Here is a 115,343-nt window from a genome sequence, read left to right on the forward strand (position 1 = left end):
TGAAGTTTTGATAAAATTTACTTTTGGATTTCTGCTTACATTTCAGTTGTCTTAAGAGGTTTTCTGATTAGGTTTGGTTGAGGTTTGTGTAGTTAATCTTAAGTTTGCGTCGGCAGTCAGCGATGCAACTTTGAACATCTACACAAGGAAGCAGACCATGAAACCCATCACACGTCGTAGCTTTATGTCTTTTGCTGCCGGAGGCACGGTAGCGCTTGCGGCCGGCAGCGTTCATGCGCATGACCAGACGATACAGGTGCAGCCCTGGACGGGAACCATGGGCGGCAGCGATCCTGGCCCCCACGATCCGGTGCGCCAGGGTGAAAACCCGGATATTGTTAACCCGCCTCCGACCGACAGCGGTACTTTACCTAATCTGCGCTTTTCCTATAGTGATTCTCACGTGCGTAAAGGCAGCGGCGGCTGGACGCGACAAATTACCGAACGCGAACTGGGCGTCTCTAAAAGCATTGCGGGCGTCAATATGCGGCTAAACAGCGGCGGTATTCGCGAGCTGCACTGGCATAAAGAGGGCGAATGGGCCTATATGCTTTACGGTAAGGCGCGTATTACCGCGCTGGACGTCGACGGGCACTGGTTTGTTGATGACGTTGGCGTGGGCGATCTGTGGTACTTCCCGCCTGGCGTTCCGCACTCTATTCAGGGCCTAGGCCCGGACGGCTGCGAGTTCCTGCTGGCTTTCGACAGCGGCGGTTTCGATGAAGACAGTACTTTTCTGCTCAGCGACTGGTTTAAACATGTTCCGCCGGAAGTGCTGGCAAAAAACTTCGGCGTGCCGGTGGAAACCTTCAATAAACTTCCTTCGCCGTCCGATGAATATATTTTTGCCGCCAACGTCCCGGGCGATTTGAAAAGCGATGCCATAGCGGGCGCAACCCGTTCAGAGACCGCATTCAGCCACAGAATGCTGGCGCAGCAGCCCATTACGCTGAAAGGCGGCACGGTACGTATTACCGACTCTTCGGTGTTTAAAGTCTCCAAAACCATTGCGGCGGCGCTGGTCGAGCTTCAGCCTGGCGCGATGCGTGAGCTGCACTGGCATCCTAATACCGATGAGTGGCAATACTATCTGGAAGGCGAGGGACGAATGGGCGTGTTTGCCTCTTCGGGCCAGGCGCGCACCTTCGATTTCCGCGCCGGAGACGTGGGCTATGTGCCCTTTGCGATGGGGCATTACATAGAAAATACTGGCGATAAGCCGCTGCGTTTTCTGGAACTGTTTAAAAGTAGCTACTACGCCGATATCTCGCTTAACCAGTGGCTGGCCTCGACGCCGCCCGAACTGGTGCGCCAGCATTTGCATCTGGACGATACCTTTATGCAGGCGCTGGACACTACCAAAAAGCCGGTGGTGGGCGGTTAACTGTCTCAAAGCCGCAGGGAAGCAGCACGTAAGGGATTCCATCAGCCGCAGGGAAGCGGCACGTCAAGGATTCCATCAGCCGTAGGGAAGCGGCACGTCAGGGATTCCATCAGCCGTAGGGAAGCGGCACGTCAGGGATTCCATCAGCCGTAGGGAAGCGGCACGTCAGGGATTTCATCAGCCGCAGGGAAGCGATATAAAGGGTTCTGTGCGCCTCCGGACTTCATTATCAGCCAAATATCGCCAATTACGTCCGCTGTCACTTTCCTGTCATCTTTCTCTTTCAGCATGAGTGCCAATAAAGCTAACCGACTTAAAGTAAGGAACTTTTATGCGCTTTCGTTATTCACTGCTGGCCAGTGCGTTGCTGATCGGTCACTTTGCTCAGGCAAAAACCACGCCGGTTAATCTTGACCACTTCCAGACGACCATCGAAACCACCACGCCTGCCAGCAGTAACGCGCAGTTTGTCGCGCTCGACAGCCAGATCCAGCAGTCGCTAATCGATGCGCTAAAAGGCGATGCCGACAAGCTAACGCGAGCGCAGCTGGAAAAAGCGGAGCAAAGCAGCAAGCTGGCGGACAAAAAGTGGCTGAAAGAGAGCGGCTACGACTTTGGCAAAAAAGCGAACCAGCAGGCAGGCATCGCGCTGTTAAGCGCGTTTAGCACGCTGCCAAAAAGCACGCTGGATGCCAGCATGCACGTGGTTGAACAGGTGAACCTGAATGCGACGAACGGCCAGCGCCAGCAGGCAATTATCGATGCAGAAGGGCAAGACCATCTCTTTTTCCTCGCCGACGCGCTGGGGCCAAAACTGGGCCAGGCCTTTCTGAATGCGTACAATAAGGGCGAAATCGGCAAAGCTGCTGCGTTAATTAAGGCCAGCGAGGTCAGTACCGGCGCGGCCAAATCGCACTTTAACTATCCGCGTCCCTTCCTGATGCCCGGCAATACCATTCACGCCGTGCCGGACACGGCAGTAGTGAAAGATAACCAGCCGTATCAGGCCAGCGAAGGCTCTTTCCCCAGCGGACATACCAATACGGCCTGGACGGATGGGCTGCTGCTGGGTGAAATGGTCCCGGAACGCTTTGTACCGCTGGTTGACCGCGCCGCGCGCTACGGCTATTCCCGTATGGTGCTGGGCGTGCATTATCCCATTGATTTAATTGGTTCACGCATGGTGGCGCAGCGTAACGTCGCGCACTACCTGAACGACGCAAAATATCGCGCGCTTTTTGACGAGGCGAAAACGCAGCTGCGCGCCGCGCTGGAAAAAGAGTGCGGCACGACGCTTGCCGAGTGCGCTAAACCGGCAGGCGCGGCCGATCCTTATGCCGTGCCGCAGATGCGGGAGTTTGCGCATTTTGCCATGACCTACAATCTGCCGCAGGAGCGCCAGAAAATGGCGCTGAAGGTGCCGGAAGGCGCGGAAGTCCTGCTGGAAGCGCCTTTCCCACATCTGAGCGCGGCCCAGCGTCGCCAGCTAATGGTTTCGACCGCCATTGCCGCAGGCTATCCGCTATCGGGCACGACGGCGGATCAGAATTTCTGGCAGCGGCTGGATCTCTCTGCCGCCGCCGCAAAAGGGCATCGTTAAAAAAGCGGGGCGACAGTGTTCGCCCCTTTTCTTATCGGGCTGGCTTATCATCTGAGGAACTCTGCTCCGGCGTCTTTACGCCAATTTCCGGCAGCGTACCAAAATCCAGCTTTTTATCCTTCAGCCGTTGCGCAATCTCCTTGCTGATATCCGCGTCAGGCGCGAAAGAGAATGCGGCCTGGGCCGGGAGAATAGCGGACAGCTTGTGTTCCTGGCGATAGCCGTCGGCGGCTTCCTTAATAGCCAGCAGCGCCACACCATCAATCTGGCGTCTTTCACGCTGCCATTCAATATTCAGCAGCTGGCGATCGGCAAGCAGCGCCGCCGCTCGCTTATCTTCCGGCAGTTTTGCGCCGTTCTCCTGGGCCATTTGCAGACCTTCCTGTAGTTTTGCATCGACGGCTTTCAGCCGTGCCTGCTGCTGTTCTGCCAGGCCCGAATCTTTCATTACCTGTTCGGCATCAACAAACTTTATGACCGGTGGTTCTTTATGGTCACAGCCTGTCAGCAGGCTACCGGTTAACAGAATGCCAATAGCCAGACCGCTGATTTTTTGCTTCATCTCTTCTCCTTAGTTTCCGGGGCGGCTCGTGGTTTCCCTGCCCGTGCGCGTTATCAGGCCGGGTGGAATATAAACGATGGCGGAAGACTGAATGAAAAATATCCGTTAGCCGTTGATATAAATCAATTAAATTTGGAAGGACACCAGCAGCGTAGCGCAGCGATGGATAAATGCGCGCTGAATTACATGCTAAAGTTATCTTCCCGATATCGATCAAGGAATCACAGCTATGTCGCACACTTCTTATGCCAGCCGCGTTATCACCGCTACGCCAGAGAAAATCTGGCCGCTGATTGCCGATTTTAACGGTCTGCCAAAAATCCATCCGGCCATTTCCGCCAGCGAGCTGGAAGAGGGCGCGACCAAAAGTGAAGTCGGCGTAGTACGCAAGCTGACGCTGCCGGAAGGCCACGTGCGCGAGCGTCTGGTCAAGCTGGACGAGCAGCACTGGGAGCTGCATTACGCCATCCTCGACGGCATCATGCCGGTGACGGATTATGTTGCTGTCGTCAAACTATCGCCAAAGCCGGATGGGACTACGCTGGCCGAATGGTGGGCGGACTTTAAAGTCGCGGCGGGGCAGGACGAGCAGGAAGTGGCGCAAAGCGTCAGCGAAGGCGTTTTTGCTACCTGCCTGCAGAATATTGCCCAGCAGCTGGCTTAAGTAAGGAACGGCCATGACCATGCAGCTTAGCGTACAGCGCTACCATCCTCGCTATCAGGCTGGCGTAAGGGATCTGATCCTGCCGATCCAGAATCATGAATTTAATATCGCGATTACCGCGGAACAGCAGCCGGATCTAAGCGATATCGCCGGTTTTTACCAGCAGGGTTCAGGCGATTTCTGGCTGGCGCTGGCGGACGATCGCGTGGTGGGCTGCATTGGGCTGAAGGATATTGGCCAGCGGCAGGCCGCGCTGCGTAAGATGTTTGTAGCGGAAGGCTGGCGGGGCAAGGATCGCGGTGTAGCAAACAGCCTGTTGCAAACGCTGATTGCGCACGGAAGAAAAGAGCAGCTAACGGAGATTTGGCTGGGCACAACCGCGAAGTTCCTGGCAGCGCACCGCTTTTACGAAAAGAACGGCTTTAGCGAAGTGGCGGCAGTCGCGCTTCCGGCGGCTTTTCCACTAATGAAGGTTGATACGAAGTTCTATCATCTGACGCTATAGCAGGAAAAAGAGGGCGAATGGTTCGCCCTCTTTTTATCAGGATTCGCCAGTGGTGCTCATCTGCATCAGATCTTTATCAACAAAGAACAGGCCCTTACCGCTGTTACCAACCAGCGCCAGCTTGTCCAGCACGGATTTAAACAGTTTCTCTTCTTCGTGCTGCTCGGCTACGTACCACTGCAGGAAATTAAAGGTTGAATAGTCCTGCGCGGTCATAGAAGCATGCGCCAGCTCGTTGATTTTTGCGGTAATCAGCTGCTCGTGTTCGTAAGCCTGCTCCAGCACTTCGTTCAGCGAAGTAAAGGTGACCGGCGGCGCGGCGATGGTGCCCAGCACCGGCATCGCGCCGGTATCGCTCAAATAGTTGAACAGACGCTGCATGTGCTGCATCTCTTCCCTTGAATGTTCACGCAGGAAAGCGGCCGCGCCCTCAAAGCCTTTGTCGGCACACCAGGCGCTCATCTGTAAATAGAGATTGGCGGAGAAGAATTCCAGGTTCAGCTGGTCGTTCAGGCGAGCGGTCATTTCGGCAGTCAGCATAGCGGCTCCAGAGTTTAATTATTTCGCGCATTATGCACGCGCGGTAATAAAATAAAAACCATTATATTAACAATTTTGTCTTTTTCTATGGGGAAGGCAAGAGTGATAATTATTATCATTTTTCCGGCCGGGTTAAATTCTGCGAAATGGTTTTGATAATTATTCTTATTACATTATTGAATTTATTTTTAAATGGCGCTTTTATATATTTTTCACTGCGCACAATATGGCAGCGATATTTTCAGGATAAATAAGCTCTTCACTCTGCTGCAACGCATCCATTGACCACCAGGCTAAGCCGCTGATAACGTGCCGTTCATGATCGCTCCAGCCCGTAGTGTTTATAGCAAGGTTGTCCGTTCTGACCAGGTAAAAGCGCTCCTCTGCCCAGACTTCGTTGCCATCAGGCAACATCCTGGATAAGCAGGCGGGCGGCAGGGCGTTTTTTCATCAAAGCTTCTCTTCATTTGATAACGTTAGCTATTTTACTTCAAAATCATAAGGTTTATAAAGCAAGCGCAGCAAAAATAGCGTGAGCATCAAGAGTCACAAAATCGATTAATGTTAGTTTTCAAGCTTGCCAGCCAGCATGAACTTTCATATGCACGATTTTTGCATTGTGCGGGGAAATCAAAGGGATAATAAAGCTACGTCGTATTACTAAATTCTTCTGTTAATAATCTGTCTTCAATTCTTTAATCTGAAGTGCAGCCGATCTTATCTTAATAAAATATTTCACAGATAAAACCGGCTGCCAGGACAATTAAAACGTTTCCCAGTTACCCTCATCCTTCACCACTGCGGCCGTGGCGGGGCGTAATTTTTTGGGTGCGCTGCTTGCTACCGGAGACGCGTGCTGGCCGGTTCGGAAGACGGCCACCGCCTGAGAAAGCCGGTTAGCCTGTTCTTCCAGCGAAGCGGCGGCTGCGGCCGACTGCTGCACCAGCGAGGCGTTCTGCTGCGTAACCCGATCCATCTCCGTGACGGCCAGGCCAATCTGGTCGATGCCCCGGCTCTGCTCGTCAGAAGCAGAAGCAATCTCCGCCATAATATCGGTTACCCGTACCACCGCATTGACGATATCGTGCATGGTCTCACCGGCGGTAGCGACCTGATGCGAACCGGCATCAACGCGGCTGACCGAAGCTTCAATCAGCGTCTTGATCTCTTTTGCCGCCTGGGCGCTGCGCTGCGCCAGATTGCGTACTTCACCCGCTACCACCGCAAAACCACGGCCCTGTTCGCCAGCTCGCGCCGCTTCAACCGCCGCGTTCAGCGCCAGGATGTTGGTCTGGAAAGCGATGCCGTCAATCACGCTGATAATATCGGCAATTTTCTTCGAACTGCCCGCAATCTCGCTCATGGTTTGCACCACGCCGTCGACCACTTTGCCGCCTTTCGCCGCCGTTTCCGAGGCGCTGGTTGCCAGCTGGGAAGCCTGACGGGCGTTTTCGGCGTTTTGCTTCACCGTGGCGGTCAGCTCTTCCATGCTTGCTGCCGTCTGCTCCAGCGAGGCGGCCTGCTGCTCGGTACGTGCAGAAAGGTCGTTGTTACCCATGGAGATTTCGCTCGCGCCGGTATAGATAGCATCGGAGCTTTCCCGCACATGGCTGACGGTGGTGGTCAGCGACTGCTGCATCGCCACCAGATGAGCCGCCAGAACGGCAATTTCACTGCGGCCTTCGACGACCAGCGTTTTAGACAGCTCGCCTTCAGCAATATGCTGAATATGCGTTTGAACCTGCTTCAATGGCTGCAGTAAAACATCCTTAATTACTTTCCAGATAACCAGTACGACCAGCAGCAGCATGACGATAACCGCTGCCAGCGTCCACGTCATATGCGTGAAGCCCTGCTGGTTCTCAACTATCCCGGTTGCCAGCAGTTTCGCATTTTGCGCGCGCCACTGGTTGTAGCTTTTTTCGAGATTATCCTGCGCTTTTTGGGCTTCAAGATTGCCGTAGGCCTCGTAATTATTAGCGCCAAGAAACTGAATGGACTGCTTCATTATATCGTGGAGCTGCTGGTAGCTGTCCGTTACGCTGCCGGCAACCGTACTGCTTTGTCCGGCAAGCAGCGGAGCGTTTTTGTAACGATCAAAGTGCTTTTGTGCATCATCAAGCGTGGCCGTGGCGTTAGACAGCAGCTGGTTGATGGACGCCAGCGTTGCCGGATCGGTTTGCTTCTTCAGAATACGGATCGCGGCGCGGTTGATGCTGATGCGCGTTTTAAGCAGCGTCTGCCACGTATCGCTAAGCTGTCCCTGCTGTTGCGTCAGCACGCTGGCGCGGGTGAAATTATCTTTATCCTGGCTAACAGCGTTGAAAGAGAGCGCGCTGGAGATCAGCAGCAGCCCGCTAAAAATGACCAGCATGATAACAATGCTGGTAACGACTTTAAGATTTTTTATCATGCTTCGTACTCGTGGGGGGGGCCTGGTAAAAGTTTATCGGTGAGAAAGGCAGAGAACTTTATGGTTTCCAGGCCGCGGCAGAGAATAAAATTTGAGCTGAAACGATTAAACCAGGGGAGGAGAAGCAGATTTGATTTAGGGTATGCTGCGCCAAAAGTGGGCACGTTTTTTGCCCATGCCCGACGCGCCTGTTGAGGTAGCGTTAGCTATTGCTAAGCCGCCACCATCGGGAACGGTCTGTGTTCGGCTATTGCTAAGCCGCCACCATCGGGAACGGTCTGTGTTCGGCTATTGCTAACCCGCCACCATTGGCAACGGTCTGTGTTTAGCTATTGCCAGCCCGCCACCATTAGCAACGGTCTGTGTTTGGTGATTACCAGGCCGCCACCAGCTGGAGCAGTCAGGATTCAGCTATTGCCATGCCGCCACCATTAGCAACGGTCTGTGTTTGGTGATTGCCAGGCCGCCACCAGCTGGAGCAGTCAGGATTCAGCTATTGCTAAGCCGCCACCATTGGCAACGACCGGTGCTCAGCTGCTGGTAAGCCTGACGCAGCTGTCGTGACGAAAGCTGGCGATATGTCTCAACGTCGAGCGGCAAATTTAACTGCTGGTGAAGCCAGTGGTCGCTAACCTGCTCGCTATTTTTAATGGAAGCGGCGGGTAAGGCGCGTGCTAAGGAAGCAATGCTCTCCTGCAGCGCTTCGGTAGTGAAAGCCGCGACCGTATCGGCCATGCGGAAAATAAACTGGTCGATATGATGAAACAGCTTATCTGTCGTCAGCGAGGGCGACTGTAGCGCAAACAACAAACCCGCCTGGCCCGCCATTTGCTGAAAGCGGCAGCTGACGACATAGCCAATATTCTGTTCGACCCGCAGCTGCTGAAAAAAACGCGGTGCCAGCAGCGCGGCCAGCAGTTGCCAGCTGGCAAAGCTTTCAGCGCTGGTCGTGACGAGCGGGCAGAAAATAATTGCCGCCGCGTCGGGGCTTTGCGTTGGACAGAGATAACGCGGCTGTGCCGGTAAGGAAACTGGCGGCGTTGATGGCGGTACAACGCTGCCCGGCAACTGTGAAAGCAGACGTGCCAGTCTGTCTGCCGTTTCAGCATCGGAACCGTAATAGATTGCCTGCCAGCGTAGCGTCGATAAAGCTGCCGTTGCCAGCGTTTCGGCGCTGCGGCTATTTTCGCCTGGCGGCCCGCTCAACAGATCTGGCGGCCCGTTCAGCAGATCTGGCAGGTAAGCCAGCAGGCAACGCACGGCAATATCGCTGGCAAGCGTCTGCTGCGCTTTGCGGTAAAGCCTGTCGGCAAAGGCTTGCGTAGTGGCTGAACAGTCCCGAAAAGCGTTCAGCGCCTGATGCAGGCCATTAATCAGCTGCTCGTTTTTTCCGCTTAGCCGCAGCAGCCACAGGCCGTGCTGACGAGTAAAGCTCAGTTCGCCGCCGCGATGCAGGCATTCAGCCATGACCGGCTGTAGCGCCGCTTCAATAGTGGCCGCCGCGCGGCGGGATAGCTGCTGGCCGGGCTGTAAACTGAGCAGCAGCGAGCTTTCACCGCTGGCGTTGATCGTCCGCAGCGCGGCCCGCGTGGCGGGGAGTTCGGGCAAAACAGCTTCCTGCACAGGAGAGTAAAACGTAAATACGGGCGCTGAAGAGGACACGGCAGGCAAAGCGAAAGGGCGGCAACGAAGCGCAAATCCCTGCGCCTGGACAAGCGGCGCGCTGACCGCAGGCGATACCCATAAGCGGCTCATATTCTGCGCGTGAAGCTGTGTTAACAGCGTGGCCGGGTGTTCACTGGCAGGAGGAAAACCAAAGGCCAGCGCGCGTAGCCGATCAAGGCTGGCAAGCTGGCTAAAGCGCCGCTGCGCCAGGCGAGTATAGTGCAACAGCTGCGCCTGCGTTAAATCCGGCAGTTGCGCCAGCCAGCGGCAAAACACCGCTTCGATTTCCGCGCACTGTTGCGGCTGCAAGCCGCTGAGGTGAAACTGAACGCTCAGCACCGACTGCCGTGGGCTGCGATAGGGTTCCAGTAGCAGGATATCGTCGCACAATCCTTTTGCCCGTAGCGTTGCCAGTAGGCTGCCTGGCGCTTTGTCGAGCAGCAGTTCCTGCAACAGCGAAAACGCGGCGGGATCGTTACCGACCAGAAAGCTTATCTGCAAGTGTTCAGCGGCCTGGCTTTGCAGCGCAAAGGTTCGCGTTCTGGACAGCTTTAAAAGCGGAAACGCGGCGGACTCAGTATCAGGATGGCATGAAACGGCTGCCGCTTCGACAAGTGCACGTGAAGAAGAAGCTTCGGTTGCAGAAAGCGCACGTGCAGAAGAAGCGTCTGTCGCAGAAAGCGCACTGGCGGAGGAAGCTTCGGTTGCAGAAAGCGCACGTGCAGAAGAAGCGTCTGTCGCAGAAAGCGCACCGGCGGAGGAAGCTTCGGTTGCAGAAAGCGCACGAGCAGAAGAAGCGTCTGTCGCAGAAAGCGCGCCGGCAGAGGAAGCTCCCGTCGCAGAAAGCGCAGCGGCAGAAGAAGCCGGGACAAATGCCCGCGCGGCCTTCTCCGCCAGCGCGTTAAGCTCCGCCAGCGGCTGTGGGCCAGTCAGCCAGAGTTCCAGATTGCCGCTGTGGAAAAATTGCCGATGATAATCATGCAGCGCCTGCTGCAAAGCAGCCGCGTCGTCGCCAAAATGTTGCCGACTGCCGACGTGGAAATCCTGCAAAGGATTAGGCGAGGTAAAAGCCAGGCTCAGCGCCGCTTCGCACAAGGTGGGTTCGTGACTTTGCAGCATGTGGTATTCGGCATCAATCGCTGCCGATTCTGCGGCAATAGCGTCCGCAGCCAGCAGCGGCCGTGCCAGCATATCCGTCAGCCTGCATAGCGCCTCGTTCAGCTGCTCTGGCGCAACCTCGACAAACCATGCGGTGCTGTGTGCCAGCGTGGTGGCGTTTAGCCGTGCGCCGTTCGCAGGTGCCCAGGCCATCAGCCGCTGCTCATCCTGAAAATTTTCACTACCGGCAAACAGCACGTGTTCCAGCAGGTGCGCCAGGCCAGGCCAGCGCGCCGGTTCGTCAAAGCTGCCGGCCGCCAGCCGAAACAGCGCGGCGGATCGCGTAGCGTCAGGCTCGCAAACGGCCTCGACTCGCAGGCCGTTCACCATGCAGGAAGCCATGCCGTTTACACTTCCGTTTTAAAGATAAGCTGCGAGTTAGCGCGATTACGAAACTGAAGCTGATCGATGCGCATATTGGTGCAGTTAGCCTGCTCACGCGCTTCCAGAATCTGCCCATGATGCGGCGATTTGGCGCAGACGGGATCGGCGTTGTCCGCGTTGCCGGTCAGCATAAATGCCTGACAGCGGCAGCCGCCAAAGTCCTTCTCTTTTTCTGAGCAGGAGCGGCAAGGCTCCGGCATCCAGTCAAAACCGCGGTATTTGTTGAAGCCGAAAGATTCGTACCAGATTTCCTGTAGCGTATGCTCCAGCACCGAAGGGAACTCGACGGGCAGCTGGCGCGCGCTGTGGCAAGGCAGCGCCATACCTTCCGGCGTCACGCTTAAGAAAATGGCGCCCCAGCCGCCCATACAGCCTTTTGGCCGTTCTTCGTAATAGTCAGGCGTAACGAACAGCAGGTTGGCAAAATTGCTGCTGTCCTTCATCTTTTCGCGATAGTGCTGCACCACTTCTTCCGCGCGCGCAATCTGCTCACGGGTCGGCAGCAGGCCCTCGCGATTCAGCTGCGCCCAGCCGTAAAACTGGCAGGTGGCCAGCTCGACGTCGTCCGCTTCCAGCTCGATCGCCAGCTCAATGATCTGCGCGATCTGATCGATATTGTGGCGATGCAGAACAAAGTTCAGCACCATAGGATAGCCGTGCGCCTTAACCGCTTTCGCCATCTCGAGCTTTTGTTGAAACGCTTTTTGCGATCCCGCCAGCGCGGCGTTCAGCGTTTCATCGCTCGCCTGGAAGCTGATCTGGATATGATCCAGTCCCGCTTCGGCAAAAGCGTCGATCTTTTTCTGGGTCAAACCAATGCCGGACGTGATCAGGTTGGTATAAAACCCCAGATCGCGTGCCGCGCGGATCAGCTCGGGCAGATCTTTGCGCACCAGCGGTTCGCCGCCGGAAAAACCCAGCTGCACGGCGCCCATCTGGCGAGCCTGTTTGAAAACTTCTATCCATTGCTCAGTGGTCAGCTCTTTTTCCTGCTGCGCAAAGTCCAGCGGGTTAGAACAGTAAGGGCACTGCAACGGACAGCGATAGGTCAACTCAGCCAACAGCCAGAGCGGCGGATTGACCTGAGGTTTAAGCAGGTTCACGGAAAATTATCCACTTCTGTTCGCAGGCCTGAATAAAGAACGCTTTCACATCCTCATCCACGCCGCCTGCATCGGGAAAACGAGCGTTCAGCTCGGCAATCAGTGACGCCAGCGTACGTTTGCCGTCCACCAGCTGTAAAATAAAGGTGGCGCTGTCGTTCAGTTTCGCCATGCCCTCCGGATAAAGGATAACGTGGCAATCCTGGGTGGGCTCCCACTGTAACCGATAGCCGCGGCGAAACAGCGGCACCTGCTGGTCGTTAAGGGTCATTACAGCAATCTCTCGTGATGCCAGGCGATCTGGTCGGTAACGGTATGGTAAGGCGGACGATGCAGCTCGTAGGCCATGCTCATCGCGTCCAGCATGCTCCACAAAATATCCAGCTTGAACTGGAGGATCGACAGCATGCGCTGCTGCTGCTCGGCGGTTTTGAAGTAGTCCAGCGCCAGCTGTAAGCCGTGCTCAACGTCGCGCCGGGCCTGCCCCAGCCGACCACGGAAATAGCCGTAGCCTTCGGCTTCAATCCATTGGTAGTGCTGCGGCCAGCTGTCGAGACGCGACTGATGAATTTCCGGAGCGAACAGCTCGGTCAGCGAGCTACAGGCCGCCTCCTGCCAGACGGCACGACGCGCAAAGTTAACATAGGCATCGACGGCAAAGCGCACGCCGGGCAGCACCATCTTTTCCGACAGCAGCATTTCGCGCGTCAGGCCGACCGCTTCACCCAGGCGCAGCCAGGCTTCAATGCCGCCTTCGCTACCTTCGTGGCCGTCGTGATCCAGAATGCGCTGTACCCACTTGCGGCGCGTCTGCGGATCCGGACAGTTAGCCATAATGGCGGCGTCCTTCAGGGGAATGCTGGTCTGATAGTAAAAGCGGTTGGCGACCCAGCCCTGAATTTGCTCGCGGGTTGCCTGGCCGTTATGCATCGCTATGTGATACGGATGATGAATATGGTAATAAGCGCCTTTGGCGCGCAAAGCCCGTTCAAACGCCTCGGGCGTCATGGCTTGCGTCGATGTGTTCATAATATTCTCACAGGTCGATACGCATACCGTCCCAGCTGACTTCGATGCCGTGCTGCGCCAGCGCCTGACGCTCGGCCGACTCTTCGTCCAGGATCGGGTTGGTATTGTTAATATGAATAAGGATTTTGCGTTCTGCGGGCAGCGAAGCCAGCAACGCGATCAGGCCTTGCTCTTCAGCCAGTGCCAGATGACCCATATCCTTCCCGGTATTGCGACCTACGCCGGTATTCGCCAGCTCGTTGTCCTGCCACAGCGTACCGTCAATCAGCAGGCAGTCAGCCTTCTGCAACCAGCCCAATAGCTCGCTGTCCGGTTCGCCCAGGCCGGGCGCATACATCAGCGTTTTACCGCTGCGGGTATCTTCGATAAACAGCGCGACATTGTGGCCGGGCAGCGGTCTGCCGCGATACTGCGAGTAGGGCGGCGCGTTGCTGAGCAGCGGGATGGCGGTGAACTTCAGCGCCGGGCAGACCGCTACTGAAAAAGGTTCGCCGGGTGAAATAGCATGATGGACAAGGCCGCCGTTCCAGTGCGCAAGCATCGTAAACACGGGAAAGCCGGTGGTCAGATCTTCATGCACTTCCGGCGTACACCAGACCTGATGCGGACAGCCTTCGCGCAGGCTCAGCAGGCCGGTCGTATGGTCAATCTGGCTGTCGGTCAAAATAATTGAGCCGATAGCGGTGCCGCGCAGTACGCCATGTTTATTCAGCGCGGGCGTGGCGGCTATCTGGTGCGCGATATCCGGCGAGGCGTTGCACAGCACAAAGTCGATGCCGTCGTCGCTGATAGCGATAGAGGACTGCGTACGTGCGGAAGTTTTCAGGGTGCCGTTACGCACGCCCTGACAGTTTCGGCAGTTACAGTTCCACTGGGGAAAACCGCCGCCGGCCGCAGAGCCAAGAACGTTAATTTGCATGTGTAGACCAGAAAAAAGAGGAAATGCCCACGGCCGTGGGCATAAGGGCTTAGCGGTTGGAGATGTACAGCGTAACTTCCAGGCCTAAGCGTAAATCAACAAAAGTCGGTTTAGTCCACATAGCGGAGCTCCTCATGGTGTGAATGAAAATCTGCCCGTTAAGTTCGGCAGGCAATTGGCTTATTGTCAAATATTGACTTTTAAGCGGCGCAAATGTTGCGCCTATGTCAATATGATATCAACCCTGTAAGCCGCAAGGTTAATGAGAAAAACAGGCGTAACCTTCTGTCGGGTTCATTCGCCCCAGGTTTTCTTCAGGACGCGCAGCCAGTTACGCCAGCAAATTTTTTCGACCAGCTCGCGGGAATAACCGGCCTGCGTCATCGCGGCAATCAGACGCGGCAGTCCGGCCACGTCGCCCAGTTCGCCAGGCACGCTAATGCCGTCGAAATCCGAACCGAAGCCAACGCCATCTTCGCCCAGCTTTTCCAGCAGCGCGTCCAGATGACGCACCATTTCGCCCAGCGAGGTACTCTCGTCACGCTTGCCGTCGGCGCGCAGAAAGGCGTTGCCGAAGTTAATGCCGACAAAGCCATCGCTTTCGGCAATGGCGGCCAGCTGGCGAGCGGTGAGGTTGCGCGGCTGCGGGCAAAGGGCATGCACGTTAGAATGCGTGGCGACCAGCGGCGCATGACTGAGGTTAGCTACCTGCCAGAAGGATTTTTCATTCATGTGCGACAGGTCGATCAGCAGCTTTTTGCTGTTACAGATCCGTAGCAGATTCAGGCCCGCCGGAGTTAGCCCCTCGCCGCTGTCGGGCGAACCGGGGAAATCTCCCGTTACGCCGGCGCCAAAACGGTTTTGCAGATTCCACAGAGGCCCAATGCTGCGCAGCCCGGCGGCTATCCAGCGGTCGAGCTGGCTGCACTCTTCATCCAGCGCTTCTGCCCCTTCAATATGCAGCACCATTGCCAGCACGCCCTCAGCCATACAGCGCTCGATCTCGCCAACGCTACGGCAGATCCGCGCCTGACCTGCGGAACGATCGGCAATCTGGTGCAGTAACGCGATCTGCGCTTCGGTAATCGCCAGCGGATCGTGATCTTCTTCCACATACTCCGTTTTACTCTGTCTGGCGTACTGGGCAGGCGGTACAAAAACCGCAAACAGGCCGCCAGCAAAGCCGCCCTGACGTATACGCGCCATGTCCAGATGACCACTCAGGGTGCCGTGCAGGAAATCCGCGACGGGATCGCCTTGCTCCTGTAACCACAGGCGCAGCAGAAGATCGTTATGGCCGTCGAAAACGGGAGAGACGAAAGAAGAGGTCATGATGGTTAGCTGTCCACCCAGCTGTGTTATGGATCGGAAGGTACAATGTTAAATAAATAATACCTTAAAACGTGTCGGGGAAGCGTTTAAAAAGTGCGGTTAAAACGGCTCCGGCGCGATGAAGCCAAAAGCTTATAAAAATAGATCTTAAAGCGGCGTCCCACTTTAATTAATGCAGCCAGGCTTTATTTATAAAAATAATTTATATGTTCCTGCGCGTTATAAATCGTGCCGGTCTTCTTATGGTCAGCTAAATAAGCTGACTCTCCCTGAACCTGAACCTGAACCTGAACCTGTACCAGAACAGGCAAGCCTGTTATCACTAGCCAGTTTATTTATGGTCATGCCCCTAAATAAAGAATAGCCAGCATCGTTTTGCCCTGTTAAGCCGTGCTAAAACGGACGATCGTTTACGTTAACGAATTGTTTATTGACGTTGATTAAAAATATCCTATCGTAATGTCATCAATTATATAACGGAGTATCTTATGATCCCTGAACGCAGAACCACCGTCGCTACGCTGCTGCTGCTGGCCGCTTCCACCTCTTTCGCCCACGCGGCGGAAGATTTTCGCGTGACCTACGCAGGCTCCATGGGCGTGGTGATGGATAAGGCGCTGGGGCCTGCTTTTGCCAAAGCGCAGCAGGTTAACTATCAGGGCCAGGGACAGGGCGCTTACGGCATGGCTAATCTGCTGGCTTCCAAAAAAGTGGTGGCGGACGTGTTCGTTTCGGTCACGCCAGGCCCCATTGCAGTGCTGCAAAAAGCGGGACTCGTAGAGAAAGCCGAGCCGGTCGCCAGCACCAGCATGGTGATTGCTTACAACCCGAAGGGAAAATATGCCCAGGCTTTTGACGCCATTCGTGAAGGCAAAGCAAACGCGCAGCCGTGGTGGAAAGTGCTGCAAACGCCGTCGCTGCGCTTTGGCCGCACCGATCCCGCCACCGATCCTCAGGGGCAAAACATTATCTTTACCATGATGTTAGCCAGCCGCTATTACCAGCAGCCGCAACTGACGAAAAACGTGCTGGGCGACACGCAGAATCCTCAGCAGGTCTTTGCCGAAGGCGGCCTGCTTTCACGGCTGGAAGCGGGCCAGGTAGATGCGGCATCCGGCTATGAAAGCGCGACCCGCTCTGCAAAACTGCCTTACATCACGCTGCCGGATGAGATCAATCTGAGCAACCCGGAGCTGGATAAAACGTGGTACAGCAAGGTTAGCTTTGCCATTACCGATGCCAAAGGCCAGCAGAAAACGCTGCATCCACAGCCGCTGGTGTTTTATGCCGCCGTGCTGAAAAACGCGCCGCATCCTGAACTGGCGCAGAAGTTCGTTAAGTTTATGCAGAGCGAAGAGGGCCAGACGCTGTTTAAGCAGAACGGTTATGGTCAGCCGAAAGGCGGCGCGCTTTAACTTGCGCTCTTTCTGGCTGGGAATACCGGCAGTTGTCCTGCTGGTTATTCCTTTTATTACGCTTGCGCTAATAACGCCGTGGCACAGCTTCCAGCTGGCTTATGGTGATGGTCAGGCCATTGGCGTTTCGCTGTTGCTGAGCGCTGTTGCGCTGCCGATCATTGTGCTGACCGGTATCCCGCTGGCGTACTGGCTGGCGAGAAGCCGCAGCAGCTGGCGCGGCGTGGTGGAGGCGGCCGTGCTAATTCCGCTCCTGACGCCGCCGCTGGCAATGGGGATCCTGCTGATTTCCACCTGGGGGCCTTACAGTTCAATTGGTGAAGCGCTGTCGGCAGTAAGTTTGCAGCTGAATAATAATCCCGGCGCTTTTGTTGTTGCCCAGCTTTATGCGGGACTGCCGTGGTTTGTGCTGTCATCTCGCACGGCGTTTGAAGCGGTGCCGCGCGATATTGAAGAAGTGGGTGAAACGCTGGGGGCGTCCGTCTGGCAGGTATTCTGGCGGCTGACGCTGCCGCAGGCTTCGCGCGGCCTGGCCGCAGCGCTGGCGCTTGCCTGGGTAAGGATTATCGGTGAATTCGGCATTGTATTGGTGTTTAGCTACTTTCCGCAGGGAATGCCGGTCAAACTCTTTATCAATCTGCAAAACGACGGCGTGGAATCCGTCTATACGCTGCTGTGGGCGCTGCTTGCCGTCACGCTACCGCTGCCGCTCTGGTTCGCTATGCGCGCCAGAAAGATCACGCAATATCACTGAGGCGGGAAGGGATAAGCCAATGCTACTTATTCTGTAATGAAGGGATAGGCCGGTGCTACCTGTTCTGTAATGAAGGGATAAGCCAGCGCTACTTATTCTGTAATGAAGGGATAGGCCGGTGCTACTTATTCTGTAATAAAAGAATAAAAGCGCCGGCTCATTTTTTTAAATCAGATCGGTAGAGCTAACCGCGCTGTTTTTACGGTCGGCCACTTCTTTCAGCAGGGCAAAAATAAAAATCACCATGCCCAGCACCGGCAGAATGGCACCATAGCTGGCGGTTTGCGTCATCGGATAGCCTTTTTGTACGACCCAGGCACCCAAAAACGCGCCCAGCGCATTGGCAATATTAAAGGCGGAATGGTTCAGCGTTGCCGCCAGCGTTTGCGCTTTTCCGGCGACCTGCATCAGCCGAACCTGCAACGGTGCGCAGAGCGCCAGGTTAGTGCCGATCAGGAAAGCGCCCAGCATCAAACCGCTGGCAGAAAGCACCATCAGCGGGAACAGCGACAGGACTACTACGCTCCAGGCCAGAATGCAGAAAATCGACAGCATGATCTTGCGGTCAGCCAGCCTGCCGCCCGCCAGGTTGCCCAGCACCATACCCAGCCCAAAAGCAAACAGCACCACCGGCAGCCAGAGCGTGGAAAGATGCGCGGCCAGCGTCAGAATCGGCGCGATATAGCTGATAACGGCAAACATGCCGCCAAAGCCGATAGCCGCAATGCCCAGCGTTAGCCAGATACGAATATTCGCCAGGCCCCGGATCTCTTTTAGCGGCGAGCTTTGGGCTTCTTCCTGCAAATTGGGGAAAAGTTTGAAGATCAGGATCGCATCGACCAGCGACAGCAGCGACACGCAGGCAAAGGCCCAGCGCCAGTCAAGATGCTCGCCCAATAGCGTCGCCGCCGGATTACCCAGCAGCGAGGCCAGCGTCAGGCCAAGCATCACTTTGCCTACCGCCTGGCCACGACGATTCTCTTCCACCAGCGAAGCCGCCGCCAGCGCCGCCACGCCAAGGAAGGCGCCGTGCGGCAGCCCGCTGATAAAGCGGGAAACGACCAGCGCGTGAGCATTGCCTGCCAGCACGCTGCTAACGTTGCCAACCAAAAACAGCAGAATAAAAATCATCAGCTGGTATTTACGGTTCAGTTTTGCGGTACTCAGTGAAAAGAGTGGTGCGCCAATCACCACGCCCAGCGCGTAATAGCTGATAAAGCGGCTACCTTCGGCAAGGCTGACGTGCATGGCGTCTGCCACCTGCGGCAGCAGGCCCATGATCACAAATTCGCTCAGGCCAATGGCGAAGGCGCCCAGCGCCAGGGCAAACAGCAGCGGGCCAGCGGCACGGGCCGCGGGAAGAGTCGGGCTTACAGTAGTCATAAAAAGTGCACTTAAATTAGCGATGAATGCCGATACCCGGCCGCAAGAAACGACGAGCGCAGAGCGTCTGGCAGGACAGGTGAGAAAGTTTGTTAGCGTGAGGCCGGGTTGGACGGCCTCTGTTTTATGCTCTGCCAGCAAGCTGCGCAGAGCGGACGGAGTCTACAGCGAAGCGGGATGCCGACACAAGTATGATGTGATCGGCATCACATTTCTTGCCAAGTATAGCCGGTGGCGTCCCGAGTGATTTTCCCTGCCGCGCTGCCGCTAAAATGCACGGTAAACAGCGTCGCCTGCTGTTGGACGGCGTAGTCGAGCAGCCAGGCTCTGGCGCGGCGGGCCGCTTCTTTATCCTGGCAATATACCGAGGAGAGTGCCGGCTCGGATACCTGGATTTCGTTATGCATAACGTCGCCGGTAAACAGTGCGATTTCTCCAGCGGACGCAAAAGCGATGCTCATATGGCTGACGCTATGGCCGGGCGTCGGCAGAAAGTGGATGCCGGGCAGATACTCTCCGCCGCTGTCCGCGATGAGTTCTGCTTTTCCGGCATCGATAATGGGCTGCACGCTATCGGTAAACACAATCAGGCGCGGCGCGGCGGCAGGCGTCTGATACCAGGCGATTTCACCTTCGGGAATAGCCCATGTTGCATTGGGAAAAGTGGGAACCCAGCGTTCGCCGTCCCACTTTGTGTTCCAGCCCACGTGGTCGGTGTGCAAATGGGTATGCAGGACATAATCAATATCTTCCGGCTGCAGGCCGGTAGCCAGGAAATTATCCATCCACGGGCTGTTGAGCCGGTCGAAAAGCGGGCTGAAAGGGCGCGACTTGTTGTTGCCCGTTGCGGTATCGATCAAAAAGCGCCCTTGCGGCGATTCTACCAGCCAGCTGTGAACGCTCATTTGCAGCGGGCTATCCGGCGTCATGCCGCTGGCAAAGCCTTGCAGCTGTTGTTCGGTCACTTCCGGATAAAGCCTGGAGGCGGGCAGAGTTGCGGTTTGTTCCACAAGCTTAGTGATTTTTAATTCACCAACGTTCCATGAGGGCAGGCTGCTCATATTTTTCCTTTTTTATTAGTCAGTAAAAAAGCTACGCCCTGTCAATATGCCCTAAATCCCGCTCGGGAAAACAGTAATTACGCACTCGCTGCTTCAGTTCCTTCACCTCCGGGAAACCGCCGTCCGCCTTACGGTCCCACAGCAGATGACCGTCAACGGCGATCTGATAGATGCCGCCGGTACCCGGCACCAGCGTTACCGAAGCCAAATCGGTGCCGAAAGTGTGCAGCAGCTCCTGAGCCATCCAGCCCGCGCGCAGCAGCCAGTTACATTGGGAACAGTATTGAATAGTGATGGCAGGCGATGTCATGGGTTACGTCCGGCAAAAAAGAAGAAAAGCCATCTTCTGGCGAACGTTGGAAGCTGTCAAGACGGCAGAGCGTCACGCTTTGCTTATCGTATAAATCAGCTGGCGAAATGATTGCCATTAGCAATCAATATGATTATCATTCGCATTCAACATCAGTCAGGGATCGACTGCAATAACGCGCGGCGGGCGCTTTTGGCGGCAATGTGAGTCGATACTAATAATGATTAAAGGCTTACCAGAATGCTTAAAAAAATTTCTCCTCAGGGATCTTTCCAGACCTCCATCCTGTTTACCGCGCTGGTGGCTGTAGGCTGTGCTTCAGCGGCACAGACTACGACCATCACCTCCACCGACAGTCAGCCAGCTACGGACACCGAGCCGCAAATGGTGGTAACGGCACCGCAGCCGAAGAAAGAAGCGGGCGGTAAAACCACTATTACCGCAGCAGAAATGCAAAAGAAAGGCACTACCGATTTCGGTTCGGTGATGCGCTATGAACCGTTAATCAGCGCCACCGGCGTCAGCGGCGGATCGGGGGCGGGCAAAAGCGGTTTCGATCGCGGCGGCTACACCGGCTATAACATTCGCGGCCTGGAAAGCAACCGCGTCGGGCTGGATGTAGACGGCATTCCTCAGCCGGAAGCTACGGGACGTGGCTATGCCAGCCGCGCGGGCGTGAACACCTTTGGCATTGGCCGCGACTATATCGATCCCTATATCTATGGTCAGGTTGATATCGAATCCGGCGCGACCTCTACAGCCACGGCGAACAATGCGATTGGCGGCGCGGTTTCATTCCTGCCGAAATCGGCGGACGACTATCTCACCCCTGATAAATCGACTTACTTTGGCTACCAGTCGGGCTACGATTCATCCAACCGCAGCTGGCACAACGGCATTACCGCCGCGGCTGGCGATGAAATTTTACGCGGCGTGCTGGTCTACAGCCGCCGCGACGGCCAGGAAACGCGCAACAACAGCCATACGCTCAGCGCTTATCCGGCCAACTGGCACTCCAACGCGCTGATGGCCTCCGGGATCTGGCAGCCCAACGATGAGCATAAATTTACCGGCACTGCTGACTATTACGATAAAACCAACCATACACATTACGACGCGTGGGACAGCAGCGGCAATACCATCTGGGGAACGGCACAGCAGCAAAGCCACACTCGCCGCTGGGGCGTTAGCCTGAAGGATGAATGGACGCCTGCCAGTGATGTTGTCGACAGCCTCACCTCCCGGCTTTATTACCAACAGACCCAGGCGCATGACAATACCTATATGCCTTCCAGCGCAAGGGCGATGGAGCGGGTCTATTCCGATTACGATGTTGATACCTATGGTTTTGCCACCAGCCTGGTCAAAACGCTGGGGCGCCATGAGCTAAGCGCTGGCCTGAACGGCAGTATCAGCGACAGCAAGCGGCCATTCCGTCAGGAGCCTGTGGCCAGCCAGTACAGCGTCATTATGCAGCCCCAGGCCGACAGCCGTAGCTACGTGCTGGGCGGCTATGTGCAGGATAAAATTCATTTCGATCTGGCTGGTCACGACTTCAGCATCGTACCCGGCGCGCGCGTGGCTTACCAAAGCATCAGGCCGCAAAACCTCAGCAGCCTGACCACTGAAAGCACGGTCATTACCGAAGCCGATATGCAGAAGCTTTACGGGCAGAAGAATACGGATACGCAGCTGTTGCCGTCGCTGAGCTTTAACTATGACATTACGCCGCAGATGATGGCCTGGATAATGTATAAGCGCGGCGCGCAGTTCCCGAACGCCAGCCAGCTTTACGGTTCATGGAATCTGGGATCCAGCTATGCCGGTTCCGCGCAGTACGCGCTTATCGGCAACGCGAAGCTAAAAACGGAAACCAGCAATAACCTCGAGTGGGGAGTAAAAGGCCAGGCCGCTCAGGGCGTGACGCTGAACGCCTCTATGTTTTACAACACCTACGACAACTTTATCGCCTATACCCGCTACACGCGATCCGGCAGCCCGACAAAATTCACCAGCGTGCCGTCAAATATTTACACTATCTACCAGGCGGAAAATCGTGATAAAGCTTTTATCTATGGTGGTCAAATCAGCACGAAGCTGAATGTTGGCAGCTGGTTTGAGCAGGCCAACGGCCTGAGCACGACTTTTGCGCTGGGCTACAGCCAGGGTAAAGCGAAATCCAGCTATGCGGGCGACAGCTATGTCGATCTGGACAGCGTCGCGCCGCTCAAGGCGATTGTTGGCGTGGCGTGGGACGATCCGGCAAAAGTCTATGGCGCAGCCGTGACGGCGACCTTTGTTAAAGGCAAGCGCGCCACCGATACCAACCGCGAAAGCTACAGCAATAACGGCGCGTCGCTGACCGATTCCAGCTCGGAATATATGCGCGTGCCGGGTTATGGCATGGTCGATATGACCGCTTACTGGCAGGTCGCGAAAAACGTCCGCGTTAACGGCGGCGTTTATAACCTTACCGACCGCAAATATTGGGATTACCTGAGCAGCCGTAACCTGACCGAAAGCACTAACCAGGATGCTGCTGATAAGGCGCTGGCGGTAATGCCGGGACGCAGCTTCCAGCTGGGCGTCAACGTCGATTTCTGATGATTAACTTTGCCCTGCGCAGGCGCAGGGCTGTATGGAGAGCAGATGATGAACCTTTTTCAACGTTACCAGCAGCTGAAAGCTGAACACCCTAAAAAATATGCTCGCGATCTGGCCGACCTGCTGGGCGTTAGCGAAGCTGAGCTAACCCATGCCCGCATGCAGGAAGATGCCGTAGCGCTGAAGCCGGATGCCAGAGCGCTGCTAACCGCGCTGGAAGCCGCAGGTGAAACCAAATCCATTACCCGCAACGCTTTTGCCGTACATGAACAGATTGGCCGCTATGAAAACCTGCGTCTCGGCGACCATGCCGGACTGATCCTCAATCCACGCGCACTGGATCAGCGCCTGTTTCCCCACCAGTGGAAAAGCTTTTTTGCGCTACACGAAGAGACAGCGCGCGGCGAACGCTACAGTATTCAAATCTTTGATGCGCATGGCGATGCAGTGCTAAAAATCTACGCCACGCCAGAAAGCGATATGGCCGCCTGGCATGCTCTTATCGCCGACTTTCGCCTGGCAGAGGTGCCCGAGCTTAGCGTTATCCCCGTTACGCCAGCCAGCCTGAACCCGCAGCCGGACAATGCGGCCATCGAGCAGGAGTGGCGCGCAATGACCGATGTGCATCAGTTCTTTGGGCTGCTGAAGCGGCATAATATTTCACGGCAGCAGGCTTTTCGCGCGGTGCCCAACGATCTGGCGCAGCAGGTGGATAACAGTGCGCTTAACACACTGCTGACGCAGGCCGTTAAGGACGGCAACGAAATCATGATTTTTATCGGCAACCGCGGCTGCGTGCAAATTTTCACCGGTGCGGTCGAGAAGCTGGTACCGATGGAGAACTGGCTAAATATTTTTAATCCAACCTTTACGCTGCATCTGATGGAGGACACCCTCGCAGAGAGCTGGATCACCCGCAAACCCACGGCCGATGGCTTTGTCACCAGCCTGGAGCTGTTTGCCGCTGACGGCACGCAGATAGCGCAGTTGTACGGCCAGCGTACAGAAGGCGAGCCGGAGCAGGCGCGCTGGCGCGAGCAGGTGGCGCTTCTGGTCGGTGAGGGCGCAGCGGCATGAAACACTGGCTGATTGCACTGCTGGCGTTGCCCTTTGCGCTGATGGCGGAAGAGCGGGTCATCACCATTGGTGGCGACGTCACGGAGATAGTCTATGCGCTGGGTGCCCAACAGGATCTGGTGGCGCGCGACTCCACCAGCCTGCGGCCTGCGCTGGCAACAAAATTGCCGGACGTGGGCTATATGCGTCAGCTCAACGCGGAAGGAATTCTGGCGATGCGGCCAACGCTGGTGATTGCCAGCGAGCTGGCGAAGCCTTCGCTGGCGTTGCAGCAGGTCGCGCAGGCTGGCGTAAAAGTTGTCACGGTAACCGGCGAACCTTCGCTGGCGGCCATTCATCAGAAAATTGCTACCGTTGCCGGCGCGCTGCATCAGGAAGAAGAGGGCAAAGCGCTGGAAGCGAAGCTGGACAGCCAGCTGGCCGACGTGAATGAGAAGCCGCTGCCGGTAAAAGTGCTGTTCATCCTTAGCCATACCGGTATGAAGGCGCAGGCTGCCGGAACGGGCACGGCGGCGGATGGTGCCATCCGTAGCGCAGGGCTGGTTAACGCGATGGGCAACGTGCCGCACTATCAGGCGCTCACCCAGGAAGGCATTGTAGCCAGTGCGCCGCAGCTGGTGGTTATCGGGAGAGACGGCATGAAGGCGCTGGGCGATGAAGAAGCTATCTGGCAGCTGCCCGGGCTGGCGCTGACTCCGGCGGGCAAACATCGCAATCTGCTGGTGGTGGATGAGATGGCGCTGCTGGGTTTTGGGCTACATACGCCTGAGGCTATTGCCAGATTGCGTAAAGCGGCGCAAGCGATAGCGCAATGAAAATGAACGTGCGGCGCGGACTATGGCTAATGCTTGCGTTGACGGTAACGACGGCACTGTTTGCCGCCGGAACGGGCGCAATGCGGCTGTCGCTGCCGATGGTCTGGCGCGCGCCTGCCGACAGTATGATCTGGCAGATTTGGTGGACTATCCGGCTGCCGCGCGTGCTGCTGGCTATACTGGTCGGCAGCGCGCTGGCGGTCTCGGGCGCGACGATGCAGGGCCTTTTTCGCAATCCGCTGGCCGATCCCGGCCTGCTTGGCATCAGCAGCGGTGCTTCCTTGGCGCTGGCTTGCGCAATAGTGATGCCCTTAACGCTTCCCGCCGTGCTGGCTTTATGGTGGCCCATGCTGGCCGCCTTTGTCGGTAGCCTGGCCGTGACCATAGTTATTTTTCTGTTGAGCCGCCGTAGCCGCACCACGCTTTCCCGCCTGCTGTTGGCCGGTATCGCCATTAACGCTATCTGCGGTGCGGCGGTTGGCGTGCTCTCCTGGCTCAGCAACGACCAGCAGCTGCGCCAGCTTTCGTTGTGGGGCATGGGATCGCTGGGGCAGGCGCAGTGGTCGACGGTGTCGGCCTGCGCCGCGCTGGTTATTCCGGCCATGCTGGCCACGCAGTGGCAGGCAAAACGGTTGAATTTGCTACAGCTGGGTGATGAAGAAGCGCACTATCTTGGCGTTAACGTCAGGCAGACGCAGCGCGTGCTGCTGGTGCTCAGCGCGCTGTTAGTCGCCGCTGCGGTGGCGGTGAGCGGCGTGATCGGTTTTATCGGCCTGGTGGTGCCGCATCTGATCAGGCTTTGCGCTGGCGGCGACCATCGCTGGCTCCTGCCTGCCTCCGCGCTGCTGGGGGCCATGCTGCTGATGGCGGCCGATACGCTGGCGCGCACGCTGGTAGCACCGGCAGAAATGCCGGTTGGCTTATTAACCAGCCTGCTGGGCGCGCCGTGGTTTTTATGGTTGATATTGCGCAGACGGGAAAGCGGCGATGAGTAACCTGTTGCAGGCCAGCCAGCTCTCTTACCGCGTCGGTTCACGTCTGCTGATCGACGGCGTTTCATGCACGCTAAAGCCGGGAGAAATGGTTGCGCTGATTGGCCCCAACGGCGCAGGAAAATCCACGCTGTTACGTATGTTAACCGGCTATCTGACGCCTGATTCAGGAGAATGCCTGCTCGAGGGACAGCCGGTTGGCCGTTGGCCGAGCGAAAAGCTGGCCCGCACCCGCGCAGTGATGCGGCAACAAAGTCACGTTGAATTTCCCTTAAGCGTGCGCGAAGTCGTGGCAATGGGACGCGCCCCCTGGCCGGACGGCTCCCGTTCTGCTGTTACGGATGAGGTGATGCAGCTTACCGGCTGCGAAAGTCTGGCGCGCCGCGATTACCGTCGGCTTTCCGGCGGCGAACAGCAGCGGGTTCAGCTGGCGCGAGTGCTGGCCCAGCTCTGGCATGACGACGGGCCGCGCGGCTGGTTATTTCTGGACGAGCCGACCTCGGCGCTGGATCTTTATCACCAGCAGCATGCTCTGCGCCTGCTGCACCAGCTAAGCCGAACAGGCCAGCTGGCGGTCTGCTGCGTATTGCACGATCTTAACCTGGCGGCGCTCTGGTCTGACACCATGCTACTGCTGCATAAGGGCAAACTGGTGGCCAGCGGCACGCCCGCTGAGGTAATGACCGAACGGACGCTGACGCACTTCTATCAGGCTGAACTGGATGTTTACCACCACGGCGTCGTGCCGCAAATTATGCTGCGGCGTTAATGGGCGGTGATAGCATCTGTTATCACCGCCCAATGCCGGGAGGATTACTGCGCGGTCATGTTGCTTTGCGGATCGGCAGTGGGCGCCATTGGCGTAACGTCCGGCGGCAGGAAAATATGGTCAAGAATATTTCTTACCAGCGGCGCAGCCGTGACGCCGTTAATCCCGCCGTTTTCCAGAATCAGCGCTATCGCCACCTTAGGCTTATCGAACGGCGCAAAAGCGGTATAGAAAATATGGTCGCGCAGCCGCACAGGGATCATTTTGGCGTTATAGACCTGGTTCTGCTTCAGGCCAAATACCTGTGAAGTCCCGCTTTTCGCCGCAATGCCGTAAGGCGCGGTATGGAAATATTTATAGCCGGTGCCGTTAGGCGCGTTGGCCATACCGAACATCGCCCGGCGTACTAATCCCCAGTAAGGAGAGTTAGCATCGCCAATCTGCTGTGCGGGTAGCGTTGGCTGCCAGAGCGTCACGTTTTTACCCTGTTTCTCTTCATACATCAGATGCGGCTGAATAACGCGACCGTTATTAATCAGCGTCGCCATCGCTTTTACCATCTGAATCGGCGTCGCTATCCAGTAACCCTGACCGATGCCCACGGAAACGGTATCGCCCTGGTACCAGCCTTTCTTATGTACCTTCTGCTTCCATTCGCGGCTGGGCAGCAGGCCATTGTACTCTTCGTTGAGATCGATGCCGGTCGATTTGCCGTAGCCGAACTGGCTGAGCATGGTATGAATGCGGTCGATGCCCATCATAAAAGCGACCTGATAAAAGAAGGTGTCCGCTGACTCTTCGATCGCGCGCGTCACGTCCAGCATGCCGTGTCCTGACTTCTTCCAGTCGCGGTATTTACGCTCGGTGCCGGGCAGCGTCCAGGTTGGTGCGCCAAAAAAGCTGGTTTGCGGCGTGATCACGTGGGTTAACAGCGCCGACATGGCCATATAGGGCTTAACGGTAGAAGCAGGCGGATAAAGGCCCTGGGTCACACGGTTAATTAACGGTAGATCTTTATTTGCCAGCAGGGTCTTATAGGCTTTGTAACTGATGCCTTTCACAAACGGGTTAGGATCGTAGCTGGGGCTGGAAACCATCGCCAACACTTCGCCATCCTTTGGATTTTCAATCAGCACCGCGGCGCGCTGGCCGACCAGCTGCGTTTCGACATACTGCTGTAAATGCAGGTCCAGCGTCAGATAGATATTTTTACCGGCAACGGGCGGCACCTCTTTCAATACGCGGATCACGCGGCCGTGGTTATCCACTTCCACTTCCTGATAGCCGGTTTTGCCGTGCAGGACCGATTCGTAGTAGCCTTCAATGCCCTGTTTGCCGATGTTGTGGTCGGCGGCATAGTTCTCGCTGATGCCCGCCTTATCCAGCCGTTTATAATCGTTGTCGTTAATTTTTGAGACATAGCCGACCACGTGCGCCAGGTCAGCACCGTAAGGATACTGGCGATCTTCGTAGCTATTGATATCGACGCCGGTAAATTTGAACTGGTTAACCGAAAAGCGCGCGACCTCTTCGTCGGTCAGCTCGGTTTTCAGCACGACCGGCTTATAGCGGCTGGCGCTATGAAGGTTATGGGTGAAGGTTTCGATATCTTCGGCGGAAAGGTCGACAATTGGCGTTAGCTGAGCCAGTAACGCCTTCATATCCTGTACTTTATAGGGCAGGATCTCAATGTCATACCAGGTAACATTTTTTACCAGCGGGATGCCATTACGGTCGTAAATGATGCCGCGCGTGGGCGCAACGGGGATCATTTTTATATCGTTTTCGTTGGAACGCGTCTGGTAGTACTTGTTTTGTTCAATCTGCAGATGCCAGAGGTTAACGCCGAGGGTGACAAAACCCGCCAGCACTATCCCAAAGGCGACCAGTGCCCTGCGAACAAACAGCTTCTCTTCTTCTGCAAAATCTCTGAATTTCATTACCGGGCAATCGCGTCGCTTTCATTTTCTTGCAACATGATAGAGATTACTCAACAAATCACGACCTGAAAGATGCATCCCCGGCAAATAAAGTGTGACATTTATTGTCGTTGTAACAAGGGCGATTACGAATAGCTGAGTAATAACGATGGCGCCATAAACAGCGTTATATTTCTGTATTAGAAACCACCCACCAGGGGCGCTTTATCCCCATTGCTGTAAGAGTAATGCTGTTTTTATGGCCTTTCGCCCTATCTGTACTTCAAAAGCGTGCAGGCTGGTTCGGCAGCGGCTGACCGCTTTTGCCGTGTCGCTTCGCAGCATTAACCGCTTATCTCCTCCTGCGCGATTGCCCTAATAATCCAGCAATAGCTGGCACACGCATTTTGCCATCCGCGTTTGCAGCCACGCCGCTTGTTGCACCATCCTGCGTTTCGTCTCAAGCGGTGGCCAATCCGTAGTTAAATCGCAATAGCGGTTCAACTGACCAGCTTATCGCGCTCAGCCCGTATGGCTCTGGCGATAAGCCTGTCATTATGCTTAACAAACCATGAGGTTTTTATGTCAGGGTTATTTTCCCCTTTTACGCTGAAAGACGTGACTTTACGTAACCGCATCGCTGTACCGCCGATGTGCCAGTACACCGCTGAAGATGGACTAAGCAATGAATGGCATCGTGTCCACTACGCCAGCCTGGCTCGTGGCGGCGCGGGGCTGGTGATTGTCGAAGCAACGGCAGTCGCGCCCGAAGGCCGTATTACCCCGGGCTGCCTTGGCATCTGGACAGATGAACAGGCTGAAAAACTGGCGGTTATCGCGCGTGAAATCAAAGCTGCTGGCGCCGTGCCCGGCATCCAGATTGCGCATGCGGGACGCAAAGCCAACGCCAATCGTCCATGGGAAGGTGACGATCATATCGCGAAAGACGATCCGCGCTACTGGGAAACGCTGTCACCTTCCGCCACGGCTTTTGGCGCTAACCTGCCGCAGGTGCCGCATGAAATGACGCTGGAAGATATCGCTCGCGTGCGTAACGATTTCGCCGTAGCGGCTCAGCGCGCGCGCGATGCGGGTTTTGAATGGCTGGAGCTGCATTTCGCACACGGCTACCTGGCGCAAAGCTTCTTTTCCGTGCATGCCAACCAGCGCACCGATCAATACGGCGGCAATCTGGAAGGGCGTAGCCGCTTCCTGCTGGAAACGCTGGCGGCCGTACGTGAGCAGTGGCCAGAAAACCTGCCGTTAACGGCGCGTTTTGGCGTTATTGAATATGACGGTCGTGACGAAGAAACGCTGGCTGAATCGATTGAACTGACGAAGAAATTCCGCGCAGGCGGACTGGATCTGTTAAGCGTCAGCATCGGTTTCTCTACGCCTGAAGCCACTATTCCCTGGGGCCCGGCTTTCCTGGCACCGATAGCCGAGCGGGTGCGTCGCGAGGCGAACATTCCGGTCGCTTCCGCCTGGGGAATTGATGCGCCAGCCATCGCTAACGAAACGATTGAAAAAAATCAGCTGGATCTGGTCATGGTAGGTAAAGCGCATCTGGCCAATCCTAACTGGAGCTACAAAGCCGCGCTGGCACTGAAAGAGGAAAGGCCATCCTGGGTGCTGCCAGCCTCCTATGCGCACTGGCTGGAACGCTACCGCGTCAGCGAATAAACGGGCCGCGCCGTCCATGGCGCGGTACGCTTTGCTCTGGCCGCGACAGCAGCTTGCAGGAGGCGCTTTGCCTCCTTTTTTCTACAGCGGATGAGGGAAATTCGGTACTGCAGGGTAGCGGAAATCAGCATAGCTGTTATTGAAACCGGAATAGAGATTAAGGATTTCCTTATAACAAACCAGCGACATATCATTTATTCGGGTCATACCCAGTTTACGGACGGCGCTCTGTTTATGAGAGCTGATAGTTTTGACTGAAACGTTCAGCTTACGTGAAATAAGAATCGCTGAATTGCCCGACGAAAGTTCTTTCATAATCAAAGATTCTTTTCTGGACAGTGGGCTACAGTGCGAGGTAATGCCGTCGGCGGAACCTTTAAATAAGGGAATAAACTTTTTTAACGCACTTTTTTTTGAAATAAGCCAGTAGGGGTGAAAGCCGGTATGCTCACCCTGTAAAGGGAGATCGATAATAAATGCGACATTAATACCAAAATAATCGATATTCTTTGCCATTCCCAGCTTGGTGTGGCAGTTTTTAAAGTTGATGTCGATAATTACCACGTCGCCTTTAATTAAGTTTCCGGGGCAAAATTCGGCCAGCCATTTTTCATAGCTATAGTCCCTCATCATGATATTATTTGCCGACAGAAAATAACGCATGCCTGCCAAAAAATAAACGTCGTCAGAAATAACATATAGGCTCATAGTTCCCTCTTGATTTTATCCTGGCTACTGCGCGATCCCTCATTCAGTAGTAACTAATGGTAAAGGTTACGGTCGCATCTGCTCTTCCTGCGTTTACGGTGGATTCTGTCTGAATATAGCGGGCGATCAGCGGCATGGTTTGGGTCGTCAACGTGTCATTCTGCATGGTGTAATTTTTGCTGCCGTTCAGATTGACCAGAGTGGGTGAGCTATCGCTGGTGCTGCCATAAGCCAGCTGGATGCCCACGCCGGTCGCGCTGTCGCTCCCCGTTTTCAGGCCAATGATGCCGTTTGTACTGTTTACAATGGCGGTATTAGGCGACAGGGACAGCGTCAGGACATTATTTGTTATTGCCCCCATGCCACTGCTGCCGTTATCTGAGTTCCAGGTATTTCTGCCGTCGTTCAGCATGCCGTAGAACCTTGGGCAGTCGGTTAACTTAATTGAGGCGTCTACCCATGCGCTGGTGCTGCCTGGCCGGGTAAAGCTTTGGGTTTCATGTTTACCCATAGGGACGGTGACGTCGGGCGTGGTGCAGGTTTTTGATACGATCCTTAACGCACCGGTAAAGCTCAGGCTTCCCAGGTTTAAGCCCGAGACGTTCTGTGCAGAGAAGTCATATTTCATCGTAGGCAATCGTGAGCCACTAATGGTACCGGGCGTCACAGTGCCGGTTTTGATCAGGACAATATCAAAATCAAAACCGGTACTCGCTTCCCAGATGTGGGCGTCGTCTTTAGTCGTATCGTACACCCAGTCGTTTGAACTAAACGGCACGATGGAGGAGGAGTTACTTCTGTAGATGGCAATGCCTATTCCCGCTACGCCGGTTTCGTAGACTTTCCCGGCGAAGCTGCCATTGGCCCAGGTTGATGGCGAATTGGGCGTCGTGCTGTAGTAATAGCTTATGGTTGGCTGATATCTGACCGTACTACTCGAGCAGATGATGCGCATGGCGCGTGAAGGTTTAAAATATTGACGGTAAATAATTGTGCCTTCGCTAACGTCAGGCCCCACGGTCAGATTACCGCTTTGTAAGGGCAAGGTGTAATTTATCACGCCGTAGCCGGGGACAAGACTACAGCTGAGGGCAAAAACCTGCCCGGACCAGCCAGCGGCTGCACTCAGCAACACAAGAAAGAAGCCATACTTTTTCGCCAGGCAGAATGTTTTCATTTTTTACTATCCGTGAACGTTATCGTTTTGATTTTTTACGTCAGCCATTTTTTGCCGGGCTGGCTGGCTGTCTGCCATCGCTTCACAAACGCTGTTAAAACGCTGGATTTCGCTCTGGCGGGCTCCCTTAGCCTGCGGCATCAGGACGTAATTCAGGCTGCACTGCATGCCCGGACCTTCTCCCCACTGCACCTGCAGTTCTCCTCGTTCTTCCTGAACGCGCACGTAAACTTCGCCCCCCTGTCCGACCATGCCGACATGATTGCCCTTGCTATCGACAACGCTGGCGCCAAAAGCAACCGGGTCGCCCTGGTAGGTGGCGGTAATCAGCAGTGGGGTGCCGCGAAAGGTGTCATATTTCACCTTCACCACGGCCCCAGACCAGGGCGCGATCCTGAGCGTGGTGTTACCCAGCTCGACATCGCTTGCTATGCCGTTAGGATCCAGGGAGATTTCATTAAGCTGATAGGCATTCAGGTGGGGTACGACCGCATAACCGTTCCAGTCGACATAAATACCCGGGTAGGTTGAAACGCTGGCCCCCTGGGCGCCTTTTGCTTCAACCAGTGCAAAGGTATCGGAAGTGTAAGGCGTTAGCGTTAGCCCGCCGGCATGGCCGATCAGCGTACCGCTCATGCCTGCGGAGAAGCTTTTATAGCCCGCTCCTTTGCTATAGCCTGCATTGAGATGGCTGACGGGGCTCCGCCACGATCCGCTCAGCGAGCCGCTGCTGCCCGTGCCCTGGTTGGCGTTCGCCGCCGTGGCGTTGTAACCAAACTGGCTTACGCTGCCAGCCGTGCCGGAAACGGATGCCTGTTCCGTTGAGCGGCCCGTTGTATTGTGGGCAAGATCAACGCGCAGCTGCGGCGTATGGGCTTCATCATTTCTGCCCAGCGGCAGACTAAAGTTGAGCAAATAGTTATTTTGCGTGGTGCCGTAAAGCGAGTAGGTACGATTAACGCTCATGCCCCAGGTTAATTTTTTATAAGTGTTGTTATAACCCAGCTGATACTGCTTGCTGCTGCCGTCCCGGTTCCAGTAATTCTGCAGGGAGCTACTCAGATAGAAGCGTCCCCAGCTGTCGGGCAAACCCTGGCTGACATTAACAACAAAACGATTTTTAGCTCGCCAGACGGTATCGCTGGAGAGCCCGTTGCGCAGCGCCTGCCGCGTTTGTTCTGCGGTTAAAAAATCCATGTAGCCGCCGGTAGAAAAGCGATAAGCCGCCAGCGAGATCTGACTGCTGGTATCGGAAACGGTTTTGCTGTAGCTGAGCTGATAACTTTGCCCGCTCTGGCTGCCGTCGTTGCCGTTACCCAGACGGGTACGCGCCTGCGTGGCATCCAGGGAAAAAGCGCCAAATTCAGTACCCAGCGCCGTACCAGCCTGCAGCGCATAGTAATGCGGGCTGGCCTGCAAGCCGCTGTAGGCGGTGAGCATATTGTTCAGGCCATACTGAAGCGTGGCCTGATAGATGGCGGGTTTTTCAGAAAGCGAATTGCTGCGCAGCTTGCCTGCGGTGATGGCATAGCGGCTGTTACCTGGCCTGAGAAGCTGGGCAACGGAAGAGTAAGGCACGGAAAAATACTGCTCGCTGCCATCAGATTCACGTATCGTGACGTCCAGGTTGCCGCCGTAGCCGGTAGGGTAAAGATCGTTAAGCAGGAAGTCGCCCGGCGGCACGGTGGTTTCGTAAATGACCTGACTCCCCTGGCGCACGGTAACCCGCGCGCTGGTACGGGCAATCCCGCGAATTTCGGGCGCATAACCGCGAAGCGAGTTTGGCAGCATTTTTTCGTCGCTGGCAAACTGTATGCCGGAAAAGGGAAACGAATCAAACAGCTGGCCAGAAGTGTACGACTGGCCGAGCAGTATCCTGCCATCCAGCGCAGGAATATCATGCTGTAGATAAGTATTAATCGCGCTGTATTTTTTTTGACCGTGCTCTGTCCAGTTCCAGCTGCCGTTATGGCGTAAATACCAGCTGGCTATGTTGATTCCCGCATTGAGGCCGGCATACAGCGTTTTATAGCGGGTGCCTCCGCTTTCACTGCTGTAGGCGCTGGCGTTATAGCCAAGCAGGGCGGCAGGAATGCCGCTGTCCCAACGATTTTTATTAACATAGCCGCGCGCATACTGCTGGATATAAAGCTGCGGGATAACGATATCCAGCCGCTGTTCGTTACTGTCATAATTTACGCGGATGCCGGCTGCCAGATTATGCAGATTGATACAGTCTTCACCTGCTACCCGGGCGGAAAAATCTGCGGGCAATTTATCATATTTAAAAGGGATATCTTTTATAATCTCCCTGGTCAGGCAGGGGTAAACACGGTTATCGGGCGCGCTTTTAAATTCAAGTTCATAGGTGCCCGTCGTATTATCATTGACATAAATTATCGTCCGGTAGATGCCGGGCAGGGCAGAAGCGCCGTTAGCAAATCGGCTAAGATCTATCTTCTTTCCCTCGCCGAGGTTAAGAAAGCCGGGGTCAAATTCAACGTTCTTAGCGATCTCCTGCGAAGCAGTATCAGATGAAGCAAGCGCATATGCAGGCGATAGAATGGAAAACAAAAAAGCCAGTTCTGCTCTTCTCCATTTATTTCCCCGGGCCAGAGCGTTTTTCATAAAAATCCTTTTTATAAAAAAAACGGTAAAACGTCTCAGGCAAGTCTGATGACGTTATTGCAAATAGCGGCTAGTTAATTTGCGATTCAAACTCTACTATCGCGCCAAAGTCATTAACGTAGATTCCAGAGATTTTTTCTCCAGTAGCGCCAGATATGTTAAATGTGTTCTCTGCGAAAGGCGCAATCATATCGGCATCAATTTTTTTTCCATTAATAGTGATGCTTATCAGTGAAGCATAATAGGGGGTCGGGTTTTTTCCTGTAATCCCCGCTCCCTTTTTTCGCCATATTATTTTTTTTGCCGTATCGTTAGCATTACCCTCAAGCTTTGTCGGCCGGAAAAAAAGCTTAATGCGGGAGCGAAAGGCCATCTGCAAATAATTTTCCTGCTTAAGTGCGGGATCTTTAGCCGGGATCTCAAGCACGTTTAGCCAGTAAATCGATTCACGATCTTCGGGCAACGTTTGTCTCGTGTAGCTTATACGCAGCGTTTGTCCCTTTCCCGGCTCTACGCGATTGATCGGCGGCGTTAAAACAAAGGGAACATGAATCGTTTCCGGTTTTGCCTTAACGTCACCATCATCAATCCAGCTTTGTATCAAAACGGGTCTTTTCCCTTTGTTATTGAGTTTTACGCTAACTTCCCTGGCATCGGCAGGATAAATTACCCTGGTGCCGGTAATGACCACGCTGGCATAAACAGCCTGATTGAACGCAGCAAATAAAAAAAAACAGACAAACTTATTCATGCTACCCACTTTTAATAATGAAAAGCAGAGAGAGTCACCTCTCTCTGCAATGAACATTTACTTGTACTGCAGACCATAAACTACGTTGCTGGAAACCAGACCAGCAGTGGTAGTGCCTTCGGCATAGTAGCGTACGGCGTAATACAGCGTTGCCTTACCATCGGTGTCATAGGTAGCAAAGGTATTATTAGACTGGCTTTGCTGACCGATGGCAATTACAGCGTTGTTGTTATGCGGTTCCACCAGCTGCAGGGATACGTTAGTCGCACCTTCAGTGGTCTGATTATCCAGACGACCATTACTATTTACCGTTGGGCCTGCTGAGAAAAAAGCAGCGACCGTTTTAAGCGTGCCCTTACAGTCCGTCAGGTCCATAGCAAATGCGGTTTCGCCTGCTGTCGTACCGGCGGTTGCCAGATCGCCAATTCCTGCTGTAGGTAGTTTAATAGTTGGGTTTTGTACACCATCAATGAGAACGTTACAGGAAGTTGCTGTCAGTTCACCATTAAAGGTAATGGTCCCCGTTGAGGTAGCCTGCGTGTTCATACCGATAAATGCGGTTACCACGGCTGCAGCTATCGCTAGCTTTTTCATTGAATATCCTTATTTATAAAACGTTAAAAAATCCATCCTTTTACTGTCAGGATTGGTTGTCCCCTGAAAAGGGGTATTTGTAGAAAACAACTACAAATTCTTTACATCACAATAATAAATTGGCATGACCCGGTCTTTATTAATACAGAATCCTTTAATATGATCTTTTTCTGCTTTAATAATAAAGTCTTCAGGGATCCCCATCATAATAAGTTTATTTTTAAGGCAGCGCATGACCTGCCACAGACGTTGAGAGGAGGAGCTCAGGCCGTGATTATCCCAGACGTTAGTCAATATCTCTTCGTTACCAATAACGTTACCATTGGCGTTTTCCAGCAGATAAATAAAGAGGCGCATCATGGTTTTTCTTAATCTTATTACGCTGCGGCTTTTTTCATTAGTCAACTGAGTGATGTTGATAATCCTGTTTTGTGAGATGTTAACCTGAATATCGGACTCGATCATGTAGCCGTAAACTTTTGCGCTTTTCAAATCCATTTTCATGCCTCCATTTAACGAGTCAGGATAACGTTAAAGCTACGGGTGTTACCCTTTCCTGAATGAAGCCTATATTACCTGTTCTCTTAAAATATCCTCAACACACACCTGAATCTTGTAGTGAGTGCTGTATTTACATCTTAATATGTTATTTTATTATGTGGTTATGATATTTGGTGGTTTTTTGTTCTTAATTATTTTTGTTTGTTGGTATTATATGCCAAATTCTTCATATAAATAACCATCAAACTTAAAGTCTATTTTTTTGGTCAGGCCTGGAATAATAATTTGACCGTTTAGCTTACCTGAGTGCTTTTTTTTTACAAAAGCCTATATGACTGGCAACATGGTGTAAGGCTGGCAAGCAATGTGAATTATTTTTTCTTTAATAATATGTATGACTTAGCGATTACATCATTCCTGTGAGACGGTAAGTGCGGCTTATTTGTAGCGAAAAAAATTCTGAATTTGCCAGGACATTTCTCAGTATGCGTTTTTAACGAAAAAACAGACAGAACATAATGTCAGTTTATTTTTAATGGGAATAGTCTCATATTTTTTGGTTTTTACAAGCGATTTGCCTGACTATTTTTATCAGCGATCTTGCGGTCGGGCCTGAAGAGAGAAAGACTTTTTATCTTTAGCGTACTAATTAAAGTGCCGTCATGGCATATTCCCTGTGTTCCAGCATTATCGCGCCGTATCTGATTTTCCCAACGCAATTGGCTATGCCTCTATCCGCCATGTCAGGCGCTTTCCGTACGGCGGCCTCAATCACTTTAACGCCGTGCGGCATCAGGATACCTTTGGGGCCGTTGCTGCTCACGCTCTGAATTTGCCACTCTGGCAGAGGCAGCATAAGAACCCACAGTCAGGCGAGCTGCAGGAAATAGTGTCGCACGTCTGTCGCGTAAGAGTGTTACCGTTCATCCGCATCGGGTAAACTCCAGGCCGCAGGCCAGATCGTTGAGCAGTTTATTTTTGGTTTGACTGTTACAGAAGAGTAAAAATCCGCTATGCAATATAAGAAAAAGTATTTTAATGCTGGACGGTTTGTCATGGTGGTGAATAAAAATAAATTAAGGTAATTAATCAAACAGGAGTGTTTAACATATGATTACACTATTCAGCCTCGAACACGAGCAGGCAAAGAAAAATTTTGTAGCCAGAGAACTGACGAATGGAGTGTGCTTAACTGCTATAATAGACTTTTGCTATTACGAGGTACGTAATTGCCCTCAGACTTACAGTTATTACAATGATGTATTCAAATTTGGGGCCAGGCACCGTGCATATAGTATGCACTATGCGGCGTACTTATCGTACGCTGAAACGTACCAGATGATGAACGACGGCAAGGTAGATATGAACTACTTTTTAAAACCTGTAATCAGGCAGACCGATGGTATAGGCTATGAGTATATAATTAAAAAGGACTACGTTAGTCAACTGGCGGAGCTGTGTCCCGGAACCTATATAATTATTATTCAGCTTGAAAACGCAGGGCATGCATTAGCATTGACTTTGAGAAATGGTAGCTGGGTTTTTTTTGACCCTAATTTTGGTTCATTTTTGTGTGATAAAGGGATATTCGAATTTGTTGATTATTTAGAGTCTATCTACCCAATAGTAGATTTTTTTGCGTTAAAAATTATAAAAAAGAACAGGTTCCCGTTAGAGAAAACGGTTTTTTCCCGCTATGGTCAACGTATTTCGTCCGATCCGGCGTTGCAGGGTATGACTTCCGTCCAAAGGCCCGAGGCTGACGTTCCTGTGCCCGCCCGGCGACGTAGCATTGCTCCGGCACCAGCCTCGCGACATGGTGCTCCTGTGCCCGCCCCCCGACGTAGCACTGCTCCGGTACCAGCCCCGCGACATGGTGCTCCTGTGCCCGTCCCCCGACGTAGCATTGCTCCGTTACCAGCCCCACGACATGGTGCTCCGGCACTAGCTCCACGCAGTAGTGCTGTTCCGGTGCCGGCATTACGGAAAACGTTCCAGGGGCGCTGATCTGACTGTCAGATAGCCTTTGTTGAATCGATTTTTCAGCTTACAGGCTACGCAAATGTAATTTTTTGCCAGGGAGAGGATTCATTTCCCTGGCCTTTGCCGCGACAGATGCTGCTCACACCCTTTTTCTCACTTAATTGAGGGGGAAGTGGAGTCCGGCGGTGCGCAGGATATACACAGCGCAGGCGTGCTACCCTTTATGGGTCTGGCAGCAAAAATAGCAGGCCTTTACCTGTTGGCCAAAACGTACCCTGGCAATCGTCATGGCCTGTAGCGGCGCATACAGACTGCCAATAAATACCAGCTTATCTTTGACGGGCATTTTGGGGCAGCCCTGCCTGTGCAACAAATGACAATCCAGCTGTTCTCGCTGCTGAGTCACATAATAATAGTCAGCCTGCATAGCAATTATTCCACCGTAAAGGTCAGTTTTGATGCCGGGTAATAATTTAGAACAGGCATTATAACTTTAATTGGCAGTAAAATGAGACGAGGATATAATTTACAGATAAGTTGCAAAAAAACCTGTTAAGCGTTTTTTACTAATGACTAAAGGTTCGAGCCGGATTTTTTTTAGCAACTAAAAATATTTTTATTAATCTGTTTTATTTATCTTTTCCGCGTGCGGTTGTATTGGCTGAATTTTAATTTATTATGGCCGTAAAAATAAGGGATTACTACAGGGCTATCGCCAGCCTGGTGTGATGTTAAGGCGTGCTAACTGGTCTGCTCTGTTAATAAGAGAATTATTATTGATGCGCGTGCAGTCTGTTTAGCGCCAGGGATAATTATATTGTGCACCATAGTATGCCAGCGGTTGACCGTGTATGTTTACGACTTACCGCAGGTAAGCTGGGATAAAATGCTGCAATAATGTTAACAAGTAGCAGATGAGCAAAAAGTGCGGGCCGGATACGCCAAGCCCGCTGACACGCTATTCAGGCTGCCTCGGCATCATCACGGCCAGGCAAGCATCCATTCCCTGATGGGCCTGCGTTTTCTCCATATCGTTCAGTTTCATGTAGCGCTGAATAGCGCCCTGCGCTGATTGTCGGTCAAAAGCGACTTTATCCACCGCGTAAGATGAGTTTTCGTTAATGATGACGTCATGCAGCTTATCGGCAAAGTCCGTTGCCGAAGCCGGTTCACCCATTGCATCAATAACGACGCAGACGGCTGCATAGTAGTGCGGATCCTGCCTGTGCGGCTTAAAAAAGAAGTAAAGAGCAATAGCGACGATGGGCAGCAGAATAAGGCAGACAGTAGTTTGGCGTTTCATAAGGATGTTCTGAATCTGAAAAGAGTGGCGGCGAGCTTAACGCTTCGCTGGTCTCTGTGCCAGGCGAAAAGAGGCTTTGTTGTCGTCAGGTAGAGATTCAGGCCCTGAGGGTTTTCCATCAAGCGCACCGTCACTTTCCCGCACTCCTCATCTTATAGTGTTGCTACTGACCGGCGAGGATAGCGTTCCGACGTCGCCGCTTTCCTTGCTGGCGTCAGCTCGTTGATAACAAGGAGCCAGTATGTTCCCTACAGCTTTACCCACACCTGAAACCGCGCATCCGCAGGCTATTCCAGCCTTGCGCTGGGGCATTCTTGGCCCGGGCTGGATCGCGGCGCATTTCGCCAAATCGTTACGGGAAAACAGCTCGCAGAAGCTGGTCGCTGTGGCAGGGCGCAATGCGGAGAAAACGCAAGCCTTTGCCGATAAGTGGGCGATTCCGCATACCTTTAGCTCGGCGGAAGAGATGCTTGCCATGGACGATCTGGACGTGATCTATATCGCTACGCCACATAACCATCATTTTCCGGATGGGCTGCAGGCGCTACGGGCCGGTAAGCATGTGTTGATAGAAAAACCTTTGGCGCTAAATGCTACTGAAGGCGCGCAGCTGAAAGCCGAAGCGAAACGTCAGGGCGTGCTCTGTATGGAGGCGATGTGGTGCGACTTTACGCCGAAATATGCCGTGCTGCGCCAGCTGCTGGCTGATGGCGCACTGGGCGAACTGCATACCTTAATTGCCGATCACGGCGAGTTTTTCACCCCCGATCACCGCATTTTCAATGCCGATCTGGCGGGCGGCCCAATGCTGGATTTGGGCAGCTACCTGATTGCCTTTAGCGTCATGACGGGCGGCGCACCAACCTGGGTTCAGGCTATCGGCCAGCTGGCGGAAGGCGGTGTTAACGGCCAGGCCTCTATGCTGTTGCAGCACGCCAACGGCATGCATTCTGTGCTTAATACTACGCTGTTCAGCAATACGCCAGGCAGGGCAGTAATAGCCGGTCGCGACGCCACTATCGTGCTGGATGGACAATTTTACGCGCCAGGCGGCTTTGTCATGACGTCCAGCCAGGGCAACAAAACGCTGCGCTGGGAAGAGCCGCTTAACCGCTACGATCAGCTTTATCACGAAGCGGAGCATCTTGCCTGGTGTGTTGGCCAGGGCTTAATCGATTCGCCTGTCCGGCCGCTTAGCACGTCGCTGATGACGCTGTCCGCGATGGATGAGGTTCGTAGCCAGCTGGGCATTGTGTTTAACGAAGAAAAGTAGTTTATGGACGGGTAGTTTCTGACGCTGAACTAATGAAGAGTAAGGCTTGCGTGCCACGGACGGTGCGCTCTGAGAGGGCATGGCTGACGTGTTAATAGCGTGTTTCTGTATTCCGCAAAGCTGGTAACATAGCTTTTTCCCTCTGAAGAAACTGCCTGCATGAACGCTAATTCCTGTTTCTCCCGCTTTGCTGATATCGCCGGCCTGGCGATATCGCCCGTTGCCAGCCTGGAAACGCTAAAAGCACTACACAAGGCATGGCCATCGATTATTCCTTTTGAAAATATTGATGTTTTGCTCGGCAAAAAGGTCAGTATTAACGCCGCTGATATTGCCGAAAAAATGCTGACGAAAAGACGCGGCGGCTACTGTTTTGAACATAATATTTTGTTCGGCGAAATGCTAAAAGAGCTCGGCTTTTCCGTTACCTCTCACCTTGCACGGGTGGTCTGGGGAATGGATACACCGGCGGCGACGCCGCAAACGCATACGCTGCTGCTCGTTGCCCTCGACGGCATAAATTATCTTGCCGATGTCGGTTTTGGCGGCGTCAGCCTGACCGCGCCTTTACGGCTGGAAGAGGGAGAACAGCAGGGATTTTTACTGGAGCGATTGCCAGGCGGCGAATGGCTGCTGTCGGCAAACGGTGAAAGCAAACGGCTAATGTATACGGTTAACGAGCAACCCTGTGCTGAAGCGGATATCCTGGTTGCCAGTCATTTTGTTGAAACGTACAGCGAGTCAATATTTCGCCATAATCTGATGATGGCGAAAATAATTAATGGCCGTCAGGTAAATATGTTTAACCGCTGCCAGACAACCTATGGTGCTGAAAAGCAGGAGCAGGAAGCCCAATCGTATGAAGCGTTCTGCACGTTATTAATGGCTTTTTTTGCTAATAGCGATGTATTGAGCGAGACCGAACGTCAGGCCATTTATAAAAAAATAAGCTAACGATAAAGGGCAGGCTGTTAAGCCTGCCTTACCGCAACAAACCATTATTCACGCGCTAAAAATAATAAGGCCGGGCGGCCTTAGCTTACCTGCGTGCGCAATGACGGGTAACGGTACGCTTTCCGGCAGGGTTAAGGATCGTCGAACGGCAGTTTTGAGACGGGAGTTTACTTTTAACCTTATTTAATAAGGGGTTAAGGGAAGGGGGTTTAGGGCCATTCATTCTTCCGCACGCAAAAACCCTGATTGTAATTAATAATCATTCTCACTATAGTGTGTTTTTCCCGCTTTTCCTCTTCCACAGGGCCGGTGACAAATACCATTATGAAAGTTAAGTTTACGTTCTCTCTGTTGGCTTCACTTATTACCTCGAGCCTGGCAATAACTCCGGTATATGCAGAAAATAACGCAAAAGATATAACGGAAACCCAGATAAAAACAGGCGAGAATGCTGCCAAAATAAGGCAAAGCCAGACGCAGGAAAATAACCAGAATAAAGATCTGGCTATTAAGGATGAAAAGAGCAGTAGCGAAAATACGATGACGGTTACGGCCCGGCAACAAACGTTACAGGCACCGGGCGTCTCCATTATCGACAGCACGGCAATAAAAAAACATCCCATTCAGCGCGACGTCGCGGAAATTATCCGCACTATGCCTGGCGTTAATCTTACCGGTAATTCTAACAGCGGCCAGCGCGGCAATAATCGCCAGATCGATATTCGCGGTATGGGGCCGGAAAATACGCTGATACTGATTGATGGCATGCCGGTGAGCAGCCGTAATTCGGTACGTTTTGGCTGGAGCGACGAGCGTGATACCCGCGGCGATACCAACTGGGTGCCGCCGGAAATGATTGACCGTATTGAGGTTATCCGTGGCCCGGCCGCCGCGCTTTATGGCAATGGCGCTATGGGCGGCGTGGTCAATATCATTACCAAACCCACCACCGATGCGTGGCACGGCAGTTTTAATTCCTATTTCAACGCGCCGGAGCATAAATCGGAAGGCAGCACCAAACGCTATAATGCCAGCCTGAGCGGCGCGCTGGCTGACAATGTCACCCTGCGGCTCTACGGCAACTGGAATAAAACGCAGGCGGACGCGCAGGATATTAACGAAAGCCATACCACGCCGCGGATTGGATCCTATGCCGGCTCCTGGCCATCCGGGCGCGAGGGCTTTATCAACAAGGACGTGCATTCCGCACTGCGCTGGGCATTTTTACCAAACCAGGCGCTGGAGCTGGATGCGGGCTTCAGCCGTCAGGGCAATCTCTACGCTGGTGATACGCAGAACACCAACAGCAACGCGCTGGTAAAGAAATATTATGGCAAAGAAACCAACGTACTTTATCGCCAGTCGCTTAGCCTGAAATATACCGGCGCATGGGACAACGGCATCACCACCAGCAACTACGTTCAGTTTGAAAAAACACGTAACACCCGTCTTAACGAAGGACTGTCTGGCGGCATCGCGGGGATTTTCAGCCCCTCCGATGAAGGTTTCTCCACCATTACGCTGTATGACACCAACCTGCACTCAGAGGTTAATCTTCCGCTTGATCTTTGGGTTAATCAGACCGTCACGCTCGGCGCGGAAATGAATCATCAGGCAATGAAAGATCCTGCCTCTAATACCGAATCCACCACCGCGGGCGGTGCGGTAGAAGGCATCGCCAGCTCCGGGCGCGATATAAACAGCTCAGCCGATATTTATGGTATTTATACGGAAGATAATATTGAGCTGACCGATACCACGCGCCTGACGCCGGGAATTCGTTTTAATCACCAGAGCATCACCGGCAGCAACTGGAGCCCGGCGCTGAATCTGTCGCAGGAGCTGGGCAGCGACTTTACCCTGAAGCTGGGGATCGCCCGCGCCTGGAAAGCGCCTAATCTCTATCAAACCAACCCCAACTACCTGTTATTTAGTAAAGGACAGGGCTGCTACGACAGCGCGGGCTACTGCTATCTACAGGGAAATCGTGATTTAAAAGCGGAAACCAGCGTCAATAAAGAGATCGGCATTGAATATAACCATGATGATGTACAGGCCGGTCTAACCTGGTATCGCAACGACTACCATGACAAAATCGAAGGCGGCTATACGGCGGAATATTCCAACGGTACTTCGGATGTTTATAAGTGGGAAAACGTGCCGAAAGCGGTGGTACAAGGGCTGGAAGGCACGCTTAATTTCCCGATTACCGCTGCGGTGTCGATGAAAAATAACTTCACCTGGATTATCGACAATCAGAATAAAACCACGGGCGATTACCTCTCCATTATCCCGAAATATACGCTTAATTCGACGCTGGACTGGCAGGCTACGAATGACCTCTCCGTGCAGGGGACGCTGACCTGGTATGGCCGTCAGAAACCGAAAAAATATAACTATAAAGGCGAAGCGACTTCGGGCAGCGAAACCCGTCAGGTAAAACCTTATGCGCTGGTGGGCGTCAGTGCGACCTATAACGTGACCAAAAATCTGGACGTCACGACTGGTATCGACAATCTGTTCGATAAACGTCATTTCCGTGAAGGCAATGCTCAAAGTACCGGTAATGCGACCACGGGTGCCTACCTGTGGGGAGCGGGAGCCAACACCTATAACGAGCCGGGCAGAACGTATTATATGGAGCTGGGACTGCATTTCTGATTACGGATTGCCTGAAAAGCGAAGGATAAAGCAGGGCCGCTTTATCCTTTCGCTATTTTGGGCGGGTGACATTTTAGCAAAATTTATCTTGAGAGCTTGTGCATGAGTCAACGGCATTACCGCAGAATAAACTGGCTACGTATGGCCGCCTTTTTTTTCACTTTCCTCTGTTCATTAAACGCTTACTGTCGGCCAGATATGTCGCCGCTTGGGCCAAATATCGCCGATAAAGGCTCATCATTTTATCACTTCAGTAGCCGTACATTCGCTTCCGCCGACGGCCAGAGGCACTATAAAGTATGGACGGGCGTGCCTGATAAAGCGCCGCCGCCGTCGGGTTATCCGGTGCTTTATCTGCTGGACGGCAATGCGGTGATGGACAGGTTATCGGATGCGCTGCTAAAGCAGCTGGCAGCACAGAATCCCCCTGTCGTTGTCGCCATCGGCTATCAGACCGATAAACCCTTCGATCTGGCCGCCAGAAGCTACGATTATACGCCGCCCGTCATGGGAAACAGTGAGGGCGACGGGCTGGACAGACGAGGCTGGAAGGGGGGCGGTAGCGCTGTTTTTCAACAGTTGCTGGAGAAGAATATTGCACCGCTGGCCGAAAAAGGCCTGCGCATCGACGCCAGTCAGCGCGGTATCTGGGGGCACTCTCTGGGCGGAATATTTGCTCTGAATGCTTATCTCTCCTCCTCTTTTTTTACCTCTTATTACGCCACCAGCCCCACGCTGAACCGTAAATATGTCGGACTGCTTACGCAGCTGGCGGCAATCAACAAGCCCGACTTCTGTGCAAAAAGGCTCTTTTTTATCGAAGGGGACGGCGCGCCAGGCAAAAATCCGCAGGCGCCCGCGCCGGATATTCAGAACAAGGTGCGCGCTACGCTGGCTTTACTGCATACGGAAGGAGTGCCGGTAGCTTACTGGTCGCATCCTGAACTTTCTCACGGTCAGACCTTTAATGCCGGTTTTCAGCAGGCGTTGCTGCATATTGCCGCCCCTGATTCGGCTAAAGCGCTGGCATCCTGCCAGCGCTAATTAAAGGCGCTGTTGTGGATACCTTGCCAGCGCTAATTAAAGGCGCTGTTATGGATACCTTGCCAGTGCTAATTAAAGGCGCTGTTATGAATACCTTGCCAGCGCTAATTAAAGGCGCTGTTGTGGATACCCTGCCAGCGCTAATTAAAGCCTCTGGTGCTGGCAAGTGTGAACGCTAAACAGCGATAATGCCGCAGACATCGTGCCGTCCTTAATTACCCGTGCTATAGCCGACTAACCCCGTGGCGCGTAACAATCAACGCCACGGGGAAAGGTTTATCCCGCCTCTTTAGCTTCTTCTCCTGAAACCTGCGTTGCAGCTTCGCCAGTGCTGTCGCGCCATAGCCGCGCGTAAGCGCCGTTTGCCGCTAACAGTTCGGCATGGGTACCGTATTCGGCAATTTTTCCGCGCTCCATCACCGCAATAGCATCACAGCGACAGGCAGTGGTCAGGCGATGGGCCACCACTAGCGCGGTGCGGCCATGACTACGCGCGTTTTCAATCAGCGACGTCATCAGCAGTTCTTCAGCAGCACGATCCAGGCGCGCCGTCGCCTCGTCGAGCAGCAGAATATGCGCGTTAGCAAGCTGCGCGCGCGCCAGCGCAATAAGCTGTCGCTGTCCGGCTGATAAGCCCGAACCGCCGTTGTTTACCGGCGTGCGGAATCCCTGCGGCAGCGCACGTAGCGTACTCAGCAGACCCGCCTGCCGCGCCGCATCTTCTACTTCCTTATCAGTGCTGGACGGACGAGAATAGCGGATATTTTCGGCAATATCGCCACTGAACAAAGCGACATCCTGCTCCACCAGCCCCACCTGAGAACGATAGCTCGCCAGCGACATCTGCTCGACGGCACGCTCGCCAACGCGGATCTTGCCGCCGGAAGGGGAGTAGAGTCCTGCAATCAGCTTAATCAGGGTCGATTTACCCGCGCCGCTGGCACCGACCACCGCCACCACCGTGCCTTGCGGTATGGTCAGGTCCAGCTTATCCAGCGCTTTTTTGCTGCTGTCGGGATAGTGGAAAGTTAACGCCTCCAGCGCCAGCGCGCCCTGCATCGGCACTTTTGTAGACGCATCCGCAGACTGGAGCGGCTCTGCGCCTTCGGTAGCCAGCAGCTCATCGATGTGCTTGCCGCTGGCCGAAGCCTGCTGATAAGCATCCACAATGCCGGAAAGCTGCTGCACTGGCCCATAAAATTGTCCCAGCAGCAGGAAGAACGCCGCCAGCACGCCCGCCGTCATCTGGCCTTCGGCAACGCGGGATGCGCCCACCAGCAGGACGGCCGCGTAAGAGGCTTCGGTACAGAAAGTAAGGAAAGGAAAGTAAACGGCCAGATATTTCTGCGCCCGCACGCGGGTAGCGCGGAAGCGATCCGACAGTGAACGCAGCCGGGCGGCTTCCGCATCCTGCTGACCGTGCGACTGCACCACGCGCAGGCCCGATACTTTCTCCTGTAGCGTACTGTTTACCTTGCCGATTTCAATGCGCGCCTTAGCGTAGGCTGGCGAACTCAGGCGACGATAAACCAGTGTGGCAATCACCACGACGGGGATCGCGCCCGACGCGACCAGCGCCAGAACCGGGTCGAGCCAGAACATCGCGATGGCAATCGCCGCCATGGTAATCAGGCTGGTGGCGGTTCCGGCCAGGCCATTTTGTAAAAACCGCGCCAGCGCATCGACATCCACGGTCATACGCGTAAGGCGCGTATCGGTATGCTGCTCGTGATAGGGAAGGCCCAGCCGCAGCAGTTGTCCAAAGCTGCGTAACCGCACCGTGTGCTGCACGGTTTCCGACGCGCGCGAGGAAACTATCGTTTGCAGTGAGTAACAGCACCAGCTGACGGCCACCAGCAACAGCGCGAGCGCGGCACAGGTGCCGATAACGCTCAGGTCGTTCATGGCTACGCCCGAATCGATACCGCGCTTTAGCAGCATCAGTACGCCAACGCCTGAGGCGGAATCAATCGCGATCAGCGCGGCCGCCGCGATAAACATCCAGGCGACCGGGGCCAGCATGGAGGTGACCCGCCGGCCTTTATCGGACTGGGCCATTTGCCCGGCGCGTTCCGGTACGCGACACATACGTTGACGAAAGCCTTCGCCAGCCCTGGCAATGTCGTCGGCTTCAGCAGCCTGCGCCTTCGCAGAGACCGGTTCCGGCCAGAGCGGGGAGTTTGACGCGGTCGCATCTTCCAGCAGGTCGCCCGTACCTGACATGAGCGCGCGGAAAGCCTGCGAGCGCGCCTCAAGCTCCGCCTGCGTTCCGACATCGACCACGCGTCCTTTTTCCAGCACCACAATCTTACTGGCTAACTGCAAGGTCGAACGGCGACGGGCGATGACCAGCAGCATATGATTATCGTCGGCGTAGCGGCCAAGCGCGGCGTTGATTTCCGCTTCTGTCCCGGCATCCACCGCCGAAGTGGTGTCGTCCAGAATTAAAACGCCGGGTGCGGTCAGCAACGCGCGGGCCAGCGCCAGACGCTGCCGCTGGCCGCCGGAAAGATTAGTGGCACGCTCGGCAAGCGGCGTCTGGAAGCCTTTCGGCAGCGCAGAAATAAAGCCGGTTGCGCCAGCGGCGTCGGCGGCGCGGCGAATATCTTCTTCCTTGGCGCCCGGATGGCCGTAGGCAATATTTTCCGCCACCGTACCGGCAAACAGAAAAGTATCTTCAAACACTACGCCAACGGCGCGGCGCAGCTCGTCCAGCCTGAGGTCGGCAATATTCTGCCTGCCGCCGTCGGTTTTAAGCCATACCTTGCCGGAACTCGCGTCGTAAAAGCGCGAAAGCAGCATTAACAGCGTCGATTTACCGGATCCGGAACCGCCTACTATCGCCACGGTTTCGCCCGTCCCGATGGAAAACGAGACGTCATGCAGTACGCTGGTGCCGTTACCGTAGTCAAAACCGATATTTTCCAGCGCCAGACCGACGACGTTGCCCGCCAGGGTTTCGGCACCATCCTGCATTTGCGGTTTGGTATCGATCAGCGAGAAAACCCGCTCTACGGACGCCTGAGTACGCTGTGCGATAACCAAAAAAGAAGCAAAAACGCGGGTAGGGCCGGTCAGCATCGCCAGGAAGCTGGCGAAGGCCACAAAGGTGCCCAGATCGATGCGGCCCGTCATCACCGACCAGCCGCCATAGCCCAGCAGCACAATCTGGCCCAATACGGGCAGCGCCAGCATTGTCGCGCCGGGCATCGCCTGGGCAATGGCCGCGCCGATACGCACGCGCACCATGCGCCGCGACTGGCTATCCAGCCATTTCATTTCGCGCAGCTCGCCCACGCAGGATTTTACGACGGAGATTTGCGTCAGCACTTCACGCATGTGTTCGGTCAGGTTGGCCAGCTTATCGGAAGCCTGGCCGGTTTGCGCAAACACGCGACGGCGCGCGCGCAGCGCGGTAACGGCTAGTCCGGCCAGTACGACGACAACGATAAGCGTCATCGACGGCGACATCCATAGCATTGCCGTCAGGCCCGCGATGTAATAGGTGAGCACGGCCAGCGGTACGGGAGACATCTGCAACATCACATGCATCTGCTGGAGATCGCTGTTAGTGCGTGAAATAACCTGTCCCGTGCGCAGCGCGTCCTGGCCGCTGCCGTCAAGCTTCTGGATACTGTCGAAAACTCTTCCGCGCAGCGTGTGCTGCACCCAAAGCGACAGCTCGCCCGCGTAGCCGCGCCGCACGTAGTTGCCGATAAAGTCGAACAGCGCAATAAACAGAAGGCCGCCCGCCAGCCAAGGCAGGCGAGTGGCGTCACCGGCCAGCGCATCGTTAACTGCCTCGCGGGTAAGCAGAGGCGTCAGGGCCGCCAGAAGGATGGTCGATACCGAAGCCAGAATCACAATCAGGCTTAACTTTTTACGTTCCCAGCAGACGCCTGCGAGCCGGACAAGCCACGAGCGAGCGGGTTTTGAAGAGTGAGCAGTGGGCATCAAGCCTCCGTTATCTGCTAAAAAATAGGGCCGTGCCCAAATAAAAGTGCGGCATAACAGGCTGCGATCCCTTGCGGAGAAGGCGGCCTGTTGCAGCCTTGCTACAGCTGAGCAACAAGGCTTGTTGCCACTTCAGACGGCGTTGCCTGCGCGGCCATTTCGGCGGCAACCTGGGCGGAAGCCGTCCGCAGCGAGGCGTTGTTTAAAAACGAATTAATCAGCCCGCTGGAGAGGCCGCCTTTGCCGGGGACGATGCCGCAGCCGCGATCCACTACCGCTTTAGCGTTGACGGGACGATCTGCACCTTCACCAAAGACGATTTGCGGAATACCGGCGTGCAGCGCGGTCAGGGTGTTGCCTGCGCCACCGTGATGAATAAACCCGTCGGCACCGTTAAGAAACAGACCCATCGGGATCCAGTCCACCAGCCGCACGTTTGGCGGCAGCTTGCGCAGGTCAGCGCGCGCATTGGCCGACAGGTGCAGAATGATTTCTGCCTCTACCTCATCAGCCGAATCCATAACCCACGAAATTAAATCCAGGCCATCGACCATCGGCTTGACGGTGCCCAGGCTTACTAACAGACGTTTGCGATCCGGCTTTCTTTCCCACCAATCTTCCCAGACGGCCCCGCCGTTATAGGGCACGTACTGCATGGGAATAACCGGTTCGCCGTCGTTTTCCAGAATGCTCATGCTTGGCGGCGTCACGTCAATCCAGGCCAGATCGCGCGGGGGTTCGGCAACGCCATGGCGGCTATAGGCATCGGCCAGCGAGCGCGTCACGCCTTTGATATGCCACGGCGTATGGGCAAACCCTACGGATTGCATAACCACGGGAATGTTATATTTTGCGCCAATCAAAGGCCCTACGACGCCGAGCGGTGGATAGACGATTAAGTCGGGTTTCCATTCGCCTGCCATCTCAACCAGGCGGTCGGCCATCTCCTCGCTGAAAAAGGAAAAATTGCCCATTTTGGTACCCGCGTTACTTTTTTTACGCAGGTCTTCCCGCCGTCGGTAATCGGCTTCCGAATCGAATCCGGGCGCGGCGTCAAACGCCACCAGACCCGCCTCTGCGGCCTTTTGCGCAAATTTTCCCGAACTGGCAATCAATACTTCGTGTCCGTTAACACGAAAAGCCTGCGCCAGAGAAAATACCGGATATAACAAGCCGTATAAGGGCGGACCAACAAACAGAATACGCATGGAAAAATCCATCTCCTGCCTGACAGAGTGAAGTTCGATACGGCATGCATTGACGCAGCCGGGAATTTCCCGTCAGGGTAATATGCAGTTAATCAGAACTGAGCTTCCTTTAAATGCTGGCAGGCTCAGCAACCGTAAACGACATAAACTCATTACTTTTATGGCTTAGAAAGCCATTAAAATAAAGACCTTAATCTCATTGAAATAATAGTGCGTTATTATTCTGTGATGGCAGCAAAAAAGACGTTGCCATTTGCCATGAAGCACCACATGTACTGTGGATTGACAGGCGGTTCGTAATGTTTAAAAGAATTGCAAAAACATTCACTTATATCGCTAAGTATTGTCTTTTCCGCTATGGCCGAAGCCCCGGCGGGACAGCGTCGCGTTCGGAAATATTCCAGCATTATTCTATCTCAACCTCAGGTGGTAAAAGGGTCGCTCCGTGAGCGATCAATTAACCCGGAGCCTTTACCGGCAGACTCTGTGAAATACGCTAACACAAATTAAAACGGAATGTAAATTGCGAATTTACAAAAGTAAATAAGGTTGATTTTTTAACCTTTTAATTGTGAGGGGTAATAAAAATGCATTAACCATTAGGTTATTCTGTCTATTTCATTAACCGCTGATTTATTCTGGTTTTATTATATAACCTTATATTCACGCTATGTATTTACTTTGTTTGTTTCGGGAAGTGCAGCAAGTGTTTTTATTATATTTTGCCGTGACATACGCCAGGGTAGGCTCTATTATCATTCGGTTCTTAATGTTAATTACCCCGATAATAAACCTTAGATATTTAATGGAATGGCAAAATGAGGAAGAGAGCGTCCGATACGTCCGGCAACGTCAACGGCGTGGAATCTTTGCTTAACCGGCTGGCAGCCCCTGCCTCGCTGGAGCGCGCGCAGTTCTGGCGTGACGTTGAATCCGTCGATATTCCTCTGATCGCCGCAGTGGGCGGTAAAAGTGATGAACGCGACGTCACCTTTTTGTGGCGTGCGGGAAAAGCGCTGCGTGGCGTTTACCTGTTTCTTAACCGCGTCACCGATAAGGCCAATGTCGATAAAGGGATGATGCGCAATCTGGCGGGCAGCGATATCTGGACGCTGACGCTGCGATTGCCCGCTACTTATTGCGGCTCTTATACTTTTACCGAAATTCCGCAGGACGCTTCAGCAGAACAGCTTGCGCAGCTGGGCACCCGCCGCCCGCCTTTTCCTGGCCAGCCCGATCCGCTGCATAAAACGACCGGCATCAAAGTGCGGGGCAGGGAAGAATCGGTGCTGGCGCTGGATAAGGCTCCGGCACAAAGCGAATGGGGCGTCTCTGCCAACGCTCGCGGCGAGCTGACGACTTCCTGTCTGTTACTTGCGGGCCGCGAGCGGCGCGTTCGCCTTTATATTCCTGAGGTGCCTGACGCTACGCCTTTAGGTTTACTGGTGCTGCCCGACGCCGAAAGCTGGTTCGATCATGTCGGTCTGCTCAGCGCTATGGATGTTGCTATAGCCAGTGGCCGCATTAGCCCGCTGGCCGTACTGGGGATCGATAACCTTGATGAAAAGGATCGCGCCACGATCCTCGGTGGCGACAGCATGCTAATCTTCGATCTTGCGAGGCTGGTGCCGCAAATCCGTGCGAATCGTTCGGACAGGATCTGGGCTGGCCGTTCGCATACCGTTTTTTGTGGGCAAAGCCTTGGCGGCGTTAGCGCGCTGATGGGCGCTTTGTATGCGCCAGAGATCTTTGGTGCCGTAATAGTCAACTCGCCTTCCATGTGGTGGACGCCGGATAAAGCCAGACGGCCTTTTATGTTTCATGAAGGCGACGAATCATGGGTGAGCCAACAGGTTCTTGCTGCGCCGCCGAAGGATGTGCGTATCAGGCTTTGCGTTGGCACGCTGGAAGGCGCGACGGTCCCGCATGTGCAGGCGCTGCATAAAGCGTTAACTACGGTGGGCGTAGAGAGCCAGCTTGCACTTTATACCGGCGGACACGACTACGCATGGTGGCGCGGCGCGATTATTGACGGGTTGGCGGAGTTGTAAGGACTGCAACAACGGCGTACTCCATTGCAGCTGAAAGAAAAGGAGTGGCGGGAGCCGAAATGCGCCTGTACAGATAAAAAGCCAGGCATCCGGCCCCGCATCGAGCGCACAGCTACTTATGAAGGGCCAGCCCCTTGATTACCTTATCGACGGCTTTTTTTGGCCCCCGGATCCCCAGGCCCACCAAATCAAGATTATCCGCATCCGCCGCCATAAACACTTCGCGGTTTGCCTCGTCGTACCCGGTAGAGAACATGGCATGAATATAGGGGATAATGGTCACTTCTCTTTCGAGCGCTTTGCGATGAACGGCCTGCAATTTTTCCAGATCCGCCTCAAAAATCAGCATCGGCTGGCCGGACATATTGCCGTAAGCGCGCCCCAGCGAATCAATATAGGGCTTGCCCAGAATCTCAGGTGCCGCCGAGGCAATACCCGTCGCCAGAAATGTCGCCACGTTAAGGCGCTGCCATACGGCCAGATCATCCCGCACGATATAGGCAATTTTTGTATCAAACGTCATCTCGTTAACCCTGTCTGTCCAGTGAAAAGGGTATGTTCGCCTGACGACGGGCTAGCCGTATAGAACGTTTGAGCAACGGCTCTGGTATTCCGCAGGCGACAGGCGATAGGCCCGCCTGAACCAGCGGCCTAAATGACTTTGATCGGCAAAGCCGGTCTGCGAGGCAACCATTGACGGAGAAAGCCCCGCGGCTAACAGCTGTCGCGCGGTACGCAGCCGCAGCCGGACAAGCCAGGCATGGGGAGACTGGCCAAAGGCCGCTTTAAACTGCCTGCCCAGCCGAAACCGGTCAATACCGCTGATGTCGGCAAGCTCATCAAGGCCGGGGTTACAGGCAAGATGTTCATAAAGGTAATCCCTGACCCTGTTCATTCTTATCAGCGAATCGGTTAATTCCGCCGCCGGCCTGAGCTGAACGTGAGGCGTAAGGCGCGCCAGCAAGGCATCCAGACTTTCATCACGCGCAAGCCTTCCTTCAGCGTAATGAATGGCGTTAAAGGCGCGGGAAATCGACATAATCAGGTCGCGGTCGTCCGTAAGGGTATTCCGGAAGGCGGCCTGCACCACAGAAATGTCGTCCATACCGCGCAGGCGCAGGCTGTCAGACATCCATCTTTGCGGAATATAAAGCATGGAGTAGGTGAAACCGGCGGGCTGCGCGGCATGACCATCATGTACCGCGCCTGGCTCGATAAGGATTGCCTTGCCCGGCGTGCTGGTATGCAGTTCGCGATGGCAGTTGAACCGCTGTGAACCTTGCAGCGTTATCCCCAGCAGGAGTTCTTCATGGTCGTGGCTGTCGTACGCATGGCCTTTGAAGTGCGCGTTAACGCTTTCAATACCGGTATCCGCGTCACGACGAAAGTCGATCCAGTCACCGGTTTTTGACTGTTCAATTTTTTCTGGCATAGCGGCACCCGGATAAATCCAGCAGGAGCTTAAGATTAACAGGAAACATTTTGGCGTAGCTATAAGCTATTTGGGTATTTCTGGATAAGCGTAAAGGGTGCCGTCAGAAAGCTGTTGAGGGGAAAAGAATGTGGGCGGCAGTCGATTGAAGCAGGACAAGCGTTTAAGGCTGCTCGTGGCCAACCGGTAACGCTATAGCCGCTGATACTACCGGAAATTTACATAAGCCAGTAAGCAATTAAAATGATAACTAAGGGTAACAGGCTGGACGGTTAAAGGAGCTTTGCAGCATAACGCATATGCTAATTAATATTTATCTTAAGAAAATACATCTTAACCAGGTTATGGTAATGGCCAGTAATGAATGTCGCATTATTAACATTTCTGCAAGTTACCGCTTTTATTTGAAGGGTGGCTGAATGAAATAGTATTCAGGGTGATATCTTAAAAGGACTGTTTAAAGAACCGGAGGTTTTCAATGCGGAAAAATTATTTCTCGTGGATCATAACGTCTCCTGGAATAGGTCAGGTTTTCCTTCCCGTCATTCTGGTTAAAGATTTACAGAAGTCGATAACCTTTGTAAAAGAGCTTGATGTTCAGGCGATGCAATCTTGTAATAACGTTAATGATATGATCGTAACGAAGATAGTTTATCCGGTTAACCATGATGCCATTAGCATAATCTGTGAGTCACTACACAATAGCGCCAAAACAATCAACCTGTCCGGGTGCTATATTTCATCTCGCGATCGTCAAGTGAAAATAAGAGACTTATCGCTAATTTCCATGATGGATATGTTATTTAATGAGGTTGAGATTAAAATTAACTTGTTGCGATAGGATATGATTTAGCTGCATTTTATGAGCAGAATAGTTCCCGACTGCTGGAGTATGTCGGGCATAGCATTATTTTGGTATAGGTTCATCCAAAAATGAGAAGTACAGCAGTGCTATAAACGCGATAAAAATCCGCATAAGGATATTAAAATATTTTTGTAGGTGTACAAGATAGCTGTATCATATGCTAAAAAAATTATATGTAATCTCATATGCGTGACTGTTCCCCCATTTAGTTCATATAGAATATCGTTTATGTTGTTTGACATATTTCTTGTAATGATAAATATTAATTTATCTTATGAGAGGAGAGCACCATGTCACTGAATAACGTTTTAGATATTAATGATGAAAATTTCAGGTTATCAAATTTTTCAGAAAGATATGAATCCAATGTTCGAACATATTCCAGGGATTTTCCAGCTGTATTCCATCGTGCGAAAGGGTCTGTACTATATTCAGATACCAACAAACCTTATCTGGATTTCTTTTCGGGGGCGGGTGCGCTTAATTATGGACATAATAATCCTGTTTTAAAAGAGGCTCTGATCAACTACATCAGCAAAGACGGTATATCGCATGGTTTAGATCTTTTTACCAGCGCAAAGGAAAGGTTTATTAATAGTTTTGTGCAGTATATTCTGTGTCCGCGAAATCTTGATTATAAACTGCAGTTTACCGGGCCAACCGGAACAAACGCTGTTGAGGCAGCAGTTAAAATTGCAAGAAAATATACTGGACGAAAGAACGTTATATCATTTACAAATGCTTTTCATGGAATGTCCCTGGGTTCACTTTCTCTTACTGCAAATCCAAAAAAAAGGAAAGGTGCAGGTGTGGCCCTGCATGATAGTATATTTATGCCTTATGATGGTTATTTAGGTCCAGATATAGATACAAGTTTAGTGCTGAAGGCAATGCTTCAGGACGGCGGCGGACTGGATAAGCCTGCGGCAATTATTGTTGAGACTATCCAGGGTGAAGGCGGGGTAAACACGGCATCCAGAAGCTGGTTACGAAAAATTTATCAAATAGCGAAAGAACTGGATATCCTTTTTATCGTTGACGATATACAGGCTGGATGCGGCCGTAGCGGCACATTTTTTAGCTTTGAAGAATATCAAATTAAACCCGATATTGTGGTATTGTCTAAGTCGCTAAGCGGCTACGGTTTGCCAATGTCATTGCTATTGCTTTCTCCGGAAATAGATATTTGGGAGCCTGGAGAACATAACGGCACGTTCAGAGGTAATAATCACGCTTTTATCACCGCCGAGACTGCTATCTCGAATTTTTGGGCGACAAAAATGTTTAGCGAAGACCTCTCGAATAAGATAGGATTTTTTGATAATGTTTTGGACGAGCTTCAGCGTGAGCATCCAGAGATTGGGCTTCGAGGAAGGGGGCTTTTTCGCGGTATTTCATTTAATGAGGAAAACATTGCCGGGAAAGTTTCGGCGGAAGCATTTAACCATGGGTTGATAGTAGAAACATCGGGTGTTAGCGGGCATATCCTAAAGTTACTTCCTGCATTAACTATTAGTCAACGAGAGTTGCAGGATGGAATAAGCATTATCTCTGACGTATTGAAAAAAAGGGGTAAATAAATGGCTGTAGTTATCAGATACGGTACGCCAGACGATGCCGAACAGCTCGCTTACCTGGTCGATCTTTATCGACAATTTTATGGTGAGAAAAGTAATCTTACGCTTTCATTGCAATTCATCAGTGAACGATTATATCTCGGTGATTCAAAAATCATGGTCGCGACAGACGGCGATGATCTGGTAGGTTTTATTCAGCTGTTTCCCTCTTTTTCAACTGTGACGCTACAACGTTTATGGATATTGAATGATTTATACGTTGTTGAAGAATGGCGATCGCGCCATGTTGGACTGCAGTTATTACAGGCTGCGAAAGCTTTTGCATTGAAAAATGGGGCAAAGGAAATATTTATTGAAGGGGCTGTGGCCAACACACGTGCCCGCCGCGTTTATGAGATTTTTGGATTTATAGAAAACACTGAATATAAATACTTTCATCTACCTCTAAACTCACTTTAGGTAAATTATATGACCGGTAAATATGATATTGTTGGTGTGGGTTTCGGGCCATCAAATATTGCATTAGCAGTAGCCCTGGAAGAAAAGTATCCTGATTCAAGCTATATCTTCCTTGAAAAGAAATCAAAAGTAGACTGGCAGCCTAATATGCTATTGTCTGGATCGGATATCCAAAATAATCCATTGCGCGATCTTGTCACGCCGCGAAATCCGAAAAGCCATTATGGTTTCGTTAATTATCTCAAAGAGCAAGGCAGGCTATTTGATTTTTTAAATCTTCCACTTCACTATCCTTTACGGAGTGAATATGCGGAATATGTGCGCTGGGTAGCCTCTCATTTTTCTGATAAGGTTGTGCTTAACTCAGAAGTTGAAACCGTTCATCATGACAGAAAAATACCTGGCTATCCGTGGCTCGTTACCAGTAAGAATGGCGAAGTTTATTATGCTAAAACTATAGTCTGGGGAACAGGCAGAGCACCAAATATTCCCGATATCTATCAGCCCCATCTCGGCAGTTCAGTTTTCCATCTGAACGATTTTGAAAGTAATATCACCGTTGATGAAGATAAAACGGAAACAATTGCGGTTTTAGGTGCCAGCCAAAGTGCGGTGGAGATAATGCTCGATCTGGCAAATCGCTATCCGGATAAAAAAGTGGTAAATATTCAGCGCGGTTTTGGATTCCGGTTAAAAGATACCAGTCCGTTTAGCGATCATGTTTATTTTCCGGAATTTGTCTCATATTATCATTCGCTAACTTCTGAGAAAAGGAAAAATCTGGACAGGCAGCTGCGGGGAACTAACTATAGCTCTGCTGATGCAGACGTCATTAATGCACTTTATGTCAAAATTTATGAGGAAAAGCTGCACGGTAAGAAAAGAATATCCATTATTAATAATACCGAAGTTCGGAGTATAGAGAAGGCGGTCGATGGTAAAATAATTGTAGGACTGCATGAGGTGAATACTGAAGAAACTTCAACATTAGCAGTAGATAAGTTCGTTCTGGCAACGGGGTTTAAAGATATCGCATCAGGTGAAAAAGGTGAGAAATATCCTGGTAAGCTTCATGATGTTTATCATTTATTAAACAAAGATATAGATGGGGTTGTTGTAGTTGAAAGAAACTATGAAGTGAAATTTGTAAGTCAGGCAAACAGCGATTTTTATCTGAATGGACTGTGCGAATCTTCGCATGGCCTTGGGGATGCAGGTTCTTTTAGCTTGCTCTCAATACGCTCTGCAGTTATTGCCGATGCAATTTACGACCATGAAAAAATTCTAGCCGAGTGATTAGTTATGTTTTATGCAGCTTTTATATATATTATGGCGGTAATTAGTCCGGGGCCGAACTTTATCCTGGTCAGCCGCTACTCTGCATTAGGATCGATAAAATTGGGTTTGGCCGTTACGCTCGGTATATGCACTATCGGTGCCTGCTTTTCGACACTCTCTTTATTAGGGCTATCGAGCGTTATCCATCTCTTCCCGGCTTTTGCTAAGATCTCTGTGATACTTGGAGCATTATATTTACTCTATATTGCCTGGGCAATTTTACTGAGTACCTTACAACGTAAGTCGGTATCTGATGGGGACACTGCGCCAGATGCAGAGATGGCCGGAGGGTTAGGCAAAGCGTTCCGTACGGGAGCATTGACGAACGTTCTGAATATGAAAACTATTGCATTTATGATCAGTATTTACTCAGGTTTTCTGGCAGTGCCCCGTAGCATTACTGAACAGATAGTTATTGTTGTTATTTGCAGTTCACTTGAGTTTAGCTGGTACTTTTTTGTTACCGTTATTTTTTCCAGCCAGAGAATCAAATCACTTTTTTACCGTTACAGAAAAGTGATAGACAGAGGGCTGGCACTATTTCTGACGCTATTTGCAATGCAAAATATTTATTCTGTCATTTGAACTGAAAGTGGGAGGCATGACGGCAACAGGATAAAAGTCCCGACGGCAGAGCAGCACCTGACCGGGCAGGGACTTTCTCCATCAGCCCGTTTAGATAATTGAGCAAATGTCGCTTCTTAATAGACAATCTGTGAAATTATTACATCCGCTGATATCAGCACTTCGGCCCGACGTTCGGGATCCGAAAGGTCACTTTGAATTTTAGATAGCGTGGCCGGAGAAAAAAACGGGAAACGGCAGAAAGGACAACGACTTCAGGCTCAAAAAGCAAAAACCCGCCGTAAGGCGGGTTTTTTGAATATGGTGCCCGGACTCGGAATCGAACCAAGGACACGGGGATTTTCAATCCCCTGCTCTACCGACTGAGCTATCCGGGCAACGAGGCGCATTAAACAGGAGTCGCGGAAAACCGTCAACGGCTTTATGCAAAAAAACGAATCGTTTGCACTCTTTTCCATCAATCCGGCTGAAATTGAGCCGCTTTCGCACGACTATTGCCCAGCGGCCAGCTTTATAGCCCCTGTCCCGTTTTCCGGCACGGCAACACGTTCGCTGAAAAACTGTCCACGTTATTGTTAAGCGCGCTATTTGTGGGTAAGAAGGGTGGTCTACAGCAGAAGGCACGCTTAATATTCCTGCTTTCCTGCTTTCCTGCTTTCCTGCTTTCCTGCTTTCCTGCTTTCCTGCTTTCCTGCTTTCCGCTGGCGGAGAGGCAACACGATCGCCGCCATCCGTATCACAGAAAGAGCCGTATAGCTTTTCGCTATCATCCGCAGAACCGAAATCACGCGCTACAGGTTGAATAGCTTTTCATTAATTCTGCATAAAAACCAAAAAAAACCAGCGGCATTTAACCGTATTTTATTTTATTTATATGATTTAAAAGGTTTTTATAAAAAAGGTGTAAAGCGATGAAGTTTAGCCGCTATCTTGAACCCACAACGGAAAAATGCCATCATTGCGCCCGTTTTCTGTTTCCCTTCCCGGAGGTTGTCATCATGAAAGGTACGCTATCCAGCCGCTATCATTCGATGCCGCGCCGTCCATTCTTTTTCCTTTGTTCGTTGCTCACCGTGCGGTGAGGTTTTATATGCTTCTCTGTTGGCCATGCGTAAAAGCAGACGCGTTCTGATTTTACTGATGTCTATCGGTCGAAGCTGGATCACCCCTGCTGAAAACCCCTGACACCTCTCGTCGGACGAGGGCCGTTGCCGTTGTCCGTTGCTGTGCCTCCGGCACCCTTATCCTTGCCCAGGGATTTGCGTAATGACACCTTTAAAAATTGCAGCCAGCACCACCGTGGCCATTCATCTCCAGACCGGCCGCGAAGTCGTGACGCTGGAAAAAACCGATTTCACCGACGTGGCGGCGATAGTGCTTTCCGTTGCCGACTCGCGCAGCGGTATGCTGGCGCTGCTGCGTCATACCGGTTTTAATCTGCCCGTGTTTATCGCGCTTGATGACCTGTCTCAGGCGGAAGATTTACCGGACGTGACCGGCCTGCTGACAGGCGCAGACGATGACGCCGCCAGGCTGGAAGCAGCGGCTTCTGACTATCAAACGAAGCTGCTGCCGCCGTTTTTCAATACGCTGACCAAATATGTGGCAATGGATAACAGCACCTTTGCCTGTCCGGGTCATCAGGGCGGCGCTTTCTTTAAAAAGCATCCGGCTGGCCGACAGTTTTATGACTTCTTTGGCGAAAACATCTTTCGTGCCGATATGTGCAACGCCGACGTCAAGCTGGGCGATCTGCTTATCCACGAAGGTTCCGCCAAACATGCGCAAAAGTTCGCGGCAAAGGTGTTTAACGCGGACAAAACCTATTTCGTGCTGAACGGCACCTCAAGCGCCAATAAAGTGGTGACTAACGCCTTGCTGACGCGGGGCGATCTGGTGCTGTTCGATCGTAACAACCATAAATCCAACCACCACGGCGCGCTGATCCAGGCGGGCGCGACGCCGGTTTATCTGGAAACCGCACGCAATCCGTTTGGCTTTATCGGCGGCATCGACGCGCACTGTTTTGATGAAGCCTGGCTGCGTCAGCAAATTGCCGAGGTCGCGCCGGATCGCGCCAGCCAGCAGCGTCCATTCCGGCTGGCCATTATCCAGCTGGGCACCTATGACGGCACGGTTTACAACGCGCGCAAGGTTATCGACAGCATCGGCCATCTCTGCGACTACATTCTGTTTGATTCAGCATGGGTAGGTTACGAGCAGTTTATTCCGGTGATGGAAGCCTGTTCGCCGCTGCTGCTGGAGCTTACCGCCAGCGATCCGGGCATTTTTGTCACCCAGTCGGTACACAAGCAGCAGGCCGGTTTTTCACAAACCTCACAGATTCACAAAAAAGATAACCATATTCGCGGCCAGCAGCGCTTTTGCAGCCACAAGCGGCTGAATAACGCCTTTATGCTGCATGCTTCCACCAGCCCGTTTTACCCGCTATTTGCCGCGCTCGACGTTAACGCCAAAATGCATCAGGGCGAAGCCGGAAGGCGTTTGTGGCACGAATGCGTGATGTTGGGCATCGACGCGCGCAAGGCGATTCTGGCGAAGTGCGAAATGATCAAACCCTTTATTCCTGACGAAGTGGCTGGACAGCGCTGGCAGGATGCGCCAACGGCCACCATTGCCGCCGACAGCCGTTACTTCAGCTTTGCGCCGCGTGCGGCCTGGCACGGCTTTGCGGGATATGAAAAAGATCAGTATCTGGTCGACCCGTGCAAGCTGCTGTTGACCACGCCGGGCATCGATGCCGCCAGCGGTGAATACGCCTCTTTTGGCATTCCGGCAACCATTCTGGCTAACTATCTGCGCGAAAACGGCGTCGTGCCGGAAAAATGCGATTTAAACTCCATTCTCTTTCTGCTTACGCCTGCAGAAAGCGTGGAAAAAATGGCGCACCTGGTCGCTAAGCTGGCGCAGTTTGAGCAGCATATTAAAGAAGATGCGCTGCTGCGCGACGTGCTGCCGACCATCTACCGTAAAAATACGGCGCGTTATGAAGGCTACACGCTACGGCGGCTCTGCCTGGAAATGCATCAGCTGTATGTCGACCACGGCGTGAAAGATCTGCAAAAAGCGATGTTTCGCCAGCAGAGCCTGCCAAAGGTTGCAATGAACCCGCAGGACGCAAACATCGAATTTATTCGCGGTAATGTTGAACTGGTGCCGATTGCACAAGCGGAAGGCCGTATCGCTGCGGAAGGCGCGCTGCCTTATCCGCCAGGCGTACTGTGCGTGGTCCCGGGAGAAATCTGGGGCGGGGCGGTGCAGCGCTATTTTCTGGCGCTGGAAAAAGGTCTTAACCTGCTGCCCGGCTTCTCGCCAGAGTTACAGGGCGTCTATGCCGAAACGGACGAGCACGGCATTAAGCGCCTGATGGGCTATATGCTAACCCAGCCAGCCAGCGCTTAAAGCCATCCCGCGCCTTGAACAGCGCGGGATAAGCTTCCTGCCTTACCGCTGCGGATGGGCAGGCAGCGCGTGGAACAGTCAGGCCAGCAACCTTTCCGGCCGCAAGCGTTTGCTCAGCTTACCTGACGCGCGGCATCTTCTCGCGCCTGACGCATAATGGCTTTAGCAATCCATTTGCCGATATCCTGTAGCTGATCGTTATCGCAGCCCCAGATATCTTTCATCACCAGGAAAATCTCCGAGCCGTAAACCAGCGACAGCGATTTAATCACGCGATCGACAATCTCCGGCGGCAGTTCGTCGTTCAAAGGTTCTACCACGTGTTGCAGTAACGCCTTACGATTTCCCCTTACCAGTTTCTCCCTTTCTGGACCGTCACTCGAACGCGACTGCGCCCACTGCGTCAGCGAAAGGTGCAGCGCGGCGCGCAGCGTGCCTTCATGCTCAAGCATGCGGGGAAAAGCGAAGGACAGGAGTTCTTCGATACGGTCGCTCACTTCTTCACGAGAAGGGCGCCAGCTTTTAATCGGGCTGAGCGTTTCCGCAACGATAGCGGAGACCAGCGCGCTTTGTGTAGGAAAATAACGGTAGGCCGTAGCACGCGACAGCTGTGCTTCCTGAGCCACTTCCGTAATAGATGGAAACGCGCCGCCGTCAAAAAGCTTCATCGCGGTTTCAATTAATAAACGACGCGTTCTCGCGCGTGTGGCGGTCAGCGTTACAACCCCAGCGGGTTCCCTTTGCTCCACAATAACCTCATTTTGTTATATCTGCCTGATATTCAAGCGATTGAAGACGACAGACAGGCAACTGACGTTACCTCCTGGCTACATCTGCAGAACTTTTGGTTTTAAGCATAGTCAACATCCGTGTGAGACAGCTATTCCATTCAATTGATTTATCATTGACGATAGTGATACTGTTATCTCACTGTGCCGAAAGTTAAATCTCTCAGACACTATTTACTTTTTTATTGCTTTTTTATCAAGTCTTTATTCTGTCTGATAACAGGGTTTCGTTACGAATATGACTATTAACAGTGGCTTAATTTATGCCGTTGCAACGGCAGATACTAAAGGAAGGGAACTGTTTTATATCGGCGACTGCCTGCGTAAAGCGGGTGCCGATGTGGTAACAGTTGACCTGTCTACTCAAGGCGTTAGTCAACCTTCGGGGGCAGATTTCCCGCCGGAGCTCATCGCGGATTTCCATCCTGAGGGGCGTGACGCGGTCTTCTGCGGCGATCGCGGCAGGGCGATTGATGCGATGGCGCTGGCATTTAAGATTTTCCTCAATCAGCGCCGGGATCTGGCGGGCATCATCGGACTGGGCGGCTCTTGCGGCACCGCGCTGATTACGCCCGCAATGCAGGCGTTGCCGGTTGGCGTGCCTAAGGTCATGGTTTCTACGATGGCTTCCGGCGACGTTTCCGGCTATGTCGGTGCCAGCGATATCAGCATGGTTTACTCCGTTACCGATGTTTCTGGTCTTAACCGTATTTCACGGCAGGTGCTGGGCAACGCCGCGCATCAGATTGCGGGTGCCGTGCTTTTTCCTGTACCGGAAGACAATAACGATAAGCCAGCGCTGGGCCTGACGATGTTTGGCGTCACTACGCCTTGCATTCAGATGGTCAGCACCATGCTGGAGGAAGATTACGACTGCCTGGTGTTTCATGCGACCGGCAGCGGCGGCAAGGCGATGGAAAAGCTGACCGAAAGCGGCATGCTTTCCGGCCTGCTGGATCTGACCACGACCGAAGTCTGCGACCATCTGTTTGGTGGCGTATTGGCCTGCGACGAAACGCGTTTTGATGCCGTCGCCCACAGCAAAGTTCCCTGCGTTATCTCCTGTGGCGCGCTGGACATGGTTAACTTTGGTCATATTTCTACCGTCCCCGCAAAATACGCCGATCGCCTCTTCTATCATCACAATGCTCAGGTGACGCTGATGCGCACCACGGTGGAAGAAAATGTAGCGATGGCGAAGTGGATTGCGGATAAGCTTAACCGCTGCGAGGGTGACATCGTCTTTTTAATCCCGGAAGGCGGTTTTTCCGCGCTGGATGCGCCGGGGCAGGCTTTCTGGCTACCGGAAGCGCGCGATGCCTTTATCACCACGCTGGAAGCGCAGGTCAGGCAGACAGCGCGCCGGGTTATCCGTCGTCTGCCGTTTAATATTAACGATCCTCAGTTTGCTCAGGCAGCGGTCAGACAGTTCCGCCAGCTGGTTGAGAAGGAGCTTTAGGTATGGCTTTTACCCGTCAGGAGATCCTGGCCAAATTTAACGCGATGATTGCGCGCGGCGAACCCATTGTCGGCGGCGGCGCGGGCACGGGGCTTTCCGCCAAATGTGAAGAAGCGGGCGGTATCGATCTGATCGTTATCTATAACTCAGGCCGCTACCGTATGGCCGGTCGCGGCTCGCTGGCCGGCCTGCTGGCCTACGGCAACGCCAACGAAATCGTTGTAGATATGGCGAAAGAAGTGCTGCCGGTGGTAAAAAAGACCCCGGTGCTGGCTGGCGTTAACGGCACCGATCCCTTCTGCCATTTCGACAAGTTTCTGGACGATCTAAAGGCCATGGGCTTTTCCGGCGTGCAAAATTTTCCGACGGTCGGGCTGATCGACGGTAATTTTCGCGCCAATCTGGAAGAGACGGGCATGGGCTACGGGCTGGAAGTCGAAATGATCCGCATGGCGCATCAGAAAGAGATGCTGACCACGCCTTACGTGTTTAGCGCGGAAGATGCGGTAGCCATGACCCAGGCCGGTGCGGATATTATCGTGGCGCATATGGGGCTGACTACCGGCGGCAACATTGGCGCTGAAACGGCGTTAAAGCTGGAAGATTGCGTGGCGCCAATCAATGCCTGGGCCGAGGCGGCGAAGAAGATACGTGAAGACGTTATCGTGATTTGTCACGGTGGGCCCATTGCTACGCCGGAAGACGCGCGCTATATCCTTAGCCAGTGTCCCCAGTGTGACGGCTTCTACGGGGCCAGCTCAATGGAACGTTTGCCAACCGAAACCGCGCTAACGGAAACCACCAGGCAGTTTAAAAAGATCGGCAGGTAATTTTCGGCGTTGAACCTGTTTTAAAGCCGTAAATGACAGCAGAGGCAGGGCAGCATGGGCACTCTTTTCGCGCGTCCCTGCGCGAAAGCGGCCCACCCGGCCTCTTGCCGTTAAAGCTTAATAGCGGTGGTAGCTCTTCTGCGCGCTGTTCACTTTATACAGATAGCGGCGCGATTCAGCGGAAGGATGGTTAGTGGCGAGCGTCTGGTAAACTTCAGACGGCGACATGCTATTGATGGCGTTAAACGCCTGATTCTTGTCGCTGGAGAACACTTTCAACACGCTACCCGCGCCGCCGTTGTAAGCGGTGATCACCGCATAGCGGCGTGAGGTCGGGTTAGCGATGCCGGACAGGTAGCTGCCCTGCAACAGCGAAAGATAAGCCGTTCCCGCATCAATATTATTCTCCGGATCGAGCAGATAGCTGCGGCTCGGCTTGCCCCATTTCCCCTTCATACGGAACACGTCAACGCCTGCCGTATGCTGCACAACCTGCATCAGGCCCAGCGCGTCGGCATGGCTGACCGCATAGGGGTTGAAGCTGGACTCGATCTGCATAATCGCCAGGATTAGCGACTGATCCACGCCATATTTTTCCGCGGCTTTACGTACCATCGGCAGATACTTATGCGCACGCTTGTCCAGATGGTTGGGCACCATCGGAATCGTTACCGACCAGATAATATGCAGTCCGGCATTGCGGCGCTGGAGCTTATTCTGGATCAGATAGTCGGCGAAGCTGGCCGCGCGTCCCTGCCAGCGAATTGCCTGGCCGGTATTATCCAGCACCTGACCATACAGCAGCGGCTCCTGGCCAAGCTGAATATCATTCGCGTCAGAGTAAAGATCGACGTTGCCGGGATCTTCGCCGATCAGAAGCGTGGTAACGATCGCTTTACGCAGGCTGGCCATAGGATCGGTTCCGGCGATCGTTTCGATAGTGATCGTACCGGCATCAAAGTTAATATGGCTACGCGTATAATACTGATCGCTATATTTTACGTAATCTTTGGGCCCGGCGATCAGCACCTCGTTAATGCCCCAGATATTTTCAATATTGTGGGCAAACTGTCCCATCAGAATATCGAATCCGTTGGTGTCTTTAACCCATTCTTCGTGGAAAACCGGCTTTTTATTGCTGGAGCAGGAGATCAACAACGGCGCGATAACCAGCAAACCTATCAGTTTCTTCATTATGTCGTGCTACGCCCAAATTAAGGGGGCCTCCACGGCGAGGCCCAATGTTTATTCTGCCGGCGGGGTATAACCTTCGATATGGACGTCGTGTCCCTCAAACAGGAATTTCACCATCTCCTGCTCAAGCTGCTTACGATCTTCCGGGTTCATCATGCTCAGCTTTTTCTCGTTGATCAGCATGGTCTGCTTGCTCATCCACTGCGACCAGGCTTCTTTAGAAATCTCATTGTAGATGCGCTTACCCAGTTCTCCCGGATAGAGCTGAAAATCCTGTCCTTCAGCGTCGCGCTGCAGGAACGTGCAAAAAATGGTTCTGCTCATCACTTTTCCTCTTTTGTTGCGTCTTTGCCCGGCGTTTATGGCTGACGCAGCTGCTGCAACAGGCGTTCTACCGGTGCGGCCAGCCCGACGGACTGCGGCTGCGCTAAGTTATACCAGAGACCAGCGCCTTCATCCATGACCGCTACTGCTGGAGGCAGTTTAAGCCACATTGGCACTATATCCAGGTGGAAATGGCTAAAAGTATGGCGAAAAGCAATGGTCTGGGTCAGCGCGGCGCTATCGATATGCCGCTCGCGCAGCCACTGCCGCAGCTCAGGCTCGCTGGCAAACTGTGGGAAGCAAAAAAGACCGCCCCACAGGCCAACCGGCGGCCGCTGTTGTAGCCAGACCTTGTCATCCCGCTGCATCATCAGCAGATAGCCGGTTCTTTCCGGCAGCGTCTGCTTCGGTTTTTTACCGGGATAGCTGGTTTGGCTGCCCTGGGCGTAAGCGACGCAGCGCAGGTTTAGCGGACAAATTTCGCATTTGGGCTTTGAGCGCGTACATACCATCGCGCCCAAATCCATCATCGCCTGGTTAAACTGGCTGACGCCTTCGGCTGGCGTTACCTCTTCACTGATCTGCCAGAGGCGCTTCTCCACCTCTTTTTTACCGGGCCAGCCCGCCACGGCGTAGCAGCGGGCCAGCACGCGCTTAACGTTGCCGTCCAGAATCGGGAAGTGCTGACCCAGAGATAAAGAAAGGATCGCGCCAGCCGTGGAGCGGCCAACGCCAGGCAGATCGGCGACCGCCTCAAACGTTTCCGGGAATTTTCCGTTATGCTTTTCTACGACCTGAATCGCTGCCTTATGCAGGTTACGCGCGCGGGCGTAGTAGCCAAGCCCGGTCCACAGGTGCAGCACCTCGTCCAGCGGCGCGGCGGCGAGATCGGTCACGGTGGGAAAACGTGCCATAAAGCGTTCGAAATAAGGAATAACGGTAGCGACCTGGGTCTGCTGCAACATCACCTCAGAAAGCCAGACTTTATAAGGCGTTTTTTCCTGTTGCCAGGGCAGGGTCTTGCGGCCAAAGCGCTGATACCAGTCCAGTACCTGCTGCGAGAACGGCGGCGCTTGCATCATCTTTGCGAGGTTTCCCGGGTAAATTAAAAAACAGGCTGGGATTCCAGCACAGACCCGTTATGCTGTAAACCGGAAGTTTCCGGGGCTTGCTTAACAGCCGTAACTTTGCATAATGCCCGTTTTCCAGATATTGCAGACCAGCAGGCAGAAACATGAAGAATGATGTGATTACACCGGAGTTTGACGAAAACGGCCGCCCGATGCGCCGTATTCGCAGCTTCGTTCGCCGTCAGGGCCGCCTGACCAAAGGCCAGCAGCACGCGCTGGACCATTTCTGGCCTGTAAAAGGTGTGGAGTATCAGCCGGAACCGGTTGACCTGGCAGAACTTTTTGGCCGCGAAGCGCCGGTAGTGCTGGAAATTGGTTTTGGGATGGGCGCGTCGCTGGTAGCGATGGCGGCCGCCAATCCGCAGCAGAATTTTCTGGGTATTGAGGTCCATTCGCCGGGCGTTGGCGCCTGTCTGAGCGCGGCGGATGAAGCGGGCGTAGAGAACCTGCGCGTAATGTGCCACGATGCCGTGGACGTGCTGGAAAAAATGATCCCGGATAATTCACTGCGCCTGGTGCAGCTGTTTTTCCCGGACCCGTGGCATAAAGCGCGCCATAATAAACGCCGCATTGTCCAGACGGCCTTTGCCGAACTGGTGATGCGCAAGCTGAAGCTGGGCGGCGTGTTCCATATGGCAACCGACTGGGAAGCCTATGCAGAACACATGCTGGAAGTGATGAGCAGCATTGCGGGCTACAAAAACCAGTCGGAAACGAACGACTACGTGCCGCGCCCGGACTCGCGGCCGTTAACGAAATTTGAGCAGCGCGGCCAGCGTCTTGGCCACGGTGTATGGGATTTGATGTTTGAGAGGATTAAATAATGGCAACTCAACGTAGCCGTCGCCTGCGTAAAAAAATGCATATCGACGAGTTTCAGGAACTGGGCTTTTCCGTCGCGTTCTCCTTTCCAGAAGGCACCAGCGCCGAAACCATCGATACCACCGTTGATGCGTTAATCAACGAGGTGATTGAGCCTAACGGCCTGGCGTTCGACGGCAGCGGCTATCTGCAGTGGGAAGGTTTGATCTGCCTGCAGCAAACCGGCAAGTGCACCGACGAGCATCGCGAGCTGGTGCGTAAATGGCTGGAAGAGAACAAGCTGGGTAACATCCAGGTCACCGAACTTTTTGACGTCTGGTGGGACTAAAATAGCGTGCTGCACGGTGAACCGTTCACGATGAGGCCACAGGCATTATTCGTGACGGTCTGGAAGGCGTCCTCCGTAACGCGTTCTTTGCGCCGTGCTTTTTGCTATCGTCTACAGTCTGAGGCCACGCATGCGTGGCCTTTTGTGTATCAGGAGAAGGGCAAATGCGTAAAGCGATCGTAGCGGGCATGCTACTGCTGGCAGCCGGGCAGGCGCAGGCTGACTATCAATGTGGCGTTAATCCTCAGGATGATATCGTTATCTCGCCACAAAACGTGCAGGTGACGGGATCCAGCGGCAATCTGGTTATTACGCCAACGGGAGAGGTACAGCGTAACGGGCAGCCCGCTTCCGTTGATAACGCCACGCGTCAGAAGGCTATCGACTATCAGGCCGCGCTGCGCCGGGATTTACCCTGGATCGATCACGGCGCGCGCCAGCGGCTGGAAACAGGCCGCGTGGCGCTGGATAAGGTTATCGTCAACAAGCTGGGGCCGGACAGCAAGGTTCGCGGTCGTCTGACAAAGCTGGACGAGCAGCTAAAACAGCAGATGAACCGTATTATCGAGCATCGCAGCGACGGGCTGGCCTTCCATCACAAGGCCATTGAGCAGGTGCGTCAGGACGGTGAAAAGCTGGTGCAGAGCGCAATGGGCGGCGTCATTCAGGACAGCCTGAACGAGATGGGCAGCAAGGTAAACGGCGATAACCCTTTACAGGCGGTGATGGGCAACCTGGGCGGTTTACAGCAGGCCGTGCAGGCCGAATGGAGCAAGCAGGAAGCCGATTTCCAGAACTTTGGCCATGAGGTTTGCAATCGCGTCACCGATCTGGAAGCGCAGCGTAAGGCTCTACAGGGCGGTTTATAACGGGCGTAACGGCTGTGCTGACCGTGCGCGGCTAAAAGCTACGCTTCGGCAAATCGCAGCGTAAAGCGGCCGGATTAGCGGCCGCTTTATCTTTCTTTCTAAAAACTCCCGGTTGCCGAGCGATTAAGCTTCAGGCGTTTGAAAAAGAACGGGAGATTCCCTGTAGGCGTTCAGCTTATCCCTCACCCAGCCGTCCGGATTTCCGACGGTGGAAATAACGCCCGTGGTCGAGCCGCCTCCCAGCAGCACAGAGAAGATCCCCAGCAGCGGAAAATCTTTGTAAGCCGGCTGGCTCAGGTCAAAAGAGCCGGCCCGCTGGTACATATCGCGAGGCGTAGCGCCCACCAGTGCTGCCATATGCGCAGGGAAGGCGAAATCGAGGATCGTATCGTTGATAGCCTCAACGTTACTGCCGATCTCGCTGTCGCCCAGCAGATAGTTGGCGCTGGTTCCCCAGTGCTGTGCATCAAAGTCCGCCTGCACCCGATCGCTTTTCAGCGGCGTGCGGCTGGCCGGGATCTGCCACGGCATCACCGGCTGTTTCAGCATGCGGCTGACGCTGCCGCAGAACTGGTAATAGCGTTGCCATTCCAGCGGCCCGTAGCAGTAGGAGTTGTAGTAGGAGCGTAGGGTAAGATCGTCAGCCTCGTAACGGTCAATAGCCATGAAGTTAGCGGCGTTGCCTTCGTCAAACACGCCCAGCGCATTAACGTAATCCACGGTCAAACGAGCATAGCGATCGACGCTTTCCTGGCCGTATATCCACTGCGAGCCGCCAACGCCCCACAGATTAATCACCCAGCCAAACGTCAGTTCTGGCGCAACGGTATGCACAAGCCAGTTTACTGACTGAATATAGCCCTTGAGAGTGTCGGTAATAAAGGCCGGGATAGCCACGCTGATACCGTGATGCGCCAGCGCCTCCTGCAAAGGTTCCCTGACCGGCACGGGATGATCGCTGGTAAGGCCATCCTGCTGGCAGGCGCCAATCAGGTCGGCATTGACGATAAGCCCTGCCGGAACGGGATGCTGCTCATCCTTATAGCTGCTGGCGATTTTCATGGTCAGAATAAAGTTCGCGTAGCTATATTTGTGCGCGGAAGCATCAGCCAGAACGTTTTTGACATTGCCGCCTGAAAGGTTACAGGTATAGGAGATCATCACCGGCAGGACATTCTGATTATCAGCCAGCTGTTCCTCAATAGCGCGGGCAATAGTGATAGTTCGCGTGGTGGCAGGATCGTCCTGCAGGAAGGCCGTAGCATCGCCTGCGCCGTCGTTACCGGCATATTTAAAGATGGAGCTGACGCGGGCGGCGGCACAGTCGGCCGTATTGGTCGTGGTCATATCGGCCAGGCCACCAAAAGAAAGAAACGCCGGGAAGCCGGGAACCAGCAGGTTCGCGCCTTTTTCTACAGCAATAGCCAGCGTGTTTTGGGCATTCTCGCTGATATTTATCGTATCCACACAGGAAACAGAGTGAACCACTTTATCGACGATAAAATCGTTGACCTTAACCGTATAATCGCCAGGTTTGATTTTTTCCGGCCAGGCGAACGCGCCTTCCGCCGTTAGAGTAGAGGAATAGCTCATCGTCGCATTATAAAGCCGTACCGGAATAGCCTGCTTAAATGGCGAATCTGTCTGGCAGGAAACCGTTAGCGTACTGAATTTATTACTGTCGACTGGCTTGATGGTGCATTCTTTCTGGCCGACGGTAACGGTAATTAATTTATCGGTGACGACAACCTCAGGGATAGCAAATGAAATATTATTATTATTAACGGCAATGCTGTCGATAGTGAAAATCAGCACGTCGTCGGTAGGTAAATAACGCAGTTCCGTGACCTCATCCAGTCTGGTTTCAAACGTCTCCTGAATCGTTGCCGTTTTGTTTTTTACCTGAACCCTGACCGTTTCGTTTTCCAGTTCAGCAATACCGGAAAGCATAAAATCTACCGCAGCATAATGATTAACCGTATTGAAAGTTAATGCCACGTCGGTAGTATTTCCCTGCGTCACGGTGATATTTTCCGGACTGACGGAAACATCGGCCACAACGGTAAGCGCGTCATTGGCCAGCTTAGCGGCGCTGACGGTATAGCTGGTAGCGGTCAATTCAACGGTATTGTTTCCGCCAGGCTGTGCCGAAGCCGTGGTTCTTTCACCGCCTGCGGAAGTAAATACCACTTCAGGAACCAGGTTAGCCAGAGCGGCATCGGGAATGGCGGGGCATACCAGCCTGACAGCGCCATTAAGCTCAAGCTCGCCGTCAGCGGCAAAGTTGAAAGAGGTCATAACATGTTCAGGATTGGCCGTCAGGTCACCGCCAATACCAATGGTGATCGTATCTCTGGACGAGAGAACATAAGCCTGGGGGAAACCCAAGGTGACCTGAACCAGAATATCGCTATCGCTAATCTGTTTATTTTCCGTTGTTATTGCCCAGTCTTGCCAGCTAGTAAATGCGGGCATGACCGCCGAAGGTTCAATTGCAGCGGGAGAAAGGAAACTAAACTTCAACGTATTCTTAATACTTACCGCGCTATTATCGTCATTTCTAATATCCGTAACGATAAGCGTGCCGTAATACTGCGTTGGGTTCGCTCCTGTTGTTACCTTGCCGACTATACTCATCAATAATTCCTTAACAAACATTTTGAAGCAGGCATTAGCCCGCAGGAAAAACGCCATTGAATAAATGACCATGGCGAATTATTTAAATTTATGCGGCGTGACTATTCTTTCGTGGTGGAAAGAAACAGATCACGCGATGAATTTAAAGGCAGGTGCGGGTAACGGCAATTTTAATTATTGTCTGAGAAGAGTAATAATTACGGCGTAGAAAATTTACCTTTGCAGATAACGGGGATAGCAGGAAAATATACAAGGTAGAGCAGCTAAAAAAAACGATCCCGGTTTGCAAAAGGGATCGTTTGATCAACGCGCCGCTTAGTCTTCCGACAGAAACAGCTCCAGCAGGGAATTCAGAAACAGCTTGCCCTTTTCCGTGACCTGCCAGTTTTCTGCCGTCTCGGTCAGATAACCTTTCGCCAGGGCTTCATCAAGCTCGACACGGATAACGTCTTCATCCAGACCGGTATAGCGCGTAAACTCTTCACGCGGCGCGGCTTCCAGCAGCCGGAAACGGTTCATAAAGAACTCAAACGGCTTCTCTTTTTCCGCCACCTCATACTGCCTGTCCAGATAGTTACCGTTCATAAAGCCGCGCGGATGGCGCGTTTTAATTGTGCGGATAATCCTGCCGTCCGTCTGCGTCAGCTTGCCGTGCGCGCCGCAGCCGATGCCCAGATAGTCGCCGAAGCGCCAGTAGTTCAGGTTGTGCTCGCAGCGATAGCCCGGTTTGGCATAGGCAGAGGTTTCATACTGCTCGTAGCCCGCAGCCGTCAGCAGCTGGTGGCCCTGTTCAAAAATATCCCACAGCGCGTCGTCATCCGGCAGGATCGGTGGCCGCGAGGCAAACAGCGTGTTTGGCTCAATGGTCAGCTGATACCAGGAAAGGTGCGGCGGATCCAGCTCGATGGCCTGGCGCAAATCGTCCAGCGCTTCGGTCAGCGACTGATCGGGAAGACCGTGCATCAAATCCAGGTTAAAGCTGCGCAGGCCAAGCCCCTGAGCCAGCTTTGCCGCGCGCTTTGCTTCTTCCGGGCCGTGGATACGTCCAAGGCGCTCCAGCTTTTGCTGGCTAAAACTCTGCACGCCAATGGAGATACGGTTGATGCCCGCACGCTGATAGCCGCTAAAACGGTCGGCTTCGACGGTGCCGGGGTTGGCTTCCATCGTAATTTCCGCCGTTGGCGAAAGCGGCAGACGCGCCCGCACGCCGTCCATCAGCATCTGCATCGCTTCGCTGCTGAGCAGGCTGGGCGTGCCGCCGCCAATAAAGATAGTGCCAACTTCACGGTTAGCCGCCAGCGGCAAATCGGCATCCAGATCGGCCAGCAAATGCCGTACATACTCTTCGTGCGGCACTTCGCCCTTTAAAGCATGCGAATTGAAATCGCAGTAGGGGCATTTCTGCACGCACCAGGGGATATGAATATAGAGACTGAGCGGTGGCAAATCAGACATGACGCATGGCTTCCAGCAGCAGGCTCAGCGCCTTGCCGCGATGTGAAACGGCCCGTTTTTCATCCTTACTCAGTTCCGCTGCGGTTTTACCCAGTTCCGGCACGTAAAACACGGGATCGTAACCAAATCCGCCTTCACCGCTCAGCGTACGGGTTATTTCGCCTTGCCAGCTACCGTGGAACACCAGCGGCGTGGGGTCTTCCGCATGGCGCAGATAAACCAGCACGCAGTGAAACTGCGCCTGACGCTGACCATCCGCCACGTTTTCCATAGCGTGCAGCAGCTTATCAATATTCTGCCTGTCGCTTGCCTCCACGCCGGCATAGCGCGCGGAGTAAATCCCCGGCGCGCCGCCAAGCGCATCCACCGCCAGGCCAGAGTCGTCGGCAATAGCGGGCAAACCGGTAATGGCGGCAGCATGGCGCGCCTTGAGAAGGGCGTTTTCGATAAAGGTCAGGCCGGTCTCTTCAGCTGACTCTACGCCACAGTCGGTTTGCGCCACGATATCCAGGCCGAAAGCGGCGAGCTTATCGGCCAGTTCACGAACTTTTCCAGCGTTGCCGGTGGCGAGTACTACTTTTTGCATATCAAATCCAGAAGTTAAAATCAGAGCTGCGTCCAGCCGGGAATGAAGTCCATACCCAGATAGTTGAGCATATAAAGGAGCAGGATCACGGCCATCGCCGAGAAGTCGATGCCGCCCATCGCCGGAATAATTCTGCGGATTGGCGCCATCAGCGGTTCCGTTAGCTGGATCAAAACGTAATCTACCGGGTTGCGGCCCTGGCTTATCCAGCTCATCAGCGAACGAATAATAATTACCCAGAATACCAGCACGCCTGCGGCTTTAACCAGCGAGACCAGACCAAAATAAAGAAACACGGGATCGAAAATAAACACCCGGGTTTGCAGCGTAAACATCACGGTGAAAAGCAGTACGCTCAGCACGTAAGCCAGCAGCAGAGAAGCGGTATCCAGCGGCCCGATGGAAGGGATTACCCGCCGCATTGGCCGAATGACCGGCTGCGTGATTTTGACGATAAATTGTGAAAACGGATTGTAAAAATCACATCTTGTCCACTGCATCCAGATGCGCAGCAGCAGTACTTTTACGTACAGGTTAATTACCGTTGATACCAAAAAAGTCAACGTCAGCATGGAGTCCCTCAAAGTTTAGTTAGTGGCGCCGTAATCGCGCGCGCCAAAAATGGCGGTGCCAATGCGCACCATCGTCGTGCCTGCCTCGACAGCTGCTTCCAGATCGTCGCTCATGCCTAAAGAGAGCGTGTCGACAGAAGCATAGTTTTTTTTCAGTTCATTCAGTGCATCCGCCATCTGGCGACAAACGGCCAGCTGACGCTGGTAATCGCCTTCCGGCGCGGGTATCGCCATCAGGCCGCGCAGCGTTAAGCGCGGCAGCTGAGCAATTTCCCTGGCCAGATCCGGTAGCGCCGCCAGCATGATGCCAGATTTACTCTGTTCATCGCTGATATTTATCTGGATCAGCACGTTTAACGGCGGCAGCGAGTCCGGCCGCTGATCGTTAAGCCTGGTAGCAATCCGTAAACGATCGACGGTGTGGCACCAGTCGAAATTTTCGGCGACCAGCCGACTTTTATTGGATTGCAGCGGCCCGATAAAGTGCCATGCCAGCGCCGGATTTGCCAGCTGCTGGATCTTATCAACGCCTTCCTGCACGTAATTTTCTCCGAAGCAGCGCTGGCCCGCGGCGGCGGCTTCTTCGATCGCGCTCCACGGTTTTGTTTTGCTCACTGCAAGCAGGGTAATTTCTGCCGGATCGCGGCCGCATCGCGCGGCTGCCGCTGAGATTCGCTCGCGGACTTGCTGTAAGTTGTGCTGAATCGAGGTCATAGTCAGGGAGTTAATATGGATATTGAAGAGTTAGTGGCGCTTAGTGTAAAGCATAACGCCTGCGATCTGCACCTCTGTAGTGGTCATTCTCCGTTCTGGCGGCTTTCTGGTCGGCTCGAAAAAATGCCGGGCGCGCTGCCAGCCAGCGATGCGCTGCTGCGACAGCTTTACGACAGCTGGCTGGATGCCGCGCAGCAGGACGAGTTTACCCGGGCCGGGCAGCTTGATTTTGCGCTGACGGTGGGCGGTACGCGCCTGCGCGCCAATCTGTTTTGCCAGCGGCAGGGGAACTCGCTGGCGCTGCGGCTAATCAGCGACCGCTGCCCTGATATCGCCGGGCTTGGCCTGCCGCCGGTCGCTCAGTCGCTTTTACAGCTCGAAGATGGGCTGGTGCTGGTGACGGGCGCGACCGGCAGCGGAAAATCGACCACGCTGGCCGCGCTGATTGGCGCGATTAACCAGCAGCAGAACCGCCATATTCTGACGCTGGAAGATCCGGTAGAGTTTATCCATCGCAGCGAGCGCTCGCTGATTCAGCAGCGGGAAATCGGGCAGCACTGTCGTTCGTTCAGCGCAGGCCTGCGCGCCGCGCTGAGGGAAGATCCGGACGTTATCCTGCTGGGCGAGCTGCGCGATAGCGAAACCATCCAGCTGGCGCTAACGGCCGCGGAAACCGGCCATCTGGTGCTGGCAACGCTGCATACGCGCGGTGCCGCTCAGGCGGTCGACAGGCTGGTGGATGTTTTTCCCGGTGCGGAGAAAAACCTTATCCGCAGCCAGCTGGCCGGTAGCCTGAAGGCCGCGATCGCACAAAAGCTGGTGCCGGGAAAAAACCAGGACAGGGTGGCGCTGTTCGAGGTACTGGTAAACACGCCAGCCGTCGCCAGCCTGATCAGAGAGGGGAAAACGCACCAGCTGCCGGGCGTGCTGCAAACCGGCATGCAGGCAGGTATGCAGACGTTTGCCCAAAGCCTGGCCGAGCGGCAAAAAGCGGGAGCGATAGCGTGAGAGGGTAAACGCGCCGCCTGCCTGATTACCAGCCTGGCGCGTTCAGCGTTATGACAACATGGTACGCCTGGATTTAATGCAGGCGGAGCAACGCGGGTCTGTAATCAGCTCCAGGCGTTTTCAAACCAGCTTTCAAGAATGATAACCGCAGAGAGGGAATCGACGCTGCCTTTGTTCAGCGCACGAAAGCCGCCACGCGAGAAGAGGTCGGCGCGGGCTTCGACCGTGCTCAAACGTTCGTCGTGCAGCTCTACCTTAATGCCAAAGCGCCCGTGCAGCCGGTTGGCGAATTTGCGGGCTCTGGCGGTCAGGGGTTGTTCGGTTCCATCCATGTTTAACGGCAGGCCGACCACTACGTGATCCGGCTGCCACTCCTTCAGCAGCGCCTCGATTTTTAGCCAGTCGGGCGTGCCGTCCTGCGCTTTTAGCGCAGGCAGAGGGCGAGCGGTGCCGGTCAGCTGCTGACCCACCGCGACGCCAATGCTTTTGGTGCCAAAATCGAAAGCCAGCAGGGTAAGGTGGCTCATCAGGCGTGACCAACATCGCTGGTGATATTGTGGATATCCACGCCGATGCTCTTCGCCGCTTCGCGCCAGCGCTCGGCAACGGGGGTTTTAAACAGGATATTGCTGTTGGCCGGAATGGTCAGCCAGGCGTTTTCCAGCAGCTCGCTTTCCAGCTGGTCTTTTTCCCAGGCGCAGTAGCCCAGCGCAACCAGCACGCTGTCAGGCTGTTCCGGCGTGCCCAGCGTTTCCAGCACGTCGCGCGAAGTGGTGATAACCGTGTTGTCCGATACGCGAATACTGGACGCGTAAGTGTGTTGGGCAGAGTGCAGGATAAAACCGCGATCTTCAGCCAGAGGGCCGCCAGCAAAAACCGGCTTATCGAGTTTGACCTCGGGTTCGCGCGGGACCGGCACAATTTTTAACTTTTTGAGAATGCCGTCAACGGTAAGGTTTTCCATTGGCTTGTTCACAATAATACCCATGGCACCTTCATCGTTGTGCTCGCAGATGTAAACCACCGAGCGTTTAAATAAAGGGTCCTGCAGCGTGGGCATGGCAATCAAAAAATGATGCTGTAAATTCATATCAGGATTCTGTAGTCGGGTTAATCATCTGTAGCCGGAGCCACAGATGATTAACGGGGTTAACACGAAGGCCTGTCGATCCTTTGCTTATCAGGCCAGTCGTTTTTCAATCGCATCCATAAGCATACCAGTAATTGAAATTGGGAATGCGGCTTCGATCTCACGAATGCAGGTCGGGCTGGTTACGTTGATTTCGGTCAGCTTGTCGCCGATGATATCCAAACCGACAAAAATCAGGCCTTTCTTTTTCAATGTGGGGCCGACGCGACGGGCGATTTCCAGATCGCTTTCCGACAGCGGACGCGCTTCGCCACGGCCGCCAGCGGCCAGGTTACCGCGCGTTTCGCCCGATTTTGGAATACGGGCCAGGCAATAAGGCACGGGTTCACCATCAACCATCAGCACGCGCTTATCGCCATCCTTAATGGCGGGCAGATAATTTTGCGCCATGCAGTAGAAGCTGCCGTGCTCGGTCAGCGTTTCAATAATAACCGACAGGTTAGGATCTTCTTTCTTCACGCGGAAAATGGAAGCGCCGCCCATGCCGTCCAGCGGCTTCAGGATAATATCGCCATGCTCCTGCCAGAAATCGCGGATCTGCTGCGCGCTACGGCTTACCAGCGTGTCCGGGGTCAGTTCAGCAAACCAGGCGGTAAAGAGTTTTTCGTTACAGTCGCGCAGGCTCTGCGGTTTGTTAACGATCAGCGTGCCTTTCTCTTCCGCGCGCTCCAGGATATAGGTGGCGTAGATAAATTCGGTATCGAAAGGCGGATCTTTACGCATCAGCACCACGTTCAGATCGGCCAGTGCAATATCCTGCTCGCTGCCAAATTCAAACCACTTATCGTAGTTTTGCTCAACGCTCAGCAGACGGGTAGAGGCACGCGCTTCGCCACCGCGCAGATAGAGATCTTTCATCTCCATATAGTGAATTTCGTAACCACGGCGCTGTGCTTCCAGCAGCATGGCGAAGCTGCTGTCTTTTTTAATATTGATGGAGGTAATAGGGTCCATCACAATGCCAAGCTTAATCATTAGTCTCTCCAGTTGAGCTTTTTTTGCCTGCCGTTTTTACGCCTTCAGCGCATTCAGCCCAGGTCGCCAAACCGCACCTGAAGGGCGGTAATGGCGGTCAGGGCCGTGGTCTCCGTGCGCAGAACACGAGGGCCTAAAAGAATGTCGGTAAAGCCGTAGCGTGCCGTCATGGCGATCTCGTCTGCCGTCAGCCCGCCTTCAGGCCCAATCAGCAGCCGCACGCGTTCGACCGGCTGTGGCAGCGTATTGATGCTCTGGCTGGCTCGCGGATGTAAATTGAGCTTCAGGCTGTCATCCTGTTCGGCGCTCCAGGCTTCCAGCGTCATTGCTTCTCGCACTTCCGGCACGCGGTTTCTGCCGCACTGTTCGCAGGCGGCAATAACAATTTTCTGCCACTGCTGAATTTTTTTCGCCAGTCTCTGCGCATCAAGCTTTACGCCACAGCGCTCAGAAAACAAGGGGGTAATCGTATTTACTCCCAGCTCAACCGCTTTCTGAATGGTGAACTCCATCTTTTCGCCGCGCGACATCACCTGGCCTAAATGCAGGTGAAGCGGCGACTCCCGGCTGTCCGCGCGGCTTTCGATCACGGCGACGCGCACATTTTTTTTATCCGCCTGCACAATTTCGGCCTGAAATGTCAGATTAGTACCATCGAACAATTCCAGGGCCTGGCCCGCATTCATGCGCAATACGCGACCGACATGGTTTGCCGCTTCTTCATCAAGAGAGATTTCGCTGCCGACAACCAGAGCTTCAGAGTGAAAAATGCGAGGTATACGCATGGGGTTCCTGCTACAAGTGACTGGCCGCGGCAGAGCGCGGCCCAAATATGGCGTTTAGTTTAGGACAGTGATTTTACCGCTGGCAAGCACGCTGTACATAGGGATTATGGTTGCCCTGCACTTTAGCGATGCGGTTGTCGCGCTCGCACTCCCAGGCCGTGACCGGATACTGCTTGTCCCATACCGTCATCAGCTGGGTCTGCTGCTTAGACATGGCGATCTGGTACTGGTCACGCATATAAAACCAGGTACGAGCGATGGCGCCACGCGCCCGCGCAGGAGGCTCAGCCTGCTTGTTTTTAAAATCGATCTTCATTTCGCACTGGCCGTACTGATGCTCGCTGCCGTTCCACTGGCTATACATAAAGTTGCCGCGATCGCCGTTCACTTCGCCAATAGCGGGCTGAAGGTTATGCAAATCGGATTCGATACGGCGGTAGCCTGCATCTTTCGCGCACTGTTTTCTGCCGCCTTCCTGCCAGCACTGGCGCTGGTGGCCAAACGTCCAGGCCGGGACAACGTGTTCCCATTCGATACGGTTAGCCCGGTTGGCGTTTTTACGTACGCTATAGCCACAGGAAGCCAGATCCGGTACGCCTTTTTTACCTTGCCAGTTAATTTTACAGCCGCAGTAAAAAGAGCCCGGAGCATCCGCGTTAATTTGCGCCGCGTAAGCCTTTGCCTGGCTGAAACTGTTCTGATGGTAGTTATTCAGGCTCAACCCATGCGCAAAGAAGGTGGGAAGCAGCAGTGAAAAAGAGAGGCAGCCGATAATTTTGCGTAACATATTCCAGTTTTCTGTCAGTCAAACGAAGCGGCGAGAGTAGCAGAAGCGCCGGATAACCGGAAACCGTCGCGTGCCTTATCGGCTATTTTTTTGACGTCAGACAGATTTTTCAGCAACCGGGAACAGGCCAGGCGACAGGCGCTCGCCGCAGCGGACGCAGCGGTATTCGCTTTCACCACGGGTAACGCGATTGTGGCGGCGAACGGTAAGCTGATGCTGCTGGCAGCGACAGCGATAGGGGAAAGAGCGGCTGCGGACCGATTCGATGGCAAACTGGTGGGTACGCCGCGCGGGCACATCCAGCACGCTTTCCATCATCCATTTCCACTCTTTGCCGTGCGGCGCGACGCGGCCAAAGTGTTTCCACGTCAGCAGATGCGCCAGTTCATGGGGCACGACCTCTTCAATAAAAGCCTGCTGGTTTTCCAGCAACAGCACGGGATTCAGGCGGATTTCCCAGCTTTCCAGCCACGCGGTACCCGCAGCCGTGCCTCGCTGCTGATAAACCAGCTTAGGTTCCGAATAGTTCCGCTCAAGGCGCTGGTTAGCCAACTGCAATTTTTCACGCAGCGAGCGCATGACTGCCTGTTGTAAAGCAATGGGGAGACGAAGGGATTTCATACGGCAGAGAATACGATGGGAAGCGGGGGATTTCAACGAAGCTGGCCGGGTTGCCCCGGCCAGTGAGGCTTAACGCTGACCGATGTCGCGCAGCTTTTTGCCGCTTAACAGGTTACGTTCGATATGTTCCAGCGAAACGTTTTTGGTTTCCGGGATCAGGATGATAGTCAGAATAATAAAGATGATATTCAGACCGGCATAGACCCAGAAAGTGTTGGCGTTGCCCAGCGTGTTCAGCATGGTCAGGAAGGTTGCCCCAACGATCATGTTGGCAATCCAGTTGGTCGCCGTCGAGACGGTGATACCGAAATCGCGGCCTTTCAGCGGCTGAATTTCAGAACAGAGTACCCAAATCAGCGGGCCAGCACTCATCGCGAAGCCGATGATAAACATCAGCAGCATGGCGATAGCAAAGTACTGCGCGGTGGAAGAGTGAATGCCCACGTGCAGCATTGTACCCAGCACGCCCATGCCGATAGCCATGACCAGGAAGCCCAGCTTCAGCGTAGGCTTACGGCCCCAGCGGTCAACCAGGCCGATAGCGATAAAGGTAGCCAGCACGTTGATCAGACCAACGATAACGGTTCCCCACATCTGCTCGGTGGTATTGGTAAAGCCCGCGATTTCAAAAATTTTCGGCGCGTAGTACATGATTACGTTCATACCGGTGAACTGCTGCATGACCTGCAGCAGAATACCCAGCCAGACCGCGCGGCGGAAATTGCTGTTGTTCTGGAAAAGATTCCAGCCGGACTGTTTGATTTTCAGGCTTTCACGGATTTCATCCAGCTCGCGTTTCGCCTGTTCGCTGGTGTCGCGCAGTCGATCGAGCACGCGCTGTGCATCACGGAAGTTGCCTCTTGCCGCCAGCCAGCGCGGGCTGTTAGGCAGGAAGCAAACGCCAACCAGCAGCAGGGCCGCAGGAATGGTGATAACGCCCAGCATCCAGCGCCATTCGCCGGTGTAGCTGAATGCGGTATCAGACAGATAGGCACCCAGAATACCGATAGTGATCATCAGCTGGTAAAGAGAAATCATACTGCCGCGAATTTTTTCTGGTGCAATTTCAGAAAGATAAAGCGGGGCGGTGTAGGATGCCACGCCAACGGCCAGGCCCAGCAGCACGCGAGCCACAATCAGCATATCCGCGCTTCCGGACATAGCTGACCAGAGCGAGCCGATCACAAACAGCACTGCGCCAATCATCAGGCTTTTTTTACGGCCCAGATGAGAGGACATCCAGCCGCTGCCGACGGCACCGACCGCAGCACCAAACATCATTGAGCTGACGATCCATTCCTGCTGATGAGGAGTGACGTTGAAATCCCTGGCAATGAAAGGCAGAGCGCCGGCAATCACGCCGATGTCCAGCCCGAAAAGCAGCCCGGCGAGTGCGGCAAGCAGACAAACAAATAAGGTCATTGCCTTATTAGATGTCCTGCTCGGTTTCTTATTATCAGGCATGAAGCCTCCATATTGTTGTACTGCATATTGTTTTTATAAATGTTAAAAAAACCTGGCGCGAAAGACTGTGCGGCGGATCACACTGGTGTAATCGGTTACACACCAGATCTTTCTGAAAACAGAGGTTTTCACACGCGCTTACGCTTTATAACCGTTCCGGCATAGCATTTAACAGTCTCGCCTGGTTCCCCGTGGGCACTCCATCGGACAGCGCTGAAAATAGCGCATTCGAGGTGCCATTGTTAAGGCTGGAAATTCTTAATTATCAGATGCTGCATGATGTTTCTGAATGTAACCGTTAACACTGGCGTCCCAAAAAGCCTGCAAAAGTGTATACGGACTGTAGCAATTTGCCAGCGTCCAGGCAGCAAAAAGGGCACCCCGTGGGTGCCCTCATTGTAATAGGTAAAACCTTACTTCAGGCCGGCTGCTTCACGCAACTGCGCCGCTTTGTCGGTTTTTTCCCACGGGAAGTGCTCGCGGCCAAAGTGACCATACGCTGCCGTCTCGCGGTAAATCGGGTGCAGCAGATCCAGCATCTGAATCAGGCCGTAAGGGCGCAGATCGAAGAACTCACGCACCAGCAGCGTCAGCTGCTCGGTAGAAATTTTTTCTGTCCCGAAGGTTTCTACCATGATGGAAGTTGGCTCCGCCACGCCAATCGCGTAGGAAACCTGAATTTCACAACGGTCTGCCAGACCCGCGGCCACGATGTTTTTCGCTACGTAACGCGCGGCATAGGCTGCTGAACGGTCAACTTTAGAAGGATCTTTACCAGAGAACGCGCCGCCGCCGTGACGAGCCATGCCGCCGTAGGTATCAACGATAATTTTACGACCGGTCAGGCCACAGTCGCCCATTGGGCCACCGATAACAAAACGGCCGGTCGGGTTGATGTGGTATTTGGTACCGGCGTTGATCCATTCAGCAGGCAGAACCGGCTTGATGATCTCTTCCATGACCGCTTCCTGCAGATCTTTCTGGCCAATATCTTCCGAGTGCTGAGTCGACAGCACTACCGCATCGATGCCCACGATTTTACCGGCGTCGTACTGGAAAGTGATCTGGCTTTTTGCATCCGGACGCAGCCACGGCAGGGTGCCGTTTTTACGAACTTCTGACTGGCGCTGCACCAGACGGTGCGCATAGGTAACCGGCGCTGGCATCAGCACGTCGGTTTCGTTAGTCGCATAACCAAACATCAGACCCTGGTCGCCTGCGCCCTGTTCCAGCGGATCGGCACGGTCAACGCCCTGGTTAATGTCCGGAGACTGTTTGCCAATAGCATTCAGTACGGCACAAGAGTTGGCATCAAAGCCCATATCGGAATGGACATAGCCGATTTCACGCACGGTATTACGGGTGATCTCTTCAATATCTACCCACGCGCTGGTGGTAATTTCGCCACCTACCAGCACCATGCCGGTCTTAACGTAGGTTTCGCAAGCGACGCGTGCTTTCGGATCCTGCTCAAGAATGGCATCGAGCACGGCATCTGAGATCTGGTCGGCGATTTTATCAGGATGTCCTTCTGATACGGACTCGGAAGTAAAAAGGTGTTTAGCCATTAATTCTTTACCTTACTGAAACGGGTTGGGATCGACTGCATCGCGCTGAAAAGAAACGGTCTCTTTCTTTGCGCCCCCTCAGGCAAAGCCATGAGCAGTACAATGATTTGAAGACGCTTAGAAGTTAACCAGTATAGATGGATTAACATCTGGACGGCTATTTTAGGTTACGCGTTAAACAGATTGCCAGCATTTTTTAGCAGAAACAAGCCGGACATTTTATAAAAATCGGCAATTTCGCCTGAGGCTTTAGAGACTCCTTACATTTTAATTTTGCATTCTGTTAACGCTGGTTGTATAAAACGCCGCTGCCTGATTCCGGCGTTTCCGGTGCGGTGGCAGGCACGTCAGCCGTGAAGCCTTTCACGCTGGCTTTTCACCCGCTTTTTTGTTGTCCACAGTCTTGTGTGGAGGTGATGAAAGTAATGATCGTGGCCGGTCCATTACGCCATTCTGGCGTGCGAACTCTCTCCTTAATTTTTTCTGCTCTTGCGCTGTGCCGATGTTGCGGCGATGTCGGTCATGGTCCCGACATTTACCGCGAGTAATCTCTTGCTTCTGGTTCTCTCAGCCAGGCTGAGCGCGCCATGATTGGCTCTCTGACCCCTTCCCGGAGTCCGCGACGTGTTTAATGTTATACTTCTGCTATCGCCTGGTGCGGTGTTTCAGCGTTTTATGCTGAGCTTCCCGGTAGTCGATGGGTTGTTGTCGTGGGTTTTCCCTGCGATAGTAGTGAACTGTTCCGCATCAATGAAATTCGAGGCTCGCGATGTCTGACGACAGCAAGATGATTAAGGGTTCGTCAGCAGGCGAACAGGGTGTACTCCGCTCAATGCAGGAGGTGGCCATGAGCGATCAAGATGCCAGCAAAATGCTGCGCACCTACAATATTGCCTGGTGGGGCAATAACTATTACGACGTCAACGAACTGGGACACATCAGCGTTTGTCCGGATCCGGACGTGCCGGAAGCGCGCGTCGATCTGGCAAAGCTGGTGAAAGAGCGCGAGGCCGACGGTCAGCGCCTGCCTGCGCTGTTCTGTTTCCCACAGATTTTGCAGCATCGCCTGCGTTCTATTAACGCCGCTTTTAAACGCGCGCGGGAATCTTATGGCTACCGTGGCGACTATTTCCTGGTCTATCCGATTAAGGTTAACCAGCACAAGCGCGTTATCGAATCGCTGATCAATTCCGGCGAGCCGCTGGGTCTGGAAGCCGGTTCCAAAGCGGAGCTGATGGCGGTGCTGGCGCACGCGGGCATGACGCGTTCGGTGATTGTTTGTAACGGCTACAAAGATCGTGAATATATTCGTCTGGCGCTGATTGGCGAAAAGATGGGCCATAAGGTCTATCTGGTGCTGGAAAAAATGACCGAAGTGAAGCTGGTGCTGGAAGAGGCCGAGCGTCTGAACGTCGTGCCGCGCCTGGGTATTCGCGCGCGTCTGGCTTCGCAGGGCTCCGGCAAATGGCAGTCCAGCGGCGGTGAAAAATCCAAGTTCGGCCTGTCGGCTACGCAGGTGCTGAAGCTGGTAGAAATCATGCGTGAAGCAGGGCGTATCGACAGCCTTCAGCTGCTGCATTTCCACCTTGGTTCGCAGATGGCCAATATCCGCGATATCGCTACCGGCGTGCGCGAATCCGCTCGTTTCTATGTTGAGCTGGCAAAGCTAGGCGTTAACATTCAATGTTTTGACGTTGGCGGCGGCCTGGGCGTGGATTACGAAGGAACGCGCTCGCAGTCCGACTGTTCAGTGAACTACGGCCTGAACGAATATGCTAACAACGTTATCTGGGCTATCGGCGACGCCTGCGAAGAGCATAACCTGCCGCATCCAACGGTGATTACCGAATCGGGCCGCGCGGTAACCGCGCACCATACGGTGCTGGTTTCCAACATTATCGGCGTAGAGCGGAATGAATTTATTACGCCGCAGTCGCCACCGGAAGATGCACCTCGCCCGATTATCAGCCTGTGGGACACCTGGCAGGAGATGCACGAGCCGAACAATCGCCGTTCGCTGCGTGAGTGGCTGCACGATAGCCAGATGGATCTGTTCGATATCCATACCGGCTACTCTCAGGGAACCTACAACCTTGAGCAGCGCGCCTGGGCGGAACAGCTTTACCTGAGCGTCTGTAACTATATTCAGCAGCATCTCGATCCGGGCAACCGCGCGCATCGTCCAATCATCGACGAATTACAGGAGCGGATGGCGGACAAAATCTACGTCAACTTCTCGCTGTTCCAGTCAATGCCGGACGCCTGGGGTATCGATCAGCTGTTCCCGGTCCTGCCGCTGGAAGGCCTGAATAAAAAGCCAGAGCGCCGCGCGGTGCTGCTGGACATCACCTGCGACTCTGACGGCACCATCGATCACTATGTGGACGGCGACGGTATTGCCACCACCATGCCGATGCCGCAGTACGATGTGGATAATCCGCCGATGCTGGGCTTCTTTATGGTTGGCGCCTATCAGGAAATTTTGGGCAATATGCACAACCTGTTTGGCGATACCGAAGCGGTCGACGTGTTCGCCTATGCGGATGGCCGCGTGGACGTGCAGCTGTCGGACGAAGGCGATACCGTGGCGGATATGCTGGAATATGTGCAGCTGGATCCAAAAGAGCTGCTGACGCATTTCCGCAAGCAGATTACCGAAAGCGATCTGGACGACGAGCTACGCGCGCAGTTTATCGAAGAGTTTGAGGCGGGACTGTACGGTTATACTTATCTGGAAGATGAGTAAGCCTTAACCGCATAGCGCTTTTGGGCAGAGCATTCTCTGCCGAACCGAAATCCCTTCCTCGTCGGGCCTAACGACGCGGCGGGGATTTTTTTTATTTTTATCAGCAAGGCCGGTCTGGCCGACGGTAAAAGAGGATCTGTTATGAACAATACTCTGGGTAACCAGTACGATAACTCTTTAGTTTCAAACGCCTTTGGTTTTATGCGTTTTCCGGTTAACTTTCAGCCTTACGACAGCGATGCCGAATGGGTTATCACCGGCGTACCTTTTGACGCCGCGACTTCCGGTCGTCCGGGCAGTCGCTTAGGGCCGGGCGCGATCCGCCAGATTTCTACTAACCTGGCATGGGAAGGCTGCCGCTGGCCGTGGAATTTTGATCTGCGCCAGCGTCTGAAGGTGGTGGACTGCGGCGATCTGGTTTATGCCTTTGGCGATTCGCAGGATATGAGCGACAAACTGCAGGCGCATGCGGAAAAACTGCTGGCTAACGGCAAGCGCATGATGACGTTTGGCGGCGACCACTATGTCACGCTGCCGTTGCTGCGCGCGCACGCAAAACATTTTGGCAAGCTGGCGCTGGTGCATTTTGATGCCCATACCGATACCTACTCCAACGGCCCGAAATTTGACCACGGCACCATGTTTTATACTGCGCCACAGGAAGATCTGATCGATCCGACCCGCTCGGTACAGATTGGGATCCGCACCGAGTTTGACGCCTCGCTGGGCTTTAACGTACTGGACGCGGCGCAAATCAACGATCGCAGCGTTGACGACATCATTGCCCAGGTCAAAGAGATCGTCGGCGATATGCCTGTCTACCTGACTTTTGATATCGACTGTCTGGATCCGGCTCATGCGCCAGGTACAGGTACGCCGGTTGTGGGCGGCCTGACTTCGGATAAAGCGACCAAACTGGTACGCGGTCTGCAGGGCTTGAACATTGTCGGTATGGATCTGGTGGAAGTGGCACCGGGTTACGACCAGTCCGATATCACCGCACTGGCTGCCGCGACGCTGGCACTGGATATGCTGCACGTTCAGGCCGTCAATAAAGGCGAATAAGCGCTGGGCTGCCCTGCAAGCTTGTCGGCAGTCTGAAACGTCTCGCTACGAAGGCGAGACGTTGTACCTCGAAAGCAAGGCCACAAGATGCGCGGCCTGCCGTTACTCGCTTTACTTCCCGGCCGCAATACGTTCTTTAATGTGCTGCGCGCGAGAGGTGGAGGAAGGGTGAGAATCGAACATAGTGCTGGTGCTGCTGCCTTCCAGCTTCGCCAGCTTTTCAAAACTGGTTTCCAGCCCCAGCGGACTGATACCGCGTTTTTTCAGCAGATCGAAAGAGTAATCGTCGGCCTGTGACTCCTGCTTTTGCGAGAACTGGGCGTTAACCAGTTTTTCGCCCAGCTCGCCCAGCTGCGACTGTGAAAGCGTTGCGGCAACGCCGCCCACGGAGGCGGCAGCAGAGCGTAACGCCGTTGTCCCATACGCAACCTGCATGGCGCGACGCGTATGGCCCAGCGCAACGTGGCCCATCTCGTGGCCCAGTACGCCTTCCACTTCGTTATCGGTCATCATATCCATCAGGCCGCTGTAGACACGGATGCAGCCGTTTGCCATTGCCCATGCGTTAACGTCTTTGGTCAGGTAAACCTTATAGTTAGCCGGTGTGCCGTTAATATTATCGCCAAGCGCGGCCGCAATTTTGTTGAGCCGCTGCGTATAAACGCTGTCGGCTGGCGCGATCTGCGCTTCGCTATCCATCTGTTCACACGACTTTACGCTCAGTTCCTTAACCTGCGCATCGCTGAGCGAAGCGGCCTGGTAAGCCTGGGCGCCTGACTGCATAAGCGCATTGCTGTCAAAATTCTGGCAGCCAGAAAGTGCGGTAGCGACGCAGAGCGCCATAAGTGAGGCGGGTATTTTCATTTTTCCATCCGTTAGATAACAAGGTAATAAAAACAAACACCTGCCAATACAGGCAGGAAAGAAAGAAGGGCTAATGTTAACTTTTCGTGCCTGAATGCATAGTTCTCCTGTCTGAAAAAAGCAAGTATCGCCCTGATTTTTTGCACTTTTCACCATGTACATCCGGCCGCTCTTTCATGTACATTGAGGGTCGTCTTTTGCAGCTTTGCCTGATAACTAATTGATTAAAATAGGTTAAGGACGGCGAAGCCTTTAATCCGACCTGGAGTAGAACATGTCTTCTCGTAAAGAGCTTGCGAACGCCATTCGCGCATTAAGTATGGATGCTGTACAGAAAGCCAAATCCGGCCACCCGGGCGCGCCTATGGGCATGGCGGATATTGCCGAGGTGTTATGGCGTGATTTCCTGAACCATAACCCAACCAACCCGCTGTGGGCCGATCGCGACCGCTTTGTGCTGTCTAACGGTCACGGCTCCATGCTGATTTACAGCCTGCTGCACCTCAGCGGCTACGATCTGCCTGTTGCCGAGCTGGCTAACTTCCGTCAGCTGCACTCTAAAACTCCAGGTCATCCGGAATTCGGCTATACCGCAGGCGTAGAAACCACTACCGGTCCGCTGGGGCAGGGCATCGCTAACGCCGTAGGCATGGCGATTGCCGAGCGCACTCTGGCCGCACAGTTCAACCGTCCGGGCCATAACGTTGTCGATCACCACACCTATGTATTTATGGGTGACGGCTGCATGATGGAAGGTATCTCCCATGAAGTTTGCTCGCTGGCAGGCACGCTGAAGCTGGGCAAACTGGTCGCTTTCTATGACGACAACGGCATCTCTATTGATGGCCATATCGACGGCTGGTTTACCGACGATACCGCACAGCGCTTTGAAGCCTACGGCTGGCACGTGGTGCGCGGTGTAGATGGTCACGATGCAGAAGCTATTCGTAAAGCGGTTGAAGAAGCGAAAGCCGTCAGCGACAAGCCTTCTCTGCTGATGTGCAAAACCGTCATCGGCTTCGGTTCGCCAAACAAAGCGGGCACGCACGATTCCCACGGCGCGCCGCTGGGCGAAGATGAAATTGCACTGACCCGCAAGCAGCTGGGCTGGAACCACGCGCCGTTTGAAATTCCCCAGGATATCTATGCGCAGTGGGATGCCAAAGAAGCGGGCCAGGCAAAAGAAGCGGCATGGAACGAGAAGTTCGCCGCCTACGCCAAAGCTCATCCGGAGCTGGCTCTGGAATTCCAGCGCCGCGTGAAAAACGAGCTGCCGGAAAACTGGCAGGCCGAATCGCAGAAGTTTATCGAGCAGCTGCAGGCTAATCCGGCGAAAATTGCCAGCCGTAAAGCTTCTCAGAATGCGCTGGAAGCCTTTGGCAAGCTGCTGCCGGAATACCTGGGCGGCTCCGCTGACCTGGCCCCGAGCAACCTGACCATGTGGTCCGGCTCTAAGCCAATCAATGAAGATGCGGCAGGCAACTATATCCACTACGGCGTGCGTGAGTTCGGCATGACCGCTATCGCTAACGGTATTACGCTGCACGGCGGTTTCCTGCCTTATACCGCAACTTTCCTGATGTTCGTGGAATATGCGCGTAACGCAGCCCGCATGGCCGCGCTGATGAAAATCCGTCAGGTGATGGTTTACACCCACGACTCTATCGGTCTGGGCGAAGATGGCCCTACGCACCAGCCGGTTGAGCAGCTGGCCAGCCTGCGCGTCACGCCTAACATGAGCGTCTGGCGTCCGTGCGACCAGGTTGAATCTGCCGTTGCGTGGAAATATGCCATTGAACGTCACGATGGCCCAACCGCGCTGATTTTCTCTCGCCAGAACCTGGCGCAGCAGGATCGTGATGCTGAACAGCTGGCTAACGTCGCCCGCGGTGCCTATATCCTGAAAGATTGTGCAGGCACGCCGGACGTGATCCTGATCGCAACCGGTTCTGAAGTTGAGCTGGCGGTTAGCGCATATGAAAAACTGACGGCAGAAGGGCACAAGGCTCGCGTGGTTTCCATGCCTTCTACCGATGCTTTCGACAAGCAGGATGCCACCTACCGTGAAGCCGTGCTGCCAAAAGCGGTTAGCGCGCGCGTAGCTATCGAAGCGGGTATCGCAGACTACTGGTACAAGTATACCGGCCTGAACGGCGCGGTTGTCGGCATGACCACCTTCGGCGAGTCGGCCCCGGCTGAAAAGCTGTTCGAAATCTTCGGCTTTACCGTAGATAACGTGGTTGCCAGGGCAAAAGAGCTGCTGTAACGGCAAAGATTCGCCTGCCCGGCAGGCGGATCTCAAGCTTAAATCGAAAGCGGGTCCGGCAGGTTGCCCCAGGGCGCGAAGCGCGGACGCCGCTTTCACCTTCTGAACGCTACTGTATCGTCTCTCTCAGATGAAAGTCCTGGCTGGGCTGTAGATGCGTTTCAGCAAAATTTTTCACCACGCCGCTCTCTTTTTCCCTGACCTCTTCATAAGGCTTCGACTGGCCGTAGAATTTGCCCAGCTGATTGACCGCCAGCGAATCGCACTCAATGGTGCCGTCCATAAAGCCGTTAGCGTTGATGGCTACCTCACGGCTGTGACACAACCCCTTCAGCTCGCCGCTAATCTCCGTACGCTGCGCCCAGATTTCGCCATCCACGCGGCCATTTTTCTGCACGTACACCGTTTTCTCGGAATTGATTTTGCCGCTTACGCTGCCGTTAACGTGAATATCGCCTACCGCGTTAATCTCTCCCACGATGGTACAGGTTTCCGGAATAGTCGCGGTGTTGGTATTGGCGTTGGCGTTAAGACTGGCGGCGTTAACTATCGTTGCGGCAGAAACGCTCTCTTCAAAATCGTCGTCCGGCGGTAAGGCACGTCCATTATCAAAAGAGGCGTGGGTTGATTGTGCGGTGGGGTGGTAACCGCTCTCTTTACGTTTAAACATCATTATTTCCTTATTTAACGTGAGTTTCCTGAATGCAAGAAAGGTGATAACCGCAGAAGCCGCAGTCATCAGCAAGCCCCAATACTGGCGAACCAGCATCAGCGTGGTTCCCCAGCTCAGCGCATAAATAATCAATGCCGAAGCCCAGATTATCCAGACATACCAAAGCAGGTTGTAGTTCATAGACCGGTCTACAAATGACCAGAAAAAGGACGCCAGCGCTGTCCTGCGCCCGCCGCACCCTTACACGGCGTATCGCCAGCGTTTCCCTCCTGGAAACGGTTATCAGAGTAAAAAAACAGGTTACTAAACTGCGTAAGTAAGAAAAGTCCGTCAATAGTGTCGCCGATTGGTTATTTTTACGTTACCAGCAGTAAAAGCTACTGTACTACCAACCGTCACTAAATCGGTCTGTTTTTTATGCAGAAACTCACTTAAATGTGATGCAGGTCAGATTTTTAAGCTGACGATTGATCTGGCGCATTCCAATTATTCCGCATTGTCTTTATTGTAGCTGAACCGTTTCAACAAGCCTGATGGCAGGCACATTACCGCCATAACCGCAGGCTAAGAACGTAAAAATTCCCTGTACAAACGTGAACGTCTGGCTCAGGCTAACGCCCCGGTTTTACACTGAATCTGGATGCAGGAGTGATATGACGGTTCGTATTGCCATAAACGGTTTTGGACGCATCGGGCGCAACGTACTACGTGCGCTTTACGAAAGCGGACGCCGCGCTGAGATTACCGTCGTGGCGGTCAATGAGCTGGCGGAAGCGGCCGGCATGGCGCATCTGTTGAAGTATGATACCAGTCACGGGCGCTTTGCCTGGGACGTGCGCCAGGAGCGCGATCTGCTGTGGGTAGGCGAAGACCCGATCCGTATTCTGCATCGCGCCGCTATCGCCGACCTGCCCTGGCAGGAGCTGAACGTGGATGTCGTGCTGGACTGCACCGGCGTCTGGGGCAGCCGCGAAGACGGTGAAGCACATCTTGCCGCCGGTGCCAAAAAAGTCCTGTTCTCGCATCCTGGCGGCCACGATCTCGATGCCACCGTGGTTTATGGCGTAAATGAGAAAGAACTAAAGCCCGACGACCGAATTGTGTCAAACGCCTCCTGCACCACCAACTGTATTATTCCTGTTATCAAACTGTTAGATGATGCCTTTGGTATTGAGTCGGGAACGGTAACCACTATCCATTCGGCCATGCACGATCAGCAGGTTATCGACGCTTACCATACCGATCTGCGACGGACTCGCGCCGCCAGCCAGTCGATTATTCCAGTGGACACCCGACTTGCTGCCGGTATTACGCGTATTTTTCCGAAATTTAACGACCGTTTTGAAGCGATAGCGGTGCGCGTACCCACGATCAACGTGACGGCGATTGACTTAAGCGTCAGCGTACGCTCGGCGGTAAAAGCCTGTGAAGTCAACGCGCTGCTGCGAAACGCCTCAGAAAAAACATTTAGTGGTATAGTTGACTATACGGAATTACCGTTAGTCTCCATCGATTTTAACCACGATCCGCACAGTGCCATTGTGGACGGCACGCAAACGCGGGTCAGCGGTCAGCACCTGATCAAAACGCTGGTCTGGTGCGACAACGAATGGGGCTTTGCTAACCGGATGATCGATACCACGTTAGCAATGGCCGCCAGCGGCTTCAGCCAGGGCGCGGATTGCGCCTTTAAAATTTAGAGAATCAACGAGAGGACTCACCATGTCTGTAATTAAAATGACTGATTTGGATCTTGCCGGGAAACGCGTACTGATTCGTTCCGATTTAAACGTGCCGGTGAAAGAGGGCAAAGTGACCTCTGACGCACGTATCCGTGCTTCACTGCCTACCATTGAAGCCGCGCTGAAACAGGGTGCGAAAGTAATGGTTACTTCTCACCTGGGCCGTCCGACCGAAGGCGAATACAACGAAGAGTTCTCTCTGCTGCCGGTAGTCAACTACCTGAAAGAGAAGCTTTCTTCGCCGGTGCGTCTGGAAAAAGATTATCTGGACGGCGTTGAAGTGGCAGAAGGTGAGCTGGTCGTACTGGAAAACGTCCGTTTCAATAAAGGCGAGAAAAAGGACGATGAGGCGCTCTCTAAAAAATATGCCGCGCTGTGCGATGTTTATATAATGGATGCTTTCGGCACCGCGCACCGTGCTCAGGCTTCTACCCACGGCGTAGGTAAATATGCACCGGTAGCCTGTGCTGGCCCGCTGTTGGCTAACGAGCTGGAAGCGCTGGGCAAAGCACTGAAAGAGCCTGCACGCCCAATGGTCGCCGTGGTAGGTGGTTCTAAAGTTTCCACTAAATTTGACGTGCTGAACTCGCTGGTAAAAATCGCTGATACCGTGATCGTTGGCGGCGGCATCGCCAATACCTTTGTGGCTATCGACAATAAAGTGGGCAAGTCTCTGTACGAGCCAGATTTTGTTGATGCGGCGAAAAAACTGCGCGACGAATTTAAAATTCCGGTGCCAACCGACTCCCGCGTCGGCACGGAATTCTCTGAAACTGCGCCTTCTACCGTGAAGAAAGTGACGGAAGTACAGGATAACGAAGAGATCATGGACTTCGGTGACGAAACCGCTCAGGCAATGGCTAAGTTGTTGAAAGAAGCCAAAACCATTCTGTGGAATGGCCCGGTCGGCGTGTTTGAGTTCCCGAATTTCCGCAAAGGCACCGAAATCGTGGCGAAAGCCATTGCCGACAGCGACGCATTCTCTATCGCAGGCGGCGGTGATACGCTGGCGGCGATCGACCTCTTCGGCATTGAAGATAAAATCTCCTATATCTCTACCGGCGGCGGCGCTTTCCTGGAGTTCGTGGAAGGTAAAACCCTGCCAGCGGTTGCCATGCTGGAAGAGCGTGCGAAACAGTAACCTCTGTGGCGGAGGGCTGCCTCCGTCAAAATGATTTGCCCAATCAGGCGCAAAATCTTTACTACGGCCGACGAAACAGGACAAAAAACATGTCTAAAATTTTTGATTTCGTAAAACCAGGCGTTGTCACCGGTGATGACGTACAGAAAATCTTTCAAGTCGCAAAAGAGAACAAGTTCGCACTGCCAGCGGTAAACTGCGTCGGCACCGACTCCATTAACGCCGTTCTGGAAACTGCCGCGAAGGTCAAAGCGCCGGTTATCATCCAGTTCTCTAACGGCGGCGCGGCCTTTATTGCCGGTAAAGGCCTGAAATCCGACAAGCCACAGGCCGCAGCCATCCTGGGCGCAATCTCTGGCGCACATCACGTGCATCAGATGGCAGAACACTATGGCGTGCCGGTTATCCTGCATACCGACCACTGTGCTAAAAAACTGCTGCCGTGGATCGACGGTCTGCTGGACGCGGGCGAAGCGCACTTCGAGAAAACCGGTAAGCCGCTGTTCTCTTCCCACATGATCGACCTTTCCGAAGAGTCGCTGGAAGAAAACATCGAAATCAGCAGCAAGTACCTGGCGCGCATGGCGAAAATCAACATGACGCTGGAAATCGAGCTGGGCTGCACCGGTGGTGAAGAAGACGGCGTGGACAACAGCCACATGGACGCTTCTGCGCTGTATACCCAGCCGGAAGACGTTGACTACGCTTATGAGAAACTGAACGCTATCAGCCCACGCTTCACCATTGCTGCCTCTTTCGGCAACGTGCACGGCGTATACAAGCCGGGTAACGTGAAGCTGACCCCGACCATTCTGCGTGATTCACAGGCCTATGTGACTAAAAAACATAACCTGCCGCATAATGCGCTGGACTTCGTTTTCCACGGTGGTTCCGGTTCTTCTGCCGCTGAGATTGAGGAATCAATCAGCTATGGCGTGATCAAAATGAACATCGATACCGATACCCAATGGGCAACCTGGGACGGTATTCTGCAGTACTACAAAAAGAACGAAGGCTATCTGCAGGCGCAGCTGGGTAACCCGGAAGGCGCAGACAAACCAAACAAGAAATATTACGATCCGCGCGTATGGCTGCGTTCCGCTCAGACTTCTATGATTACTCGTCTGGAACAGGCGTTTAAAGAACTGAATGCGGTAGACGTGCTGTAAGCGGCTGTATCTGTTATTAAAGGCTCCCTGGTGGAGCCTTTTTTATGCGTTCTCTCTTACCCCTCACATCATATTTTAACGATGTTATAAAACGTGCCTCCGTTATCCCCGCTGACCGTTTTTAAACCTTGCAAAAAGCACGGTTAAAATAGCGTTATGCGCGTAACAAATTATTAATTTGCCTCGTTATTTGGCACCCGCCGCGATTTTTGGTTACGCTTGGGGTTTGGGATGCTGGCATTCACTGGCAATCAATAACTGCTTACTTCCCGTCGGGGAACAACAACAGGATAAGCATATGGAAGATTTGAACGTAGTTGACGGCGTCAACCGTGCCGGCAGCTGGCTGGTACATAACCAGGCGCTGCTGCTGAGCTATGCGGTAAATATCGTCGCGGCCATTATCATTCTGATTATCGGTTCAATCGTGGCGCGCATTATCGCCAGAACGCTAAACAAAGTACTGCGCGCTCGTCATATCGACGCCACCGTCGCGGATTTCCTTTCAGCGCTGGTGCGCTATGGCGTTATCGCTTTTACGCTAATTGCCGCACTGGGACGCGTTGGCGTGCAAACGGCATCGGTCATCGCCGTACTGGGTGCCGCCGGTTTAGCCGTGGGCCTGGCCCTGCAAGGTTCGCTGTCTAACCTGGCGGCTGGCGTACTGCTGGTCACCTTCCGTCCGTTCCGTACCGGTGACTTTATCGATATCGGTATTATGGGAACGGTGCAGCAGGTGCAGATTTTCTCTACCACGCTGAAGTCTTCAGACGGTAAAACCGTGGTGGTGCCAAACGGAAAAATCATTGCCGGTAACATCGTTAACTTCTCGCGCGAACCGGTTCGCCGTAATGAGTTTATCATTGGCGTTTCGTACGACGCTGACGTTGACCAGGTGTTAAAGCTGCTGCGTGAGGTTGTGGATGCGGATCCGCGCGTATTGCAGGACATGGGCGTGCAGATTGGCCTGAACGAGCTGGCGGCTTCTTCTGTTAACTACGTTGTACGCTGCTGGAGTAACGCGGGCGATCTGCAAAACGTTTACTGGGATCTGATGAAAAACTTCAAGCGCACGCTGGATGCAAACAACATCGGTATTCCTTATCCGCAAATGGACGTTCATCTTCATCAGGATAAAAGCGCTGAAGCAAAAAGCGAATCAGCGCCAGCCGCAGCGCGTGCACCAGTGCACGCCGAGTAACAGCATCATGGTCAGGCCTGCGCGGCAGTAAAAAACCATCGCGCAGGCAGCAAAAGGATTCTTTGCAGCAGCAATCTGAAGGCGAACATTGGTTCGCCTTTTCTCTGTTCTTCTGTATTAGTTTTACTGATATATCATAAGATTTTTCCATTTCCTCTAATGTTACTGCCGCTATACACTCGCCGCCAGTCACGATTATTTGAGGAATTACCATGTTTTCCGTCTTCTTTCAGGGCATGGCGCTGGGCGCTGCGCTAATCCTGCCGCTCGGGCCGCAAAATGCCTTTGTGATGAACCAGGGCGTACGCCGTCACTACCATCTGATGACCGCCGGACTCTGCACTCTGAGCGACATCCTGCTGATTTGCGGAGGCGTATTTGGTGGTAGCGCGCTGCTGACGCATTCCACGCTGCTGTTGAATCTGGTTACCTGGGGCGGCGTGCTCTTCCTGCTCTGGTACGGTTGGGGGGCGTTACGTACCGCAACAAGCGGCAATATTGAGCTGGCTTCCAGCAGCGCAATGAAGCAAAGCCGCTGGCGTATTATTGCCACCTTGCTGGCCGTCACCTGGCTTAATCCTCATGTTTACCTGGATACCTTTGTCGTATTAGGCAGCCTGGGCGGCCAGCTTCCGGCTGATGCGCGTAAGTGGTTCGCTCTTGGTTCGGCCAGCGCTTCGCTTATCTGGTTTTTTGGCCTGGCGCTGCTGGCCGCCTGGCTTGCGCCGCGTCTCAATACCACCAAAGCCCAGCGTATTATTAACCTGCTGGTGGGGCTGGTAATGTGGGGCATTGCGCTAAAGCTGGCGCTACAGGCGACAGGTTTCTGATAAAACAGAACTCACTCCAGGAATTGCGGTCATAGTCTGGCAGGTATAATCGCACTAAGATGCGTGCTGATGGAACACGTTGCTGAAGCTGGCGCGCTGCATAAAGGCCAGCTTCTTTTAAGATGATTGAAGTCCCATGGAGGAATCCTTTGAAGCTGACTAAACTGGCTCTGGCCGCCCTGATTTTTGCCTCTCCTTTGGCTGCTGTTGCCGATGAATTGCCTAACGGCCCGCACGTTGTGACTTCCGGACAGGCGAGCGTTGACGCTACGCCAGATATCGCCACGCTGGCTATCGAAGTGGGCGTTTCTTCTAAAGATGCTTCGGAAGCTAAAAAGCAGGCCGACAGCCGCGTCGCCCAGTATTTTGACTTCCTGCAAAAAAACGGCATTGATAAAAAAGATATCAATGCGGCTAATCTGCGCACGCAGCCCGAATATGACTATCTGAAAGACGGCAAGTCGGAGTTGAAAGGCTACCGGGCGATACGTCAGGTGCAGGTTACGCTGCGCCAGCTGGATAAGCTGAACGAGCTGCTGGACGGCGCGCTTAAATCGGGTCTGAATGAGATCCGCTCGGTGGAGCTGGGCGTCTCTAATCCTGACAGCTACCGTGATAAGGCCCGTCAGGCCGCTATCGATAACGCTATCCAGCAGGCTGGCGCACTGGCGAAAGGCTTTAATGCCCAGCTGGGGCCGGTTTACAGCATCCGCTATCATGTTGCGAACTATCAGCCAATGCCTATGGCGCGGATGTTTAAAACTGCCGACGCCGCACCGATGAGTTCCGCCGCGCAGACCTACGAGCAGCAAAGCATTCACTTTGACGATCAGGTGGATGTGGTCTTTGAGCTACAGCGTAAGCAGTAGTTTTTCGTTTGAAAAGAACGTCCGGTAACGGCTCACCGGACGTTTTCCCGTCCTGTTTTATGCCGGCAAGGTGCGGCGACCGCTGCCCGATAGCAAACTTATGTCCCCTGGCGCAGCACGCGGTGTCCGTGCGCAATCAATGCATCGGTAACTTTACGCATTAAGCGGCTTTCCGGGGCAAAACGATGCCAGTAAAGCATACGGCGCTGAAACAGCCCTGGCGTCAGGTCAATCAGTTCGCCTTCCGCCAGTTCACGTTCAATTTGCAAATGCGGGATCATACAGCAGGTGGTGCCCTGACGAGCCAGCTGCACAAAGGCCTCTGACGAGTTGACGATATGGCAAGGCACGCTGCCCGGCGACAGATCGAAATTCTGCTGTAAAAACGCCTGGTGCATATCATCAAGGTGGTCAAAAGCGACCGCAGGCGCTTTCAGCAGCGCAGAACGGGTGACGCCGTTCGGGAAATACCGTGCCGCAAACTCTTTGGAACCCACAAACAAATAATCCAGCGCGCCCAGCTGATCGACCAGACAGCTTGGTAGCGGCTGCGGCTGGATACTGACCGCGCCAACCACTTCGCCACGGCGTAACCGTTCCTGGGTGCGGGTTTCGTCTTCAACCTGTAGGTTCAGACGTACCGGTGAGTCGCTCAAAACGGTTTTCAACGCGGGCAGAAGCCAGGTTGCCAGGCTGTCGGCGTTGACCGCCAGCGACAGCAGCAATGGCGTGGTGCCGCTGTGTTCATCACCCAGCCACTCCTCTTCCAGTAGTTCGACCTGATGCAGGAGTGCCAGCAGTTTTTGCCCCTGTTCCGTCGGGCGCGGCGGCACCGTGCGCACCAGCAACGGCTGGCCGAACATGTTTTCCAGCTGCTTAATACGCTGCGAAACCGCAGATTGCGTAATACAAAGTTTCTGTGCCGCGCGTTCAAAGCCGCGCTCGCGAATCACTGCATCCAGCGCCTGAAGCGTTCGATAGTCCGGGCGTTTCATTGTTGTTTTAGCTCTCTTTCAGGTGTGGAATCTGCACTATGCCATATTTTTGTCATTTTGCCCTGTGCTTAAGCGTGCTGGTTTTGCGGCATCTCTTCCATACTCGCAACAAATGCCGCTACGGAGCGGTTTTTTCGGCGAGGGTTGTTTTATACTATCGCCACACAGTAGCTGCACGGATTCTAAACTTACCATGACGCAGGATGAACTGAAAAAAGCCGTTGGCTGGGCCGCGTTAAAATACGTCAAGCGCGGGACGATTGTTGGCGTGGGCACCGGTTCGACCGCCGCCCATTTTATTGACGCGCTGGGCACCATTAAGCACGACATCGAAGGCGCGGTTTCCAGTTCGGAAGCCTCTACGCTCAGGTTGAAAAGCCTGGGTATCCCGGTTTTCGACCTGAACGAAGTCGATTCACTGTCGGTCTATGTCGACGGCGCCGACGAGATCAACGGCGCAATGCAGATGATCAAGGGCGGTGGAGCAGCGCTGACTCGCGAGAAGATTATTGCTGCCGTGGCCGACACGTTTGTCTGCATTGCGGATGAGTCCAAACAGGTCGACGTGCTGGGTAAGTTCCCGCTGCCGGTTGAGGTTATCCCGATGGCGCGTAGCTTTGTCGCGCGTGAACTGGTTAAGCTGGGCGGCCTGCCGGAGTATCGTCAGCACGTGGTCACCGATAACGGTAACGTCATCCTTGATGTGCATAACCTGAAAATTCTGGATGCGGTTGCGCTGGAAAAGGCCATCAACGCGCTGCCTGGCGTCGTAACGGTAGGTCTGTTTGCCACGCGTGCGGCGGATATTGCGCTAATTGGCACCGCCGACGGTGTGAAAACCCTGCAAGGTTGATTAAGGTCGACAGCGTAAAAACGCGCTCGGGCTGACAGGCATTGCTGGCGGCCCAAAACTCTGCCGGACAGGCGTTGCTGGTTGCATGAAAGCTCGCCGGACAGGCGTTGTTGGTGGCGTAAAAGCTCTGCCGGACAGGCGTTGCTGGTGGCGTAAAAGCTCTGCCGGACAGGCATTGCTGACAGCCCAAAACTCTGCCGGACAGGCATGGCAGGTGGGTTACAAAACTCGTCAGGCTGACAGAAGCCGCTGGCGGCGCAATGCAGCCATAGAAAAACGATCTTATGGTCGTGCAGGCCGCGGTGATTATTTTTTGATAAAAAACAACTTTTCTTTCGCAGGCTGAATTTAGTGACATATATCACGGAATCGATCGCAACAGTGCGATCCTGCTAATGAAGGTCTACGCATCGTGATTATCTGTCGATTTGTACCGAGGCTTTCCCGTAGCATGCTGGAGTGCAGGCAATCGTTTGTATTGCCGCGCGCCGAAATTTTGATATTTTGACAGAAGGCTGGCTTATTACCGTAATAAACCAGCCACTTCTGAAGTCTGCTGAATAGGGTCGGGAAATGGCAAAAGTATCACTGGAGAAAGACAAGATTAAGTTCCTGCTGGTCGAAGGCGTGCACCAGAGCGCGATTGATAATCTTCGGGCATCGGGCTATACCAATATCGAATTTCACAAGGGCGCGCTGGACAGCGAGACGCTGAAAGAGGCGATTCGCGATGCGCACTTTATCGGGATCCGTTCGCGTACCAACCTGACCGAAGAAATTTTCGCTGCGGCGGAAAAACTGGTCGCGGTGGGCTGCTTCTGTATCGGCACCAACCAGGTCGATCTGAAAGCGGCAGAAAAACGCGGGATTCCGGTATTTAACGCGCCTTTCTCCAATACCCGATCCGTGGCAGAACTGGTTATCGGCGAGCTGCTGCTGATGCTGCGCGGCGTACCGGCAGCCAACGCTAAAGCGCACCGTGGCATCTGGAACAAGCTGGCGGTAGGTTCTTACGAAGCACGCGGTAAAAAGCTGGGTATCATTGGCTATGGCCACATCGGTATGCAGCTTGGCGTGCTGGCGGAAAGCCTGGGCATGCACGTTTTCTTTTACGATATTGAAAGCAAGCTGCCGCTGGGCAACGCCACGCAGGTTCGCTATCTGTCAGAACTGCTGAATATGAGCGACGTGGTCAGCCTGCACGTGCCGGAAACCGCTTCTACCCAGAATATGATGGGTGCAGAAGAGCTGGCGATGATGAAGCCTGGCTCGCTGCTGATTAACGCTTCTCGCGGCACCGTGGTTGATATCCCGGCGCTGTGCAAAGTGCTGGCGGATAAACACCTGGCCGGTGCGGCGATTGACGTTTTCCCTGAGGAACCGGCCACCAATGCCGATCCGTTTAACTCACCGCTGTGCGAGTTCGATAACGTCATCCTGACGCCGCATATCGGCGGCTCGACGCAGGAAGCGCAGGAAAACATCGGTATTGAAGTAGCAGGCAAGCTGGCGAAATATTCCGATAACGGTTCTACGCTGTCCGCCGTTAACTTCCCGGAAGTGTCGCTGCCGATGCATGGCGATCAGAGCCGTCTGCTGCACACCCACGAAAACCGTCCTGGCGTACTGACCGCTATCAACAAAATTTTTGCCGAGCAGGGCATCAACATTGCCGCTCAGTATCTGCAAACTACGCCGCAAATGGGCTATGTGGTCATTGATATCGACGCGCCGCAGGACGTCGCCAATACCGCGCTACAGCTGATGAAGGCTATCCCCGGCACCATCCGCGCTCGTCTGCTTTACTGATTGAAAAAAGCGTCCCGCATGGCGGGGCGCTTTTCTTTTTCTGCCGCTTAATGTCATAAGCGCGTTACGGCTTTCTCACCACTGCCAGAGTTTTGAAGGCGTCACAATCGCAGGCAGCGGCACGTCCCATTCCGCCACCGGCAGCTTTTCAACCTGCTGGCAGTCGTGCGCCAGGCCAACCGGCAATACGCCATGCTGCTGCCAGTTCTGTAGCGTACGATCGTAAAAACCGCCGCCCATCCCCAGACGCTGCCCATGCTTGTCAAAGGCCACCAGCGGCACCATCATCACATCCAGCTCGTCCAGCGTGGCGAGATTGCGAATATCCAGCGGCGGTTCAGGAATGCGTAGCCGGTTGGGTTTTAGCGGCGTGTCGACGTCATAGCGCAAAAACAGGAGCTGGCCGCGAGAAAAGGGATGCAGTACCGGCAGATAAACTGCCTGCTTGTGCTGCCAGAGTTTGGCAATAAGCGGCCGGGTATTCAGTTCGCCGTCAAAAGACAGGAATAGCGCAATTTTGCGGGCTTGCTGGATGGGCTGGAAATTGAGCGCGTGCTCGGCAACCTGAGTGGCGGCCAGCTGCTGCTGTTCGGGCGTTAAACCGCGCCGTAAGTGACGAACGTGGGTGCGAATATCCTGGCGATCGAGAAGGCTAAGGCTCATCGGTTTCACCGTGTCAAAAACAGACGAAAGAGGGGTAATATAACCAGAAAGCACGGGTAAAGCTTACCGGTAAAAAGAAGGGAATCTCCGAGATGCCGCCGCAGGCTGTAACCCTTGAACCCTTGGTTCAAGGTGAGTGTACCGTCATAACCGTCAGGCTTCTCGGACGGACCGAGCATGCACACAGGTTACAGAGCGCCACACTCTGTTTGGTATGAAATATCGGCTCAGGGGACTGGCCCGCTTGCAAACATCTCAGAGAATTTTTTACTTCACCGTTACTCTACCACAGATAACGCTGACGTGTTATTCGAATTGCGTTCCGGTTCTTTCCGTAATGCGACCTTGTTCAAGCAACGCCTGCTCAATGGTCTGCTGTAACATTCGGATACGCTGTTCCATATTACTGGCATAATCCCGAGTCTTCATTTTTTCCTGCGCCAACTCGTGGCAGATGTTCAACGCAGCAATGAATACCAGCTGTTCGGTATTGGTGACTCTAGTGCGAACTTTAAGATCTTGCAACCGTTGATTAAGGTCTTCGGCGGCCAGATTCAGCGCATCTTGCTGTTCAGGCGGACAATTCACTCTTAAGGAACGGCCAAAAATTTGAATATCTACGGGCTGTGCAGACATAAAACCATCCTGACTGATTACTTCGCCGGTAATCTCCCTTGCCGCTCAATGGCTTGGGAGGGGCGCAACTATATCTACCCCTGGCAGAAGAAACAACCCCTTTCTGGAATCAAAGAGGCACCTGGTGGTAGCATAACATGAACTTAACCAGCCAACGATGACCAAAACCTATGTCACTATCAAACACAATGCCGGGCTATGACGCGCTGGCTTCAGCACTGACGCAGCAGGGGGTAGGAATGACCCCCGCTGAAATGCATGGCCTGATCAGCGGAATTCTCTGCGGCGGCAACAAGGATAGTAGCTGGCAGGCTCTGGTTTACGATCTTACCAATGAAGGAATGGCGTTCTCGCAGACGCTGGCTCAGCCGCTGGCGCAGCTGCATCAGGGCATTGGCGATACGCTGGAAGACGAGGGCTTCCTGTTCCAGCTTTATCTGCCGGAAGATGACGACATCACCGTTTTCGATCGCGCCGATGCGCTGGCAGGCTGGGTAAACCACTTTCTGCTTGGCCTGGGCGTATCGCAGCCTAAGCTTGATAAGGTGAAAGGCGAAACTGGCGAAGCGATTGACGATCTGCGTACTATCGCCCAGCTCGGCTATGATGAAGATGAAGACCAGGAAGAGCTGGAACAGTCGCTGGAAGAGGTGATTGAGTATGTGCGCGTAGCCGCGCTGCTCTGCCATGAGACCTTTACCCATACCGCGCCGACAGCGGTGGAAGTGAAAAAACCGACTCTGCACTAAGCGACCACCCGCATTCAGGAGAAGCTGATGACACAGCAAGAGTTTGTGCGCCGTCGCCAGGCGCTGCTGGCAAAAATGGTACCGGCCAGCGCGGCAGTCATTTTTGCCGCGCCGGAAGCGACACGCAGCAACGACAGTGAGTATCCTTATCGTCAAAACAGCGATTTCTGGTACTTCACCGGCTTTAACGAGCCGGAAGCGGTGCTGGTGCTGATTAAAAGCGCGGAAAACCACAGCCACAGCGTGCTGTTTAACCGCGTCCGCGATCTCACCGCAGAGGTCTGGTTTGGCCGTCGTCTGGGCCAGGATGCCGCGCCGGAAAAGCTCTCTGTCAATCGCGCATTGCCTTACGACGCTATCAGCGAGCAGCTTCCCCAGCTGCTGAACGGCCTGGATGTGGTTTATCACGCGCAGGGACTGTTTGCCGAAGCCGACGCGCTGTTATTCGGCGCGCTGGAAAAGCTGCGTCGCGGCGCTCGTCAAAATCTGTCGGCACCGGCAACGCTAATCGACTGGCGCCCCTGGGTGCACGAAATGCGGCTGTTTAAATCGCCGGAAGAGCTGGCTGTCCTGCGTGAAGCCGGACGCATCAGCGCGCTGGCGCACACGCGGGCGATGCAGCAGTGCCGCCCCGGCATGTTTGAATATCAGCTTGAAGGCGAAATTCAGCATGAATTCAATCGCCACGGCGCACGCTTTCCCTCCTACAACACCATTGTGGGGTCCGGGGAGAACGGCTGCATCCTGCACTACACCGAAAACGAATCCAGAATGCGCGACGGCGATCTGGTGCTGATTGACGCAGGCTGCGAGCTGAAAGGCTACGCGGGCGATATCTCACGCACCTTTCCGGTAAACGGAAAGTTTACTGCTCCTCAACGCGCGGTTTATGACATCGTGCTGGCTTCGCTTTATCGGGCGCTGGCGCTGTTTCGTCCGGGCACCAGCATCCGTGAAGTCAATGCAGAGGTCGTACGGATCATGGTCACGGGCCTGGTTGAGCTGGGCGTGATGAAAGGGGATGTCGATACGCTGATTGCGGAACAGGCGCACCGGCAGTTTTATATGCACGGCCTGAGCCACTGGCTGGGGCTGGACGTACACGACGTCGGCTTCTACGGTAACGAGCGCGATCGCAAGCTGGAGCCAGGCATGGTATTAACCGTGGAGCCGGGGCTTTATATCGCGCCGGATGCGGATGTGCCGGTAGAATACCGCGGTATCGGCATTCGTATCGAAGATGACATTGTTATCACCAAAGACGGTAACGAAAACCTCACCGACAGCGTAATCAAAGAGGCGGATGAGATTGAGGCCCTGATGGCGGCGGCTAACACACAATGAGCATTATTATTGCAGGAGGCGGCATGGCGGGCGCCACGCTGGCGCTGGCAATTTCCCATCTAACCCGTGGGAAGCTGGCCGTCACGCTGGTTGAAGCGAGGGAGCCTGCATCCAGGATGCATCCCGGCTACGATGGTCGGGCGATCGCGCTGGCTGACGGCACCTGCCAGCAGCTAGCGGCAATTAATCTCTGGCCCGCCATTAAAGCCTGCGCCACGCCGATTACGCATGTTCACGTCAGCGATCGCGGCCACGCCAGTTTTGTTTCGCTGGATGCCGAAGACTATGGCATTCCCGCGCTGGGCCAGGTCGTAGAGCTACACGATATGGGCCAGCGGCTGTTTGCGCTGCTGCAAAAGGCGCCAGGCGTGCGCATTGTCTGCCCGGCGAAGGTTGCCAGCGTCGAGCGCAGCCAGCAGCAGGTCAGCGTGATGCTGGATAACGGCGAATCGCTGTCGGCACAGCTTCTGGTGGCCGCCGACGGTTCCCGTTCGGCCGTCGCCGCGTCGTGCGGCATACAGTGGCAGGCTCAGGACTATCAGCAGATCGCCGTTATCGCTAACGTTTCAACTTCGCAGCCGCATCTGGGCCGGGCATTTGAACGTTTTACCGAGCACGGCCCGCTGGCGCTGCTGCCGATGTCGCAAGGGCGCAGCTCGCTGGTCTGGTGTCATCCGCTGGCGCAAAAAGAGCGCGTTGACGGCTGGAGCGACAGCCAGTTCCTGCACGAACTTCAGCGGGCCTTTGGCTGGCGGCTGGGGCGGATTACCCACGTGGGGCAGCGCCATAGCTATCCACTGACGCTGCAATCCGCCTCGCAGCATGTTTCACATCGTCTTGCCCTGGTGGGGAACGCCGCACAAACGCTGCATCCGATTGCCGGCCAGGGCTTTAATTTAGGCATCCGTGACGTTATGTCGCTGGCGGAGAACGTAGCGGCGGCCTGGCGGGCGCAGCAGGACGTCGGTAGCTACAGCGTACTGCAGCAGTATCAGCAGCGCCGCCAGCCGGATGCCCTTACTACTATCGGGATAACCGACAGTCTGGTCAGGCTGTTTGCTAACCGCTACACGCCGCTGGTTCTGGGGCGAAATCTGGGCCTGATGGTGATGGATTCGCTGCCGCTGGTGCGTAATTTGCTGGCCGAGCGCACGTTGGGCTGGGTCGAGCGTTAAGGAGAAAGCAGTGATGCAAACCTATGATGTTATTGTTGCCGGAGGCGGCATGGTTGGCCTGACCGTCGCCTGCGGATTACAGGGCAGCGGCCTGAAGGTTGCCGTGCTGGAGCGGGAAACGCCACGGGCAGAGGAGAAGGACGTCGCGCCTGCGCTGCGGGTTTCGGCTATCAATGCCGCCAGCGAGCGTCTGCTGCAGCACCTTGGCGTCTGGAGCGCCATCCTGGGCCGCCGAGCCAGCGCTTATCACGGCATGGAAGTCTGGGATCGCGACAGCTTCGGGCGTATTGAGTTTGATGACGGTCAGCAGGGGCTGACGCATCTGGGACATATCGTGGAAAACACGGTGATCCACCAGGCGCTCTGGCAGAAAGCCAGCGAATCCAGCGATATCACACTAATTTCGCCTGCCGGGTTGCAACAGGTTGCCTTTGGCGACAACGAAGCTTTCGTTACCCTGAGCGACGGTACCATGATGACGGCGCGCCTGCTGGTGGCGGCCGATGGGGCAAACTCCTGGCTGCGTAACAAAGCGGATATTCCCCTGACGTTCTGGGATTACGACCATCATGCGCTGGTCGCTAACATCCGTACTGACCAGCCGCACGATGCCGTTGCGCGCCAGGTTTTTCACGGTGAAGGCATTCTGGCGTTCCTGCCGCTCAGCGACCCGCATCTTTGCTCAATTGTCTGGTCGCTACCGCCGCAGGAAGCGACACGCCTGCAATCGATGCCGGAAGAGGTTTTCAACCAGCAGCTGTCCGTGGCCTTTGATATGCGCCTGGGGCTGTGCAAGCTTGAAAGCGAACGTAAAACGTTTCCGCTGATGGGCCGCTACGCACGCAACTTTGCGGCGCATCGTCTGGCGCTGGTTGGCGATGCCGCCCACACTATTCATCCGCTGGCGGGTCAGGGCGTTAATCTGGGCTTTATGGACGCCGCCGAGCTGATTGGCGAAGTTAAGCGTCTGCATCAGCAGGGTAAGGACATTGGCCAGCATCTTTATCTCAGGCGCTACGAGCGCAGCCGCAAACACAGTGCGGCCGTGATGCTCGCCAGCATGCAGGGCTTTCGCGAGCTGTTTAAGGGAAATAACCCGGCGAAAAAGCTGCTGCGTGATATCGGTCTGAGCCTGGCCGATAACCTGCCTGGCGTGAAGCCGCGTCTGTTAAAGCAGGCGATGGGGCTAAACGACCTGCCGGAGTGGCTACGCTAGCTGTAGCCAGCCGGTGCCGCTAACAGCAGGCTATGCTGCTGGCGGCAAACCCTCTTTACGTCCTTTCTCTTTTACCTGCATTTTCTGACAGCACGAGAGCGGCATGGCCCTTCAGGCCACGCCGTCCGTAGCGCTTTTACCGAACGGCTGACGTGCTTCAGGCTCATCTGTATCCGGGAAGATTTCGGTTTTTTCATTACGGTGGTGCATCGCGCCCTAAAGCCGTGCTTCGTTTGAAAAATTCTAATTTAGCCACTCTCATCGCATTACTTTTTTTTATCCATTATGAAAATTCACAAAGCAGATTTTTATCCAGGTTCTCTATAAACCTTACTTTTATGCTGATTATATGGCTAATTAATAACAAATGAGCTGATATATTCGCCACGATCTGGTTTAAATCTCTACGCGTGCCTTAGCGTAAAAAAAGCGGCACGGATCGCCATCCCCGGTTTAACTTATGGTTAACGGCCGCTTTCGGTGATAAGTTCGCAGGCAGAGATATCGTTTGCGCCAGGCCGTTAGCGACTGGAGCAGAGACCGGATAACTTGCCTGAAGGAATGATATGACTCAGCAAACACCTTTGTTCGAACAGCATCAGGCCTGCGGCGCGCGCATGGTGGACTTTCATGACTGGATGATGCCGCTGCACTACGGCTCACAGATGGATGAACACCACGCGGTACGCGGCAAAGCCGGTATGTTTGACGTTTCGCACATGACCATTGTCGATTTACACGGCGTCCGCACTCGCGAGTTTCTGCGCTATCTGCTTGCCAACGACGTTGCCAAACTTACCCAGCCGGGCAAGGCCCTTTATACCGCCATGCTTAACGCGTCGGCTGGCGTAATTGACGATCTGATTGTTTACTTTATGACCGAGGACTATTTCCGGCTGGTGGTGAATTCCGCCACCAGAGAAAAAGATCTCGCATGGATCGAGCAGCAGGCTGAATCCTTTAGCGTAACGCTAACGGAGCGTAACGATCTGGCGCTTATCGCCGTTCAGGGGCCGGAAGCGCAGGCGATAGTGCAAACGCTGCTTGACGATTCCCAGCGCCAGGCCGTCAGCGGCATGAAACCGTTTTTTGGCGTCCAGGCGGGCGAGCTGTTTATCGCCACGACGGGCTACACGGGCGAGGCCGGCTATGAAATTGCGCTGGCCAACGAGCAGGCTGCGGATCTCTGGCAGAAGCTGCTGGCGGCAGGCGTAAAACCGGCGGGACTGGGTGCCCGCGATACGCTTCGCCTGGAAGCCGGGATGAATTTATACGGCCAGGAGATGGATGAGGGTGTCTCGCCGCTGGCCGCCAACATGGGCTGGACGATAGCCTGGCAGCCAGCCGACCGCGATTTTATTGGCCGCGAAGCGCTGGAAGTTCAGCGAGAAAAAGGCACGGAACAGCTGGTCGGCCTGGTGATGACGGAAAAAGGCGTGCTGCGCAACGGCCTGCCGGTGCGCTTTATCGATGCTGCCGGAAACCTGCAGGAAGGCGTCATTACCAGCGGCTCTTTTTCACCCACCTTAGGCTACAGCATCGCGCTGGCCCGCGTACCAGGAGGCATTGGCGAGCAGGCGATTGTACAGATCCGCAACCGTGAAATGCCGGTCAAAGTCACTAAACCCGTTTTCGTTCGCGCCGGTAAGCCGGTGGTGTAAAAAAGCAGCGTCTCGCGGTGCATAATAATTCAGGAGAAAGAGCGATGAGCAACGTGCCAAACGAATTGAAATACCGTGAAAGCCACGAGTGGGTGCGTAAAGAAGCCGACGGCACCTATACCGTGGGGATCACCGAACATGCGCAGGAACTGCTGGGCGACATGGTTTTCGTCGATCTGCCGGACATCGGCAGCACCTACAGTCAGGGGGATGACTGTGCGGTAGCCGAATCGGTCAAGGCCGCTTCGGATATCTATGCGCCTCTCAGTGGTGAAATCGTCGAGGTTAACAGCGCGCTGGATGGTGAGCCGGAGCTGGTCAACAGCGCACCCTATGCAGAAGGCTGGCTGTTCCGCCTTAAGGCCAGCGATGACAGCGAGCTGGATCGGCTGATGGATGCGGACGCATACAAAACCAGCATCGACGAGTAAACCGACACCTTTACCGGCAGGAGGCTCACCGCCTCCTTCACGCCTTTGCCCGATTCAGGATTTACCGCTAATGACTACTCTCAGCCAGCTTGAACATACCGGCGCTTTTATCGAACGCCATATCGGCCCGTCACCAGCGCAGCAGGAAGCAATGCTAAACGCTGTCGGCGCAGCTTCTCTTTCTGACCTGATCGCCGCCATTGTTCCGGCGGATATTCAGCTGCCGGGCGCGCCAGCCATTGGCGATGCCGCCACGGAGCATCAGGCGCTTGCCGAGCTGAAGGCGATTGCCAGCCGCAATCTGCGCTATAAATCCTGTATCGGCATGGGCTATACGCCGGTGTTGACGCCGCCCGTCATCCTGCGCAACATGCTGGAAAATCCCGGCTGGTACACCGCCTATACCCCTTACCAGCCTGAAGTTTCCCAGGGCCGTCTGGAAGCGCTACTGAATTTCCAGCAGGTCACGCTGGATTTAACCGGGCTGGATATCGCTTCCGCCTCGCTGCTGGATGAGGCGACCGCCGCCGCTGAAGCGATGGCGATGGCAAAGCGCATCAGCAAGCTGAAAAACGCCAACCGCTTTTTTGTCGCCGAAGATATTCATCCGCAAACGCTGGACGTGGTGCGCACGCGCGCGGAAACGTTTGGCTTTGAAGTGCTGGTAGGCCAGGCGGAAAAAGCACTGGAGCAGGAAGATCTGTTTGGCGTTCTGCTTCAGCAGGTTGGTACGACGGGTGAAGTCCATGACTACACCACACTTATCGGCGAGCTGAAGGCGCGCAAAGTTTTGGTCAGCGTGGCTGCGGATTTTATGTCGCTGGTACTGTTGGAAGCGCCGGGCAAGCAGGGCGCGGATATCGTTTTTGGTTCAGCACAGCGCTTTGGCGTTCCTATGGGCTACGGCGGGCCGCATGCGGCTTTCTTTGCCGCGCGTGATGAATATAAACGTTCGATGCCGGGCCGCATTATCGGCGTATCGCGGGATGCCGCAGGTAATACGGCACTGCGTATGGCGATGCAGACGCGCGAACAGCATATCCGCCGTGAAAAGGCGAATTCCAATATCTGTACTTCACAGGTGCTGTTAGCCAATATCGCCAGCCTTTACGCCGTTTTTCACGGCCCACACGGCCTGAAGCGCATCGCTTCCCGTATTCATCGCCTGACCGACATTCTTGCCGCCGGGCTGCAAAAGGGCGGGCTGACGCTGCGCCATCAAAGCTGGTTCGACACGCTGACCGTTGAGGTTGCCGATAAGGCCGCCGTGCTGGACAGGGCGCTGAGCTTTGGCATCAATCTGCGCGGCGATATCGACAATGCAGTAGGCATCACGCTGGATGAAACCACGCTGCGTGAAGACGTGGCGGCGCTGTTTTCCGTGCTACTGGGTGAAAATCACGGGCAGGATATTGATGAGCTGGACAAAGCCGTTGTTGAAGGCGTCTCCGTGCCTGCCGCTATGCTGCGTAAAGATGCCATCCTGAGCCATCCGGTTTTTAACCGCTATCACAGCGAAACCGAAATGATGCGTTATATGCACAGCCTGGAGCGGAAAGATTTGGCGCTGAACCAGGCGATGATCCCGCTCGGCTCCTGCACTATGAAGCTTAACGCGGCGGCAGAAATGATCCCCATTACCTGGCCAGAATTTGCCGAGCTGCATCCCTTCTGTCCGGTCGATCAGGCAGCGGGCTATTTGCAGATGATCGGCCAGCTGTCGCAATGGCTGGTGCAGCTAACCGGCTACGATGCGCTGTGCATGCAGCCGAACTCTGGCGCGCAGGGCGAATATGCCGGTTTACTGGCTATTCGGCGCTATCACGAAAGCCGCAATGAAGGCGGTCGGCATATTTGCCTGATCCCCAGTTCGGCACACGGCACCAATCCTGCCTCCGCGCAGATGGCCGGTATGGCAGTAGTCGTGGTCGCCTGTGACAAACAAGGCAATATCGATCTGCACGATTTACGGCTGAAGGCGGAGCAGGCTGGCGACGCGCTGTCCTGCATTATGGTGACCTATCCGTCCACGCACGGCGTATATGAAGAAACTATCCGCGAAGTTTGCCAGATCGTTCATCAGTACGGCGGCCAGGTTTATCTGGACGGGGCCAATATGAACGCGCAGGTTGGCATTACCACGCCTGGCTATATTGGCGCGGATGTTTCGCATCTTAATCTGCATAAAACTTTCTGTATTCCGCACGGCGGCGGCGGGCCGGGCATGGGGCCGATTGGCGTGAAAGCGCATCTGGCACCTTTTGTGCCGGGCCACAGCGTGGTGCAGCTTGATGAGGTGCTGACGCAGCAGGGTGCCGTTTCTGCCGCGCCGTTTGGCAGCGCTTCTATCCTGCCAATCAGCTGGATGTATATCCGCATGATGGGTGCAGAAGGGTTAAAACAGGCCAGCTCGGTGGCGATTTTAAACGCTAACTATATCGCTACGCGGCTGAAGTCGGCTTATCCCATTCTCTATACCGGCCGCGACGATCGCGTGGCGCACGAATGTATTCTGGATATTCGTCCGCTGAAAGAGCAAACCGGTATCAGCGAGTTGGATATCGCCAAGCGTTTGATTGATTACGGTTTTCACGCGCCGACCATGTCTTTCCCGGTAGCCGGAACGCTGATGGTGGAGCCAACAGAATCGGAAAGCAAAGTCGAGCTGGATCGCTTTATCGATGCCATGCTGGCTATCCGCATGGAGATCGACCGCGTGGCCGAAGGCGAATGGCCAGCGGACGACAACCCGCTGGTTAACGCGCCGCATACGCAAAAAGAGCTTGTCGGCGAATGGGCGCATCCTTATACGCGTGAGCTGGCGGTGTTCCCGGCAGGCAGCGATAATAAATACTGGCCAACCGTAAAACGTCTGGACGATGTTTACGGCGATCGAAATCTGTTTTGCTCCTGTCTGCCAATGAGCGAATATGAGTAAGGCAGCGCGTTGCTGGCTGATTTCATTATAAAATCAGAGCACGCTTCAGGTTTATCCTCACGTTAAGGGCACTCAGGTGCCCTTTGTCATATTCGGGCCATCTCAGGAGAGTAAAAGTGAAAACGGCTTTAGTGACCGGCGGCAGCCGGGGGATTGGGCGTGCAACGGCCCTACTGCTGGCCGATCAAGGCTATCAGGTTGCGGTGAACTACCACCAGCGCAAAGCAGCAGCGGAAGAAGTTGTTGCGCTAATCCACCAGCGGGGAGGCAAAGCTTTCAGCATTCAGGCAGACATTGCGAATGAAGCTCAGGTTGTTGCCATGTTTGAGCTGCTTGATGAGCAGGGCGCTCGCCTGCATGCGCTGGTTAACAATGCCGGTATTCTCTTTCGCCAGGCCAGCGTCGAAGAGCTTAGCGCAGAACGAATTAATCGTGTTTTTGCGACCAATATTACCGGCACTTTTCTCTGTTGTCGGGAGGCGGTAAAGCGGATGAGCCAGCAGCATGGAGGGCAAGGCGGGGCGATAGTCAATGTTTCCTCTGCCGCCGCCAGGACGGGAGCGCCTTATGAATATGTCGACTACGCCGCTTCGAAAGGCGCAGTGGATACGTTGACTAAAGGGCTGTCGCTTGAAGTGGCGGCGCACGGAATTCGGGTTAACGGCGTACGGCCGGGATTTATTTATACTGATATGCACGCTGACGGCGGCGAGCCGGGCAGGGTAAATCGCGTTGCGCCAGCTATTCCCATGCGGCGCGGGGGTCAGCCGGAAGAGATAGCCCGGGCAATTTACTGGCTGCTGAGCGACGAAGCTTCTTATATTACCGGCACTATTATTGACGCAGCAGGTGGTCGTTAACGCTGTTACAACGCACGCTGCTTAAGCTAACAAGCTGTTTTAATTTATTTAAAAACGGTTACAGGCCTTCACACTTTATTTAAGCTTACACTTGTACACTGAAATCGCTCTCGACTAAGCTAAACGTGCGCATTTTCGGACGGGCCGGTAAAGACAGCGAACAGAATTTGTGCGCCTTATCCAGCCCGTCTTTTCGCTTCACATTAGGGAGAGGACAACTATGGCTAATAAAAGGCTGGAGGGCTACTCGGTAGCCGAAGAAATAGCCAACAGCATCAGCCACGGTATCGGGTTTATCTTCGGTATTGTGGGCCTGGTGCTTTTGCTGTCGCAGGCGATGGATATGCAGGCAAACGCCATCGCTATTACCAGCTATAGCCTGTATGGCGGCAGCATGATCCTGCTGTTTCTGGCTTCCACCCTTTATCACGCGATCCCCCATCCGCGTGCGAAATACTGGCTGAAAAAGCTGGACCACTGCGCTATTTACCTGCTGATAGCCGGTACCTATACGCCTTTCCTGCTGGTGGGCCTGAAATCGCCGCTGGCGCACGGTCTGATGGTGGTGATCTGGAGCCTGGCGCTGGCTGGCGTGCTGTTTAAGCTGGCGTTTGTGCATCGCTTCGAAGCGCTGTCGGTGACAACCTACCTGCTGATGGGCTGGCTGTCGCTGGTGGTGATTTATCAGCTGGCGATCAAACTGTCGGCGGGGGGCGTCTGGCTACTGGCGGCGGGCGGGATTATCTATTCGCTGGGCGTTATTTTTTACGTCTCGAAGCGCATTCCCTATAACCACGCTATCTGGCACGGCTTTGTGCTTGGCGGCAGCATTTGCCACTTTCTGGCAATTTACTTCTACGTTTCATAAAAAA

At 54.0% G+C, this 115,343-nt stretch carries 99 protein-coding genes, 1 tRNA gene and 1 other RNA gene; 51 read left to right on the forward strand and 50 right to left on the reverse strand.

The window, feature by feature from the left end:
• Positions 1–157 precede the first annotated feature (157 nt).
• Together KUE00_RS11245 and KUE00_RS11250 are read left to right on the forward strand one after the other, a co-directional pair.
• Positions 158–1,384, forward strand: coding sequence for a cupin domain-containing protein (locus KUE00_RS11245; protein WP_246759973.1), 1,227 nt, complete (start codon positions 158–160; stop codon positions 1,382–1,384).
• A 331-nt stretch (positions 1,385–1,715) separates the two neighbouring features.
• Positions 1,716–2,984, forward strand: a complete 1,269-nt coding sequence (locus tag KUE00_RS11250; RefSeq protein ID WP_246759975.1) for an acid phosphatase — start codon at positions 1,716–1,718, stop codon at positions 2,982–2,984.
• 31 nt (positions 2,985–3,015) lie between these two features.
• Here KUE00_RS11250 and KUE00_RS11255 read toward each other — a convergent pair whose 3' ends face one another.
• Positions 3,016–3,546: an OmpH family outer membrane protein gene (locus KUE00_RS11255; RefSeq protein ID WP_246759976.1), complete on the reverse strand. Its 531-nt coding sequence runs from the start codon at positions 3,544–3,546 to the stop codon at positions 3,016–3,018.
• Between the two features lie 229 nt (positions 3,547–3,775).
• Here KUE00_RS11255 and KUE00_RS11260 point away from each other — a divergent pair, with 229 nt between their 5' ends.
• Together KUE00_RS11260 and KUE00_RS11265 are read left to right on the forward strand one after the other, a co-directional pair.
• Entirely contained in the window at positions 3,776–4,210 is a 435-nt protein-coding gene (locus KUE00_RS11260; protein ID WP_246759977.1) for an SRPBCC family protein, read from the forward strand.
• 13 nt (positions 4,211–4,223) lie between these two features.
• The gene (locus KUE00_RS11265; RefSeq protein WP_246759978.1) at positions 4,224–4,715 is read left to right on the forward strand and encodes a GNAT family N-acetyltransferase; all 492 of its coding nucleotides are present in this window, start codon (positions 4,224–4,226) and stop codon (positions 4,713–4,715) included.
• Positions 4,716–4,751: 36 nt separating this feature from the next.
• On the opposite strand, the gene ftnA is transcribed toward KUE00_RS11265, so the two are convergent.
• From ftnA to KUE00_RS11310, 9 genes are all read right to left on the reverse strand, one after another.
• A complete protein-coding gene (gene ftnA / locus KUE00_RS11270; RefSeq protein ID WP_246759979.1) occupies positions 4,752–5,255 on the reverse strand; it encodes a non-heme ferritin in 504 nt (167 codons plus the stop codon).
• Between the two features lie 763 nt (positions 5,256–6,018).
• Positions 6,019–7,668 carry a methyl-accepting chemotaxis protein gene (locus KUE00_RS11275; protein ID WP_281434577.1) on the reverse strand — a complete coding sequence of 550 codons (1,650 nt, stop codon included), beginning with the start codon at positions 7,666–7,668 and terminating at the stop codon, positions 6,019–6,021.
• Between the two features lie 489 nt (positions 7,669–8,157).
• Positions 8,158–10,833 carry an insulinase family protein gene (locus tag KUE00_RS11280; RefSeq protein WP_246759980.1) on the reverse strand — a complete coding sequence of 892 codons (2,676 nt, stop codon included), beginning with the start codon at positions 10,831–10,833 and terminating at the stop codon, positions 8,158–8,160.
• 5 nt (positions 10,834–10,838) lie between these two features.
• The gene (gene pqqE, locus KUE00_RS11285; protein WP_246759982.1) at positions 10,839–11,978 is read right to left on the reverse strand and encodes a pyrroloquinoline quinone biosynthesis protein PqqE; all 1,140 of its coding nucleotides are present in this window, start codon (positions 11,976–11,978) and stop codon (positions 10,839–10,841) included.
• Positions 11,965–12,249: a pyrroloquinoline quinone biosynthesis peptide chaperone PqqD gene (gene pqqD, locus KUE00_RS11290; RefSeq protein ID WP_246759983.1), complete on the reverse strand. Its 285-nt coding sequence runs from the start codon at positions 12,247–12,249 to the stop codon at positions 11,965–11,967. The genes pqqE and pqqD overlap by 14 nt, the downstream gene beginning before the upstream one ends.
• On the reverse strand, positions 12,249–13,007 hold the full coding sequence (gene pqqC, locus KUE00_RS11295; protein ID WP_246759984.1) for a pyrroloquinoline-quinone synthase PqqC: 759 nt from the start codon (positions 13,005–13,007) through the stop codon (positions 12,249–12,251). The genes pqqD and pqqC overlap by 1 nt, the downstream gene beginning before the upstream one ends.
• 7 nt (positions 13,008–13,014) lie before the next feature.
• On the reverse strand, positions 13,015–13,926 hold the full coding sequence (pqqB, locus tag KUE00_RS11300; protein ID WP_246759985.1) for a pyrroloquinoline quinone biosynthesis protein PqqB: 912 nt from the start codon (positions 13,924–13,926) through the stop codon (positions 13,015–13,017).
• Positions 13,927–13,975: 49 nt separating this feature from the next.
• Entirely contained in the window at positions 13,976–14,047 is a 72-nt protein-coding gene (gene pqqA, locus KUE00_RS11305) for a pyrroloquinoline quinone precursor peptide PqqA (protein ID WP_071789594.1), read from the reverse strand.
• Between the two features lie 173 nt (positions 14,048–14,220).
• Complete coding sequence (locus KUE00_RS11310; protein WP_246759986.1) at positions 14,221–15,258, reverse strand: dipeptidase; 1,038 nt, start codon at positions 15,256–15,258, stop codon at positions 14,221–14,223.
• 488 nt (positions 15,259–15,746) lie between these two features.
• On the opposite strand from KUE00_RS11310, the gene KUE00_RS11315 reads away from it, so the two are divergent.
• Both KUE00_RS11315 and KUE00_RS11320 read left to right on the forward strand, forming a co-directional pair.
• Positions 15,747–16,673 (forward strand): extracellular solute-binding protein, encoded by a 927-nt coding sequence (locus KUE00_RS11315; protein WP_246759987.1) that lies wholly within the window; start codon positions 15,747–15,749, stop codon positions 16,671–16,673.
• A complete protein-coding gene (locus tag KUE00_RS11320) occupies positions 16,645–17,427 on the forward strand; it encodes a molybdate ABC transporter permease subunit (protein ID WP_246759988.1) in 783 nt (260 codons plus the stop codon). The genes KUE00_RS11315 and KUE00_RS11320 overlap by 29 nt, the downstream gene beginning before the upstream one ends.
• A 165-nt stretch (positions 17,428–17,592) precedes the next feature.
• Here KUE00_RS11320 and KUE00_RS11325 read toward each other — a convergent pair whose 3' ends face one another.
• The 3 genes from KUE00_RS11325 to KUE00_RS11335 form a co-directional block, all read right to left on the reverse strand.
• Complete coding sequence (locus KUE00_RS11325; RefSeq protein WP_246759990.1) at positions 17,593–18,810, reverse strand: MFS transporter; 1,218 nt, start codon at positions 18,808–18,810, stop codon at positions 17,593–17,595.
• A gap of 206 nt (positions 18,811–19,016) precedes the next feature.
• The gene (locus KUE00_RS11330) at positions 19,017–19,871 is read right to left on the reverse strand and encodes an MBL fold metallo-hydrolase (protein ID WP_246759991.1); all 855 of its coding nucleotides are present in this window, start codon (positions 19,869–19,871) and stop codon (positions 19,017–19,019) included.
• Positions 19,872–19,902: 31 nt separating this feature from the next.
• Positions 19,903–20,181, reverse strand: coding sequence for an Rdx family protein (locus KUE00_RS11335; protein WP_246759992.1), 279 nt, complete (start codon positions 20,179–20,181; stop codon positions 19,903–19,905).
• 240 nt (positions 20,182–20,421) lie between these two features.
• Between KUE00_RS11335 and KUE00_RS11340 the strand changes: the two genes are divergently transcribed.
• From KUE00_RS11340 to KUE00_RS11360, 5 genes are read left to right on the forward strand one after another with little or no spacing between them, the layout of a single operon-like run.
• Positions 20,422–22,785 carry a TonB-dependent receptor domain-containing protein gene (locus KUE00_RS11340; RefSeq protein WP_246759993.1) on the forward strand — a complete coding sequence of 788 codons (2,364 nt, stop codon included), beginning with the start codon at positions 20,422–20,424 and terminating at the stop codon, positions 22,783–22,785.
• Between the two features lie 45 nt (positions 22,786–22,830).
• Complete coding sequence (locus KUE00_RS11345) at positions 22,831–23,862, forward strand: hemin-degrading factor (protein ID WP_281434578.1); 1,032 nt, start codon at positions 22,831–22,833, stop codon at positions 23,860–23,862.
• Positions 23,859–24,677 (forward strand): heme/hemin ABC transporter substrate-binding protein, encoded by an 819-nt coding sequence (locus KUE00_RS11350; RefSeq protein WP_246759994.1) that lies wholly within the window; start codon positions 23,859–23,861, stop codon positions 24,675–24,677. The genes KUE00_RS11345 and KUE00_RS11350 overlap by 4 nt, the downstream gene beginning before the upstream one ends.
• A gap of 2 nt (positions 24,678–24,679) precedes the next feature.
• Positions 24,680–25,672 (forward strand): FecCD family ABC transporter permease, encoded by a 993-nt coding sequence (locus tag KUE00_RS11355; RefSeq protein WP_246760128.1) that lies wholly within the window; start codon positions 24,680–24,682, stop codon positions 25,670–25,672.
• Positions 25,665–26,438, forward strand: a complete 774-nt coding sequence (locus KUE00_RS11360) for a heme ABC transporter ATP-binding protein (RefSeq protein WP_246759996.1) — start codon at positions 25,665–25,667, stop codon at positions 26,436–26,438. Before KUE00_RS11355 ends, KUE00_RS11360 begins: the two co-directional genes overlap by 8 nt.
• 44 nt (positions 26,439–26,482) lie before the next feature.
• Here KUE00_RS11360 and mrdA read toward each other — a convergent pair whose 3' ends face one another.
• Positions 26,483–28,378: a penicillin-binding protein 2 gene (gene mrdA / locus KUE00_RS11365; RefSeq protein WP_246759997.1), complete on the reverse strand. Its 1,896-nt coding sequence runs from the start codon at positions 28,376–28,378 to the stop codon at positions 26,483–26,485.
• Between the two features lie 561 nt (positions 28,379–28,939).
• On the opposite strand from mrdA, the gene KUE00_RS11370 reads away from it, so the two are divergent.
• On the forward strand, positions 28,940–30,040 hold the full coding sequence (locus tag KUE00_RS11370; RefSeq protein WP_246759998.1) for an NADH:flavin oxidoreductase/NADH oxidase: 1,101 nt from the start codon (positions 28,940–28,942) through the stop codon (positions 30,038–30,040).
• Positions 30,041–30,121: 81 nt separating this feature from the next.
• Here KUE00_RS11370 and KUE00_RS11375 read toward each other — a convergent pair whose 3' ends face one another.
• From KUE00_RS11375 to KUE00_RS11400, 6 genes are all read right to left on the reverse strand, one after another.
• Positions 30,122–30,748: a helix-turn-helix domain-containing protein gene (locus KUE00_RS11375; protein ID WP_246759999.1), complete on the reverse strand. Its 627-nt coding sequence runs from the start codon at positions 30,746–30,748 to the stop codon at positions 30,122–30,124.
• A gap of 43 nt (positions 30,749–30,791) precedes the next feature.
• Positions 30,792–31,925, reverse strand: coding sequence for a fimbrial protein (locus tag KUE00_RS11380; RefSeq protein WP_246760000.1), 1,134 nt, complete (start codon positions 31,923–31,925; stop codon positions 30,792–30,794).
• A gap of 6 nt (positions 31,926–31,931) precedes the next feature.
• The gene (locus KUE00_RS11385; protein WP_246760001.1) at positions 31,932–34,553 is read right to left on the reverse strand and encodes a fimbria/pilus outer membrane usher protein; all 2,622 of its coding nucleotides are present in this window, start codon (positions 34,551–34,553) and stop codon (positions 31,932–31,934) included.
• A gap of 70 nt (positions 34,554–34,623) precedes the next feature.
• Positions 34,624–35,304: a fimbria/pilus periplasmic chaperone gene (locus KUE00_RS11390; protein WP_246760002.1), complete on the reverse strand. Its 681-nt coding sequence runs from the start codon at positions 35,302–35,304 to the stop codon at positions 34,624–34,626.
• 57 nt (positions 35,305–35,361) lie between these two features.
• Complete coding sequence (locus KUE00_RS11395) at positions 35,362–35,898, reverse strand: fimbrial protein (protein WP_246760003.1); 537 nt, start codon at positions 35,896–35,898, stop codon at positions 35,362–35,364.
• A 90-nt stretch (positions 35,899–35,988) separates the two neighbouring features.
• Entirely contained in the window at positions 35,989–36,396 is a 408-nt protein-coding gene (locus KUE00_RS11400; RefSeq protein WP_246760004.1) for a winged helix-turn-helix domain-containing protein, read from the reverse strand.
• Between the two features lie 1,113 nt (positions 36,397–37,509).
• Here KUE00_RS11400 and KUE00_RS21855 point away from each other — a divergent pair.
• Entirely contained in the window at positions 37,510–38,406 is an 897-nt protein-coding gene (locus tag KUE00_RS21855; RefSeq protein ID WP_281434579.1) for a YopT-type cysteine protease domain-containing protein, read from the forward strand.
• Between the two features lie 190 nt (positions 38,407–38,596).
• On the opposite strand, the gene KUE00_RS21860 is transcribed toward KUE00_RS21855, so the two are convergent.
• A complete protein-coding gene (locus KUE00_RS21860; RefSeq protein ID WP_281434580.1) occupies positions 38,597–38,728 on the reverse strand; it encodes a hypothetical protein in 132 nt (43 codons plus the stop codon).
• A 612-nt stretch (positions 38,729–39,340) separates the two neighbouring features.
• A complete protein-coding gene (locus KUE00_RS11410) occupies positions 39,341–39,685 on the reverse strand; it encodes a hypothetical protein (protein WP_246760006.1) in 345 nt (114 codons plus the stop codon).
• 241 nt (positions 39,686–39,926) lie between these two features.
• Between KUE00_RS11410 and KUE00_RS11415 the strand changes: the two genes are divergently transcribed.
• The 5 genes from KUE00_RS11415 to KUE00_RS11435 all read left to right on the forward strand — a co-directional run bounded on the left by KUE00_RS11415 (position 39,927) and on the right by KUE00_RS11435 (position 45,796).
• Positions 39,927–40,958: a Gfo/Idh/MocA family protein gene (locus KUE00_RS11415; RefSeq protein ID WP_246760007.1), complete on the forward strand. Its 1,032-nt coding sequence runs from the start codon at positions 39,927–39,929 to the stop codon at positions 40,956–40,958.
• A 159-nt stretch (positions 40,959–41,117) separates the two neighbouring features.
• Positions 41,118–41,912: an arylamine N-acetyltransferase family protein gene (locus KUE00_RS11420; RefSeq protein ID WP_246760008.1), complete on the forward strand. Its 795-nt coding sequence runs from the start codon at positions 41,118–41,120 to the stop codon at positions 41,910–41,912.
• 324 nt (positions 41,913–42,236) lie between these two features.
• Positions 42,237–44,573, forward strand: coding sequence for a TonB-dependent siderophore receptor (locus tag KUE00_RS11425; RefSeq protein ID WP_246760009.1), 2,337 nt, complete (start codon positions 42,237–42,239; stop codon positions 44,571–44,573).
• 102 nt (positions 44,574–44,675) lie between these two features.
• The gene (locus tag KUE00_RS11430) at positions 44,676–45,617 is read left to right on the forward strand and encodes an alpha/beta hydrolase (protein ID WP_246760010.1); all 942 of its coding nucleotides are present in this window, start codon (positions 44,676–44,678) and stop codon (positions 45,615–45,617) included.
• Positions 45,618–45,631: 14 nt separating this feature from the next.
• The gene (locus tag KUE00_RS11435; protein WP_246760011.1) at positions 45,632–45,796 is read left to right on the forward strand and encodes a hypothetical protein; all 165 of its coding nucleotides are present in this window, start codon (positions 45,632–45,634) and stop codon (positions 45,794–45,796) included.
• A 97-nt stretch (positions 45,797–45,893) separates the two neighbouring features.
• Here the strand turns inward: KUE00_RS11435 and iroC are convergent, their stop codons facing one another.
• Both iroC and KUE00_RS11445 read right to left on the reverse strand, forming a co-directional pair.
• Entirely contained in the window at positions 45,894–49,571 is a 3,678-nt protein-coding gene (iroC, locus tag KUE00_RS11440; RefSeq protein WP_246760012.1) for a salmochelin/enterobactin export ABC transporter IroC, read from the reverse strand.
• Positions 49,572–49,672: 101 nt separating this feature from the next.
• Complete coding sequence (locus KUE00_RS11445) at positions 49,673–50,779, reverse strand: glycosyltransferase (protein WP_246760014.1); 1,107 nt, start codon at positions 50,777–50,779, stop codon at positions 49,673–49,675.
• A gap of 818 nt (positions 50,780–51,597) precedes the next feature.
• On the opposite strand from KUE00_RS11445, the gene KUE00_RS11450 reads away from it, so the two are divergent.
• Positions 51,598–52,830 carry an alpha/beta hydrolase-fold protein gene (locus KUE00_RS11450; protein ID WP_246760015.1) on the forward strand — a complete coding sequence of 411 codons (1,233 nt, stop codon included), beginning with the start codon at positions 51,598–51,600 and terminating at the stop codon, positions 52,828–52,830.
• 112 nt (positions 52,831–52,942) lie between these two features.
• On the opposite strand, the gene KUE00_RS11455 is transcribed toward KUE00_RS11450, so the two are convergent.
• Both KUE00_RS11455 and KUE00_RS11460 read right to left on the reverse strand, forming a co-directional pair.
• Positions 52,943–53,353: a DUF2000 domain-containing protein gene (locus KUE00_RS11455; RefSeq protein WP_246760016.1), complete on the reverse strand. Its 411-nt coding sequence runs from the start codon at positions 53,351–53,353 to the stop codon at positions 52,943–52,945.
• Between the two features lie 51 nt (positions 53,354–53,404).
• Positions 53,405–54,262: an AraC family transcriptional regulator gene (locus KUE00_RS11460; RefSeq protein ID WP_246760017.1), complete on the reverse strand. Its 858-nt coding sequence runs from the start codon at positions 54,260–54,262 to the stop codon at positions 53,405–53,407.
• A gap of 1,155 nt (positions 54,263–55,417) precedes the next feature.
• Here KUE00_RS11460 and ectB point away from each other — a divergent pair.
• The 4 genes from ectB to KUE00_RS11480 are packed head-to-tail and all read left to right on the forward strand — an operon-like array spanning position 55,418 to position 59,086.
• Positions 55,418–56,707 (forward strand): diaminobutyrate--2-oxoglutarate transaminase, encoded by a 1,290-nt coding sequence (ectB, locus tag KUE00_RS11465; protein ID WP_246760018.1) that lies wholly within the window; start codon positions 55,418–55,420, stop codon positions 56,705–56,707.
• Entirely contained in the window at positions 56,708–57,163 is a 456-nt protein-coding gene (locus tag KUE00_RS11470) for a GNAT family N-acetyltransferase (protein ID WP_246760019.1), read from the forward strand. It abuts the gene before it with no gap.
• Positions 57,164–57,172: 9 nt separating this feature from the next.
• Positions 57,173–58,459: a SidA/IucD/PvdA family monooxygenase gene (locus KUE00_RS11475; protein WP_246760020.1), complete on the forward strand. Its 1,287-nt coding sequence runs from the start codon at positions 57,173–57,175 to the stop codon at positions 58,457–58,459.
• Positions 58,460–58,465: 6 nt separating this feature from the next.
• Positions 58,466–59,086, forward strand: a complete 621-nt coding sequence (locus KUE00_RS11480; protein WP_246760021.1) for a LysE family translocator — start codon at positions 58,466–58,468, stop codon at positions 59,084–59,086.
• A 301-nt stretch (positions 59,087–59,387) separates the two neighbouring features.
• Here the strand turns inward: KUE00_RS11480 and KUE00_RS11485 are convergent.
• A tRNA-Phe gene (locus KUE00_RS11485) sits at positions 59,388–59,463 on the reverse strand.
• A gap of 889 nt (positions 59,464–60,352) precedes the next feature.
• On the opposite strand from KUE00_RS11485, the gene KUE00_RS11490 reads away from it, so the two are divergent.
• Entirely contained in the window at positions 60,353–62,509 is a 2,157-nt protein-coding gene (locus tag KUE00_RS11490) for an ornithine decarboxylase (protein WP_246760022.1), read from the forward strand.
• A gap of 113 nt (positions 62,510–62,622) precedes the next feature.
• Here KUE00_RS11490 and KUE00_RS11495 read toward each other — a convergent pair whose 3' ends face one another.
• Positions 62,623–63,258: a TetR/AcrR family transcriptional regulator gene (locus KUE00_RS11495; RefSeq protein ID WP_246760023.1), complete on the reverse strand. Its 636-nt coding sequence runs from the start codon at positions 63,256–63,258 to the stop codon at positions 62,623–62,625.
• Positions 63,259–63,535: 277 nt separating this feature from the next.
• Here KUE00_RS11495 and KUE00_RS11500 point away from each other — a divergent pair, with 277 nt between their 5' ends.
• Positions 63,536–64,756 carry a Tm-1-like ATP-binding domain-containing protein gene (locus KUE00_RS11500; RefSeq protein WP_246760024.1) on the forward strand — a complete coding sequence of 407 codons (1,221 nt, stop codon included), beginning with the start codon at positions 63,536–63,538 and terminating at the stop codon, positions 64,754–64,756.
• A 2-nt stretch (positions 64,757–64,758) separates the two neighbouring features.
• Complete coding sequence (locus KUE00_RS11505; protein WP_246760025.1) at positions 64,759–65,586, forward strand: phosphoenolpyruvate hydrolase family protein; 828 nt, start codon at positions 64,759–64,761, stop codon at positions 65,584–65,586.
• Between the two features lie 117 nt (positions 65,587–65,703).
• Here KUE00_RS11505 and mltC read toward each other — a convergent pair whose 3' ends face one another.
• From mltC to mutY, 3 genes are read right to left on the reverse strand one after another with little or no spacing between them, the layout of a single operon-like run.
• Positions 65,704–66,780 carry a membrane-bound lytic murein transglycosylase MltC gene (gene mltC, locus KUE00_RS11510; RefSeq protein ID WP_246760026.1) on the reverse strand — a complete coding sequence of 359 codons (1,077 nt, stop codon included), beginning with the start codon at positions 66,778–66,780 and terminating at the stop codon, positions 65,704–65,706.
• Between the two features lie 51 nt (positions 66,781–66,831).
• On the reverse strand, positions 66,832–67,104 hold the full coding sequence (locus KUE00_RS11515; protein WP_125287307.1) for an oxidative damage protection protein: 273 nt from the start codon (positions 67,102–67,104) through the stop codon (positions 66,832–66,834).
• A 35-nt stretch (positions 67,105–67,139) separates the two neighbouring features.
• On the reverse strand, positions 67,140–68,186 hold the full coding sequence (mutY, locus tag KUE00_RS11520) for an A/G-specific adenine glycosylase (protein ID WP_246760027.1): 1,047 nt from the start codon (positions 68,184–68,186) through the stop codon (positions 67,140–67,142).
• Between the two features lie 152 nt (positions 68,187–68,338).
• On the opposite strand from mutY, the gene trmB reads away from it, so the two are divergent.
• The 3 genes from trmB (at position 68,339) to KUE00_RS11535 (ending at position 70,253) form a co-directional block, all read left to right on the forward strand.
• Positions 68,339–69,058, forward strand: a complete 720-nt coding sequence (trmB, locus tag KUE00_RS11525) for a tRNA (guanosine(46)-N7)-methyltransferase TrmB (protein WP_246760028.1) — start codon at positions 68,339–68,341, stop codon at positions 69,056–69,058.
• Positions 69,058–69,384 carry a YggL family protein gene (locus KUE00_RS11530; RefSeq protein WP_246760029.1) on the forward strand — a complete coding sequence of 109 codons (327 nt, stop codon included), beginning with the start codon at positions 69,058–69,060 and terminating at the stop codon, positions 69,382–69,384. The genes trmB and KUE00_RS11530 overlap by 1 nt, the downstream gene beginning before the upstream one ends.
• 164 nt (positions 69,385–69,548) lie before the next feature.
• Positions 69,549–70,253, forward strand: a complete 705-nt coding sequence (locus KUE00_RS11535) for a YggN family protein (RefSeq protein ID WP_246760030.1) — start codon at positions 69,549–69,551, stop codon at positions 70,251–70,253.
• A 123-nt stretch (positions 70,254–70,376) separates the two neighbouring features.
• Here KUE00_RS11535 and KUE00_RS11540 read toward each other — a convergent pair whose 3' ends face one another.
• The 5 genes from KUE00_RS11540 to KUE00_RS11560 all read right to left on the reverse strand — a co-directional run bounded on the left by KUE00_RS11540 (position 70,377) and on the right by KUE00_RS11560 (position 76,217).
• On the reverse strand, positions 70,377–72,890 hold the full coding sequence (locus KUE00_RS11540; RefSeq protein ID WP_246760031.1) for a hypothetical protein: 2,514 nt from the start codon (positions 72,888–72,890) through the stop codon (positions 70,377–70,379).
• A 315-nt stretch (positions 72,891–73,205) separates the two neighbouring features.
• A complete protein-coding gene (hemW, locus tag KUE00_RS11545; RefSeq protein ID WP_246760032.1) occupies positions 73,206–74,345 on the reverse strand; it encodes a radical SAM family heme chaperone HemW in 1,140 nt (379 codons plus the stop codon).
• Positions 74,338–74,931 carry an XTP/dITP diphosphatase gene (locus KUE00_RS11550; protein ID WP_246760033.1) on the reverse strand — a complete coding sequence of 198 codons (594 nt, stop codon included), beginning with the start codon at positions 74,929–74,931 and terminating at the stop codon, positions 74,338–74,340. Before KUE00_RS11550 ends, hemW begins: the two co-directional genes overlap by 8 nt.
• A gap of 20 nt (positions 74,932–74,951) precedes the next feature.
• Positions 74,952–75,503 carry a YggT family protein gene (locus KUE00_RS11555; protein ID WP_246760034.1) on the reverse strand — a complete coding sequence of 184 codons (552 nt, stop codon included), beginning with the start codon at positions 75,501–75,503 and terminating at the stop codon, positions 74,952–74,954.
• Positions 75,504–75,518: 15 nt separating this feature from the next.
• Complete coding sequence (locus tag KUE00_RS11560) at positions 75,519–76,217, reverse strand: YggS family pyridoxal phosphate-dependent enzyme (RefSeq protein ID WP_246760035.1); 699 nt, start codon at positions 76,215–76,217, stop codon at positions 75,519–75,521.
• 15 nt (positions 76,218–76,232) lie between these two features.
• Between KUE00_RS11560 and KUE00_RS11565 the strand changes: the two genes are divergently transcribed.
• Complete coding sequence (locus KUE00_RS11565) at positions 76,233–77,225, forward strand: type IV pilus twitching motility protein PilT (protein WP_246760036.1); 993 nt, start codon at positions 76,233–76,235, stop codon at positions 77,223–77,225.
• Positions 77,226–77,329: 104 nt separating this feature from the next.
• Here the strand turns inward: KUE00_RS11565 and ruvX are convergent, their stop codons facing one another.
• The 8 genes from ruvX to metK form a co-directional block, all read right to left on the reverse strand.
• The gene (ruvX, locus tag KUE00_RS11570) at positions 77,330–77,752 is read right to left on the reverse strand and encodes a Holliday junction resolvase RuvX (RefSeq protein WP_246760037.1); all 423 of its coding nucleotides are present in this window, start codon (positions 77,750–77,752) and stop codon (positions 77,330–77,332) included.
• Positions 77,752–78,315, reverse strand: coding sequence for a YqgE/AlgH family protein (locus KUE00_RS11575; protein WP_246760038.1), 564 nt, complete (start codon positions 78,313–78,315; stop codon positions 77,752–77,754). The genes ruvX and KUE00_RS11575 overlap by 1 nt, the downstream gene beginning before the upstream one ends.
• A 90-nt stretch (positions 78,316–78,405) precedes the next feature.
• Complete coding sequence (gene gshB, locus KUE00_RS11580) at positions 78,406–79,350, reverse strand: glutathione synthase (protein WP_246760039.1); 945 nt, start codon at positions 79,348–79,350, stop codon at positions 78,406–78,408.
• Between the two features lie 53 nt (positions 79,351–79,403).
• Positions 79,404–80,135: a 16S rRNA (uracil(1498)-N(3))-methyltransferase gene (rsmE, locus tag KUE00_RS11585; protein WP_246760040.1), complete on the reverse strand. Its 732-nt coding sequence runs from the start codon at positions 80,133–80,135 to the stop codon at positions 79,404–79,406.
• Between the two features lie 73 nt (positions 80,136–80,208).
• The gene (endA, locus tag KUE00_RS11590) at positions 80,209–80,922 is read right to left on the reverse strand and encodes a deoxyribonuclease I (RefSeq protein WP_246760041.1); all 714 of its coding nucleotides are present in this window, start codon (positions 80,920–80,922) and stop codon (positions 80,209–80,211) included.
• 96 nt (positions 80,923–81,018) lie between these two features.
• Positions 81,019–81,543 carry a SprT family zinc-dependent metalloprotease gene (locus KUE00_RS11595; protein WP_246760042.1) on the reverse strand — a complete coding sequence of 175 codons (525 nt, stop codon included), beginning with the start codon at positions 81,541–81,543 and terminating at the stop codon, positions 81,019–81,021.
• Between the two features lie 69 nt (positions 81,544–81,612).
• Entirely contained in the window at positions 81,613–83,007 is a 1,395-nt protein-coding gene (locus KUE00_RS11600) for a sugar porter family MFS transporter (RefSeq protein WP_246760043.1), read from the reverse strand.
• Between the two features lie 413 nt (positions 83,008–83,420).
• A complete protein-coding gene (gene metK, locus KUE00_RS11605) occupies positions 83,421–84,575 on the reverse strand; it encodes a methionine adenosyltransferase (protein ID WP_246760044.1) in 1,155 nt (384 codons plus the stop codon).
• Positions 84,576–85,250: 675 nt separating this feature from the next.
• Between metK and KUE00_RS21955 the strand changes: the two genes are divergently transcribed.
• From KUE00_RS21955 to speB, 3 genes are all read left to right on the forward strand, one after another.
• Positions 85,251–85,352, forward strand: a complete 102-nt coding sequence (locus KUE00_RS21955) for a hypothetical protein (protein ID WP_414148902.1) — start codon at positions 85,251–85,253, stop codon at positions 85,350–85,352.
• The gene (gene speA / locus KUE00_RS11610; protein ID WP_246760045.1) at positions 85,345–87,321 is read left to right on the forward strand and encodes a biosynthetic arginine decarboxylase; all 1,977 of its coding nucleotides are present in this window, start codon (positions 85,345–85,347) and stop codon (positions 87,319–87,321) included. The genes KUE00_RS21955 and speA overlap by 8 nt, the downstream gene beginning before the upstream one ends.
• Before the next feature lie 141 nt (positions 87,322–87,462).
• On the forward strand, positions 87,463–88,386 hold the full coding sequence (gene speB, locus KUE00_RS11615; protein WP_246760046.1) for an agmatinase: 924 nt from the start codon (positions 87,463–87,465) through the stop codon (positions 88,384–88,386).
• 111 nt (positions 88,387–88,497) lie between these two features.
• Here speB and loiP read toward each other — a convergent pair whose 3' ends face one another.
• Entirely contained in the window at positions 88,498–89,250 is a 753-nt protein-coding gene (loiP, locus tag KUE00_RS11620; protein ID WP_246760047.1) for a metalloprotease LoiP, read from the reverse strand.
• A gap of 274 nt (positions 89,251–89,524) precedes the next feature.
• Between loiP and tkt the strand changes: the two genes are divergently transcribed.
• The gene (gene tkt / locus KUE00_RS11625; protein WP_246760048.1) at positions 89,525–91,516 is read left to right on the forward strand and encodes a transketolase; all 1,992 of its coding nucleotides are present in this window, start codon (positions 89,525–89,527) and stop codon (positions 91,514–91,516) included.
• A 109-nt stretch (positions 91,517–91,625) separates the two neighbouring features.
• Here the strand turns inward: tkt and KUE00_RS11630 are convergent, their stop codons facing one another.
• Positions 91,626–92,369: a bactofilin family protein gene (locus KUE00_RS11630; RefSeq protein ID WP_246760049.1), complete on the reverse strand. Its 744-nt coding sequence runs from the start codon at positions 92,367–92,369 to the stop codon at positions 91,626–91,628.
• Between the two features lie 473 nt (positions 92,370–92,842).
• On the opposite strand from KUE00_RS11630, the gene epd reads away from it, so the two are divergent.
• The 6 genes from epd (at position 92,843) to KUE00_RS11660 (ending at position 99,141) form a co-directional block, all read left to right on the forward strand.
• Entirely contained in the window at positions 92,843–93,889 is a 1,047-nt protein-coding gene (gene epd, locus KUE00_RS11635; protein WP_246760050.1) for an erythrose-4-phosphate dehydrogenase, read from the forward strand.
• A gap of 22 nt (positions 93,890–93,911) precedes the next feature.
• The gene (pgk, locus tag KUE00_RS11640; protein ID WP_246760051.1) at positions 93,912–95,072 is read left to right on the forward strand and encodes a phosphoglycerate kinase; all 1,161 of its coding nucleotides are present in this window, start codon (positions 93,912–93,914) and stop codon (positions 95,070–95,072) included.
• Between the two features lie 89 nt (positions 95,073–95,161).
• Entirely contained in the window at positions 95,162–96,241 is a 1,080-nt protein-coding gene (gene fbaA / locus KUE00_RS11645; protein WP_246760052.1) for a class II fructose-bisphosphate aldolase, read from the forward strand.
• A gap of 298 nt (positions 96,242–96,539) precedes the next feature.
• Positions 96,540–97,442, forward strand: a complete 903-nt coding sequence (mscS, locus tag KUE00_RS11650) for a small-conductance mechanosensitive channel MscS (protein WP_246760053.1) — start codon at positions 96,540–96,542, stop codon at positions 97,440–97,442.
• A gap of 212 nt (positions 97,443–97,654) precedes the next feature.
• Entirely contained in the window at positions 97,655–98,272 is a 618-nt protein-coding gene (gene argO / locus KUE00_RS11655; RefSeq protein ID WP_246760054.1) for an arginine exporter ArgO, read from the forward strand.
• 149 nt (positions 98,273–98,421) lie between these two features.
• Positions 98,422–99,141 (forward strand): oxidative stress defense protein, encoded by a 720-nt coding sequence (locus tag KUE00_RS11660; RefSeq protein WP_246760055.1) that lies wholly within the window; start codon positions 98,422–98,424, stop codon positions 99,139–99,141.
• A 98-nt stretch (positions 99,142–99,239) separates the two neighbouring features.
• Here KUE00_RS11660 and KUE00_RS11665 read toward each other — a convergent pair whose 3' ends face one another.
• Complete coding sequence (locus tag KUE00_RS11665) at positions 99,240–100,136, reverse strand: LysR family transcriptional regulator ArgP (RefSeq protein ID WP_246760056.1); 897 nt, start codon at positions 100,134–100,136, stop codon at positions 99,240–99,242.
• Positions 100,137–100,329: 193 nt separating this feature from the next.
• Between KUE00_RS11665 and rpiA the strand changes: the two genes are divergently transcribed.
• Positions 100,330–100,989 carry a ribose-5-phosphate isomerase RpiA gene (gene rpiA, locus KUE00_RS11670; protein WP_246760057.1) on the forward strand — a complete coding sequence of 220 codons (660 nt, stop codon included), beginning with the start codon at positions 100,330–100,332 and terminating at the stop codon, positions 100,987–100,989.
• 573 nt (positions 100,990–101,562) lie between these two features.
• On the forward strand, positions 101,563–102,798 hold the full coding sequence (serA, locus tag KUE00_RS11675) for a phosphoglycerate dehydrogenase (RefSeq protein ID WP_246760058.1): 1,236 nt from the start codon (positions 101,563–101,565) through the stop codon (positions 102,796–102,798).
• Between the two features lie 75 nt (positions 102,799–102,873).
• Here the strand turns inward: serA and KUE00_RS11680 are convergent, their stop codons facing one another.
• From KUE00_RS11680 to zapA, 3 genes are all read right to left on the reverse strand, one after another.
• Positions 102,874–103,461, reverse strand: a complete 588-nt coding sequence (locus KUE00_RS11680; protein ID WP_246760059.1) for a 5-formyltetrahydrofolate cyclo-ligase — start codon at positions 103,459–103,461, stop codon at positions 102,874–102,876.
• Positions 103,462–103,541: 80 nt separating this feature from the next.
• A non-coding RNA gene (gene ssrS / locus KUE00_RS11685) (6S RNA) lies at positions 103,542–103,726 on the reverse strand.
• Positions 103,727–103,767: 41 nt separating this feature from the next.
• Complete coding sequence (gene zapA, locus KUE00_RS11690) at positions 103,768–104,097, reverse strand: cell division protein ZapA (RefSeq protein ID WP_125287340.1); 330 nt, start codon at positions 104,095–104,097, stop codon at positions 103,768–103,770.
• Positions 104,098–104,267: 170 nt separating this feature from the next.
• Here zapA and KUE00_RS11695 point away from each other — a divergent pair, with 170 nt between their 5' ends.
• From KUE00_RS11695 to trhA, 9 genes are all read left to right on the forward strand, one after another.
• Entirely contained in the window at positions 104,268–104,846 is a 579-nt protein-coding gene (locus KUE00_RS11695; RefSeq protein ID WP_246760060.1) for a YecA/YgfB family protein, read from the forward strand.
• 27 nt (positions 104,847–104,873) lie between these two features.
• Positions 104,874–106,190, forward strand: coding sequence for a Xaa-Pro aminopeptidase (gene pepP, locus KUE00_RS11700; protein ID WP_246760061.1), 1,317 nt, complete (start codon positions 104,874–104,876; stop codon positions 106,188–106,190).
• Entirely contained in the window at positions 106,187–107,365 is a 1,179-nt protein-coding gene (gene ubiH, locus KUE00_RS11705) for a 2-octaprenyl-6-methoxyphenyl hydroxylase (RefSeq protein ID WP_246760062.1), read from the forward strand. Before pepP ends, ubiH begins: the two co-directional genes overlap by 4 nt.
• Positions 107,366–107,378: 13 nt before the next feature.
• A complete protein-coding gene (ubiI, locus tag KUE00_RS11710; RefSeq protein ID WP_246760063.1) occupies positions 107,379–108,581 on the forward strand; it encodes an FAD-dependent 2-octaprenylphenol hydroxylase in 1,203 nt (400 codons plus the stop codon).
• Between the two features lie 566 nt (positions 108,582–109,147).
• The gene (gene gcvT, locus KUE00_RS11715; protein WP_246760064.1) at positions 109,148–110,242 is read left to right on the forward strand and encodes a glycine cleavage system aminomethyltransferase GcvT; all 1,095 of its coding nucleotides are present in this window, start codon (positions 109,148–109,150) and stop codon (positions 110,240–110,242) included.
• 44 nt (positions 110,243–110,286) lie between these two features.
• Positions 110,287–110,673, forward strand: coding sequence for a glycine cleavage system protein GcvH (gene gcvH / locus KUE00_RS11720; protein WP_246760065.1), 387 nt, complete (start codon positions 110,287–110,289; stop codon positions 110,671–110,673).
• A 70-nt stretch (positions 110,674–110,743) separates the two neighbouring features.
• A complete protein-coding gene (gene gcvP / locus KUE00_RS11725; RefSeq protein WP_246760066.1) occupies positions 110,744–113,611 on the forward strand; it encodes an aminomethyl-transferring glycine dehydrogenase in 2,868 nt (955 codons plus the stop codon).
• A gap of 116 nt (positions 113,612–113,727) precedes the next feature.
• The gene (locus KUE00_RS11730; protein ID WP_246760067.1) at positions 113,728–114,471 is read left to right on the forward strand and encodes an SDR family oxidoreductase; all 744 of its coding nucleotides are present in this window, start codon (positions 113,728–113,730) and stop codon (positions 114,469–114,471) included.
• 220 nt (positions 114,472–114,691) lie between these two features.
• On the forward strand, positions 114,692–115,339 hold the full coding sequence (gene trhA, locus KUE00_RS11735) for a PAQR family membrane homeostasis protein TrhA (RefSeq protein WP_246760068.1): 648 nt from the start codon (positions 114,692–114,694) through the stop codon (positions 115,337–115,339).
• Positions 115,340–115,343: the final 4 nt, after the last annotated feature.

Source organism: Erwinia phyllosphaerae (genome assembly GCF_019132875.1).
In the GTDB taxonomy this organism is placed as follows: domain Bacteria; phylum Pseudomonadota; class Gammaproteobacteria; order Enterobacterales; family Enterobacteriaceae; genus Erwinia; species Erwinia phyllosphaerae.

Excerpts from the sequence above, each read along its gene's own strand:
- iroC (WP_246760012.1), bottom strand. The coding sequence starts at position 49,571 with ATGCCCACTGCTCACTCTTCAAAACCCGCTCGCTCGTGGCTTGTCCGG.
- serA (WP_246760058.1), top strand. The coding sequence starts at position 101,563 with ATGGCAAAAGTATCACTGGAGAAAGACAAGATTAAGTTCCTGCTGGTC.
- KUE00_RS11475 (WP_246760020.1), top strand. The coding sequence starts at position 57,173 with ATGACCGGTAAATATGATATTGTTGGTGTGGGTTTCGGGCCATCAAAT.
- endA (WP_246760041.1), bottom strand. The coding sequence starts at position 80,922 with ATGTTACGCAAAATTATCGGCTGCCTCTCTTTTTCACTGCTGCTTCCC.
- KUE00_RS11410 (WP_246760006.1), bottom strand. The coding sequence starts at position 39,685 with ATGAAACGCCAAACTACTGTCTGCCTTATTCTGCTGCCCATCGTCGCT.
- KUE00_RS11415 (WP_246760007.1), top strand. The coding sequence starts at position 39,927 with ATGTTCCCTACAGCTTTACCCACACCTGAAACCGCGCATCCGCAGGCT.
- pepP (WP_246760061.1), top strand. The coding sequence starts at position 104,874 with ATGACACAGCAAGAGTTTGTGCGCCGTCGCCAGGCGCTGCTGGCAAAA.
- KUE00_RS11355 (WP_246760128.1), top strand. The coding sequence starts at position 24,680 with ATGAACGTGCGGCGCGGACTATGGCTAATGCTTGCGTTGACGGTAACG.
- KUE00_RS11560 (WP_246760035.1), bottom strand. The coding sequence starts at position 76,217 with ATGACCTCGATTCAGCACAACTTACAGCAAGTCCGCGAGCGAATCTCA.
- KUE00_RS11325 (WP_246759990.1), bottom strand. The coding sequence starts at position 18,810 with ATGACTACTGTAAGCCCGACTCTTCCCGCGGCCCGTGCCGCTGGCCCG.
- KUE00_RS11500 (WP_246760024.1), top strand. The coding sequence starts at position 63,536 with ATGACTATTAACAGTGGCTTAATTTATGCCGTTGCAACGGCAGATACT.
- rpiA (WP_246760057.1), top strand. The coding sequence starts at position 100,330 with ATGACGCAGGATGAACTGAAAAAAGCCGTTGGCTGGGCCGCGTTAAAA.
- KUE00_RS11535 (WP_246760030.1), top strand. The coding sequence starts at position 69,549 with ATGCGTAAAGCGATCGTAGCGGGCATGCTACTGCTGGCAGCCGGGCAG.
- ubiI (WP_246760063.1), top strand. The coding sequence starts at position 107,379 with ATGCAAACCTATGATGTTATTGTTGCCGGAGGCGGCATGGTTGGCCTG.
- KUE00_RS11550 (WP_246760033.1), bottom strand. The coding sequence starts at position 74,931 with ATGCAAAAAGTAGTACTCGCCACCGGCAACGCTGGAAAAGTTCGTGAA.
- epd (WP_246760050.1), top strand. The coding sequence starts at position 92,843 with ATGACGGTTCGTATTGCCATAAACGGTTTTGGACGCATCGGGCGCAAC.
- KUE00_RS11480 (WP_246760021.1), top strand. The coding sequence starts at position 58,466 with ATGTTTTATGCAGCTTTTATATATATTATGGCGGTAATTAGTCCGGGG.
- KUE00_RS11335 (WP_246759992.1), bottom strand. The coding sequence starts at position 20,181 with ATGACATCGCCTGCCATCACTATTCAATACTGTTCCCAATGTAACTGG.
- KUE00_RS11395 (WP_246760003.1), bottom strand. The coding sequence starts at position 35,898 with ATGAAAAAGCTAGCGATAGCTGCAGCCGTGGTAACCGCATTTATCGGT.
- KUE00_RS21955 (WP_414148902.1), top strand. The coding sequence starts at position 85,251 with ATGCTGAGCTTCCCGGTAGTCGATGGGTTGTTGTCGTGGGTTTTCCCT.
- argO (WP_246760054.1), top strand. The coding sequence starts at position 97,655 with ATGTTTTCCGTCTTCTTTCAGGGCATGGCGCTGGGCGCTGCGCTAATC.
- KUE00_RS21855 (WP_281434579.1), top strand. The coding sequence starts at position 37,510 with ATGATTACACTATTCAGCCTCGAACACGAGCAGGCAAAGAAAAATTTT.
- KUE00_RS11350 (WP_246759994.1), top strand. The coding sequence starts at position 23,859 with ATGAAACACTGGCTGATTGCACTGCTGGCGTTGCCCTTTGCGCTGATG.
- KUE00_RS11310 (WP_246759986.1), bottom strand. The coding sequence starts at position 15,258 with ATGACCTCTTCTTTCGTCTCTCCCGTTTTCGACGGCCATAACGATCTT.
- KUE00_RS11515 (WP_125287307.1), bottom strand. The coding sequence starts at position 67,104 with ATGAGCAGAACCATTTTTTGCACGTTCCTGCAGCGCGACGCTGAAGGA.
- trmB (WP_246760028.1), top strand. The coding sequence starts at position 68,339 with ATGAAGAATGATGTGATTACACCGGAGTTTGACGAAAACGGCCGCCCG.
- KUE00_RS11260 (WP_246759977.1), top strand. The coding sequence starts at position 3,776 with ATGTCGCACACTTCTTATGCCAGCCGCGTTATCACCGCTACGCCAGAG.
- zapA (WP_125287340.1), bottom strand. The coding sequence starts at position 104,097 with ATGTCTGCACAGCCCGTAGATATTCAAATTTTTGGCCGTTCCTTAAGA.
- KUE00_RS11255 (WP_246759976.1), bottom strand. The coding sequence starts at position 3,546 with ATGAAGCAAAAAATCAGCGGTCTGGCTATTGGCATTCTGTTAACCGGT.
- KUE00_RS11565 (WP_246760036.1), top strand. The coding sequence starts at position 76,233 with ATGGATATTGAAGAGTTAGTGGCGCTTAGTGTAAAGCATAACGCCTGC.
- KUE00_RS11445 (WP_246760014.1), bottom strand. The coding sequence starts at position 50,779 with ATGCGTATTCTGTTTGTTGGTCCGCCCTTATACGGCTTGTTATATCCG.
- KUE00_RS11245 (WP_246759973.1), top strand. The coding sequence starts at position 158 with ATGAAACCCATCACACGTCGTAGCTTTATGTCTTTTGCTGCCGGAGGC.
- KUE00_RS11680 (WP_246760059.1), bottom strand. The coding sequence starts at position 103,461 with ATGAGCCTTAGCCTTCTCGATCGCCAGGATATTCGCACCCACGTTCGT.
- KUE00_RS11340 (WP_246759993.1), top strand. The coding sequence starts at position 20,422 with ATGCTTAAAAAAATTTCTCCTCAGGGATCTTTCCAGACCTCCATCCTG.
- KUE00_RS11505 (WP_246760025.1), top strand. The coding sequence starts at position 64,759 with ATGGCTTTTACCCGTCAGGAGATCCTGGCCAAATTTAACGCGATGATT.
- KUE00_RS11250 (WP_246759975.1), top strand. The coding sequence starts at position 1,716 with ATGCGCTTTCGTTATTCACTGCTGGCCAGTGCGTTGCTGATCGGTCAC.
- KUE00_RS11420 (WP_246760008.1), top strand. The coding sequence starts at position 41,118 with ATGAACGCTAATTCCTGTTTCTCCCGCTTTGCTGATATCGCCGGCCTG.
- KUE00_RS11280 (WP_246759980.1), bottom strand. The coding sequence starts at position 10,833 with ATGGCTTCCTGCATGGTGAACGGCCTGCGAGTCGAGGCCGTTTGCGAG.
- hemW (WP_246760032.1), bottom strand. The coding sequence starts at position 74,345 with ATGTCTGATTTGCCACCGCTCAGTCTCTATATTCATATCCCCTGGTGC.
- pqqD (WP_246759983.1), bottom strand. The coding sequence starts at position 12,249 with ATGACCCTTAACGACCAGCAGGTGCCGCTGTTTCGCCGCGGCTATCGG.
- pgk (WP_246760051.1), top strand. The coding sequence starts at position 93,912 with ATGTCTGTAATTAAAATGACTGATTTGGATCTTGCCGGGAAACGCGTA.
- KUE00_RS11390 (WP_246760002.1), bottom strand. The coding sequence starts at position 35,304 with ATGAATAAGTTTGTCTGTTTTTTTTTATTTGCTGCGTTCAATCAGGCT.
- KUE00_RS11430 (WP_246760010.1), top strand. The coding sequence starts at position 44,676 with ATGAGTCAACGGCATTACCGCAGAATAAACTGGCTACGTATGGCCGCC.
- loiP (WP_246760047.1), bottom strand. The coding sequence starts at position 89,250 with ATGAAAATACCCGCCTCACTTATGGCGCTCTGCGTCGCTACCGCACTT.
- pqqC (WP_246759984.1), bottom strand. The coding sequence starts at position 13,007 with ATGAACACATCGACGCAAGCCATGACGCCCGAGGCGTTTGAACGGGCT.
- KUE00_RS11455 (WP_246760016.1), bottom strand. The coding sequence starts at position 53,353 with ATGACGTTTGATACAAAAATTGCCTATATCGTGCGGGATGATCTGGCC.
- gcvT (WP_246760064.1), top strand. The coding sequence starts at position 109,148 with ATGACTCAGCAAACACCTTTGTTCGAACAGCATCAGGCCTGCGGCGCG.
- tkt (WP_246760048.1), top strand. The coding sequence starts at position 89,525 with ATGTCTTCTCGTAAAGAGCTTGCGAACGCCATTCGCGCATTAAGTATG.
- KUE00_RS11275 (WP_281434577.1), bottom strand. The coding sequence starts at position 7,668 with ATGATAAAAAATCTTAAAGTCGTTACCAGCATTGTTATCATGCTGGTC.
- KUE00_RS11595 (WP_246760042.1), bottom strand. The coding sequence starts at position 81,543 with ATGAAATCCCTTCGTCTCCCCATTGCTTTACAACAGGCAGTCATGCGC.
- mltC (WP_246760026.1), bottom strand. The coding sequence starts at position 66,780 with ATGAAGAAACTGATAGGTTTGCTGGTTATCGCGCCGTTGTTGATCTCC.
- KUE00_RS11540 (WP_246760031.1), bottom strand. The coding sequence starts at position 72,890 with ATGAGTATAGTCGGCAAGGTAACAACAGGAGCGAACCCAACGCAGTAT.
- KUE00_RS11370 (WP_246759998.1), top strand. The coding sequence starts at position 28,940 with ATGTCAGGGTTATTTTCCCCTTTTACGCTGAAAGACGTGACTTTACGT.
- speA (WP_246760045.1), top strand. The coding sequence starts at position 85,345 with ATGTCTGACGACAGCAAGATGATTAAGGGTTCGTCAGCAGGCGAACAG.
- KUE00_RS11470 (WP_246760019.1), top strand. The coding sequence starts at position 56,708 with ATGGCTGTAGTTATCAGATACGGTACGCCAGACGATGCCGAACAGCTC.
- KUE00_RS11400 (WP_246760004.1), bottom strand. The coding sequence starts at position 36,396 with ATGGATTTGAAAAGCGCAAAAGTTTACGGCTACATGATCGAGTCCGAT.
- KUE00_RS11315 (WP_246759987.1), top strand. The coding sequence starts at position 15,747 with ATGATCCCTGAACGCAGAACCACCGTCGCTACGCTGCTGCTGCTGGCC.
- fbaA (WP_246760052.1), top strand. The coding sequence starts at position 95,162 with ATGTCTAAAATTTTTGATTTCGTAAAACCAGGCGTTGTCACCGGTGAT.
- KUE00_RS11330 (WP_246759991.1), bottom strand. The coding sequence starts at position 19,871 with ATGAGCAGCCTGCCCTCATGGAACGTTGGTGAATTAAAAATCACTAAG.
- gcvH (WP_246760065.1), top strand. The coding sequence starts at position 110,287 with ATGAGCAACGTGCCAAACGAATTGAAATACCGTGAAAGCCACGAGTGG.
- KUE00_RS11695 (WP_246760060.1), top strand. The coding sequence starts at position 104,268 with ATGTCACTATCAAACACAATGCCGGGCTATGACGCGCTGGCTTCAGCA.
- KUE00_RS11630 (WP_246760049.1), bottom strand. The coding sequence starts at position 92,369 with ATGAACTACAACCTGCTTTGGTATGTCTGGATAATCTGGGCTTCGGCA.
- KUE00_RS11360 (WP_246759996.1), top strand. The coding sequence starts at position 25,665 with ATGAGTAACCTGTTGCAGGCCAGCCAGCTCTCTTACCGCGTCGGTTCA.
- pqqB (WP_246759985.1), bottom strand. The coding sequence starts at position 13,926 with ATGCAAATTAACGTTCTTGGCTCTGCGGCCGGCGGCGGTTTTCCCCAG.
- gcvP (WP_246760066.1), top strand. The coding sequence starts at position 110,744 with ATGACTACTCTCAGCCAGCTTGAACATACCGGCGCTTTTATCGAACGC.
- rsmE (WP_246760040.1), bottom strand. The coding sequence starts at position 80,135 with ATGCGTATACCTCGCATTTTTCACTCTGAAGCTCTGGTTGTCGGCAGC.
- mrdA (WP_246759997.1), bottom strand. The coding sequence starts at position 28,378 with ATGAAATTCAGAGATTTTGCAGAAGAAGAGAAGCTGTTTGTTCGCAGG.
- KUE00_RS11555 (WP_246760034.1), bottom strand. The coding sequence starts at position 75,503 with ATGCTGACGTTGACTTTTTTGGTATCAACGGTAATTAACCTGTACGTA.
- mscS (WP_246760053.1), top strand. The coding sequence starts at position 96,540 with ATGGAAGATTTGAACGTAGTTGACGGCGTCAACCGTGCCGGCAGCTGG.
- ruvX (WP_246760037.1), bottom strand. The coding sequence starts at position 77,752 with ATGAGCCACCTTACCCTGCTGGCTTTCGATTTTGGCACCAAAAGCATT.
- KUE00_RS11530 (WP_246760029.1), top strand. The coding sequence starts at position 69,058 with ATGGCAACTCAACGTAGCCGTCGCCTGCGTAAAAAAATGCATATCGAC.
- ectB (WP_246760018.1), top strand. The coding sequence starts at position 55,418 with ATGTCACTGAATAACGTTTTAGATATTAATGATGAAAATTTCAGGTTA.
- KUE00_RS11460 (WP_246760017.1), bottom strand. The coding sequence starts at position 54,262 with ATGCCAGAAAAAATTGAACAGTCAAAAACCGGTGACTGGATCGACTTT.
- KUE00_RS11380 (WP_246760000.1), bottom strand. The coding sequence starts at position 31,925 with ATGAAAACATTCTGCCTGGCGAAAAAGTATGGCTTCTTTCTTGTGTTG.
- KUE00_RS11425 (WP_246760009.1), top strand. The coding sequence starts at position 42,237 with ATGAAAGTTAAGTTTACGTTCTCTCTGTTGGCTTCACTTATTACCTCG.
- KUE00_RS11575 (WP_246760038.1), bottom strand. The coding sequence starts at position 78,315 with ATGAATTTACAGCATCATTTTTTGATTGCCATGCCCACGCTGCAGGAC.
- KUE00_RS21860 (WP_281434580.1), bottom strand. The coding sequence starts at position 38,728 with ATGCCCGTCAAAGATAAGCTGGTATTTATTGGCAGTCTGTATGCGCCG.
- speB (WP_246760046.1), top strand. The coding sequence starts at position 87,463 with ATGAACAATACTCTGGGTAACCAGTACGATAACTCTTTAGTTTCAAAC.
- metK (WP_246760044.1), bottom strand. The coding sequence starts at position 84,575 with ATGGCTAAACACCTTTTTACTTCCGAGTCCGTATCAGAAGGACATCCT.
- KUE00_RS11665 (WP_246760056.1), bottom strand. The coding sequence starts at position 100,136 with ATGAAACGCCCGGACTATCGAACGCTTCAGGCGCTGGATGCAGTGATT.
- ubiH (WP_246760062.1), top strand. The coding sequence starts at position 106,187 with ATGAGCATTATTATTGCAGGAGGCGGCATGGCGGGCGCCACGCTGGCG.
- KUE00_RS11600 (WP_246760043.1), bottom strand. The coding sequence starts at position 83,007 with ATGCCTGATAATAAGAAACCGAGCAGGACATCTAATAAGGCAATGACC.
- ftnA (WP_246759979.1), bottom strand. The coding sequence starts at position 5,255 with ATGCTGACTGCCGAAATGACCGCTCGCCTGAACGACCAGCTGAACCTG.
- mutY (WP_246760027.1), bottom strand. The coding sequence starts at position 68,186 with ATGATGCAAGCGCCGCCGTTCTCGCAGCAGGTACTGGACTGGTATCAG.
- KUE00_RS11265 (WP_246759978.1), top strand. The coding sequence starts at position 4,224 with ATGACCATGCAGCTTAGCGTACAGCGCTACCATCCTCGCTATCAGGCT.
- KUE00_RS11345 (WP_281434578.1), top strand. The coding sequence starts at position 22,831 with ATGATGAACCTTTTTCAACGTTACCAGCAGCTGAAAGCTGAACACCCT.
- gshB (WP_246760039.1), bottom strand. The coding sequence starts at position 79,350 with ATGATTAAGCTTGGCATTGTGATGGACCCTATTACCTCCATCAATATT.
- KUE00_RS11385 (WP_246760001.1), bottom strand. The coding sequence starts at position 34,553 with ATGAAAAACGCTCTGGCCCGGGGAAATAAATGGAGAAGAGCAGAACTG.
- KUE00_RS11490 (WP_246760022.1), top strand. The coding sequence starts at position 60,353 with ATGACACCTTTAAAAATTGCAGCCAGCACCACCGTGGCCATTCATCTC.
- KUE00_RS11320 (WP_246759988.1), top strand. The coding sequence starts at position 16,645 with ATGGTCAGCCGAAAGGCGGCGCGCTTTAACTTGCGCTCTTTCTGGCTG.
- KUE00_RS11375 (WP_246759999.1), bottom strand. The coding sequence starts at position 30,748 with ATGAGCCTATATGTTATTTCTGACGACGTTTATTTTTTGGCAGGCATG.
- KUE00_RS11450 (WP_246760015.1), top strand. The coding sequence starts at position 51,598 with ATGAGGAAGAGAGCGTCCGATACGTCCGGCAACGTCAACGGCGTGGAA.
- trhA (WP_246760068.1), top strand. The coding sequence starts at position 114,692 with ATGGCTAATAAAAGGCTGGAGGGCTACTCGGTAGCCGAAGAAATAGCC.